The 115,343-nt window shown below is 71.0% G+C and carries 101 protein-coding genes (2 of these 101 running past the window's edge); 69 read left to right on the top strand and 32 right to left on the bottom strand.

What is annotated here, in order from left to right; all coding sequences use genetic code 11:
* The 3 genes in view from ACNYS0_RS15675 to ACNYS0_RS15665 are tightly spaced (at most 36 nt apart) and all read left to right on the top strand, a layout consistent with a single transcriptional unit that may run on beyond the window.
* On the top strand, positions 1-469 hold the 3' end of the coding sequence (locus ACNYS0_RS15675) for an amidase (RefSeq protein WP_422474192.1). The gene continues 965 nt to the left of window position 1, outside the view; 469 of the gene's 1,434 nt are visible here — the last part of the coding sequence; its start codon lies beyond the left edge, outside the window; the stop codon is at positions 467-469.
* 36 nt (positions 470-505) lie between these two features.
* A complete protein-coding gene (locus ACNYS0_RS15670; RefSeq protein ID WP_422474190.1) occupies positions 506-736 on the top strand; it encodes a hypothetical protein in 231 nt (76 codons plus the stop codon).
* On the top strand, positions 733-2,193 hold the full coding sequence (locus tag ACNYS0_RS15665) for a sodium:solute symporter family protein (RefSeq protein WP_422474188.1): 1,461 nt from the start codon (positions 733-735) through the stop codon (positions 2,191-2,193). Before ACNYS0_RS15670 ends, ACNYS0_RS15665 begins: the two co-directional genes overlap by 4 nt.
* On the opposite strand, the gene ACNYS0_RS15660 is transcribed toward ACNYS0_RS15665, so the two are convergent.
* Positions 2,130-4,754: a discoidin domain-containing protein gene (locus ACNYS0_RS15660; RefSeq protein WP_422474186.1), complete on the bottom strand. Its 2,625-nt coding sequence runs from the start codon at positions 4,752-4,754 to the stop codon at positions 2,130-2,132. The genes ACNYS0_RS15665 and ACNYS0_RS15660 overlap by 64 nt on opposite strands.
* A 207-nt stretch (positions 4,755-4,961) precedes the next feature.
* Between ACNYS0_RS15660 and ACNYS0_RS15655 the strand changes: the two genes are divergently transcribed.
* The 8 genes from ACNYS0_RS15655 (at position 4,962) to argG (ending at position 14,862) form a co-directional block, all read left to right on the top strand.
* The gene (locus ACNYS0_RS15655) at positions 4,962-6,077 is read left to right on the top strand and encodes a threonine synthase (RefSeq protein ID WP_422474184.1); all 1,116 of its coding nucleotides are present in this window, start codon (positions 4,962-4,964) and stop codon (positions 6,075-6,077) included.
* Positions 6,078-6,259: 182 nt separating this feature from the next.
* Positions 6,260-7,012: a GntR family transcriptional regulator gene (locus ACNYS0_RS15650; protein WP_385763612.1), complete on the top strand. Its 753-nt coding sequence runs from the start codon at positions 6,260-6,262 to the stop codon at positions 7,010-7,012.
* 179 nt (positions 7,013-7,191) lie between these two features.
* Positions 7,192-8,931 carry a purine-cytosine permease family protein gene (locus tag ACNYS0_RS15645; RefSeq protein ID WP_422474181.1) on the top strand — a complete coding sequence of 580 codons (1,740 nt, stop codon included), beginning with the start codon at positions 7,192-7,194 and terminating at the stop codon, positions 8,929-8,931.
* Between the two features lie 232 nt (positions 8,932-9,163).
* Positions 9,164-9,358, top strand: coding sequence for an SPOR domain-containing protein (locus tag ACNYS0_RS15640; RefSeq protein WP_422409448.1), 195 nt, complete (start codon positions 9,164-9,166; stop codon positions 9,356-9,358).
* A 21-nt stretch (positions 9,359-9,379) separates the two neighbouring features.
* On the top strand, positions 9,380-9,787 hold the full coding sequence (locus ACNYS0_RS15635) for a (deoxy)nucleoside triphosphate pyrophosphohydrolase (protein WP_422474179.1): 408 nt from the start codon (positions 9,380-9,382) through the stop codon (positions 9,785-9,787).
* A 144-nt stretch (positions 9,788-9,931) separates the two neighbouring features.
* Positions 9,932-10,357, top strand: coding sequence for an ATP-binding protein (locus ACNYS0_RS15630; RefSeq protein WP_422474177.1), 426 nt, complete (start codon positions 9,932-9,934; stop codon positions 10,355-10,357).
* Positions 10,358-10,544: 187 nt separating this feature from the next.
* Entirely contained in the window at positions 10,545-13,325 is a 2,781-nt protein-coding gene (locus ACNYS0_RS15625; RefSeq protein ID WP_422474176.1) for a SpoIIE family protein phosphatase, read from the top strand.
* Positions 13,326-13,416: 91 nt separating this feature from the next.
* On the top strand, positions 13,417-14,862 hold the full coding sequence (gene argG / locus ACNYS0_RS15620; protein ID WP_422474174.1) for an argininosuccinate synthase: 1,446 nt from the start codon (positions 13,417-13,419) through the stop codon (positions 14,860-14,862).
* A gap of 155 nt (positions 14,863-15,017) precedes the next feature.
* Here the strand turns inward: argG and ACNYS0_RS15615 are convergent, their stop codons facing one another.
* The 4 genes from ACNYS0_RS15615 to ACNYS0_RS15600 all read right to left on the bottom strand — a co-directional run bounded on the left by ACNYS0_RS15615 (position 15,018) and on the right by ACNYS0_RS15600 (position 18,978).
* Positions 15,018-15,788, bottom strand: a complete 771-nt coding sequence (locus ACNYS0_RS15615) for a succinate dehydrogenase/fumarate reductase iron-sulfur subunit (RefSeq protein WP_422474172.1) — start codon at positions 15,786-15,788, stop codon at positions 15,018-15,020.
* Positions 15,785-17,716: a fumarate reductase/succinate dehydrogenase flavoprotein subunit gene (locus ACNYS0_RS15610; RefSeq protein ID WP_422474170.1), complete on the bottom strand. Its 1,932-nt coding sequence runs from the start codon at positions 17,714-17,716 to the stop codon at positions 15,785-15,787. Before ACNYS0_RS15610 ends, ACNYS0_RS15615 begins: the two co-directional genes overlap by 4 nt.
* 16 nt (positions 17,717-17,732) lie before the next feature.
* A complete protein-coding gene (locus ACNYS0_RS15605; RefSeq protein ID WP_422474168.1) occupies positions 17,733-18,584 on the bottom strand; it encodes a hypothetical protein in 852 nt (283 codons plus the stop codon).
* 97 nt (positions 18,585-18,681) lie between these two features.
* A complete protein-coding gene (locus ACNYS0_RS15600) occupies positions 18,682-18,978 on the bottom strand; it encodes a hypothetical protein (protein WP_422474166.1) in 297 nt (98 codons plus the stop codon).
* A 295-nt stretch (positions 18,979-19,273) separates the two neighbouring features.
* Here ACNYS0_RS15600 and ACNYS0_RS15595 point away from each other — a divergent pair, with 295 nt between their 5' ends.
* The 12 genes from ACNYS0_RS15595 (at position 19,274) to ACNYS0_RS15540 (ending at position 36,431) form a co-directional block, all read left to right on the top strand.
* The gene (locus tag ACNYS0_RS15595; protein ID WP_422474164.1) at positions 19,274-21,586 is read left to right on the top strand and encodes an ABC transporter substrate-binding protein; all 2,313 of its coding nucleotides are present in this window, start codon (positions 19,274-19,276) and stop codon (positions 21,584-21,586) included.
* Between the two features lie 174 nt (positions 21,587-21,760).
* Positions 21,761-23,668 (top strand): translational GTPase TypA, encoded by a 1,908-nt coding sequence (gene typA, locus ACNYS0_RS15590; protein ID WP_422474162.1) that lies wholly within the window; start codon positions 21,761-21,763, stop codon positions 23,666-23,668.
* 644 nt (positions 23,669-24,312) lie between these two features.
* On the top strand, positions 24,313-25,344 hold the full coding sequence (locus tag ACNYS0_RS15585) for an ABC transporter permease (protein WP_422474160.1): 1,032 nt from the start codon (positions 24,313-24,315) through the stop codon (positions 25,342-25,344).
* Positions 25,345-25,450: 106 nt separating this feature from the next.
* A complete protein-coding gene (locus ACNYS0_RS15580; protein ID WP_422474158.1) occupies positions 25,451-27,247 on the top strand; it encodes an ABC transporter substrate-binding protein in 1,797 nt (598 codons plus the stop codon).
* Between the two features lie 112 nt (positions 27,248-27,359).
* Positions 27,360-28,337, top strand: a complete 978-nt coding sequence (locus ACNYS0_RS15575; RefSeq protein ID WP_422409482.1) for an ABC transporter permease — start codon at positions 27,360-27,362, stop codon at positions 28,335-28,337.
* Positions 28,338-28,347: 10 nt separating this feature from the next.
* Complete coding sequence (locus tag ACNYS0_RS15570; protein ID WP_422474156.1) at positions 28,348-29,409, top strand: ABC transporter ATP-binding protein; 1,062 nt, start codon at positions 28,348-28,350, stop codon at positions 29,407-29,409.
* Between the two features lie 27 nt (positions 29,410-29,436).
* On the top strand, positions 29,437-30,564 hold the full coding sequence (locus tag ACNYS0_RS15565) for an ABC transporter ATP-binding protein (RefSeq protein WP_422474154.1): 1,128 nt from the start codon (positions 29,437-29,439) through the stop codon (positions 30,562-30,564).
* Between the two features lie 231 nt (positions 30,565-30,795).
* On the top strand, positions 30,796-32,412 hold the full coding sequence (locus ACNYS0_RS15560) for a peptide ABC transporter substrate-binding protein (RefSeq protein ID WP_422474152.1): 1,617 nt from the start codon (positions 30,796-30,798) through the stop codon (positions 32,410-32,412).
* Between the two features lie 36 nt (positions 32,413-32,448).
* Positions 32,449-33,372: an ABC transporter permease gene (locus ACNYS0_RS15555; RefSeq protein ID WP_399237364.1), complete on the top strand. Its 924-nt coding sequence runs from the start codon at positions 32,449-32,451 to the stop codon at positions 33,370-33,372.
* Positions 33,365-34,288 (top strand): ABC transporter permease, encoded by a 924-nt coding sequence (locus tag ACNYS0_RS15550; protein WP_422474150.1) that lies wholly within the window; start codon positions 33,365-33,367, stop codon positions 34,286-34,288. Before ACNYS0_RS15555 ends, ACNYS0_RS15550 begins: the two co-directional genes overlap by 8 nt.
* 6 nt (positions 34,289-34,294) lie before the next feature.
* Complete coding sequence (locus ACNYS0_RS15545; protein WP_422474148.1) at positions 34,295-35,290, top strand: ABC transporter ATP-binding protein; 996 nt, start codon at positions 34,295-34,297, stop codon at positions 35,288-35,290.
* Complete coding sequence (locus ACNYS0_RS15540; RefSeq protein ID WP_422474146.1) at positions 35,274-36,431, top strand: ABC transporter ATP-binding protein; 1,158 nt, start codon at positions 35,274-35,276, stop codon at positions 36,429-36,431. The genes ACNYS0_RS15545 and ACNYS0_RS15540 overlap by 17 nt, the downstream gene beginning before the upstream one ends.
* Before the next feature lie 133 nt (positions 36,432-36,564).
* Here ACNYS0_RS15540 and ACNYS0_RS15535 read toward each other — a convergent pair whose 3' ends face one another.
* Entirely contained in the window at positions 36,565-38,673 is a 2,109-nt protein-coding gene (locus tag ACNYS0_RS15535; RefSeq protein WP_422474144.1) for a S9 family peptidase, read from the bottom strand.
* Positions 38,674-38,836: 163 nt separating this feature from the next.
* On the opposite strand from ACNYS0_RS15535, the gene ACNYS0_RS15530 reads away from it, so the two are divergent.
* The 8 genes from ACNYS0_RS15530 to ACNYS0_RS15495 all read left to right on the top strand — a co-directional run bounded on the left by ACNYS0_RS15530 (position 38,837) and on the right by ACNYS0_RS15495 (position 46,238).
* On the top strand, positions 38,837-39,031 hold the full coding sequence (locus ACNYS0_RS15530; RefSeq protein ID WP_399237359.1) for a hypothetical protein: 195 nt from the start codon (positions 38,837-38,839) through the stop codon (positions 39,029-39,031).
* Between the two features lie 38 nt (positions 39,032-39,069).
* Positions 39,070-39,972, top strand: a complete 903-nt coding sequence (gene mshB, locus ACNYS0_RS15525; RefSeq protein WP_422474142.1) for an N-acetyl-1-D-myo-inositol-2-amino-2-deoxy-alpha-D-glucopyranoside deacetylase — start codon at positions 39,070-39,072, stop codon at positions 39,970-39,972.
* Positions 39,969-40,439, top strand: a complete 471-nt coding sequence (locus tag ACNYS0_RS15520) for a DUF6113 family protein (RefSeq protein ID WP_422474140.1) — start codon at positions 39,969-39,971, stop codon at positions 40,437-40,439. The genes mshB and ACNYS0_RS15520 overlap by 4 nt, the downstream gene beginning before the upstream one ends.
* Before the next feature lie 153 nt (positions 40,440-40,592).
* Positions 40,593-42,686 (top strand): hypothetical protein, encoded by a 2,094-nt coding sequence (locus ACNYS0_RS15515; protein ID WP_422474138.1) that lies wholly within the window; start codon positions 40,593-40,595, stop codon positions 42,684-42,686.
* A gap of 117 nt (positions 42,687-42,803) precedes the next feature.
* The gene (locus tag ACNYS0_RS15510) at positions 42,804-43,712 is read left to right on the top strand and encodes an ABC transporter ATP-binding protein (RefSeq protein ID WP_422474136.1); all 909 of its coding nucleotides are present in this window, start codon (positions 42,804-42,806) and stop codon (positions 43,710-43,712) included.
* Positions 43,709-44,449, top strand: a complete 741-nt coding sequence (locus ACNYS0_RS15505; RefSeq protein ID WP_422474134.1) for an ABC transporter permease — start codon at positions 43,709-43,711, stop codon at positions 44,447-44,449. The genes ACNYS0_RS15510 and ACNYS0_RS15505 overlap by 4 nt, the downstream gene beginning before the upstream one ends.
* Positions 44,446-45,630: a sensor histidine kinase gene (locus tag ACNYS0_RS15500; RefSeq protein ID WP_422474132.1), complete on the top strand. Its 1,185-nt coding sequence runs from the start codon at positions 44,446-44,448 to the stop codon at positions 45,628-45,630. The genes ACNYS0_RS15505 and ACNYS0_RS15500 overlap by 4 nt, the downstream gene beginning before the upstream one ends.
* On the top strand, positions 45,627-46,238 hold the full coding sequence (locus ACNYS0_RS15495) for a response regulator transcription factor (RefSeq protein ID WP_422474130.1): 612 nt from the start codon (positions 45,627-45,629) through the stop codon (positions 46,236-46,238). Before ACNYS0_RS15500 ends, ACNYS0_RS15495 begins: the two co-directional genes overlap by 4 nt.
* 19 nt (positions 46,239-46,257) lie before the next feature.
* Here ACNYS0_RS15495 and ACNYS0_RS15490 read toward each other — a convergent pair whose 3' ends face one another.
* On the bottom strand, positions 46,258-47,100 hold the full coding sequence (locus tag ACNYS0_RS15490; RefSeq protein ID WP_422474128.1) for a transglutaminase family protein: 843 nt from the start codon (positions 47,098-47,100) through the stop codon (positions 46,258-46,260).
* Positions 47,101-47,196: 96 nt separating this feature from the next.
* Positions 47,197-48,201, bottom strand: a complete 1,005-nt coding sequence (locus tag ACNYS0_RS15485) for a GNAT family N-acetyltransferase (protein WP_422474126.1) — start codon at positions 48,199-48,201, stop codon at positions 47,197-47,199.
* 140 nt (positions 48,202-48,341) lie between these two features.
* Between ACNYS0_RS15485 and fdxA the strand changes: the two genes are divergently transcribed.
* A complete protein-coding gene (fdxA, locus tag ACNYS0_RS15480; RefSeq protein ID WP_385763672.1) occupies positions 48,342-48,662 on the top strand; it encodes a ferredoxin in 321 nt (106 codons plus the stop codon).
* 137 nt (positions 48,663-48,799) lie between these two features.
* Positions 48,800-49,882, top strand: coding sequence for a bifunctional succinyldiaminopimelate transaminase/glutamate-prephenate aminotransferase (locus ACNYS0_RS15475; RefSeq protein WP_422482659.1), 1,083 nt, complete (start codon positions 48,800-48,802; stop codon positions 49,880-49,882).
* A 589-nt stretch (positions 49,883-50,471) separates the two neighbouring features.
* On the opposite strand, the gene ACNYS0_RS15470 is transcribed toward ACNYS0_RS15475, so the two are convergent.
* Together ACNYS0_RS15470 and ACNYS0_RS15465 are read right to left on the bottom strand one after the other, a co-directional pair.
* On the bottom strand, positions 50,472-50,900 hold the full coding sequence (locus ACNYS0_RS15470; protein WP_422474124.1) for an ATP-binding protein: 429 nt from the start codon (positions 50,898-50,900) through the stop codon (positions 50,472-50,474).
* A gap of 298 nt (positions 50,901-51,198) precedes the next feature.
* Positions 51,199-52,140, bottom strand: coding sequence for a VldE C-terminal domain-containing protein (locus ACNYS0_RS15465; RefSeq protein WP_422474122.1), 942 nt, complete (start codon positions 52,138-52,140; stop codon positions 51,199-51,201).
* A 62-nt stretch (positions 52,141-52,202) separates the two neighbouring features.
* On the opposite strand from ACNYS0_RS15465, the gene dapE reads away from it, so the two are divergent.
* Together dapE and ACNYS0_RS15455 are read left to right on the top strand one after the other, a co-directional pair.
* On the top strand, positions 52,203-53,285 hold the full coding sequence (dapE, locus tag ACNYS0_RS15460) for a succinyl-diaminopimelate desuccinylase (protein WP_422474120.1): 1,083 nt from the start codon (positions 52,203-52,205) through the stop codon (positions 53,283-53,285).
* A gap of 87 nt (positions 53,286-53,372) precedes the next feature.
* Entirely contained in the window at positions 53,373-54,122 is a 750-nt protein-coding gene (locus ACNYS0_RS15455) for an LOG family protein (RefSeq protein WP_422409512.1), read from the top strand.
* Positions 54,123-54,149: 27 nt separating this feature from the next.
* Here the strand turns inward: ACNYS0_RS15455 and folP are convergent, their stop codons facing one another.
* Positions 54,150-55,010 carry a dihydropteroate synthase gene (gene folP, locus ACNYS0_RS15450; RefSeq protein ID WP_422474118.1) on the bottom strand — a complete coding sequence of 287 codons (861 nt, stop codon included), beginning with the start codon at positions 55,008-55,010 and terminating at the stop codon, positions 54,150-54,152.
* 139 nt (positions 55,011-55,149) lie between these two features.
* On the opposite strand from folP, the gene ACNYS0_RS15445 reads away from it, so the two are divergent.
* The gene (locus ACNYS0_RS15445; RefSeq protein WP_422474116.1) at positions 55,150-55,551 is read left to right on the top strand and encodes a DivIVA domain-containing protein; all 402 of its coding nucleotides are present in this window, start codon (positions 55,150-55,152) and stop codon (positions 55,549-55,551) included.
* Positions 55,548-56,147, top strand: a complete 600-nt coding sequence (locus ACNYS0_RS15440) for a DNA-3-methyladenine glycosylase I (protein WP_422474114.1) — start codon at positions 55,548-55,550, stop codon at positions 56,145-56,147. The genes ACNYS0_RS15445 and ACNYS0_RS15440 overlap by 4 nt, the downstream gene beginning before the upstream one ends.
* A gap of 17 nt (positions 56,148-56,164) precedes the next feature.
* Here the strand turns inward: ACNYS0_RS15440 and chcB are convergent, their stop codons facing one another.
* Entirely contained in the window at positions 56,165-56,968 is an 804-nt protein-coding gene (gene chcB, locus ACNYS0_RS15435) for a 2-cyclohexenylcarbonyl CoA isomerase (RefSeq protein ID WP_422474112.1), read from the bottom strand.
* A 320-nt stretch (positions 56,969-57,288) separates the two neighbouring features.
* On the opposite strand from chcB, the gene ACNYS0_RS15430 reads away from it, so the two are divergent.
* Complete coding sequence (locus tag ACNYS0_RS15430) at positions 57,289-57,456, top strand: DUF3117 domain-containing protein (protein ID WP_266713770.1); 168 nt, start codon at positions 57,289-57,291, stop codon at positions 57,454-57,456.
* Positions 57,457-57,620: 164 nt separating this feature from the next.
* On the opposite strand, the gene ACNYS0_RS15425 is transcribed toward ACNYS0_RS15430, so the two are convergent.
* Positions 57,621-58,319, bottom strand: coding sequence for an O-methyltransferase (locus ACNYS0_RS15425; RefSeq protein WP_422482657.1), 699 nt, complete (start codon positions 58,317-58,319; stop codon positions 57,621-57,623).
* Positions 58,320-58,547: 228 nt separating this feature from the next.
* On the opposite strand from ACNYS0_RS15425, the gene sigE reads away from it, so the two are divergent.
* The 5 genes from sigE to ACNYS0_RS15400 all read left to right on the top strand — a co-directional run bounded on the left by sigE (position 58,548) and on the right by ACNYS0_RS15400 (position 63,150).
* Positions 58,548-59,261: an RNA polymerase sigma factor SigE gene (gene sigE, locus ACNYS0_RS15420; protein ID WP_422474110.1), complete on the top strand. Its 714-nt coding sequence runs from the start codon at positions 58,548-58,550 to the stop codon at positions 59,259-59,261.
* Entirely contained in the window at positions 59,258-60,256 is a 999-nt protein-coding gene (locus tag ACNYS0_RS15415) for an anti-sigma factor family protein (RefSeq protein ID WP_422474108.1), read from the top strand. The genes sigE and ACNYS0_RS15415 overlap by 4 nt, the downstream gene beginning before the upstream one ends.
* Positions 60,257-60,387: 131 nt before the next feature.
* A complete protein-coding gene (locus ACNYS0_RS15410) occupies positions 60,388-61,626 on the top strand; it encodes a S1C family serine protease (RefSeq protein ID WP_422474106.1) in 1,239 nt (412 codons plus the stop codon).
* Positions 61,627-61,837: 211 nt separating this feature from the next.
* Positions 61,838-62,314, top strand: a complete 477-nt coding sequence (locus ACNYS0_RS15405; protein ID WP_422474104.1) for a sec-independent translocase — start codon at positions 61,838-61,840, stop codon at positions 62,312-62,314.
* Between the two features lie 164 nt (positions 62,315-62,478).
* Positions 62,479-63,150, top strand: coding sequence for a hypothetical protein (locus ACNYS0_RS15400; protein ID WP_422409523.1), 672 nt, complete (start codon positions 62,479-62,481; stop codon positions 63,148-63,150).
* Positions 63,151-63,210: 60 nt separating this feature from the next.
* Here ACNYS0_RS15400 and ACNYS0_RS15395 read toward each other — a convergent pair whose 3' ends face one another.
* From ACNYS0_RS15395 to ACNYS0_RS15385, 3 genes are read right to left on the bottom strand one after another with little or no spacing between them, the layout of a single operon-like run.
* The gene (locus tag ACNYS0_RS15395) at positions 63,211-64,344 is read right to left on the bottom strand and encodes an Mrp/NBP35 family ATP-binding protein (protein WP_422474102.1); all 1,134 of its coding nucleotides are present in this window, start codon (positions 64,342-64,344) and stop codon (positions 63,211-63,213) included.
* Between the two features lie 44 nt (positions 64,345-64,388).
* Positions 64,389-64,958, bottom strand: coding sequence for a DUF1003 domain-containing protein (locus ACNYS0_RS15390; RefSeq protein WP_422474100.1), 570 nt, complete (start codon positions 64,956-64,958; stop codon positions 64,389-64,391).
* Positions 64,948-66,231, bottom strand: a complete 1,284-nt coding sequence (locus tag ACNYS0_RS15385) for a magnesium transporter MgtE N-terminal domain-containing protein (protein ID WP_422474098.1) — start codon at positions 66,229-66,231, stop codon at positions 64,948-64,950. The genes ACNYS0_RS15390 and ACNYS0_RS15385 overlap by 11 nt, the downstream gene beginning before the upstream one ends.
* 236 nt (positions 66,232-66,467) lie before the next feature.
* Between ACNYS0_RS15385 and ACNYS0_RS15380 the strand changes: the two genes are divergently transcribed.
* Positions 66,468-67,175 carry a hypothetical protein gene (locus ACNYS0_RS15380; RefSeq protein WP_422482655.1) on the top strand — a complete coding sequence of 236 codons (708 nt, stop codon included), beginning with the start codon at positions 66,468-66,470 and terminating at the stop codon, positions 67,173-67,175.
* Positions 67,176-67,372: 197 nt separating this feature from the next.
* Here the strand turns inward: ACNYS0_RS15380 and ACNYS0_RS15375 are convergent, their stop codons facing one another.
* On the bottom strand, positions 67,373-67,888 hold the full coding sequence (locus ACNYS0_RS15375; protein ID WP_422474096.1) for a hypothetical protein: 516 nt from the start codon (positions 67,886-67,888) through the stop codon (positions 67,373-67,375).
* Positions 67,889-67,934: 46 nt separating this feature from the next.
* A complete protein-coding gene (locus tag ACNYS0_RS15370; RefSeq protein WP_422474094.1) occupies positions 67,935-69,065 on the bottom strand; it encodes a magnesium and cobalt transport protein CorA in 1,131 nt (376 codons plus the stop codon).
* A gap of 498 nt (positions 69,066-69,563) precedes the next feature.
* Between ACNYS0_RS15370 and ACNYS0_RS15365 the strand changes: the two genes are divergently transcribed.
* A complete protein-coding gene (locus ACNYS0_RS15365) occupies positions 69,564-70,148 on the top strand; it encodes a suppressor of fused domain protein (RefSeq protein WP_422474092.1) in 585 nt (194 codons plus the stop codon).
* Between the two features lie 7 nt (positions 70,149-70,155).
* On the opposite strand, the gene ACNYS0_RS15360 is transcribed toward ACNYS0_RS15365, so the two are convergent.
* Complete coding sequence (locus ACNYS0_RS15360) at positions 70,156-71,412, bottom strand: MFS transporter (RefSeq protein WP_422474090.1); 1,257 nt, start codon at positions 71,410-71,412, stop codon at positions 70,156-70,158.
* A 200-nt stretch (positions 71,413-71,612) separates the two neighbouring features.
* On the opposite strand from ACNYS0_RS15360, the gene ACNYS0_RS15355 reads away from it, so the two are divergent.
* The 3 genes from ACNYS0_RS15355 (at position 71,613) to ACNYS0_RS15345 (ending at position 73,933) form a co-directional block, all read left to right on the top strand.
* Positions 71,613-72,251 carry a DUF6758 family protein gene (locus ACNYS0_RS15355; RefSeq protein ID WP_385768570.1) on the top strand — a complete coding sequence of 213 codons (639 nt, stop codon included), beginning with the start codon at positions 71,613-71,615 and terminating at the stop codon, positions 72,249-72,251.
* Between the two features lie 133 nt (positions 72,252-72,384).
* Positions 72,385-73,248 (top strand): PHP domain-containing protein, encoded by an 864-nt coding sequence (locus tag ACNYS0_RS15350; protein ID WP_422432086.1) that lies wholly within the window; start codon positions 72,385-72,387, stop codon positions 73,246-73,248.
* A gap of 79 nt (positions 73,249-73,327) precedes the next feature.
* On the top strand, positions 73,328-73,933 hold the full coding sequence (locus tag ACNYS0_RS15345) for a MarC family protein (protein WP_422474088.1): 606 nt from the start codon (positions 73,328-73,330) through the stop codon (positions 73,931-73,933).
* 86 nt (positions 73,934-74,019) lie between these two features.
* On the opposite strand, the gene ACNYS0_RS15340 is transcribed toward ACNYS0_RS15345, so the two are convergent.
* Positions 74,020-74,172 carry a hypothetical protein gene (locus ACNYS0_RS15340; RefSeq protein WP_306317966.1) on the bottom strand — a complete coding sequence of 51 codons (153 nt, stop codon included), beginning with the start codon at positions 74,170-74,172 and terminating at the stop codon, positions 74,020-74,022.
* Here ACNYS0_RS15340 and ACNYS0_RS15335 point away from each other — a divergent pair.
* Entirely contained in the window at positions 74,156-74,410 is a 255-nt protein-coding gene (locus ACNYS0_RS15335) for a hypothetical protein (RefSeq protein ID WP_422474086.1), read from the top strand. The two genes, ACNYS0_RS15340 and ACNYS0_RS15335, sit on opposite strands and share 17 nt — an antisense overlap.
* 9 nt (positions 74,411-74,419) lie before the next feature.
* Here ACNYS0_RS15335 and ACNYS0_RS15330 read toward each other — a convergent pair whose 3' ends face one another.
* Together ACNYS0_RS15330 and ACNYS0_RS15325 are read right to left on the bottom strand one after the other, a co-directional pair.
* Positions 74,420-75,331: an alpha/beta fold hydrolase gene (locus tag ACNYS0_RS15330; RefSeq protein WP_422474084.1), complete on the bottom strand. Its 912-nt coding sequence runs from the start codon at positions 75,329-75,331 to the stop codon at positions 74,420-74,422.
* Between the two features lie 81 nt (positions 75,332-75,412).
* On the bottom strand, positions 75,413-77,731 hold the full coding sequence (locus ACNYS0_RS15325) for a DEAD/DEAH box helicase (protein ID WP_422474082.1): 2,319 nt from the start codon (positions 77,729-77,731) through the stop codon (positions 75,413-75,415).
* 527 nt (positions 77,732-78,258) lie between these two features.
* On the opposite strand from ACNYS0_RS15325, the gene ACNYS0_RS15320 reads away from it, so the two are divergent.
* The gene (locus tag ACNYS0_RS15320) at positions 78,259-79,014 is read left to right on the top strand and encodes a ferritin-like fold-containing protein (protein WP_422474080.1); all 756 of its coding nucleotides are present in this window, start codon (positions 78,259-78,261) and stop codon (positions 79,012-79,014) included.
* Between the two features lie 82 nt (positions 79,015-79,096).
* Here ACNYS0_RS15320 and ACNYS0_RS15315 read toward each other — a convergent pair whose 3' ends face one another.
* The 4 genes from ACNYS0_RS15315 to ACNYS0_RS15300 form a co-directional block, all read right to left on the bottom strand.
* Positions 79,097-79,372, bottom strand: a complete 276-nt coding sequence (locus tag ACNYS0_RS15315; RefSeq protein WP_422409547.1) for a hypothetical protein — start codon at positions 79,370-79,372, stop codon at positions 79,097-79,099.
* Positions 79,373-79,557: 185 nt separating this feature from the next.
* The gene (locus tag ACNYS0_RS15310; RefSeq protein WP_326013968.1) at positions 79,558-79,785 is read right to left on the bottom strand and encodes a DUF3107 domain-containing protein; all 228 of its coding nucleotides are present in this window, start codon (positions 79,783-79,785) and stop codon (positions 79,558-79,560) included.
* A gap of 185 nt (positions 79,786-79,970) precedes the next feature.
* The gene (locus ACNYS0_RS15305) at positions 79,971-80,612 is read right to left on the bottom strand and encodes a TetR/AcrR family transcriptional regulator (RefSeq protein ID WP_422474078.1); all 642 of its coding nucleotides are present in this window, start codon (positions 80,610-80,612) and stop codon (positions 79,971-79,973) included.
* Positions 80,613-80,809: 197 nt separating this feature from the next.
* Positions 80,810-81,028 carry a hypothetical protein gene (locus tag ACNYS0_RS15300; protein WP_422474076.1) on the bottom strand — a complete coding sequence of 73 codons (219 nt, stop codon included), beginning with the start codon at positions 81,026-81,028 and terminating at the stop codon, positions 80,810-80,812.
* Positions 81,029-81,235: 207 nt separating this feature from the next.
* Between ACNYS0_RS15300 and ACNYS0_RS15295 the strand changes: the two genes are divergently transcribed.
* The 7 genes from ACNYS0_RS15295 (at position 81,236) to moeZ (ending at position 91,177) form a co-directional block, all read left to right on the top strand.
* Positions 81,236-82,285, top strand: a complete 1,050-nt coding sequence (locus tag ACNYS0_RS15295; protein ID WP_422474075.1) for an alpha/beta fold hydrolase — start codon at positions 81,236-81,238, stop codon at positions 82,283-82,285.
* A gap of 8 nt (positions 82,286-82,293) precedes the next feature.
* On the top strand, positions 82,294-83,772 hold the full coding sequence (locus tag ACNYS0_RS15290; protein WP_422474073.1) for a DUF3152 domain-containing protein: 1,479 nt from the start codon (positions 82,294-82,296) through the stop codon (positions 83,770-83,772).
* A 95-nt stretch (positions 83,773-83,867) separates the two neighbouring features.
* Positions 83,868-86,066 carry a DUF3492 domain-containing protein gene (locus tag ACNYS0_RS15285; protein ID WP_422474071.1) on the top strand — a complete coding sequence of 733 codons (2,199 nt, stop codon included), beginning with the start codon at positions 83,868-83,870 and terminating at the stop codon, positions 86,064-86,066.
* Entirely contained in the window at positions 86,063-87,928 is a 1,866-nt protein-coding gene (locus ACNYS0_RS15280; RefSeq protein ID WP_422474069.1) for a hypothetical protein, read from the top strand. Before ACNYS0_RS15285 ends, ACNYS0_RS15280 begins: the two co-directional genes overlap by 4 nt.
* A 301-nt stretch (positions 87,929-88,229) precedes the next feature.
* Entirely contained in the window at positions 88,230-89,198 is a 969-nt protein-coding gene (locus ACNYS0_RS15275; RefSeq protein WP_385768595.1) for an NAD-dependent epimerase/dehydratase family protein, read from the top strand.
* The gene (locus ACNYS0_RS15270; protein WP_422474066.1) at positions 89,186-89,935 is read left to right on the top strand and encodes a spherulation-specific family 4 protein; all 750 of its coding nucleotides are present in this window, start codon (positions 89,186-89,188) and stop codon (positions 89,933-89,935) included. The genes ACNYS0_RS15275 and ACNYS0_RS15270 overlap by 13 nt, the downstream gene beginning before the upstream one ends.
* 63 nt (positions 89,936-89,998) lie before the next feature.
* Positions 89,999-91,177, top strand: a complete 1,179-nt coding sequence (moeZ, locus tag ACNYS0_RS15265) for an adenylyltransferase/sulfurtransferase MoeZ (protein ID WP_422474064.1) — start codon at positions 89,999-90,001, stop codon at positions 91,175-91,177.
* Positions 91,178-91,265: 88 nt separating this feature from the next.
* Here moeZ and ACNYS0_RS15260 read toward each other — a convergent pair whose 3' ends face one another.
* From ACNYS0_RS15260 to ACNYS0_RS15250, 3 genes are all read right to left on the bottom strand, one after another.
* On the bottom strand, positions 91,266-92,888 hold the full coding sequence (locus ACNYS0_RS15260) for an alpha/beta hydrolase (RefSeq protein ID WP_422474062.1): 1,623 nt from the start codon (positions 92,886-92,888) through the stop codon (positions 91,266-91,268).
* Between the two features lie 96 nt (positions 92,889-92,984).
* On the bottom strand, positions 92,985-94,529 hold the full coding sequence (locus tag ACNYS0_RS15255; protein ID WP_422474060.1) for an alpha/beta hydrolase: 1,545 nt from the start codon (positions 94,527-94,529) through the stop codon (positions 92,985-92,987).
* A gap of 81 nt (positions 94,530-94,610) precedes the next feature.
* Positions 94,611-97,379 carry a lysylphosphatidylglycerol synthase domain-containing protein gene (locus ACNYS0_RS15250; protein ID WP_422474058.1) on the bottom strand — a complete coding sequence of 923 codons (2,769 nt, stop codon included), beginning with the start codon at positions 97,377-97,379 and terminating at the stop codon, positions 94,611-94,613.
* Between the two features lie 155 nt (positions 97,380-97,534).
* On the opposite strand from ACNYS0_RS15250, the gene ACNYS0_RS15245 reads away from it, so the two are divergent.
* From ACNYS0_RS15245 to ACNYS0_RS15220, 6 genes are all read left to right on the top strand, one after another.
* Entirely contained in the window at positions 97,535-97,909 is a 375-nt protein-coding gene (locus ACNYS0_RS15245; protein WP_422474056.1) for an MGMT family protein, read from the top strand.
* Positions 97,910-98,187: 278 nt separating this feature from the next.
* The gene (locus ACNYS0_RS15240; RefSeq protein WP_422474054.1) at positions 98,188-101,532 is read left to right on the top strand and encodes an ATP-dependent helicase; all 3,345 of its coding nucleotides are present in this window, start codon (positions 98,188-98,190) and stop codon (positions 101,530-101,532) included.
* Between the two features lie 63 nt (positions 101,533-101,595).
* Positions 101,596-105,129, top strand: a complete 3,534-nt coding sequence (locus ACNYS0_RS15235; protein ID WP_422474052.1) for an ATP-dependent DNA helicase — start codon at positions 101,596-101,598, stop codon at positions 105,127-105,129.
* Positions 105,130-105,139: 10 nt separating this feature from the next.
* Positions 105,140-106,552, top strand: coding sequence for a dipeptidase (locus ACNYS0_RS15230; protein WP_422474050.1), 1,413 nt, complete (start codon positions 105,140-105,142; stop codon positions 106,550-106,552).
* A 74-nt stretch (positions 106,553-106,626) separates the two neighbouring features.
* Complete coding sequence (nudC, locus tag ACNYS0_RS15225) at positions 106,627-107,586, top strand: NAD(+) diphosphatase (protein WP_422474048.1); 960 nt, start codon at positions 106,627-106,629, stop codon at positions 107,584-107,586.
* Positions 107,587-107,654: 68 nt separating this feature from the next.
* Entirely contained in the window at positions 107,655-107,831 is a 177-nt protein-coding gene (locus tag ACNYS0_RS15220; protein WP_422474046.1) for a hypothetical protein, read from the top strand.
* Between the two features lie 80 nt (positions 107,832-107,911).
* On the opposite strand, the gene ACNYS0_RS15215 is transcribed toward ACNYS0_RS15220, so the two are convergent.
* Entirely contained in the window at positions 107,912-108,166 is a 255-nt protein-coding gene (locus ACNYS0_RS15215) for a glutaredoxin domain-containing protein (RefSeq protein ID WP_385768617.1), read from the bottom strand.
* Positions 108,167-108,328: 162 nt separating this feature from the next.
* Between ACNYS0_RS15215 and ACNYS0_RS15210 the strand changes: the two genes are divergently transcribed.
* The 5 genes from ACNYS0_RS15210 to ACNYS0_RS15190 all read left to right on the top strand — a co-directional run bounded on the left by ACNYS0_RS15210 (position 108,329) and on the right by ACNYS0_RS15190 (position 112,248).
* Positions 108,329-110,548, top strand: coding sequence for an ATP-dependent DNA helicase UvrD2 (locus ACNYS0_RS15210; protein ID WP_422474044.1), 2,220 nt, complete (start codon positions 108,329-108,331; stop codon positions 110,546-110,548).
* Between the two features lie 163 nt (positions 110,549-110,711).
* Positions 110,712-111,035, top strand: coding sequence for a hypothetical protein (locus ACNYS0_RS15205; RefSeq protein WP_422474042.1), 324 nt, complete (start codon positions 110,712-110,714; stop codon positions 111,033-111,035).
* Between the two features lie 186 nt (positions 111,036-111,221).
* Complete coding sequence (locus ACNYS0_RS15200; protein ID WP_385768623.1) at positions 111,222-111,590, top strand: WhiB family transcriptional regulator; 369 nt, start codon at positions 111,222-111,224, stop codon at positions 111,588-111,590.
* Positions 111,587-111,910 carry a hypothetical protein gene (locus tag ACNYS0_RS15195; protein WP_422474040.1) on the top strand — a complete coding sequence of 108 codons (324 nt, stop codon included), beginning with the start codon at positions 111,587-111,589 and terminating at the stop codon, positions 111,908-111,910. Before ACNYS0_RS15200 ends, ACNYS0_RS15195 begins: the two co-directional genes overlap by 4 nt.
* Before the next feature lie 134 nt (positions 111,911-112,044).
* The gene (locus tag ACNYS0_RS15190; RefSeq protein WP_422474038.1) at positions 112,045-112,248 is read left to right on the top strand and encodes a hypothetical protein; all 204 of its coding nucleotides are present in this window, start codon (positions 112,045-112,047) and stop codon (positions 112,246-112,248) included.
* Here ACNYS0_RS15190 and ACNYS0_RS15185 read toward each other — a convergent pair whose 3' ends face one another.
* Positions 112,249-113,610 (bottom strand): ABC1 kinase family protein, encoded by a 1,362-nt coding sequence (locus tag ACNYS0_RS15185; RefSeq protein WP_422474036.1) that lies wholly within the window; start codon positions 113,608-113,610, stop codon positions 112,249-112,251. It lies immediately after the preceding gene.
* A gap of 66 nt (positions 113,611-113,676) precedes the next feature.
* Positions 113,677-114,843: a TOMM precursor leader peptide-binding protein gene (locus ACNYS0_RS15180; RefSeq protein WP_422474034.1), complete on the bottom strand. Its 1,167-nt coding sequence runs from the start codon at positions 114,841-114,843 to the stop codon at positions 113,677-113,679.
* Between the two features lie 195 nt (positions 114,844-115,038).
* Between ACNYS0_RS15180 and ACNYS0_RS15175 the strand changes: the two genes are divergently transcribed.
* Positions 115,039-115,343, top strand: the 5' portion of a protein-coding gene (locus tag ACNYS0_RS15175) for a M48 metallopeptidase family protein (protein WP_422474032.1). It continues 292 nt past the right edge of the window; 305 of the gene's 597 nt are visible here — the first part of the coding sequence; its start codon is at positions 115,039-115,041; its stop codon lies beyond the right edge, outside the window.

Here is a 115,343-nt window from a genome sequence, read left to right as displayed (position 1 = left end):
GCAGGCCTTCCGCACCGGACTCGGCCCGCTCCTTGAGACCTCCCGCGAGCAGCTCAAGCCCAGCCTGATCTGGAACATCGAGGAGGGCCTCGGGCTCAGCTCCGCCGACCTGGCGCGCGCCCGCACCGAGCACAGCCGCCTGCACCTCGCGGGCGTCGCCTTCTTCGAGCGCTACGACGTGCTGATCGCCCCGGTCAGCCAGGTCCTGCCGTTCGACGTCGACATGGAGTACCCGACCGTCATCGACGGTCAGCCGCAGCACAGCTATCTCGACTGGATGCGCTCCGCGTATCTGCTCACCGTCCTGGGCACACCCGCCCTCTCCATCCCCGCCGGCTTCACGGATGCCGGACTTCCCGTCGGCCTGCAGATCGTGGGCCCGCCGCGCGCCGAGCGCACCGTCCTGGAGATCGGCGCCGCCTACGAGGCCGCCACCGGACACGGACGCCGCGCACCCAGGCTTCCCTAGGCCCCAGGGCCCTTACTCCCCCTTGCTGGAGCCCCGATGAGATCTCCGCACATGTTGTGGGCCGCCGTGCCCGTTCTGGCCTTTCTCAGCACTCCGTTCCTGCCGTTCGTCAACGGGCCCCACCTGTGGTTCGGTATCCCGTCCGTGCTGGCCTGGTGCCTGCTCTGGACGGTGGGCACCACGGTGGCTCTCGCCGTCGTCGACCGGCTGGTGTTCGCCGGCCGCCCCGAAGAGGAGGACGTGGAGGACGAGGTGGCGGCCGTATGAACAGCACCATGGTCATCACGGTCCTCGGCATCGTCGCCATCGCGGCGGTCGGCGTCTCCGGCCGCCGCGCGCCCAGCAAGGAACTGGGGGAGTGGACCGTCGCCAAGCGCGGGTTCTCCACCTTCACCACCTGGTTCCTCCAGGCGGGGGAGGCCTTCACCACCTTCAGCTTCCTGGGCCTCGCGGGCATCGCCTTCGGCGGCGGCGTCGCCGCGTCCTTCGCGGTCTGCTACCTCGCGATCAACTTCGTCCTCCAGTACTTCACCGCTCCCCGGATGCGCCGACTCGGCCAGCGCGGCGGGTACCTGACGCAGGCGGACTTCTTCGTCGACCGCTACCGCAGCCCGCTGCTCGGCAAGGTCGTCGCCGTCGTCGGCGCCGTGTTCCTGCTGCCGTATCTGCAACTCCAGATCACCGGGCTCGGCATGATCGTGCAGCTCGCCACCGGCAGCCGCACCGGCGGCAACCTGAGCATGGTCCTCGCCACCGTCCTGACCGTCGTCTTCGTCCTGTGGTCGGGCATCCGCGGCATCGCGCGGGTCGCGTACCTCAAGGACGCACTGATGATCATCGGTCTCGTGGTGCTGGTCGCGGGCGTCGCCCTGTCGGTCAACGGCGGCATCGGCGGCCTCTTCGAGACGATCCGCGACAGCCACCCGCAGCTGCTCACCCTCGACCAGGAGGGCTACGACAGCACGTTCTTCGTCACCGCCGTCATCATCTCCGGCATCGGCGGCGGCCTCGGCACCATGGCGCACCTGTGGCCGCCGGTCCTCGCCGCCCGCAGCGGCCGCGTGCTGCGCTCCAACGCGATCTGGCTGCCGCTCTACCAGGTCGCCCTCGGCATCCCGATCATCATCGGCTTCGCCGGCGTCCTGCTCGCCAAGAAGGGCACCGAGCCGAACGGCGTCGCCCTCACCCTCGCCGGACAGACCCTGCCGGGCTGGCTCGTCGGACTCGTGGCGGTCGCCGCGGCCTCCGCCGCGATGGTGCCGTCGGCGGCCATCGTCGTCGGCATCTCCAGCCTGCTCTCCCGCAACCTGCTGAGCGTCCGCAACGAGCGGACCCAACTGCGCACCAACCACCTGTGCGTGGTGGCCGCGGCGGGCCTGGCCCTCGTCCTCGGCCTGACCCGCCCCGGCCTCCTCTCCGACCTGCTGCTGCTCACCTACGGCGGCCTGACCCAGCTCGCCCCGGCGATCGTGATGGGCCTGGCGAAGAAGGTCAGGCTCGGGGCGGTGCCCGCGCTCATCGGCATCCTGTCCGGCGTCGCGGTGCTCGCCTGGCTGACGTTCGGCTCCGTCGACGTCGGCACCGTGGACACCGGCCTGATCGCCCTGGCCGTCAACATCCTCGTCACGGCCGGTGCCCAGCTCGTCGTGCGATCCCGGCCTCAGGACACCGTCAACTCGCCGACGGACTCCGCCGATCCACCGGTCTCGGTGAGCCGCACGTAACGCCCCTCGGCCCCGGCCTCGAACCGGGTCCACCGCTCACCGTCCACCGAGGTCTCAAGGCGGTACTCCTTCGCCCCTGTCACCCGCACCCGGTCCACCGGGCGCACGCCGCCGAGATCCACGGTGAGCGAGGCGCCCGGTGCGGCCGGGTGCCAGGTCGTCGCCGGGTTGCCGTCGACGGCCGCGCCCGCGTACTGGCCCGGGTCCTCCGAGGTCGCCTTCGCGGCCTTGCAGCGGGCGAGGTCGGTGGTCGGGGCGAGGTCGGGGCGGCGCGTCGGCAGGGTGAGCCCCGCGCCGGTCACGGTCTCGCGCCCGCCCGGGGTGTCGACGGCGAAGGGCGCACCGCCGGTGAGCCGCACATGGGTCTCCTCGGCGCCGATCTCGACGTCGTACGTACGGCCCCGCCACTGAAGTCCCCTGACCTTCACGCCCGTTGAGAGCTGCGGCGGCAGCATCGGGTCGAGCCGCACGGCGTCGTCGTCCTGGAGCCGCATGCCGGTCAGGCCGTGCGTGAAGACCTGGAGGAAGCCGCCCTTGCCGGTGAGGAAGTCCTGCGCGGGCGTCCCCGCGAGCGCGTCCCCGGCGCCCGCCTTCTCGCCCCGCGACTCCGAGAACGTCCCGAACGGACCCCGGAAGAACGGCCGCGAGGCCCGCTCCAGGAAGGTGTACGTCGAGCAGCCCGGCTCGCCGATCCCGGCGGCGGCGACCGCGTGCACCGAGTCCGTCATCGCGGGACCGTCGCGGTCGGTGTGCGCCGCGTAGTAGTCGAGGGTCGCGGCCGCCGCGCCCTTCGGCATCGGCTTCCAGTCCAGCGGATACAGCAGCAGAACGGCGTCCGCCTGTTTGATGTCGGCGCCCTTGTCGATGTCGTAACCGGCGTACTGGAGAAAGACCTTGCGGTCACGGTCGTACGGAATGCGGAGCCGGTCCGCGATCCGGTTCCAGTCGGCGGGGGCCCGCTCGCCGAGCAGCGCGGCGGCCTTCGCGGCGTGGCGCAGGGAGGTCGCGGCGACGGCGTTCGTATAGACCCCGTCGTCCACGCCGTTGCTGTACTCGTCGGGCCCGGCGACGTCCTTGATGGAGTAGGTCCCGTCCTTCTCATTGGGTGTGACGCGTCCGCTCCAGTACGTGGCGAGCCCCTTGAGCAGCGGCCAGCCCCGCTCGCGCAGCCACGTACGGTCCCCGGTCGCCTGGTAGTACTGCCAGGCCGCGAGCGCGATGTCGCCCTGGAGGTGGTTCTGGGTGACGCAGTGCGGCGGGTTCCAGCTCTGGCACTCCTTCCACAGATCACCGGAACTCGCGCTGGTCCAGGGGTACAGGAACCCCTTCTGCGAGGTCTTGAGCGCGTTGTGGGCGGCGGCGCCACGCGTCCGGTACCGGTACTCGAGCACGGGCTTCGCCAGCTCGGGCCGGGTGGCGAGCATCGACGGATACATCCACGTCTCGGCGTCCCAGAAGACCATCCCCGCGTAGTTGTCGCTGCTCAGCCCGGTCGGCGCGATGCTGTCGCGGGACCCGGGCCGCAGCGACGACAGCAGCCCGTACTGGGCAGCACGCAACCGTGACTGGAGCTCGGGACGGCCGGGCGTCTCGATGTCGGCGGCCCAGAGCTTCTGCCAGGCGGCGTCGTGCCGGAGGACGAGCGCGTCCCACCCGGCGGCCGCGGCACGCTTCGAGGCCCCCAGCGCCTCGGCCCGCGGATCCTGCGACGTGAGACCGGTGTCCACCCCCACGAACTTCGTGACGTCGTACGTTCCGCCGTCGACCGCGCGGAAGTCGGCGGACTGGCTGGTGCCGAGCGAGTCCTTGGCGGGGCGGGCGGTGTGGGTGCGGCCGGGGGAGCGGAGGGTGGAGGCGACGGTGCCGGCGGTCCCGGACCCGTCCGTGCGGAAACCGACGGCGGCGGTGCGCTTTCCCGCCGGGCCGCTGCCGGTGCCGGTGATCCGGCGGGCGCCGCGCCCGTCGATGCGGTCGGTGACGGTGACCTCGCCCGACCAGTGCGGCGTGACGCGCAGCCGCACCGCGCCGACATGCGGATTCGCCCGGTCGGCGAGCACCTCGAACGTGAGGCCGGTGCGCTTCCCGTCCCCGTGCACCCACGTGACCTCGGTCCGCACGACGCCGCAGCGCATGTCGAGCGTCTGCCGGTAGCCCGCGGTCCGGCTGCCAGGACCGTACGTCTCGCCGCGCGCCCGTACATCGAGGCCGGTCCAGGTGGGCAGGGCGGCGACGGCCTCCCGATGGGCGGTGTTCTTCGGCCCACGCCCATAGAGCCCGGAGACGAACGCGCCGTCGTACGGGGGCGTGTAGAGCGGCCACCCGGTCTTGTCACCGCCCCCACCGGTTCTCGCATAGCCACTCCCCGCGGGCGGCACCCGCACACCGAGATACCCATTGCCGACGTAGGCGTGGTACGGACTCTTGGCGTCGACATTCCGACTGCTCAACGCCCACCCGGACCCACCACAGCCGGGGTCGGCTGCCGTTTCGGCATGCGCGGGAGACACGAGACCGGCCCCAACGGTGAGGGCGGCGATGACGACGAGGCGCGTTGTCTTCATGAGGAGAGAGTGATCCGCACAAGACTGCCGCCCGTGGACGCGCGCCGGAGCAGGCGGGTACATCAAGGCCCTGCGGCGGTTGAGCAAATCAAGCCCCGCCGGCGTTCCGAATTTCAAGCCCCGCCGGCGATTGAGGCGCGGGGTCCGGGGCGGAGCCCCGCGGCCGCAACACCGTCCCACCGCAACACGGCCGCTTAACCTCACCGCATGAGCCTGACCACCTACTGCCCCGCCGACGGCACCCGCATCCCCGCCGGCTCCCTCACCTGGCGCTGCCCCACCTGCCACGGCCCCCTCGACCTCGACTACTCACCCACCCCGAGTTCCCTCAAGTCCCTCACCGGACGCACCAGTTCGATGTGGCGCTACGCCGAGTGCCTCCCCCTGCCCCGCCCGGACTGCACCCTCGGCGAAGGGCGGACGCCCCTCGTCCCGCTCACCGCCGACGTGGACGCCAAGCTGGACTTCCTCAATCCCACGCTCTCCTTCAAGGACCGCGGCGCGGTGATGCTCGCCGCGCTCGCCGTCCGCCTCGGCCCCGAGCGCGTCATCGCCGACAGCAGCGGCAACGCGGGCACGGCCATCGCCGCCTACTGCGCCCGCGCCCGCCTCGCCTGCACGGTCTACGTCCCCGAGAGCACGTCCGCGAAGAAGCTGGAGCAGATCCGCGCCCACGGCTCCCGCCTCGAAGTGGTCCCCGGCGACCGCGAGGCCACGGCCCGCGCGGCGCGCGCCGCGGCCGACGAGGACGGGGTGTTCTACGCCAGCCACGTGTACAACCCGTACTTCCTGCACGGCACCAAGACGTACGTCCACGAGCTGTGGGAGGACATGGGCGGGCGCCTCCCCGAGGTGCTCGTCCTCCCCGTGGGCAACGGAACGCTGCTGCTCGGCGCCGCCCTCGCCGTCGCGGAACTGCACCACGCCGGGCTCATCGACCGCCGCCCCGCCCTGCACGCGGTGCAGTCCGCCGCCGTCGCCCCGCTGGCGCGCGCGTGGCAGGCCGGCTCGGACGAGATCGTGGTCGACGACGCCCCGGCCCCGACCGCCGCCGAGGGCATCGCCATCCCGAACCCGCCGCGCGCCCGCCAGATCCTGCGCGCCGTACGGGAATCGGGCGGCGCCTTCCACACGGTGACGGAGGGCCAGATCCGGCACGCCCAGCTCGATCTGGCCTCCCGCGGCCTCTACGTCGAGTCGACCAGCGCGGTGTGCTGGGCCGCGACCCGGGAGGGCGGCACCATCGGCGGCCGGAGCGCGGTGGTCCCGCTGTGCGGAGCGGGACTGAAGACGGGACTCGTCCCCGACCCCGGAAACGCATGAATGCTCGAACCGTGGTCCGATGTGTGAATGATGCACTACCTGGGCAAAGTCGCTGCGTAAAGGCCTCCGACATCGGAAGTCATCACATCGAGTGATTCTTTGGCCTTTGCTTGCACCCCCCAACCCACGGTTGCCACGCTGTTGCTGTCTGTCAATCTGACGGGGATCTGAGGGGACAACCAGTGACATTCGGTGAGCAGCCGGCGTATCTCCGCGTTGCGGGTGATCTACGCAAGAAGATCGTTAGTGGATCGCTGCCGCCGCACACCCGCCTTCCCTCACAGGCCAAGATCCGTGAGGAGTACGGGGTTTCGGACACGGTGGCGCTGGAGGCCCGCAAGGTCCTGATGGCGGAGGGGCTCGTCGAGGGCCGGTCCGGGTCGGGGACCTATGTGCGCGAGCTGCCTGTCCCGCGCCGCGTCTCCCGGAGCGGTTACCGGCCGAGCAGCGGTTCCACACCGTTCCGGCAGGAGCAGGCCGACCCTGACGCGCGCGGGACCTGGGAGTCGCGCAGCGAGCAGATCGAGGCGGTCGCCTCCGTCGCGGAGCGGCTCGCCATCCGCGCGGGCGACCGCGTGATGCGCACCAAGTACGTGTACCGGGACGCGGGCGAGGCGATGATGCTTGCGACCTCCTGGGAGCCCCTCGCCGTGACGGGGCGCACGCCGGTGATGCTCCCGGAGGAGGGTCCGCTCGGCGGCTGCGGGGTGGCCGAGCGCATGGCGGCGATCGACGTGATCGTGGACAACGTGACGGAGGAAGTGGCCGCCCGCCCCGGCCTCGCCGAGGAGTTGAGCGCGCTCGGCGGCGTGCCGGGGCATGTCGTGATCGTCATCCACCGGACCTTCTTCGCCTCGGGCCGGCCGGTCGAGACGGCCGATGTCGTCGTCCCCGCGGACCGCTACCGCATCGCATACCACCTGCCGGTGCGGTAGGCCCCGGAGTGCCCGATGGCCGGGGCGCGCCGTCCGGGCCGTGTGATCCCGAGTTAACCGCGCCCCAACTCCCGTAACAGGCGGGCAATCGAGCCCTGCCGCAGATTGTCATGTACGGCTCCTACGTTCGCTCTCCGAACGCAGTTGGTATACCGCCGACGGAGGAACGGGTAGCCGCCATGACCGAGACCGCCGTACCCCACGCAGACCCGGCAGCCGGGTCGCCCGCAGGAGGGCCCGACGGGCGGGCCCCCAAGCGCAGTTACGCCAAGCTGGCCGCCGACGAGTCCCGCGAGGACTACTCGCTGCGCTATGCCCCGCACTCCTACCGGCGCTGGTCGCCGACCATGGTCGCCTCCACGGCGCTCGGCGGCATCGCCTACCTCGCGGACTTCGCGATCGGCGCGTCCATCGTCTTCACGTACGGGTTCACCAGCGGGCTCGCCTCGATCCTGTGCGCGGCGACGATCATCTTCACCACCGGCATCCCGATCGCCCGCGCCTGCGCCAAGTACGGCCTGGACATGGACCTGATCACGCGCGGCGCGGGCTTCGGCTACTTCGGCTCGACGCTCACGTCCCTCATCTACGCCTCGTTCACCTTCATCTTCTTCGCGCTCGAAGGCTCGATCATGGCGCAGGCGATGCACGAGGTCTTCGGACTGCCGCTGCCCATCGGGTACTTGGTGACCACGCTGATCGTCATCCCGATCGTGTTCCGCGGAATGGGCGCGCTCGCCAAGGTGCAGGCGTGGACGCAGCCGATCTGGCTGATAGGCCTGGTCCTGCCCTTCGTGATCCTGCTCTTCAACTCTCCCGGTTCCTTCGGCGAGTTCACCAGCTTCGGCGGCACCGAGGGCGCGGGCAGCGGCTTCTCCTGGATCGGCTTCGGGCTCGGCACCGGTGTCGCGCTCTCGCTGATCGCGCAGATCGGCGAGCAGGCCGACTACCTCCGCTTCATGCCGGCCAAGACGGAGGCGAACAGGAAGCGGTGGAATCTGGCCGTTCTGGCGGCAGGGCCCGGCTGGGTGATCATCGGCGCCGCCAAGCAGATCGGTGGCGCGCTCCTCGCCTTCGTGGCCCTCGAAGCGGTCGGCAAGACGCACGCACTCGAACCGATCGCGCCGCAGGTCGAGGCGCTCAAGCCGTGGCTCGGTTCGGTCGCGCTGCCGGTGGCCGCGGTGTTCGTTGTGGTGTCCCAGATCAAGATCAACGTCACCAACGCGTACAGCGGTTCGCTGTCCTGGTCGAACTTCTTCTCCCGCGTGACGCACCGGCACCCCGGCCGCGTCTGGTACATCTTCCTCAACCTCGCCATCGCGCTGACGCTGATGGAACTGAACATGTTCGCGGCCCTGAACAAGCTGCTCGGCTTCTACTCGAACGTGGGCATCGCCTGGATCGCGGCCGTCGCCGCCGACCTCGTCATCAACAAGCGGGTGGGCTGGAGCCCCAAGTACATCGAGTTCAAGCGGGCGTACCTGTACGCGGTGAACCCGGCCGGATTCGGCGCCATGGTGATCGCCTCGACCGTCTCGATCCTGGCGTTCTTCGGGCTCTTCGGTGAGTACGCCGAGGCCTTCTCCACCTTCATCGCCGCGGGTCTCGCGCTGATCCTGTGCCCGCTCATCGCCTGGGCCACGAAGGGCAGGTACTACCTGGCGCGGCCGAACCCGGTGAACGGCCCGGACGTCGAGCTCGCACCGGGCACCGACATCACCGCGACCCACACCTGCACCGTCTGCGAGACGGCGTACGAACTCCCGGACATCGCCGACTGCCCGGCCCACTCCGGCCCGATCTGCTCGCTGTGCTGCTCCCTCGACGCCCACTGCGGCGACGTCTGCACCAAGAAGCCGACCGGGGAGCCGGTGCTGATGCCGATGCCGGAGGTGCGCACGCACACGCCCACGGCCTGAGGCCGCACCGGAGGCGTAAGGAAGGAGGGGGCGCACCCGCGGGTGCGCCCCCTCCTTTTGTCGTCCGGGTGTTCGGCCGGTGGCTTGTTGCGTATCTCTTTGTGCCAATCCGTATCCGCTGCGTAAAGGTCAGGCGTAGGCTCGGGCATATGCGGTTTGCGGTTTCCTCGGGGATGGGAGGCAGGGCGCGATGCGAGTCGAGGCCGGTGCGGCCAGGGAGGGGCGGGGCGCGATGAGCGACAGCACGGCCACACTTCCGTGGCAGGTCATCCGCGAGGACGACAACGGGAACCGCTACCGGGTGGGCCGTTACGCCACGAAGGCCGAGGCCCAGCGCATGGCCGACAGTCTCGACGACCGCAGGGGCCACCAGCCGACGTACTGGGTGGAGCGCCTGGGGCAGGGGCGGAACGGCACGGCGCTCTGACGGAAGTCTAGGCTCCGGCGCATGCCCCCTGAGTCACCATCACCGACCGTCGTGGTCGCCGCGGCCCTGTACGACACCGAAGAGCGGCTGCTCGCCGCGCGGCGCAGCGCACCTCCCGAACTCGCGGGCCGCTGGGAGCTGCCCGGCGGCAAGGTCGAACCGGGCGAGACTCCGGAGCACGCGCTCGTCCGTGAACTGCGCGAAGAGCTCGGCATCGAGGCCGAACCGCTCGCCCGGGTGCCGGGGGAGTGGCCCCTGAAGGCCGGATACGTCCTGCGCGTCTGGCGCTGCCGGCTGCGCTCCGGCACCCCGCGCCCCCTCCAGGACCACGACGAGCTGCGCTGGCTGACGGCGGACGGGATCTGGTCCGTGGACTGGCTCGACCAGGACGTGCCCGCGGTGAAGGAAGTCCTGCGGGATCGCATCTGACGGGGGCTCGTGCCCGCCTCCCACGCGCCACGTCTACGCCGTCCGTGCCACGGCGCACCCCACTTCGCGATAGCGCGCCACTCCGTCCGGGTATATCCCTATTAACCCTATGAAACCGGACAGGGTCCTTCGCGGGCCAGGGATGTGATCCGCGTGCTCCACACTGAAGGCGACTGCGTCGAGTGGGCCTTTCCCGCCGACCCGTCGGCCGTCCGCAGGGCACGCGCCCAGGTGCGTGGACAGCTGGTCGAGTGGGGGCTCGAAGAGCTCGCCGACCTCGCCGCGCTGCTGGTCAGCGAGCTGGTGACCAATTCGCTGCGGTACGCGTCCGGGCCCATCGGCGTACGGCTCGCCTGCCCGCCGGGGTCTCCGGGAGTCCTCCTGGTGGAGGTCTCGGACCCGCTGCCCGACCCGCCCTGCGCCCGCACCGCGGCCCCCGACGAGGAGGGCGGACGCGGACTGCAGCTGGTGACGGAGGTGTCCCGGCGCTGGGGCACGCGACCTGGCGGGGAGCGGTCGGGAGGCAGGACCGGGAAGACGGTCTGGTTCGAGCTGGCCCTGCCGGATTAGGAGCGGTCCGAGTGGGACAGACGCCGGTGTGAGGGGGCGGGTGTGAGATGCCGTGTGTGGGCGCACCCGCACCCTGGGTACGGAAACAGTCGGTCCCGACGGGCCAAAAAGCGTCGGGACCATGGTGTGATCGTGAACACCGTGTTGCGCGGCTCCGTAGTGCTGGATACTGCGTGCAGCCGCCTCGGTGACCGGTGCCGGACGCGGTGAGCTGGAGGGGACGGTTCGCGTGAGCGAGATACCAGCGAAGGGCAGGGTGTCCGAGGGCCCCTCGGGCGCGGCGTCGACGTCGCGCGCGGAGCGGGTGCCGCTGGGCGGTGACGCTCCTGATGCCGCGGGCACGGAGCGTGCGGAACCGATCCCGGAACCGGAAGCGGGCGCCCCCTCGGCGCATCCCGAGGAGTCCTTCGGCGGGACCGACCTCTGGCAGGCGAGCCCGCCGGGTTCGATCTACGACTACATCAAGGTCGCCTCCTTCTCGATCGGCCCCGACGGCGCGATCGACCAGTGGAGCCGGCGGGCCGCGCAGCTCTTCGGGATTCCGCCCGAGGAGGCCGTGGGCAAGGACCCCATCGAGGCCTTCGTCGCCGCGGACCTGCGCGAGCGCGGCCACCGCAAGATGGCGGAGATCCTGGACGGGCAGGAGTGGACGGGCGTCGTCCCGTTCCGGGTGCCCGCGCGCTCGGGGGAGCCGGAAGCGGAACCGGACGCGGAGGCACCGCTCAGGGCGGGCGGGGGCCCGACCGGGCTCGCCGAGATCTACGTGATGCCGACGACCACCGAGTCCGGCGAGCGGGCCGCGGTGTGCATCGTGGTGGACGTGCGGACCCTGCGCCACATCGAGACCGACCTCGCCGCCTCGCAGGCCATTTTCGGCCAATCTCCCTTCGGCTTCCTGCTGTTCGGCACCGACCTCAAGGTCCAGCGCACCAACCGCACCCTGACCTCGGTCTTCGGCGGACACGTCGACGACCACCGGGGCCGCACCGTCCACGACTACCTGCCGCGGCACGAGGCGGACCGCGTGCAGGGCGCACTGCGCCGGGTCCTGGAGACGGGCGACGCGGTCACCGACATGCAACTGGTCGGCCCCGCCCCGGAGTCCACCGAGCGGCGGCACTGGTCCATCAACCTCTACCGCGTGCACAGCGGTTCGGGCCGCCCCATCGGCGTCGCGGGCCTCGCCACCGACGTCACGCGCAGGCACGCCGCCGCCCGCGAGGCCGCGCACGCCCGCCGCAACCTGGCGCTCCTGAACGAGGCGGGCTCCCGGATCGGCAACTCCCTCGACCTGGAGACGACCGCCCGCGAACTCCTCGACGTCGTCGTCCCCGGCTTCTGCGACCTCGCCTCCGTCGACCTGTACCAGGGGCTGCTCGCGGGCGACGAGGCGCCGCCGGGCCTCGCCGACGGCAGCGCCGAACTGCGCAGGGTGGCCGCCGCGAGCGCCGTCGCCGACGTGCCGTTCCTCGACCTGGGCGGCGAGGCCCCCGTCAACGTGGGGGCGGTGCACCGCTTCTCGTTCAACTCGCCCTGTGCGCACGCCCTGCGCACCGCGCGGCCGCAGGCGCTGCCCACCGAGCAGCGCGGCCTCGTGCAGTCCACGCTCGCCGTGCCGATGGTCGCGCACGACACGGTCGTCGGGCTCGTGCAGTTCTCGCGTACGAAGGGCAGCGAACCGTTCAACGAACGGGACCGGGCGCTCGCCATGGAGCTGGCCGCGCGCGCCGCGGTCTGTATCGACAACGCGCGCCTTTACCGGCGTGAGCACGAGCGCGCGCTGATCCTTCAGCGCTCCCTGCTGCCGCCGGACGACCCGGAGGCGGCCGGGCTCGACATCGCCTGCCGCTACCGGCCGGGCAACGCCGCGACCGAGGTGGGCGGCGACTGGTTCGACGTCATCGAACTCCCCGGACACCGCACCGCGTTGGTCGTCGGCGACGTCATGGGGCGCGGCCTGCGCGCGGCGGTCGCGATGGGCGAACTGCGCACCGCCGTGAGGACCTTGTCCCTGCTCGACCTCGAACCGGCCGAAGTGCTCAGCGCCCTGGACGAGATCGCCCGCGGCCTCGGCACCCCCGGCGGCGCCCAGCAGGGCACCCGCCAGGCCCGCACCGCGCGCTCCTTCGGCGGCGAGGACCTCTCCGAGGTGTACCTCGCCACCTGCGTCTACGCGGTGTACGACGCGGTCACCCGGCGCTGCACCTTCGCCAACGCGGGCCATCTGCCGCCGGTCCTCGTCGAACCCGGCGAGAGCGCGCTCATGCTCGACGTACCGCCGGGGATGCCGCTCGGCGTCGGCGGCGAGCCGTTCGAGGAGGTGGAGGTGGAGCTGCCGGAGGGCTCGCTGCTCGCCCTCTACACGGACGGCCTGGTGGAGTCCCGGGACCATCCGCTCGACGAGGGCCTCTCCGCCTTCCGCAACGCGCTCGACGATCCCTCCCCGGCCTTGGAGGACGTCTGCGACCACGTCCTCAACACCCTCGACACGCATCACGGCGAGGACGACATCGCGCTCCTCATGGCCCGGGTGCAGGGGCTGCCGAGCGAGAACGTCGGCGACTGGACGCTGCCGCGCGAGCCGAAGTCGGTGGGCCGGGCCCGCGAGTACGCGCGGGCCCAGCTGCTGAGCTGGGACATGGAGAGCCTCGTCGACACGACGGAGCTGCTGGTCAGCGAGCTGGTCACCAATGCGCTGCGGTACGGCGAGGGGGACATCAGGCTCCGCCTCCTCCTCGACCGGACGCTGGTGTGCGAGGTGTGGGACGCGGGCCTCGTGCAGCCGCGCCGGCGCCGGGCGCGGGACACGGACGAGGGCGGCCGCGGGCTTCAGCTCGTCGGGCTGCTGAGCGCGGCGTGGGGCTCGCGCCGGACGCCGCGCGGGAAGACGGTCTGGTTCGAGCTGCCGCTGCCGGACGGGGAGACGGGCCTGGCGGACCCGACGGAGGCGCTGCTCAGCCTGTTCTGACGGGGGCGGGCCCCTGTTCTTCGGTGGTGACGCCGGACACATCCCCACACCCCCCTTTGCATGGTCATGCATCATCATGCATACTCTTCCCATGTCCAAGGTCCTCACATCCCTCCCGGCCGGCGAGCGCGTCGGCATCGCCTTCTCGGGCGGCCTCGACACGTCGGTCGCCGTCGCGTGGATGCGTGACAAGGGCGCCGTCCCGTGCACGTACACCGCCGACATCGGCCAGTACGACGAGCCCGACATCGACGGCGTACCGAGCCGAGCGAAGGCGTACGGCGCCGAGATCGCGCGTGCCGTCGACTGCAAGGCCGCCCTGGTCGAGGAGGGCCTTGCCGCGCTGACCTGCGGCGCGTTCCACATCCGCTCCGGCGGCCGCGCGTACTTCAACACGACGCCGCTCGGCCGCGCGGTCACCGGCACGCTCCTGGTGCGGGCGATGCTGGAGGACAACGTCCAGATCTGGGGCGACGGCTCGACGTACAAGGGCAACGACATCGAGCGGTTCTACCGCTACGGTCTGCTCGCCAACCCGAACCTGCGGATCTACAAGCCGTGGCTCGACGCGGACTTCGTGACCGAGCTCGGCGGCCGGCAGGAGATGTCGGAGTGGCTGGTCGCCCACGGCCTGCCCTACCGGGACTCGGCGGAGAAGGCGTACTCCACGGACGCCAACATCTGGGGTGCCACGCACGAGGCGAAGACGCTTGAGCACCTGAACGTCTCGCTCGAGACGGTCGAGCCGATCATGGGCGTCAAGTTCTGGGACCCGTCGGTGGAGATCCCCACCGAGGACGTCACGATCGGCTTCGAGAAGGGCCGCCCGGTCACGATCAACGGCAAGGAGTTCGCCTCCGCCGTCGACCTCGTGATGGAGGCCAACGCGATCGGCGGCCGCCACGGCCTGGGCATGTCCGACCAGATCGAGAACCGGATCATCGAGGCCAAGAGCCGCGGCATCTACGAGGCGCCGGGCATGGCCCTCCTGTTCGCCGCGTACGAGCGCCTGGTCAACGCGATCCACAACGAGGACACGGTCGCGCAGTACCACGCGGAGGGCCGGCGCCTCGGCCGCCTCATGTACGAGGGCCGCTGGCTCGACCCGCAGGCCCTGATGATCCGGGAGTCGCTTCAGCGCTGGGTCGGCGCCGCGATCACCGGTGAGGTCACCCTGCGGCTGCGGCGCGGCGAGGACTACTCGATCCTCGACACCACGGGCCCGGCGTTCTCGTACCACCCGGACAAGCTCTCCATGGAGCGTACCGAGGACTCGGCGTTCGGCCCGGTCGACCGGATCGGCCAGCTGACCATGCGCAACCTCGACATCGCCGACTCCCGCAGCAAGCTCGAGCAGTACGCGGGCCTCGGCCTCCTCGGCGAGGGCAGCCCGGTCGCCGGCGCCGCCCAGGCCGCGGTCACGGGTCTGATCGGCACCATGCCGGAAGGCGGCGCCCAGGCCATCGCCTCCCGCGGCGGGATCTCCGCGGAGGACGAGGCGCTGGACCGCGCGGCGATGGAATCCGGCACGGACTGACGCCGTCGGTTGACCAGTGTTTGAAGGGGCGCCCCGAGCACGGGGTGCCCCTTCGGCGTGTGATGGCGGTGCCGTCTGCACACGTCGCGGGGCTCTGCCCCGGACCCCGCTGCTCAATCGCCGCAGGGGCTTAAAAGGCAACACGCCGCAGGGGCTTAAGTGTTGCGGCGGCGGATTTTGTTGCCCAGCCAGACCACCGGGTCGTACTTACGGTCCGCCGCTCGTTCCTTCAAGGGGATCAGCGCGTTGTCCGTGATGTGGATGCCCTCGGGGCAGACCTCCGTGCAGCACTTGGTGATGTTGCAGTAGCCGAGGCCGTGGTCGTCCTGGGCGGTCGTCTTGCGGTCCAGGCCGTTCTCGGCGGCGGCGTCCAGCGGGTGCATGTCGAGTTCCGCCACGCGCATCAGGAAGCGGGGGCCGGCGAAGGCCGCCTTGTTGTCCTCGTGGTCGCGGACGACGTGGCAGGTGTCCTGGCACAGGAAGCACTCGATGCACTTGCGGAACTCCTGCGAGCGGTCGACGTCCTCCTGCATCATCCGGTACTCGCCCGGCCCCACCCCGGCGGGCGGGACGAAGGCCGGGACCTCGCGGGCCTTGCGGTAGTTGAAGCCGACGTCGGTGACGAGGTCGCGGACCACCGGGAAGGCCCGCAGGGGCGTCACCGTGATCGTCTCGTCGCGGGTGAAGACCGACATGCGGGTCATGCACAGCAGGCGTGGCCGCCCGTTGATCTCCGCCGAGCACGAACCGCACTTGCCGGCCTTGCAGTTCCAGCGGACCGCCAGGTCGGGGGCCTGCGTCGCCTGGAGGCGGTGGATGATGTCGAGGACGACCTCGCCGTCGTTCACCTCGACCGTGAAGTCCTCCAGGCCGCCCCCGCCGACGTCGCCCCGCCACACCCGGAAGGACGCCTCGTAGCTGCTCACTCGAAAAGCTCCTCTTCGGCCAGGTACTTCACCAGCTCCTCCTTCTCGAACAGGGCGAGCAGGTCGGGGCGGATGGGTTCGGTCGTCTCGCGGGTGAGGGTGATCTGGCCGCGCACCGGATCGGTGGCCGCCAAGCCGCCCGTGGGATCACGGAGTTGGCACAGGAGATTCGCGCGGCGCCATTCCCGGTTCATCGCCGGGTGGTCCTCGCGGGTGTGCCCGCCGCGCGACTCCGTGCGCTCGAGCGCGGCCCGCGCCACGCACTCGCTGACCAGCAGCATGTTCCGCAGGTCCAGTGCCAGATGCCAGCCCGGATTGAACTGGCGGTGCCCCTCGACCCCGGCCCGCCGCGCCCGCACCCGCAGATCCGCGAGCTTGCGCAGCGCCTGCTCCATCTCGCCCTCCCGCCGGATGATCCCGACGAGATCGTTCATCGCCTGCTGGAGCTCCTGGTGCAGGGTGTACGGGTTCTCGGGCGTGACGCCCTCCTCCTGGCCCTCCGCCGAGAAGGGGCGAAGCGCCTCCGCCGCCGCCGTGTCGATCTGCTCGTCCGCGACCCCCGTACGGGCCGTGCGTGCCGCCGCGTACGTCGCCGCGTGCAGCCCGGCCCTGCGGCCGAACACCAGCAGGTCGGAGAGCGAGTTGCCGCCGAGCCGGTTGGACCCGTGCATGCCACCGGCCACCTCACCGGCCGCGTAGAGCCCCGGCACGCCGCGCGCCGCCGCCGTGTCCGAGTCGACCGCGATGCCGCCCATCACGTAGTGGCAGGTCGGCCCGACCTCCATCGCCTCGGCCGTGATGTCGACGTCCGCCAGCTCCTTGAACTGGTGGTACATGGACGGCAGCCGGCGCCGGATCGTATCGGCGGGCATCCGGGTGGAGACGTCCAGGAACACTCCGCCGTGCGGCGAACCCCGGCCCGCCTTCACCTCCGCGTTGATGGCCCGCGCCACCTCGTCGCGCGGCAGCAGCTCGGGGGGCCTGCGGTTGTGGTCCGGGTCCTCGTACCAGCGGTCGCCCTCCTCCTCCGACTGCGCGTACTTCTCCTTGAAGACGTCGGGCACGTAGTCGAACATGAACCGCTTGCCCTCGGAGTTGCGCAGCACCCCGCCGTCGCCGCGGACCGACTCCGTGACGAGGATCCCCTTCACCGAGGGCGGCCAGACCATGCCCGTCGGGTGGAACTGCACGAATTCCATGTTCAGGAGGGGCGCTCCGGCGAGCAGCGCGAGCGCGTGCCCGTCGCCCGTGTACTCCCACGAGTTCGACGTCACCTTGAAGGACTTGCCGATGCCGCCGGTCGCGAGCACCACGCTCGGCGCCTCGATGACGAAGAAGCGGCCGCTCTCGCGCTCGTAGCAGAAGGTGCCGGAGACGGCCCCCTCCTCGTCCTTCAGCACCCGGGTCACCGTGCACTCCTGGAAGACCTTCAGACGGGACTCGTAGTCGCCGGTCTCCTTGAAGTCCTCCTGCTGGAGCTGGACGATCTTCTGCTGGAGCGTGCGGATCAGTTCGAGTCCCGTACGGTCGCCGACGTGCGCGAGCCGCGGGTACTCGTGCCCGCCGAAGTTGCGCTGCGAGATCCGCCCGTCGCCCGTGCGGTCGAACAGGGCGCCCCAGGTCTCCAACTCCCATACGCGGTCGGGTGCTTCACGCGCGTGCAGCTCCGCCATCCGCCACTGGTTGAGGAACTTGCCGCCGCGCATCGTGTCGCGGAAGTGCACCTGCCAGCTGTCCCCGGAGTTCACATTGCCCATGGAGGCCGCGATGCCGCCCTCCGCCATCACCGTGTGGGCCTTGCCGAACAGGGACTTGCAGATCACCGCCGTACGCGACCCTCGCTCACGCGCCTCGATCGCGGCCCGCAGCCCCGCGCCACCGGCGCCCACCACGACAACATCCCACTGCTGCCGCTGCACTACAGACATCAGAACGCCCCAACCATTAGAAGAACCGCGGATCGTCGAAAGCGCCGGACGCGACCAGATACACGTAGAAGTCGGCGAGCGCGACGCTCACCAACGAGGTCCAGGCGAGCAGCATGTGACGGGCGTTCAGCTTCCCGACCCAGCCCCAGAGCCGGTACCGCACCGGGTGCTTCGAGAAGTGCTTGAGGCGGCCGCCGACGATGTGCCGGCAGGAGTGGCAGGAGATCGTGTACGCCCAGATCAGCACGATGTTCAGCAGGAAGACCAGGGTGCCGAGGCCCATGTGGCCCCACTCGTAGTTCTCGTCGCGGAACGACAGCACCGTGTCGTACGTCAGGATGCAGGCGACGAGGACGGCCGCGTAGAAGAAGTAGCGGTGGATGTTCTGAAGGATCAGCGGGAACCTCGTCTCGCCGCTGTACTTCTTGTGCGGCTCCGCCACCGCGCAGGCCGGCGGCGACGCCCAGAAGCCGCGGTAGTAGGCCTTGCGGTAGTAGTAGCAGGTCAGCCGGAAGCCGAGCGGGAAGATCAGGATGAGCAGCGCGGGGGACAGGCCCCACCAGCTGCCGAAGATCTCCCAGTTGGGGCCGTGCCGCATCGGCTCGCAGTTGTCCGCGAGGCAGGGCGAGTAGAACGGCGAGACGTACGGGGCCGCGTAGTAGTCGGCGTTCGCGAAGGCCCGCCACGTCGAATAGACGATGAAGGCGAGCAGTCCGCCCGCGGTCGCGGCCGGGGCCAGCCACCAGCGGTCCGTGCGCAGATGGGGCGCGGCGATCGCGGCGCGCGTCCGGCCCCGGACGCCGGTGGCGGCCGGGGCGCGGGAGGGATGGGGTTCTTCGGTACTGGTGGGTTCCGTGCCGGTGGCCAACGAAGCCTCCGCTCGCAGGGACGGGGGACGGGGTATGGGGGAGTGTGGACAGGGTGGACAGGGTGGACAGGGCGGCGTGCTGCTCGGCGCGGGCGGATCAGGGCGCGTGCCGGTCCCGCGCGCCGAGCCCCTCGTCGTCCGAGTCGGTCCACAGGGAGCTGTCGTACGGGGCGTCGGGGATCGTCACGAGGTCGGGGCGGCGCGGCGCGTTGGGGCTCGCGGCCGACTCGCGCAGCAGGGCGACGCTCTCGCGCAGATGTGCGGTGTCGGCGCGCACCCGGCGCAGATCCGGGCCGCCCGCGATGCCCTCGAGCTGGGGTTGCAGGCGCCCGACGGCGCGCGCGAGCTCGTCGACGCAGCGCTGAACCGCCGTCAAGTCGTCGTGCAGGGACATGACTTGGCCTCACTTCCGCTGGTGCGGCGGAGTTGCTCATGCGCCTGCGAGTGTCGCGCGTCACATTGCCGTTTGTGAAGGGATCCGTGCGGATTGCCGGTGTACGCCGTGGTGCGCGCCCGCGAATTCGCGCCGTCGGGGCGGGGTTCCTTTGGGCCGCACGGGTGGCTTCCGGGTGGCCTACGGGCGTGTCGGACGGCACCCCTCCGCATATCCACTTCAGTTGGCCGATAGATGTGATCAGCTCCATATACCGCCAAACGAGACAAACCGGCCAGCCCCGGAGGTACCCGTGATGCCCCACGTCCCAAGGCGCCCAGGAGCCGCCGCACGCTCGGCCGCGTTCCTCGTGAGCGGCGCGCTCGCCGTGACCGCGCTCGCCGGGTGCGGCTCCAGCGACGAATCGGGCCGGCCAGCCGCCGCGCCCGACGTCGCCTCGGCCGCCCGCACGCAGGTCAAGGACGGCGGCACGCTGCGGTGGGCGATCGACGACGTGCCACAGACCCTCAACGCCTTCCAGGCCGACGCGGACGCGGCCACGAGCCGGGTCACCGGGGCCGCACTGCCCTCGATGTTCCGGCTCGACGCCGAGGGGCGTCCGCAGGCCGACTCCGACTACCTGGAGAAGGCCGAGGTCATCAAGACCGAGCCCAAGCAGGTCGTGCTGTACAAGCTGAACCAGCAGGCGGTGTGGAGCGACGGCCGGGAGATCGGCGCCGCGGACTTCGCCGCGCAGTGGCGCGCCCTGTCGGGGAAGAACAGCGCGTACTGGACCGCCCACAACGCGGGCTACAACCGCATCGAGAACGTCGAGCGCGGCAAGAACGACCTGGAGGTGCGGGTCACCTTCGCCAAGCCCTACGCGGACTGGCGCTCGCTGTTCTCGCCGCTGTACCCCAAGGACGTCATGGGGACCCCGGACGCCTTCAACGAGGGCGCTCGCAGCAAGCTCAAGGTGACCGCGGGCCCCTTCGCGCTCGACAAGGTCGACCGGGGCGACAAGCAGGTCCGGCTGGAGCGCAACCCCCGCTGGTGGGGCCGCCCCACCAAGCTGGAGAAGCTGGAACTCAAGGCGGTGCCGCGCGACAAGCGCCCCGCAGCGCTCGCCGCGGGCAAGCTGGACCTCGCCGACGTCGACCCGGCGGCCGCCGAGCGCATCGCGTACGCGGCCCGCGACAAGGGCGCTTCGGGCCCGCTCGCGCACGGACCCGGCGCCGGTGTCACCTCCGGTGAGGCGCTGCGCTCGTGGGCGCGGGCGCACAACGAGGACTGGGAGGTCGCCGAGGCGGAGCTCGAGGCCCGGGCGAAGACCCGCAAGGCCGCCCGGAAGTACGCCAAGGAGCAGGCGGGGCTCGACGGCTTCGTCGTCCGCAAGTCGCTCGAACCCGCCTACACACAGCTCGCCCTGAACGGTTCCACCGGCCCGCTCGCCGACGAGCGGGTGCGCCAGGCCGTGGCCCGCGCGCTCGACCGGGGCAAGCTCGCCCAGAGCGTACTCAAGCCGCTCGGCCTTCCGGCCAAGACCGTCGGCAGCCACCTCGCCCTGTCCGGGCAGGCCGCGTACGCCGACAACAGTGGCGCGCTCGGCAAGCAGGACTCCGACAAGGCGCAGGCGCTGCTCGCGGAGGCGGGCTGGGTGCGCGGCGGCCCGGTCGAGGGGCAGAAGGAGAAGCCCAGGACCGCGGGCGGCAAGGCGGAGGGCGCCGCGGCCGAGTCCGACGACGGCACGTACATCATGGGCGAGGACGACCAGAAGGCGGGCGACGACGCGAAGCCCGGCGACGCCGCGCCCCCGCTGCTCGGTCCGGGCGCCCTCGCCGCCGCCCAGCACTCCGCGCTGCTGCACCAGGCCGACGCCGCGAAGGTGCGCTCCGCCGAGCGGGAGGGTCAGCACGCGGGCGACGCCAAGCAGGGCGCGGCCCCGGGCGCGTACGCCCCGAAGGGGACCCCCGCCCCGCAGCAGGCGGCCGCGAAGGACGCGGGCGAGGCCGGCGGCAAGGAGGGCGCCAAGGCCGGCGCCGCCACCGCGGGGCAGTTCGTCAAGGACGGCAAGCCGCTGACGCTGAACTTCGTGCTGCCCTCCGGGCCGGACGCCGAGCAGTTGCAGTCCGTCGCCGACCGGATCTCGGCCATGCTCCAGAAGATCGGCGTGCGCACGGACATCACGAAGGTCGACGACGAGACCTACTTCAAGGACCACATCGCGGCGGGCGATTACGACCTGGCGCTGTACTCGTGGCCCGGCTCCGCCTACCCGGCGACCGACGCCCGTCCGATCTACGCCAAGCCGGTCCCGGCCGCCGACGGCGAGCTCACGGTCGAGCAGAACTACACGCGGGTCGGCACCGACCACATCGACCAGCTCTTCGACCAGGCCGCGGGGGAGCTCGACCAGGAGAAGGAGCGCTCGCTCGTCCGGCAGGCGGACGAGCGCATCTGGGCCGCCGCAGGATCGATTCCGCTCTACCAGCGGCCCGAACTCGTGGCGGCGAAGGCGAACCTGGTGAACGCCGGGGCCTTCGGCTTCCAGGAGCCCGACTACGAGGACATCGGCTTCCTGAAGCCGGGCGGGAAGCTGGGCGGCTCGCCCGCGCAGGACCAGGGCTGACCTGCGGTTTCTTCGGACGGGCCGCTGCTTGGGGAGCGGCCCGTCCGGCCCGGCTGAGCCGCAGGGCGCCGAGGCACGTAGCATGGGGTGAGGCCGTGGCATGTTCAGCCCGGCAGGGCCAGCGCAAAGCAAGGTATGCGCAGCCGACCACTCACTCCAGGAGTACGCCTCACTATGGCCACGCGCCACGACATCCGTAACGTCGCCATCGTCGCCCACGTCGACCACGGCAAGACCACCATCGTCGACGGCATGCTGAAGCAGGCCGGTGCCTTCGCCGCCCACCAGCTGGAGTCGGTCGACGATCGCGTGATGGACTCGAACGACCTGGAGCGTGAGAAGGGCATCACGATCCTCGCCAAGAACACGGCGGTGAAGTATCACCCCAAGGCCGGCGAGGACCCGATCACGATCAACATCATCGACACCCCCGGCCACGCCGACTTCGGTGGCGAGGTCGAGCGCGGTCTGTCGATGGTCGACGGTGTCGTCCTGCTCGTCGACGCCTCCGAGGGCCCGCTGCCGCAGACCCGCTTCGTGCTGGGCAAGGCGCTCAAGCAGCGGCTCCCCGTCATCCTGTGCATCAACAAGACGGACCGCCCCGACGCCCGCATCGACGAGGTCGTCAACGAGACGTACGACCTCTTCCTCGACCTGGATGCGGACGAGGAGCAGATCGAGTTCCCGATCGTCTACGCCTGCGGCCGTGACGGCGTCGCCTCGATGACCAAGCCGGAGGACGGCACGGTCCCGGCCGACTCCACGAACCTCCAGCCGTTCTTCACGACGATCCTGGAGCACATCCCGGCTCCGACGTACGAGGAGAACGCCCCGCTCCAGGCGCACGTCACCAACCTGGACGCCGACAACTTCCTCGGCCGTATCGCGCTGCTCCGCGTCGAGGCCGGCGAGCTGCGCAAGGGCCAGACCGTGGCCTGGATGAAGCGCGACGGCGAGGTGCAGAACGTCCGCATCAGCGAACTCCTGATGACCGAGGCGCTCACCCGCAAGCCCGCCGAGGTCGCAGGCCCCGGTGACATCTGCGCCGTCGCCGGTATCCCGGACATCATGATCGGCGAGACCCTGGCCGACCCGGAGAACCCGGTCGCCCTGCCGCTGATCACGGTGGACCAGCCGGCGATCTCCATGACCATCGGCACGAACACCTCGCCGCTGGTCGGCCGCGGTGGTGGCGGCAAGGGCGCCGACGCGAAGAACAGCGTCAAGGACCGCAAGGTCACCGCCCGCCAGGTCAAGGACCGCCTGGAGCGCGAGCTGATCGGTAACGTCTCGCTGCGCGTCCTGGAGACCGAGCGCCCCGACGCCTGGGAGGTGCAGGGCCGCGGTGAGCTGGCGCTCGCCATCCTCGTCGAGCAGATGCGCCGTGAGGGCTTCGAGCTGACGATCGGCAAGCCGCAGGTCGTCACCAAGGAGATCGACGGCAAGACGCACGAGCCGGTCGAGCGCATGACGGTGGACGTCCCCGAGGAGCACATGGGCGCCGTCACGCAGCTCATGGGCGTCCGCAAGGGTCGCATGGACAACATGTCGAACCACGGCTCCGGCTGGGTCCGCATGGAGTTCGTCGTCCCGTCGCGTGGCCTCATCGGCTTCCGCACGGAGTTCCTGACGAACACCCGCGGCACGGGTATCGCCCACTCGATCCACGAGGGCCACGAGCCGTGGTTCGGCACCCTTCAGACCCGTAACAACGGTTCGCTGGTCGCCGACCGTGCCGGTTCGGTCACCCCCTTCGCGATGATCAACCTCCAGGAGCGCGGTGTGCTGTTCACCGAGCCCGGCACCGAGGTGTACGAGGGCATGATCGTCGGCGAGAACTCGCGCGCCGACGACATGGACGTGAACATCACCAAGGAGAAGAAGCTCACCAACATGCGCGCGGCGTCCGCGGACTCGACGGAGAACGTCGTCCCGGCCCGCAAGCTCTCCCTGGAGCAGTCCCTGGAGTTCTGCCGCGACGACGAGTGCGTCGAGGTGACCCCGGAGGCCGTTCGCATCCGCAAGGTCGTCCTGGACCAGAAGGAGCGCGGCCGCAGCGCCTCGCGCGCCAAGCACGGCTGACCTGACGGCAGTTGGGCCCGGTACCCCCCGAGGGGGTGCCGGGCCCTTTGCGTTGCCGCTAGTCTTCACGCGGTCTACGCGCAGTGACACCCGCGGCCGTGTTGTCTCCCAACAGAGGGTCAAGGATCGGGCGAGCGCAAGTGATTAAGTCCATCCCCGAGTCCGGAATCCGGACGTGGATGGTCGATAGATATGTAACACGTCCGTTTCGTGACCCTCTATCTCGGATCTGTTTGTCCGGATTTTGGGAGAAGTACGCATCAGGTGTGATCGAACCGAGACCAAAAGAGTGTGGTCGCGACAGCGACTGTGGCTAATAGTGGTCCGCGTAGAGCTCGGGTCAAAGGGTCACGCGCTAAGGGGGGCGGCGACTCGCGAGCGCACTGAGGCAGCGTCAACTTCGCCGTCATGGGGTGTCGACGGGGTGACGGTCTTCTGCCTCCACTTGCAGTGAACGAAGTGGACTCATGAGGAGGCGGTCGAGGTGGCGATCCGACGCTGCGACGGTTTTTGACAGCTCCTCAGGGGTGGGCCTCACCCCAGTCGTTGGTCCCTTCGCGCGCTTCGAGTGACGTACGCCGTGCGACGGCCGCCGGACCGCTTCCACTTCCGACGGCCTCCAATACCTGTGAAACGGACGAATCATGACAAGTCCAATCGAGATTGAGGGCGCCGAGACCTCTTCCGCCTTGGACAAGGAGAGCGCGCCGCAGGGCGACGCGAAGGAGCCCAAGAAGCTCGAGGGGCGCAGCCCCGGTCAGTTGATGTGGCGGCGCTTCAAGCGGGACAGGACGGGTGTCATATCCGCCTGGATCGTGGTGGCCTTCTTCGCGATAGCCGCGCTCGCCCCGGTCATCTGCGGCCTGTACGGCAAGGACCCGTACACCTTCTACGGCCAGGACGACCCCACGCTCCTCAACGAGTTCAACCTGCCGGCGGGTCCCAACGGCGGCATGTCGCCCGAGCACTGGTTCGGCATCGACCCGAACTACGGGCGTGACGTCTTCGCGTACCTGCTCTACGGCATGCGTACGTCGCTCTACACCGCGCTGTGCGCGACCATCGGCATGGTGATCCTCGGCGTCGTGCTCGGCCTTCTTGGCGGCTACTTCGGCGGCAAGATCGACTACTGGCTGGGCCGGCTCACCGACTTCATGATGGCGCTGCCGAACCAGCTGTTCATGGTCGCGGCCATGCCCGTCATCGTCACGGTGTTCGTGGCCCCGGACGAGGAGACGCCGGTCTATGTCCGGTTCCTCGCCATCACCGGCATCATGTGGCTGCTCACCTGGATGACCCTGGCCCGCCTGGTGCGCGCGGTGACCCTGTCGCTGCGTGAGCGGGAGTTCGTGGAGGCGGCGAAGGTCGCAGGCGCCTCGCCCTGGCGGATCATCCGCAAGGAGCTGCTGCCCAACCTGGTGACGCCGATCATCGTCCAGGGCACGTACCTGCTGCCCAGCACCATCCTCTCGGTCGCCTTCCTCTCCTTCGTCGGCGTCGGCTACCAGGACCCCACGCCCGACTGGGGCCTGATGTTCTCGACGGCGGCGCAGATCTACGAGGTGGACCCGACCTACTTGTACTTCCCGGGTGTCGCCATGGTCGTCTTCTTCGTGGCGTTCAACCTCTTCGGTGACTCGGTCCGGGACGCCTTCGATCCCAAGACCGGACGCTGACCAGGCCTCACCGAGGGTCGCTGCCACCCGGGCGCCGGACCGACACAGCCGGATGCGTCAGGCAGCACACAAGGATCACTACTCACAGGCAGGTGGATTCAACTCCATGAGCATCCTTCGTTCGCGCACGGCGCAGGCGACGATCGTCGCCGCCGCTCTCGGCGCCCTCACGCTGACCGGCTGCAGCAGCGGCAGCAACGACAACGACAAGACCGTGGGCAAGTCCAAGGACGACGCGAAGGCTCAGGCCAAGCCGGTCATCATGGGCACCGCGCAGCAGTCGGTCGGCCCGGCCAAGCCGGTCCCGGGCGCCAGGAAGGGCGGCGTCGCCCAGGTCTACCAGGAGACGGACTTCTCGCACCTGGACCCGGGGCAGATATACGTCTCCGACGCCGGTCTGCTCTCCAAGCTCCTCTACCGTGGCCTGACCACGTACACCGAGGACGACAAGGGCACCCAGACGGTCGTCGGTGACCTCGCCAAGGACGCGGGCAAGTCCTCGGACGGCGGCAAGACCTGGACCTTCGAGCTGAAGGACGGGATCAAGGACGAGAACGGCCACACCATCACGTCGGCCGACATGCGGCACTCCATCGAGCGCCTGTACTCCTCGTTCGAGACGGACGGCCCGACGTACATCCAGCAGTGGCTGTCCGGCTCCGGCACCTCGTACCGCAAGGCGTACAAGGGCCCGTACGAGGGCAAGCACCTGCCGAAGTCGGTCCTGGACACGCCGGACGACAAGACGATCGTCTTCCACTTCAAGGAAGCCCACACCGACGTCCCGCAGGCCCTGGCCATGGCGGCGTACTCGGTCGTGCCCGAGAAGACGGACACCAAGCAGAAGTACGACCAGAAGCCGGTCGCCACCGGCCCGTACAAGATCTCGGCCTACAAGCCGGGCAAGAGCCTCAAGCTCGTCCGCAACGACCAGTGGGACGAGAAGACGGACCCGATGCGCCACGCCTACGTGGACGGGTTCAACATCGACTACAACGTCTCCAAGGCCGACCAGACCAAGACGATCCTGGCCGACCGCGGCGAGGCCAAGAACGCCGTCATGTTCTCCGGCCAGATCGACGCCACCCAGCTGCAGAAGATCACGACCGACAAGAAGGTCATGAAGCGCACGGTGCAGGGCTACGGCCCGTACGTGTGGCAGCTGAACATGAACATGGACCGCATCAAGGACAAGAAGATCCGCGATGCCATCGCCCTGGCGATCCCGGCCACCGCGGCCGGCCACGCCGACGGCGGTGCCTACGGCGGTGACCCCGCCAACTCGCTGACGTCGCCCTCCACTCCGGGCTACGACGAGAAGCTCGACCCGTTCAACCGCGCCAAGAAGCCGAACGGCGACATCGCCGCGGCGAAGAAGCTGATCGACGAGGCCGGCGCCAAGGGCAAGAAGCTCGTCTACGCCTACGCCAACGTCCCGGTGCGCGTCACGCAGGCGAACCTGATCATCAACAACCTGGAGAAGATCGGGCTCGACATCCAGAAGAAGGAAGTTGACCAAGCCACCTGGTACGAGCAGATGGGCAAGGTCAAGAACGGCATGGACCTGTACATGACCGGTTGGGGCCAGGACTGGGCCGACGGCAACACCGTCTTCCCGCCGTCCTACGACGGTGCCAACATCCAGGACGGCGCGTCCAACTACTCCCACGTCAACGACAAGCACGTGAACGCCGAGAGCGCCCGCATCCAGAAGATCGCGGACGCGGCCGAGCGCGCCAAGGAGTACGCGAAGCTCTCCAAGTACATCTCGGAGAAGATCAACCCGGCCGCCCCGATCTACTACACCAAGGTGTTCCAGATCGCCGGCTCCAACGTGGGCGGCCTGCGCTACTCGTCGGTGACCAACTACACCGACCCGACGCGGATCTTCCTCAAGAAGTAGTTCGCACAAGGCAGTTCCCGGGGGTGAGGGCGCGGCGGAGCCCTCGCCCCCGGGCCGCCGCACATCCCCTCCTGGTCTCCCACCGCCACCGTCCTGAGAGCAGCTTTCTGCCATGCTTCGATTTCTCATACGCCGGACGTCTGGCGCAGCACTCATCCTTCTGCTGATCAGCGCCTTCACGTTCTTCATGTACTTCGCCATCCCACAGGACCCGGCGACGCTCGCGTGCGGCAAGAACTGCACCCCGGACGCGCTGGCGATCATTCACAAGAACCTGGGGCTCGATCAGCCGATTCCGGTGCAGTACTGGGAGTTCCTCAAGGGGATCTTCGTCGGCCGTGACTTCGCGGTGGGCCACTGCGACGCCCCGTGCTTCGGCGTCTCGTTCCGGAACAACCAGATGGTCTGGGACACGATGATGGACCGTCTCCCGCTGACCCTCTCGCTGATGCTCGGCGGCCTGGTCGTCTTCCTCACCGCCGGTCTGGGCGCGGGTCTGCTCGCCGCCCGCTTCCGCGGCACCTGGATCGACAAGCTCTTCTCCGGCGCCTCCCTGGTGACCAGCTCGTTCCAGATCTACCTGCTCGGCCCGATCGTGATGGGCATCTTCGTCTACAGCACCGGCTGGCTGAAGGCGCCCAAGTACGTGTCGTTCTGGGAGAACCCGGCGTCCTGGTTCATGGGGCTGCTGATCCCCTGGATCGTGATGGCGACGATCTTCACCGCCAACTACACGCGCATGGCGCGCTCCTCGATGATCGAGCAGCTCCAGGAGGAGCACGTCAGGGCCGCCAAGGCCAAGGGCATGAGCAGTCGCTTCGTCTTCTTCCGGTACGCCTGGCGCGGCTCGCTGATCCCCATCATCACCATCCTCGGCATGGACATCGCCTCGCTGCTCAGCGGCGGCATGGTCACCGAACTGACCTTCAACCTCTCGGGGATGGGCCGACTGGCGATCACGTCGGTCACCGGTAAGGACCTGCCGGTCCTCATGGGCGTCATGATCGTCAGCGCCGCCTTCATCATCATCTGCAATGTCGTCGTGGACGCCCTGTACGCCGTGATCGACCCGCGCGTGCGGCTGTCCTAGGAGAACTCCCGTGACCACTCTCACCAAGCCCGAGGACGCCCCGGCCCCGACCGGTTCCGACGCGTTCTTGTCGGTACGCGACCTGCGGGTGCAGTTCTCCACAGAGGACGGCGCCGTCAAGGCGGTGGACGGCCTCTCCTTCGACCTCGAGCGCGGCAAGACGCTCGGCATCGTCGGCGAGTCCGGATCCGGCAAGTCGGTCACCAACCTGACCGTGCTCGGCCTGCACCCCAAGAAGAACACCACCATCGACGGCGAGATCCTCCTCGACGGCAAGGAGCTCCTCACCGCCACGGAGCTCGAGATGGAGAAGCTCCGCGGCAACAAGATGGCGATGATCTTCCAGGACTCGCTGACCGCGCTCTCGCCGTACTACACGGTGGGCCGGCAGATCGCCGAGCCGTTCCGCAAGCACACCGGCGCCTCCAAGAAGGAGGGCCGGGACCGGGCCATCGAGATGCTGGAGAAGGTCGGCATCCCGCAGCCCAAGCAGCGCGTCGACGACTACCCGCACCAGTTCTCCGGCGGTATGCGCCAGCGCGCCATGATCGCGATGTCGCTGGCCTGCAACCCCGAACTGCTCATCGCCGACGAGCCGACCACGGCCCTCGACGTGACGGTCCAGGCGCAGATCCTCGACCTGCTGAAGGACCTCCAGCAGGAGTTCGGCTCCGCGATCATCATGATCACGCACGACCTGGGCGTCGTCGCGAACATGGCCGACGACCTGCTCGTCATGTACGCGGGCCGGGCCGTCGAGCGGGGCAGCGTGCGCGAGGTGCTCAAGCAGCCCCAGCACCCCTACACCTGGGGCCTGCTGGGTTCGATGCCGCGACTGACCTCGGACATCGAGGAGCCGCTGCTGCCGATCCCCGGTTCGCCGCCGTCGCTGCTCAACCCGCCCTCGGGCTGCCCGTTCCACCCGCGCTGCGCCTTCACCGACAAGGTGTCGGGCGAGCGCTGCTCGGGCGAGCGTCCGGTCCTCCCGGCGGGGCGCGGTTCCGCCTGCCACCTGACGGCGGACCAGAAGCAGCAGGTGTTCATCGAGACGATTCAGCCCCGGCTGGGCTGAGCTGAAACCGGCGACTGGGGCATGACCATGAGCGACAACAAGAGCAACACCACCACGGCGGTCGCCGACGCGATCCCCGGCCAGCGCGACCGCGACACCGAGCCGCTGCTCCAGGTCCAGGGACTGCAGAAGCACTTCCCGATCAAGGGTGGCTTCCCGATCCGCCGCACCGTCGGCGCGGTCAAGGCCGTCGACGGCGTGGACTTCGAGGTCCGCGCGGGCGAGAGCCTGGGCCTGGTCGGCGAGTCCGGCTGCGGCAAGTCGACCACGGGCCGCCTCCTGACCCGCCTGTACGAGCCCACGCAGGGCACGATCACGTACAAGGGCCAGGACATCAGCCACGCGACCCGCAGGCAGCTGGCGCCGATCAGGTCCGAGATCCAGATGATCTTCCAGGACCCGTACGCCTCGCTGAACCCGCGGCAGACGGTCGGTTCGATCATCGCGGGCCCGATGGAGATCAACGGGATCAACCCGCCCGGCGGCCGGGAGAACCGGGTGCGCGAGCTCCTGGAGATCGTGGGCCTGAACCCGGAGCACTACAACCGCTTCCCGCACGAGTTCTCCGGCGGTCAGCGCCAGCGCATCGGCGTCGCCCGTGCGGTGGCCCTGGAGCCGAAGCTGATCGTGGCGGACGAGCCGGTCTCGGCGCTCGACGTGTCGATCCAGGCGCAGGTGGTGAACCTTCTCCAGGAGGTTCAGCGGGAGATGGGCATCGCGTTCGTCTTCATCGCCCACGACCTGGCCATCGTGCGGCACTTCTCGCAGCGGGTCGCCGTGATGTACCTCGGCAAGATCATGGAGATCGCGGACCGCGACTCGCTCTACAACCGGCCCCGGCACCCGTACACGCACGCGCTGATGTCGGCCGTGCCGGACGCGGACCTCGACGCCGACAAGCGGGAGCGGATCCGTCTGGAGGGCGACGTGCCCTCGCCGATCTCGCCGCCGTCCGGCTGCCGGTTCCGCACGCGGTGCTGGAAGGCGCAGGACAAGTGCGCCACGGAGGAGCCCCCGCTGGTCCAGCTCTCGGGCAACGAGTCGGGCCACCTCACGGCCTGCCACTTCCCGGAGGAGCCGAGCATCGAGGCGCGTGCCGAGGACATCGTGCTCGACCCGGCCCTCGCGGCCCTGGAGGACGACGGCAAGTCCTGACCCCCGGCCTCGTCCGCTGCCCGGCCCGGTGTTCGCACCGGCGCCGGGCAGCGGCATGTCCGGGTCCGGATCCCGGGTCCGGATCCTGGGGCCGGCACCGGGGCCGGCATCGGGTTCGGCACCTCCTCGCCCTCGGATGGGTGACATAACAGGCGTATCCAGTCCTTCACGGGTCCAATAGGCGCAAGGCTCGTCCCCTTTTGTCTTCGGCTCGCCCTCTGGAGGACTTTGATGCGCCTCGGCCTGCGTACCGGCGCCCTGGCCGCCGCCCTGGTACTGGGCGTGCCCTGGCTCGCGTCCTGCGGTGCCACGGCCACCGAGTCGGGCATCGTGCGGGCGAAGTGGGGCGACCCGCAGAACCCGCTGGAGCCCGCGAACACCAACGAGGTCAACGGCGGCAAGGTCCTCGACATGATCTTCCGGGGGCTCAAGATCTACGACCCCGAGACGGCCGAGCCCAAGTACGCCGTCGCCAAGTCGATCAGCAGCGACGACGCGCAGAACTTCAAGGTCACCCTGAAGGACGGCTGGAAGTTCGCGGACGGCACGAAGGTCACCTCGCAGTCCTTCGTCGACGCCTGGAACTACGCCGCCTATCTGCCGAACGCGCAGATCGGAGCCGACTTCTTCGGCTACATCGACGGCTACGACAAGGTCCACCCCGACAAGGGCAAGCCCACCGCGAAGAAGCTGTCGGGGCTCAAGGTCGTCGACGACACGCACTTCACGGTCCGGCTCAACCAGAAGTTCTCGCTCTTCCCCGACATGCTCGGCTACGCCGCCTTCTCCCCGCTGCCGAAGAAGTTCTTCACCGACCACGACGCGTGGCTGGAGAAGCCCTTCGGGAACGGCCCGTACGAGGTGACGAACTACGAGCGCGGCGGCCGCATGCAGCTGCGTCTCAACGACCGGTACAACGGCACCAAGCCCCGCAACAAGGGCGTCGACCTGCTCGTCTACACCGACGACAACACCGCGTACACCGACGTCGTGGCCGGCCAGCTCGACGTGACCGACGCCGTCCCCGCCGAGCAGCTCAGCAACCTCCACAAGGACATCGACAACCGGTACATCAACACCCCGGCCGGCATCATCCAGACGCTGATGTTCCCGATGTACGACAAGGAGTGGGCCACCGCCGACGCCCTCAAGGTCCGCCGGGGCATCTCGCTCGCCATCAACCGCGAGCAGATCACCGACAAGATCTTCCAGAAGACCCGGATCCCGGCCAAGGACTGGACGTCCCCCGTGCTCCGCGAAGAGGGCGGCTACAACCCCGACATCTGCGGCGACCGCTGCGAGTACAACCCCAAGGAAGCCAAGCGGCTGATCGACGAGGGCGGCGGCTTCCCCGGCGGCAGGCTCGTCCTCAGCTACAACGCCGACACCGGCAACCACAAGCAGTGGGTCGACGCCATCTGCAACAGCATCAACCGGGTCATGGGCAACTCGAAGTCCTGCGTCGGCAATCCGGTGGGCACCTTCGCCGACTTCCGTACGCAAATCCAGAGCGGCAAGTTCAGCGGCCCGTTCCGCAGCGGCTGGCAGATGGACTATCCGCTGATCCAGAACTTCCTCCAGCCCGTCTACACCACGGGCGCCCCCAGCAACGACGGCAAGTGGAGCGACAAGCGGTTCGACGCGCTGATCAACAAGGCCAACGCGGACCCGGACCCGAAGAGCGCGATCAAGGACTTCCAGGACTCCGAGCGGATCCTCGCCGAGCAGCTGCCCGCCATCCCGCTCTGGTACCAGAACGGCACCGCCGTCTACGGCACCCGCGTGCACGACGTGAAGCTCAACCCCTTCAGCGTGCCGGTCTTCGAGGAGATGACCGTCAATGACTGAGAACCACGACCGCTCGGGTGACGTGAGGGAGGTGCCGTGGGGCGTTATGTGATCCGACGGCTGTTGCAGATGATCCCGGTGTTCATCGGCACCACGCTGCTGATCTTCCTCATGGTCAACGTCATGGGCGACCCGACGGCGGCACTCTGCGGCGACAAGGCCTGCGACCCGGCCACCCAGGCGGCGCTGCGCGAGCAGTTCCACCTCGACAAGCCGCTGGCGCAGCAGTACCTGATCTACCTCGGCAACATCTTCCAGGGCGACTTCGGCACCGCCTTCAACGGGGACTCCGTCGCCGACCTGATGCTGCGCGCCTACCCCGTCACCATCAAGCTGACGTTCGTGGCGATCGTCTTCGAGATCGTCATCGGCATCGGCCTCGGCGTCATCACCGGCCTGCGCCGCGGCAAGCCCATCGACACGGGCGTGCTCGTGCTGACCCTGGTCGTGATCTCGGTGCCGACGTTCGTGACCGGTCTCGTCGCCCAGCTCCTGTTCGGCATGCAGTGGGGGATCGTCAAGCCCTCGGTGGCCTACGAGGCGCCGCTGAGCGAGCTGATCCTGCCGGGCCTCGTCCTCGCCTCGGTCTCCCTCGCGTACGTGACCCGCCTGACCCGCACGTCCGTCGCCGAGAACGCCCGCTCCGACTACGTCCGCACCGCCGTCGCCAAGGGCCTGCCGCGGCGCCGCATCATCTGGCGGCACCTGCTGCGCAACTCGCTGATCCCGGTGGTCACCTTCATCGGCACCGACATCGGGGCCCTGATGGGCGGGGCGATCGTGACCGAGCGGATCTTCAACATCCGCGGCGTCGGCTACCAGCTCTACCAGGGCATCCTGCACCAGTCCTCGCCGACCGTGGTCGGCTTCGTGACCGTCCTGGTGATCGTCTTCCTGCTCGCCAACCTCATCGTCGACCTGCTCTACGCCGTCCTTGACCCGAGGATCCGCTATGCCTGAGCCCGTCACCCCGGTCACCGTCGAGGCCCAGCTGACGCCGGGCGCGCCCGAGGGCGGCGGCGCGGAGGGCCCCGCGCGCTCCCTGTGGTCGGACGCCTGGCGCTCGCTGCGCCGCAACCCGGTCTTCATCGTCTCGGCGCTGATCATCCTGTTCCTGGTGATCGTCGCGATCTGGCCGCAGCTGCTCGCGAGCGGCGACCCCAACGACTGCGACCTCGCGCACGGCCAGGACACCTCCACCGCGGGACACCCCTTCGGCTACGACGCGCAGGGCTGCGACGTGTACACGCGCACCGTGTACGGGGCCCGGGCCTCGATCACCGTCGGTGTGTGCGCGACGGCCGGGGTGGCGCTCCTCGGCGGGATCCTGGGCGCGCTCGCCGGGTTCTTCGGGCGGTGGGCGGACGCCCTGCTGTCCCGCGTCGCCGACATCTTCTTCGGCATCCCGGTCATCCTCGGGGGCCTGGTCCTGCTGTCGGTGGTCACCTCGACTACGGTGTGGCCGGTGGTCGGGTTCATCGTGCTGCTCGGCTGGCCGCAGATCTCCCGCATCGCCCGCGGCTCCGTCATCACGGTCAAGGAGAACGACTACGTGCACGCGGCGCGCACCCTCGGCGCCTCCAACTCCAGGATCCTGTTGCGCCACATCCTGCCGAACGCCGTCGCCCCGGTGATCGTCGTCGCGACCATCGCGCTCGGCACGTACATCGCCCTGGAGGCGACGCTCTCGTTCCTCGGCGTCGGCCTGAAGCCCCCCGCGGTCTCCTGGGGCATCGACATCTCCAACGCCGCCCCGTACATCCGCAACGCCCCGCACATGCTGCTGTACCCGGCAGGCGCGCTGGCCCTCACGGTCCTGGCGTTCATCATGCTCGGCGACGCGGTGCGCGACGCCCTCGACCCCAAGCTGAGGTAGCCGACCGTGGCGAACACGAACCTGTTGGAAGTACGCGACCTGCACGTCGAGTTCCGTACCCGCGACGGCGTCGCCAAGGCGGTCAACGGCGTCAACTACACCGTCGACGAGGGCGAGACGCTCGCCGTGCTCGGCGAGTCCGGATCCGGCAAGTCCGTCACCGCGCAGGCCGTGATGGGCATCCTCGACATGCCGCCGGGCCGGATCACCGGTGGCGAGATCCTCTTCAAGGGCCAGGACCTGCTGAAGCTCAAGGAGGAGGAGCGGCGGAAGATCCGCGGCGCCGAGATGGCGATGATCTTCCAGGACGCGCTGTCCTCGCTGAACCCCGTGCTCACGGTGGGGGAGCAGCTCGGCGAGATGTTCGTCGTCCACAAGGGGATGTCGAAGAAGGACGCGCGGGCCAGGGCCGTCGAGCTGATGGACCGGGTGCGCATCCCGGCCGCGAAGGAGCGGGTGAGCCAGTACCCGCACCAGTTCTCCGGCGGCATGCGCCAGCGCATCATGATCGCGATGGCGCTCGCCCTGGAGCCCTCGCTGATCATCGCGGACGAGCCGACGACGGCGCTGGACGTCACCGTGCAGGCCCAGGTGATGGACCTCCTCGCCGAGCTTCGGCGCGAGCTCGACATGGGGCTGATCCTCATCACGCACGACCTCGGCGTGGTCGCGGACGTCGCCGACAAGATCGCCGTGATGTACGCGGGCCGGATCGTCGAGCAGGCGCCGGTGCACGAGATCTACAAGGCGCCCGCCCACCCGTACACCAAGGGCCTGCTCGAATCGATCCCGCGCCTCGACCAGAAGGGGCAGGAGCTGTTCGCCATCAAGGGGCTCCCGCCGAACCTCATGAACATCCCGCCCGGCTGCGCCTTCAACCCGCGCTGCCCGATGGCCCGGGACGTGTGCCGCACGGACGTCCCGCCGCTCGCCCGTGTTTCGGAGGACCGCCGCAGCGCCTGCCACTTCTGGAAGGAGACGCTCGATGCCGCAACACGGTAAGCACGTGAGCAAGGACGACCTGAAGCGCGAGGGCAGGATCGCCACGCACCTCCTCCACAAGGCGCGGGCCGAGAACGACTACGCGGCGAACGGCTCGGTCTCGGGGCACGAACCCCTCCTCCAGGTCCGCGGCCTGACCAAGCACTACCCGCTCACCCAGGGCATCCTCGTCAAGAAGCAGATCGGCTCGGTGAAGGCCGTCGACGGCGTCGACTTCGACCTGGGGCAGGGCGAGACGCTCGGCATCGTGGGCGAGTCCGGCTGCGGCAAGTCGACCGTCGCGAAGATGCTGGTGAACCTGGAGCGCCCCACGGCCGGCGTCATCACCTACAAGGGCGAGGACATCAGCACGCTGTCGGGGCGCGCCCTGAAGGCGGTCCGCCGCAACATCCAGATGGTCTTCCAGGACCCGTACACGTCCCTCAACCCCCGGATGACGGTCGGCGACATCATCGGGGAGCCGTACGAGATCCATCCCGAGGTGGCCCCGAAGGGCGACCGCAGGAAGAAGGTCCAGGACCTCCTCGACGTCGTCGGGCTCAACCCGGAGTACATCAACCGGTACCCGCACCAGTTCTCCGGCGGCCAGCGCCAGCGCATCGGCATCGCGCGCGGGCTCGCGCTGCGCCCCGAGATCATCGTCGCGGACGAGCCGGTGTCCGCGCTCGACGTGTCGGTGCAGGCACAGGTGGTCAACCTCCTGGACCGGCTCCAGAACGAGTTCGACCTGTCGTACGTGTTCATCGCCCACGACCTGTCGATCGTGCGGCACATCTCCGACCGGGTCGGCGTGATGTACCTCGGCCGCATCGTCGAGATCGGCTCGGACGCCGAGATCTACGACCACCCGACGCACCCCTACACGCAGGCCCTGCTGTCCGCGGTGCCGGTGCCCGACCCGGAGGCGCGCGAGGGCCGCGAGCGCATCCTGCTCGCGGGCGACGTGCCCTCGCCCGCCAACCCGCCCTCCGGCTGCCGCTTCCGTACCCGCTGCTGGAAGGCGCAGCAGAAGTGCGCGGACGAGGTGCCGCTGCTGGCCGTGCCCGAGGTCTTCAAGGGCGGCGACACCCCGGCGAGCCACCCGTCGGCCTGCCACTTCGCGGAGGAGAAGCAGGTCGTGCCGACGGAGCAGGGGCCCTGACGGCCTTTTACACACAGGCAACCCGGCGGACGCGACGCTGAGACGCGCGGGCGCCAGAGTGTGTCGCGTACGGCCGTGCGGGTGCCGTAGAGCCGGGCCGGAGCGCGCCATGTCGCTCCGGCCCGGACCTTTTTCAGGACAGGCCCAACGACCGCTTCAGGAAGTCGACCTGGAGCAGCAGCAGATTCTCGGCGACCTGCTCCTGGGGCGTCATGTGGGTCACGCCGGACAGCGGAAGCACCTCGTGCGGGCGGCCGTCCGCGAGCAGTGCGGAGGACAGCCGCAGGGCGTGCGCCACCACCACGTTGTCGTCCGCGAGCCCGTGCACGATGAGCATCGGCCGGTGCTGCTCGGCGGCGTCCGTGAGCCCGTCGTCGGTCACCACGGAGCTCTTCGCGTACGTCTGCGGGGACGAGGCCGGGTCGCCCAGGTAGCGCTCCGTGTAGTGCGTGTCGTACAGCCGCCAGTCCGTGACCGGGGCGCCCGCGATGCCCGCGTGGAAGACGTCGGGGCGGCGCAGCACGGCGAGCGCCGACAGGTAGCCGCCGTAACTCCAGCCGCGCATCGCGACCTTGGACAGGTCGAGCGGGAACCGGTCGGCGAGCGCGTGCAGCGCCGTGACCTGGTCGTCGAGGGTGAGCGTGAAGTCGCCGTGGATCGACTTCTCGCGGCCGGGCGAGATGCCGGGCGTGCCCCGGCCGTCCGCGACGATCACCGCGAAGCCCTGGTCGGCGAACCACTGCGAGGTCAGGTGCGGGTTGTGGGCGGCCACGACGCGCTGCCCGTGCGGGCCGCCGTACGGGTCCATGAGCACCGGCAGCGGCCCGTCACCCTCCTCGTAGGACGAGGGCAGAAGGACGGCGCACGGGATGCCCGCGGCCTCGGTGAGCGTCACGCGCGGGCTGAGCAGCGGGCGTTCGGCGTGCGAGGCGATGTCGCAGATGTGCTTGCCCTCGCGCTCCACGCGCGCCCGTGCGCCGGGTGAGTCGGGCGTCGCGGACACGAGGACCGTCACGTCCCCGGAGCGGACCGCGGAGTGCACGCCGGGCTGCGTGGAGACGCGCTGGGTGCCGAGCTCGTTGACCCGGTAGACGTGCACCTCGCCCGTCTCGGGGGACTCGGCGTCGGCCCCGGCGGAGGCGGAGACGAGGACGTCGCTGTCGCCCACGTCGAGCACCGCGCGCACGTGCAACTGGGGCCCCGTCAGCGGCCGCTCGCCCACCGCGAGGACCCGCGCGCCGCCCTCGTCGGCGATCCGCACGAGCTGCCCGCTCGGTGACCAGCACGGCACACCCGGCAGCAGCTCCAGCCACTCGTCGTCCTCGTCGGCGTGCACCATGCGCGTCGAACCGTCGTCCGTGTTCACCGCGAGGTAGAGCGCGCTGCGCTGGTCGCGGGCCTGGACCAGGAGCAGCGGGGCGCCGTCCGCGGACCAGTGCACGCGCGCGAGGTACGGGTACGCCTTGCGGTCCCAGGTGATCTCGGTGCGGGCGCCGTCGAGGCCGTACGCGAAAAGCCGCACCTCGGCGTTGGGCGTACCGGCGCGGGGGTAGGCGACGCGGGCCGGCTCCCGGTCCGGGTGGGCGGGGTCGGCGATCCACCAGCGCCGCACGTCCGCGTCGTCGGCGCGGGCCACGAGCAGGCGGTCCGAATCGGGCGACCACCAGTGGCCGCGGTACCGGGACATCTCCTCGGCCGCGGCGAACTCCGCGAGCCCGTACGTCACGGTCTCCGACTCCGGCTCGGCGAGCGCCCGGTCGCCCTCGCCCTCCGCGCCGACGACGCGCAGCGCGCCCTTGGTGACGTACGCGATGTGTAGCCCGTCGGGGGAGGGCCGCGGGTCCAACACGGGACCCGGCACCCGCAGTTCCCGCGCGGTGCCGACCCGCAGCTCGGCCGTGAACAGGCGCCCCGACAGGGCGAAAGCGGCCAACTCGGCGGCGGCGTCCGTGGCGTAGCCCACGATGCCCGCGCCGCCCTCGCGGCTGCGCTCGCGCCGGGCCCGCTCCTCGGCCGACAGGTTCTCCGCCGCCCCGCCGAGCAGGGCCACCGGATCGGCGGCCACCCGTTCCTGACCACCCGCCACGTCAAGCACCCACAGCGCGTTCGCCCGATCGGTACCCGAGGAGGAACGCAGAAAGACGACACGCTCGCCGTCCGGCGCCACGGTGAAGGCCCGTGGCGCCCCCAACGTGAAGCGCTGGGTGCGCGCGTGCTGACGGGGGAAGGTCTCGATGGTCATTGATGAAGCCTAGGAGAGATGAGGCCCGCGCGCCCCCGTGCGCTCCCGGTCGCATCGTGTGCTCCCTGATCGCGACTCGTGCGCGGGCACGGATAGTTATGATCGTTAGCAGCGTGTGGGTACGAGTCCGTCGGCGACCGGATCACTTTGGAGGAGGACCGCTGTGGCACTCTCGATCTCGGCCGTGGTGCTGTTCGCGATCATTGTCTTCATCCTGATCAAGAAGTCGGGACTGAAAGCGGGGCACGCGGTCGTGTGCGTACTCCTGGGTTTCTACCTGGCGAGTTCGTCCATCGCTCCCACGATCAAGGAGCTGACGACGAACGTCGCGGACATGGTCGGCGGCATCAAGTTCTAGCCGCGCCCGGTGTCGGTGGGGCGTTCTAGGCTGGGGGCATGACGGAAAAGCCAGGTCGGCGCCTGCTCCTCGTGCACGCCCACCCCGACGACGAGTCGATCAACAATGGCGCCACCATGGCCAAGTACGCCGCCGAAGGCGCCCAGGTCACGCTGGTGACCTGCACGCTCGGCGAAGAGGGCGAGGTCATTCCGGACGAACTGGCCCATCTCGCCCCGGACCGGGAGGACATCCTCGGCCCGCACCGGATCGGCGAGTTGGCCGCCGCCATGAAGGAGCTCGGCGTCACCGACCACCGCTTCCTGGGCGGCCCCGGGCGCTTCCGCGACTCCGGAATGATGGGCGCCCCGCAGAACGAGCGGGAGGGCGCCTTCTGGGCCGCCGATCTCGACGAGGCCGCGGCCCACCTCGTCGCCGTGATCCGCGAGACCCGCCCGCAGGTCCTGATCACGTACGACCCCGACGGGGGGTACGGGCACCCCGATCACATCCAGGCCCACCGCGTCGCGATGCGCGCCGCCGAGCTCGCCGCCGAGACCGCCTTCCGGCGCGACCTCGGGGAGCCGCACACGATCGCCAAGGTCTACTGGAACCGCGTGCCGCGCACGGTCGTCGAGGAGCGGTTCCGGTGGCTCGCGGGCGTGCTCGACACCACACCCTTCGACGTCGCCGCCGCGGTGGCCGACGTGCCGGGCGTCGTCGACGACGAGCGGATCACCGCCGAGATCGACGGCAGGCCGTACGTGGAGCGGAAGGCGGCCGCGATGCGCGCGCACGCCACACAGGTCGCCGTGCCGGACGACCGCGGCGTCTTCGCGCTGTCCAATGAGCTCGCGCAGCCGCTGTTCGACATCGAGTACTACGAGTTGGTGCGGGGCGAGCCCGGATCGCCGTACGAGAAGGACCTGTTCGAGGGTCTTGAGGGAGTGACCGAGCGATGAGCGGCGACAAGAGCAGGCGGGCCGCGGCGTCCAGCGGCAAGGCGGCCCCCGCGGGGCCGGCGGCGCAGGGCGTCGACCTGCCCTTCGGCTTCGGCGGTTTCGGCGCGGGGCGGACGGCTGTCCTGCTTGCCCTTTTCGTCCTCGGCGCGGTCGTCGCGGTCGGCGGGGCGCTCGTCCAAGGGGGCTGGTTCCCGGGCGGGTTGCTGCTCGCGCTCCTCGGGGCGGCCGGTCTGTTCCACGGGGGCGCGCGCCTCGCACGCGGTCGCGCGGGGGCGGTCGCGCCGGCGGCGGGCTGGGTCCTGGCCGTGATCCTGCTCACCGCGAGCCGCCCCGAGGGCGACTTCCTGTTCGGCGCGGGACTCGGCTCGTACCTCTTCCTCCTCGGAGGGATGGCAGTCGCTGTGATGTGTGCCACCTTCTGGCTGCCGGGGCAACCACCCGCGTCCGCCGCCCGACTTGGGAAGTGACGGAGCACCTTGGGGCGTCGTGCGGCGCCCGCCGTTCCGGATTCGTCATCCGTCGCACAGTGACTTCCGGCGGCGGCCAGTATGGTGGTGCGCGCCGCCGAGCAGCCCGCGCGAGGTCGAGACGGGCGGCGGAGCCAACCGGGAGAACCTGCCTTGAGCCGTGAAACTGACAGTTCGTCCTCCGGGCCCCAGGGGCGCGGCGCTGCCGCCTACCCGTCGGGGACGCCTCCGTACGGATCGCCCGCGCAGGGCGCGGCGTCCGATGACGCCGGTCCGACGCCGCCGGACGGCCAGGGCGCCCCGGAGTCACCCAAGACCGAGACGACACTGACGACCCGGATCCGGATCAACATCCCCGGTTCCCGGCCGATCCCGCCCGTCGTCATGCGGACGCCGATGAGCGACGTCGACGCCAACCCGCGGAGCGGCACCGGCCAGGGAGCCGACGCCGCCCCCGCGCCGGACCCGACGCAGGGCGGCCGTCCCTCGGCGCCCGCTTCGTACAGCGGCCCGACGGACACCGGCTCGGCGCCCGCCGCGCCCGAGGCGTCCGCGCCCGCCGCTCCCGCGCCGCAGCGCGAGGAGAAGACGAGCGACTGGTTCGCGCCGCGCAAGCCGCGCGGCGGAGCGGGCGGCCCGGCGACCGGCGCGGTGCCGACGGTCGGCTCGGGTGGCCCGGCCACCGGCGCGGGCGCGCCCACGCCGCCCGCCCCGGGCTCCAACGGGGGCAACCCGTCCGGCACTTCGGGCGGCCCGCTGGGCGGCCCCACCGGCGGCTCCGGCAACGGCCCCACGGGCGGCCCGTCCGGCGGCTCCTCCGGCGGGTTCGACGTGTCCAGTGCCGTGGCGGCGGGCCCCCTCGGCTCGGGCGGCGCCCCCGGAGCCCGCGACGACCTGCCGTTCTTCTCCGCCAACCAGGACCCGGGCGCGCCCGACCGCGGCGAGGGACCCACCGGACCCGTGGGCCCCACCTCGGGCCCGGCCGCGGGCGACGGCCCGATGGTCCCGCCGAACGCCCCCAACCCGCCGGTCCCCGGCGCCGGTCAGTCGCCGCCGCGGCTGAGCGACGACACCGCGATCCTCACGCCGCAGAAGCCGGCCCCGGAGCCGCCCACGGGCGGCAACAGCGGCAACGTCTCCGGTGACACGCTCACCAGCGGCATGCGGGTCGTCCCCTCGGCCGGCGGCGGCCCCAAGAAGCCCGGCGCCTCCGACCCGTTCCAGCAGGGCCCGGACGGCCCCGCCGTGCACACCCCGCCGAAGCTGCCCGACCCGGTGCCGTCCGCCCCCGCCCCGAAGAAGAAGGGCCGCAACAAGCTCGTGCTGCTCGGCGCGGGCGTCGTCGGCCTCGCCGGAGTCGCGTACGGCGCGGGTCTGTTGATGAACCACGCCGACGTCCCGAAGGGCACCACCGTCGCCGGCGTCGACATCGGCGGCGGCACCCGCGACGAGGCGACCACCAAGCTGGAGAACGCCCTCGGCAAGCGCACGGAGCAGGCGCTGAAGCTTCAGGTCGGCGGCAAGACGGTGGAGATGCAGCCGGCCCAGGCGGGTCTCTCCCTCGACACCGCGTCGACCGTGGCCGCCGCCGCGGGCAGCGACTACAACCCGGTCTCGGTGATCGGCTCGCTGTTCGGAAACGAGCGGGTCGTGGCCCCCGTCATGCCCGTCGACGAGGAGAAGCTGGCCGCGTCCCTTCAGCGGGCCGCGGGCGGCGCCGCGGCGTCCGGCGAGGGCACGATCAAGTTCGCGCCGGGCAAGGCCGTTCCCGTCTACGGCAAGACCGGCAAGGGCCTCGACATCGCCCAGTCGGTCGCCGCGGTCAAGGACGCCTACCACGCGCAGGTCGAGACCGGCGCGTCCGGAGCGGTCCCGCTGGCGACCTCGACGCACAAGCCGACGATCTCGGACGCCGAGGTCGACCGGAAGATGCAGCAGTTCGCCGAGCCCGCGATGTCCGGACTGATCACGGTCAAGGCGGGCGGCGCCTCGATCCAGTTCGGCCCCGACAAGTCGCTGCCGAAGATCCTGAGCGTGCAGCCGGTCAACGGGAAGCTGGTCGAGAAGTACAACCTCCCGGAGCTCAAGAAGCTGTACGGCACGACCTTCGACGGCGTCCTCGTCACCCGGGGAACCGGCAAGAAGACGCCGGTCCAGCCCACGGACGTGGCCGCCGCCATCGGCAAGGCGCTGCTCGGGAAGACCCCCGCCGAGCGCACCGCGGAGATCCAGACGAACGCCTCGTAGCTCCGCCCGCGCACCAGACAGGCCCCAGCGTCACGAGTCCCGCATGACATCCGTCATGCGGGACTCACGCTTGTCGACACTGCCGCGCACCCCCGCCCACCGGCGACGCTGAATGCCATGACGACACACGCAGCGGTCACCTTCAGCGGGGTGACGAAGACGTACGGCGCCGTGCGGGCGGTCGACGGCCTGAGCCTCGAACTGCACGCGGGTGAGACGGTCGCCCTGCTCGGCCCGAACGGCGCGGGCAAGTCCACCACCCTCGACCTGCTCCTCGGCCTGCGCCCCGCCGACACCGGCGAGGTCCGCGTCTTCGGCACGAGCCCGCGCGAGGCGATCACCGCGGGCCGGGTCGGCGCCATGCTCCAGAGCGGCGGCCTGATGGACGAGGTGACCGTGCGCGAACTCGTCCGGCTCGGCTGCGCCCTGCACCCGAAGCCCTCCCCGGCCGACGAGGTGCTGGCCCGCGCGGGACTCACCGGGATCGCCGACCGCAAGGTCAACAAGCTCTCCGGCGGCCAGGAACAGCGCGTCCGCTTCGCCCTCGCCACGGCAGGCGACAGCGACCTCATCGTCCTCGACGAGCCGACGACCGGCATGGACGTGAGCGCCCGGCAGGCGTTCTGGGCCACCATGCGCGAGCAGGCCGAGCAGGGCCGCACGGTGCTGTTCGCCACGCACTACCTGGAGGAGGCGGACGCGATCGCCGACCGCGTCCTCGTGCTGCACCGCGGCCGGCTCCTCGCCGACGGCACGGCCGCCGAGATCAAGGCGAAGGCCGGCGCCCGCCGGGTCTCCTTCGACCTGGAGGGCCCGATCGACGAGGCCGCCATCGGGCAACTCCCGTTCCTGACCGGCGTATCGGTCAGCGGCCACACCGTCCGCATCCAGTCCACCGACGCCGACGCGACCGTGCACGCGCTCTACGGGCTCGGCGTCTACCCGCGCAATCTCGAAGTCGCCGGACTTGGCCTTGAACAGGCCTTCGTGGCGATCACCGAGGCCGAGGAGGCCAAGTCGCTGTGAACAGCCTGATCAAGCTCGAACTCACCCGCGCCCTGCGCAACCGCAAGTTCCTGTTCTTCTCCGTGATCTACCCGTCCGTGCTGTTCCTGCTGATCGCGGGCAAGGCCGACACATCGACCGTGGTCGACGGCACCGGGCTGAACCTCCCCGCGTATCTGATGGTCTCGATGGCCTCCTTCGGCGCGCTCACCGCCGTCCTCATGGGCAACAGCGAGCGCATCGCGAAGGAGCGGGAGAACGGCTGGGTGCGGCAGTTGCGGCTCACCACGCTGCCCGGCCGCGGCTATGTCCTCGCGAAGACCGCGAGCGCCGCCGTCGTCTCGCTGCCCTCCATCGTGATCGTCTTCGTCGTGGCCGCGGCCTTCAAGGACGTACGGTTCGACGCCTGGCAGTGGCTCGCGCTCACCGGCTCGATCTGGGCCGGCAGCCTCGTCTTCGCCGCGCTCGGCGTCGCCATCGGCTACCTCGCCTCCGGCGACGCCGTCCGGCCGATCACGATGATCACGTACTTCGGGCTCTCGATCCTGGGCGGCCTGTGGATGCCGACGACGAGTTTCCCGCAGTGGCTGCGGGACATCGCCGAATGGCTGCCCACCCACGCGTACGCTGCCCTCGGCCAGGCCATCGAGCTGGGCGGCGCCCCCGAGGCCAAGGACGTCGCGCTGCTCGTCGCGTACTTCCTGCTCTTCGCGGGCGGCGCGGCCTGGCTGTACCGGAAGGACACGTTGAAGGCGTGAGTACGGAACTGGACGAGCGGGCCGCGCGGGACGAGGCCCCGGTGCCGAAGATCGGGCAGCCGCCGGAGGGCCGCCGCGAGACCCTCCTGAAGCTCTTCTGGATCGGCATGTGGCTGGCCTTCCTCGGCAGCCCGGTCGCCGACCTGGCGACGGGCGAGTACAGCGTGACGGGCACGGTCGGCGGGGCGCTCGGCCTCCTCGCCTTCGTCGGCCTGTACGTCGTGCTCGTCATGCGCCGGATGGCCCGGCCGGTGGGACGGTTCGCGGTGCAGGCCTCCATGGTCGTGCTGCCGGTGCTCGCGGTGGTCCTCTCGCTGACCCTCGGGGCCGACTGGCTCGTCCTGTTCGTCTACCTCTCCGTGGCCTGCGGGGCGGTCCTGCCGCTGCGCTGGACGCGGCTCGGGATCCTCGTGACCTCGGCCGTCATGGTCGGCGTGGGACTGCTCCTCGACACGGAGCCGCAGTACTGGCTCCTGGTGCCCGCCCTGCTCTCCGGCTTCTCCATGATCGGCGTACGCGAACTGGTCCGTACGACCAGGGAGCTGCGGGAGGCGCGCGCCCGGGTCGCCCAACTCGCCGCCAACGAGGAGCGGCTGCGCCTCGCCCGCGACCTGCACGATCTGCTCGGCCACTCCCTCTCGCTCATCACGCTCAAGAGCGAGCTGGCGGGGCGGATGCTGCCCGACCACCCCGACAAGGCGGCCGACCAGGTCGCCGACATCGAGAAGGTCAGCCGGCAGGCCCTCGTCGACGTGCGCGAGGCCGTCAGCGGCTACCGGCGCGCCCGCCTCACCACCGAACTCGCGGGCTCCCAGGCCGCGCTGACCGCCGCCGGCATCACCGCGGAGGTTCCCTCCGAGGCCCCTGAGCTGCCGGAGGCACAGGAGTCGGCGCTCGCCTGGACTCTGCGCGAGGCCGTCACCAACGTCGTACGGCACAGTGGCGCGCGGCGCTGCGTCGTCGACGTCACCCGGCGCGAGACCCTCGAAGGGCCGCGGGTCGAACTGACCGTGGAGGACGACGGCTCGGGCCCTTCGGGGACACCGCCGGGCAACGGCCTCACCGGCCTCGCGGAACGCCTCACGGCGGTCGGCGGCACGCTGGAGACGGGCACCGCACGCGGAGGAGGTTTCCGACTGGTGGCCCTGGTCCCGGCCGCCTCCGTAGGATCCGCCGCATGAGCGCGATCAAGGTGTTGCTTGCCGAGGACCAGTCGATGGTGCGCGAGGCGCTGGCCGCGCTGCTCGGCCTGGAAGCGGACATCGAGGTCGTCGCGCAGGTGGCGCGCGGCGACGAGGTGGTGGCGGCGGCCCGCGCGCACGCGGTGGACGTGGCGCTCCTCGACATCGAGATGCCGGGCTGCACGGGCATCGAGGCGGCCGCCCTGCTGCGCGAGGCGCTCCCGGAGCTGAAGGTCGTCGTGCTCACCACCTTCGGCAGACCCGGCTATCTGCGCAGCGCCATGGAGGCGGGCGCCGCCGCGTTCCTGGTGAAGGACGCCCCCGCGGCGCAGCTCGCCGACGCCGTGCGCAAGGTGCTCGCGGGCGAGCGCGTCATCGACCCCTCGCTGGCCGCGGCGGCCCTCGCGGAGGGCGCGAACCCCCTCACCGACCGCGAGCGCGAAGTGCTGCGCGCGGCGGCGGACGGCCGGACCAACGCGGAGCTGGCGGCCGCGCTGCACCTGTCGCAGGGGACGGTCCGCAACTACCTGTCGGTGGCGATCCAGAAGCTGGCGGTGCGCAACCGGGCGGAGGCGGTGGCCGCCGCGCGGGAGAAGGGCTGGCTGTGACCCCGGGCGTCCCGGCCGTTCAGTTCAGCATCGCGCGGGCCGCCCGCGCCTGCTCCCGCACCGACTCCGCCGCCGTCTCGTCGACGGCCCCGACCACGTCCGCGTACGCCTCCAGCTCCACCGCCCCGCTCACGAAGTCCCCGCGGCGCACGAGGAGTTGGGCCCGCTCGTAGCGCAGGCGCGCCGGGTGCGCGGGCAGCAGCAGCGACAGCTCCACGGCCCACAGCGACACGTCGGAGCGCTCGGGCCGCGTCGCCGCCCACGCCCGGATGTTGTTGAGGATCCGCAGCACCACGTCCAGCGGATCGGCGGGCTGGAGCATCGAGGGATCCAGCGGGCCGCCCGTCGCCCCCGCCACCAGCGTCTGCGCGTCGGCCCCCGTCAGCACCCGCCCGCCGTCGAACGGATCGGCCAGCACCTGCTCCTCGGCGGGACCGAAGCCGACCACGAAGTGCCCCGGCAGGGCCACCCCGCACACCGGTGCCCCGGCCCGCCGCGCCACCTCCAGCCACACCACCGACAGCAGGATCGGCAGCCCTCTGCGGCGCCGTACGACCTCGTGCAGGAGGGACGACTCAAGCCGCTGATAGTCGTTCGGCGTGCCGTGGAAGCCGGCGCGCGCGCCGAGCAGCTCCGCGCACGCGGTGGCCCAGGCGTGTGGCGAAGAGGGCCGGTACGGCAGCCGGCCCGCGAGCTCGTCCAGCTCGATCTGCACGGCGTCCATGCCGGCCTCGTCGAGCGCGGCGTCGCCCTGCGCGGCGAGCAGCAGACACAACTGCGCCAGGTCGGGCCGCTCGGCGCGCGCCTCCTCGGCGAACCGCCGCCGCAGCTCCGTGGAACGGGGGGAAAGGTGGGGGGACATACGTGCCTCGTGCCCTCTCAGGCCGATCGATACGGCATCCGTCGCTACGGCATTGACCGGCACGCCCCACCGGCCGCCCCCGGCCGGAAAAGCGCGTCAGTCGCCACGACGTTCCGGAGCACGATAGTGGTGGTACGCGTGATGCGTGGCGAAACCCAGGCGGTCGTACAGGGCGCGCGCCCCTTCGTTCTCCGCCTCGACCTGGAGCCAGGCCGCCGACGCGCCCTCGTCGAGCGCCTGCCGGGCGAGCGCCGTCATCACGTCCGTGGCGAGCCCTTGGCGCCGCCGCGCGGGATCGACCTCGACGGCGGCGAATCCGGCCCACCGCCCGTCGACCACGCACCGCCCGATCGCGGCGGGCACATCGCCTTCGCCCGGCACGGTCGCGAACCAGACCGAGGGCCCGGCGCACAGCACCTTCAACGCGACCTCGCTCGCTCCCTTGCGCTGGTAGCGCGCGAGCCACGCCTCGTCCGGCGCGCGGCTCAGCAGCACCCGCGGCGCGTCCGGCGCGTCCCCGATGGGCGCGAGCGCGGCGATCCGCAGCTCGGCGCTCACCTCGCGCACCCACCCGCGCTCCTCAAGACCGGCGCACAGGACCTCCTGCGCCCCCTCGGCCCCGGTCGCCGTCTGCGCGTACGCCGGAAGGCCACGGGCCGCGTACCACTCCTGTACGTGCCTCAGCGCGTCGTCGAGCGGACGTCCGGGGTCCCCCAGGGGGAGCACCGAATTGGCCCGCCGGGTGAAGCCCTCGGCCGCTCTCAGCTCCCAGTCGCCGAGCCGCTCGCTCTCGATCGGCCGCCAGGCACGCGAGGCGACACGGGCGAGCTCCGGATACGTGGCGGAGGGGCCCCGGCGACGGGCGGGCGCGGCGGGCACGACCTTGCCCGCGACCAGCGCGGACTCCTCGATCCGCACACCTTCACCGTTTCTCCGTGTGATGAGGAGCACACCATCGTTCCACGATGTGAGAACTCCGACGGTGTCGGTGAACTTTCGACCCGCGGAACCCTCCCCGCTCACCCGTCGTACAGAGACGCGTTTCCCCACGTCATCGGCTGAAATGCGGACTTCCAGGCGTCCGCCCGCAGTGAATTCCACAGCTCGCCCCACCCCTCCTGTTCGGATCATGCCCGGGAACGGAGATACTAGAGGCGGGCATCGACGACGCCGCGCTCCCGCGCGCCAGGCGGCGGAGCCTGCGGAGGCCCGCCAGCGCCCTATCGAGGAGGAACGACAGCGTGACCTACGTCATCGCGCAGCCTTGTGTCGACGTCAAGGACAAGGCGTGCATCGAGGAGTGCCCGGTCGACTGCATCTACGAGGGCAAGCGGTCCTTGTACATCCACCCGGATGAATGCGTCGACTGTGGTGCCTGTGAGCCGGTCTGCCCGGTCGAGGCGATCTTCTACGAGGACGACACTCCTGAGGAGTGGAAGGACTACTACAAGGCGAACGTCGAGTTCTTCGACGACCTCGGTTCGCCCGGTGGTGCCTCGAAGATGGGCCTGATCGACAAGGACTACCCCTTCATCGCCGAGCTGCCGCCGCAGAACCAGTAATTTCTGCGTTCAGCGGTACGCACAGGCGCTGCCCCGGTCCCGTACGGCTCTGACTGCCGTACGGGACCGAGGTATTTGTCCACCACCACGTGAGAAAGCGAGCTGACCAGGTGTCCACCGTCCCGGTCCCGGCCCCCATCGACCGCATCCCCGCCTTCCCCTGGGACAAGCTGGAGCCGTACAAGAAGACGGCCGCGGCGCACCCGGACGGCATCGTCGACCTCTCCGTCGGCACGCCCGTCGACCCGGTGCCCGAGCTGATCCAGAAGGCGCTGGTCGACGCCGCGAACTCGCCGGGCTACCCGACGGTCTGGGGCACCCCCGAGCTGCGCGACGCGCTCGTCGGCTGGTGCGAACGCCGCCTCGGCGCCCGCGGCTTCGACCACACGAACGTGCTGCCGGTCGTCGGCTCCAAGGAACTGGTCGCCTGGCTCCCCACCCAGCTGGGCCTCGGCCCGGGCGACAAGGTCGCCTACCCGCGTCTCGCGTACCCGACGTACGAGGTGGGCGCCCGTCTGGCCCGCGCGGACCATGTCGTCTACGACGACCCGACCGAGCTCGACCCGACCGGTCTGAAGCTCCTGTGGCTCAACTCCCCGTCGAACCCCACGGGCCGGGTCCTCGCCAAGGACGAGCTGAAGCGCATCGTGGACTGGGCGCGCTCGCACGGCATCCTGGTCTTCTCCGACGAGTGCTACCTGGAGCTGGGCTGGGAGGCCGACCCGGTCTCGGTCCTGCACCCGGACGTCAACGGCGGCTCGCACGAGGGCCTGGTCGCGGTCCACTCGCTCTCCAAGCGCTCGAACCTGGCGGGCTACCGCGCGGCGTTCATCGCGGGCGACGCCTCCGTGCTCGGCCCGCTCCTCCAGATCCGCAAGCACGGCGGCATGATGACCTCCGCGCCGACGCAGGCGGCGGTCGTCGCGGCGCTCGGCGACGACGAGCACGTGCGCGTGCAGCGGGAGCGCTACGCGGCCCGCCGCGACACGCTGCGCTCGGCCCTGCTGGCCCACGGCTTCCGCATCGAGCACAGCGAGGCGAGCCTGTACCTCTGGGCCACCCGCGACGAGTCCTGCTGGGACACGGTCGCCGCGCTGGCCGACCTGGGCATCCTGGTGGCCCCCGGCGACTTCTACGGCGAGGCGGGCGCCACCTTCGTCCGCGTGGCCCTGACGGCCTCGGACGAACGCGTCTCAGCAGCGGCAAGCCGCCTGACCTGAGGGAGCGCCGAGTGGGGCAGCGGGACTGGTCCCGCCGCCCCACTCGGCTCCGCCCGCCTATCTCCCACCCACCCGCCCCCTCCGGGCGCGTCGGCCTCACGGGGCGCGGGCCGCCACCCCGCCTCGGGATCGGCTCCCCACCCGTTGCCGTCGGCCGCGCCCGCCTCGGGCAATCTGCCGCGGGATCGGCTCCCCACCCGTTGCGGTCGGCCGCCGCCGCCTCGGGCAACCCGCCACAGGAACGGCTCCCCACCCCTTGCGGTCGGCCGCCCCCGCCTCGGGCAATCTGCCACGGGATCGGCTCCCCACCCGTTGCGGTCGGCCGCCCCCGCCTCGGGCAACCCGCCAGGGGATCGGCTCCCCACCCCTTGCGGTCGGCCGCCGCCTTGGGCAATCTGCCGCCTTGGGCGGCAGGGTGGGCAAGGCGGCACCCCGGTGCCGCGCAACAGGGACGCGGGGCCCACCCCGATGCGGACAGGGCACCCCGGTGCCGCGCACCGATGACGACGGGCGCCGCCCCGGTACGGCAGCAAAACGGGGTGCCGGGAGCAGAAACGCTCCCGGCACCCCGCCCCGGTCAAACCAGGCGTCAGCCGATCGGCAGGCCACCCAGCGCCTGGGTCGGCAGACCGCCACCACCCACCGGCAGCCCACCATCCGTCGCGGTACCGGCCGTCTCACCGAGCACGTCACCCGCACTGCCGGCCGCACCACCCGCGGCCTTCTGCGCGGCCGGCACGGCGGTCTTCGCGCCGGAGCCCACGACCTTGCCCGCCGCCGGAACGGCCTTCTTGACGGCCTTGCCGCCGGTGGCACCGGCGACACCAGTGGCGTTCCGCGCCGCACTGTCGACGGTGTTGCCCACGTGCGCACCGTCCAGGGCGGTCACGCCGCCCAGGTTCGACGTGGCCGGAAGCTCGACGGCGCTCGCGGAGCCGGCCGCACCGACCACGGGCGCCGCTCCTGCCGCTACGAGCAGCGCGGCACGGGCGATCCGGCGGGTCAGGGGGAGGGACATGATGCTCCTTAGACGGGAGAGAACGTGTGGTGCCCGGCTGCCGTGCGGCGACCGGACGCCGTGACAACCGCCCCAGGCCCCGGGAAGGTTGCGGGTCGGAAACGTAAAGGGTTCGCAATGTGTCGCATTATCAGTTGTGGGCAGAAACGGGCAAAGTGCACGCATCGCCGACGCTTGCAGAACCCTTACAGCGCCCCGCCCGCAAGGGTCTTGGGGGCAGGGCCCCACCTCACTCGAAGGGGCCCCGTAGGCGTCCACCCGGCATGATCCGTATTACCCGTTCGGGTGAGGACCCGGGCTACTGTCCCGTGACGATCCGGACCTCGCCGACGGACATCGAGGCCGCCGGACCGGACCGCCCGCCCCGCTCTGCGGGCGACGCCTTGCGCCATGTGTCCCCGGACTCGCCGGCGGTCCACTCGCGGCCCGCGTAGGAGACGCGCTCGATGCGCAGTGCCGAGGAGTTGGCCACCGCCCACTGCGCCAGCTCCCAGCCGCGCTGCCGCTCCCCACCCCCGGTCGAGTCGACGGTGGAGGGCACGGGGACGCGGACGGAACCGCCGCCCGGCCCCTTCTCGGGTGCCACGTCCCGCCCGAAGTCACGGGCGAGCGCGGCCCGCACGCGCGCGGGGTCGCCGGCGCGCGCGGCGTCGGCGCCCGCCGCCCGGCCCTCGCAGGTGAGCGACGCGGCGGCGCGCCCGGTCAGCGAGGCGGCCAGCAGCGTGGCGTCCGGTTCGTGCTTCGCGTACGCCTGCGGATAGCCGCTGCGCTGCACGCGCTGCGCGGCCGCGGTCAGCGGGAGCCGCGAGTAGCCGGGGATCTCCGCCAGGTGCGCGTAGAAGCGCTCGGACGCGTACGCCGGGTCCATGATCTGGTCCGCGGTGCCCCAGCCCTTCGTGGGGCGCTGCTGGAACAGGCCCAGCGAGTCCCGGTCGCCGTGCTCGATATTGCGCAGCCCGGACTCCTGGAGCGCCGTCGCGAGGGCGATGGTGATCGCGCGCTCGGGCATGCCGCGCGAGGTGCCGACGGCGGCGATCGTCGCCGCGTTCACCGCCTGCTCGGAGGTGAACTCGTACGTCGCCCCGTCCCCGTTCGCCGAGACGACCGTGCATCTCGGCTTGGGGCGGCCCCCGGTGGCGTACTGCACGGCCACGTACGTGGCCACAGCGAGCAGCACGACGACGGCCGCGCCGATACGAAGGAGGCGGCCGCGCCGGACGAGAGTGGGGGGCTCAGGCACGCGTCCAAGGTACTGGAGTCCACTGACAGGCCCCCCGCCCCATGGGTATTAGGCTCGGCGCCATGGACCGCACCTCCCTTGACCTCACGCAGGACGCCGCGCGCCTCACGGCGCAGTTGGTCGACTTCGCCTCGCCCAGTGGGGCTGAGAAGGAGCTCGCCGACGCGATCGAGGAGGCCCTGCGGGAGCTGCCGCACCTCACGGTCGACCGGCACGGCAACAACATCGTGGCCCGCACGAACCTGGGGCACGAGGAGCGGATCATCCTCGCGGGGCACATCGACACGGTCCCGATCGCCGACAACGTCCCCTCGCGGCTCGACGAGGACGGCGTCCTGTGGGGCTGCGGCACCAGCGACATGAAGGCGGGCGTCGCGGTCCAGCTGCGGATCGCGCAGACGGTCCGCGAGCCCAACCGCGACCTCACGTTCGTCTTCTACGACAACGAAGAGGTCGCCGCACACCTCAACGGCCTGGGGCATGTGGCCGACGCCCACCCCGACTGGCTGGAGGGCGACTTCGCGATCCTCCTGGAGGGGACGAACGGCGACGTCGAGGGCGGCTGCCAGGGCACCCTGCGCGTCATCCTGAAGACCAAGGGCGAGCGGGCCCACTCCGCGCGCGCGTGGATGGGCAGCAACGCGATCCACGCCGCGTCGCCCATCCTGGAGCGCCTCGCCGCCTACGAGCCGCGCAAGCCGGTCGTCGACGGCCTGGAGTTCCACGAGGGCCTCAACGCGGTCCGCATCGAGGGCGGCGTCGCCACCAACGTCATCCCGGACGAGTGCGCCGTCACGGTCAACTTCCGCTACGCGCCCGACCGGTCGATGGAGGAGGCGGAGCAGTTCGTCCGCGACTTCTTCGCCGGCTGCCCCATCGAGGAGATCGTCGTCGACGACCACACCGGCGGCGCGCGCCCCGGCCTCAACCACCCCGCTGCCGCCGCTTTCGTGGCCGCGGTGGGCGGCGAGGTGCGCCCCAAGTTCGGCTGGACCGACGTCTCCCGGTTCAGCGCGCTCGGCGTCCCCGCGGTCAATTACGGCCCCGGCAACCCGATCTTCGCGCACAAGATCGACGAGCGGGTCGACACCTCGCTCATCCTGGAGGGCGAGAAGCGCCTGGCCTCCTGGCTCACCGCTTCCTGATACGTCGAGGTCCCTCGCATGTAACCCGCGTAGACCTACCCTTGCTCTACGCAAGTGCGTGATACCTGCGCAGGAAGGGAGCAGACGATGAGCAACCCGGAGGGCAAGCGACGTCCCAAGGAGCAGCGGACGGGGCCGGTGGTCCGGCGCCGTGACCAGATGCAGCCAGGGACGAGCGACCAGCGTCTGCTCGACACGGAAGGCCCTTCGGGGTGGGTGCACACCGACCCGTGGCGGGTCCTGCGGATCCAGTCGGAGTTCATCGAGGGCTTCGGCACGCTCGCCGAACTGCCGCCCGCGATCAGCGTGTTCGGCTCGGCGCGCACACCGGTGGACTCGCCGGAGTACGAGGCCGGTGTGGCCATCGGCAAGGCCCTCGTGGAGGCCGGCTTCGCGGTGATCACCGGCGGTGGGCCCGGCGCCATGCAGGCGGCCAACCAGGGTGCCGTGGAGGCCAAGGGCACCTCGGTCGGCCTCGGCATCGAGCTGCCCTTCGAGCAGGGCCTCAACCCGTACGTCGACCTGGGCCTGAACTTCCGCTACTTCTTCGTACGGAAGACGATGTTCGTGAAGTACGCCCAGGGTTTCGTGGTGCTGCCCGGCGGTCTCGGCACCCTGGACGAGCTCTTCGAGGCGCTCACCCTCGTGCAGACCACGAAGGTGACGCGCTTCCCGATCGTCCTCTTCGGCTCGCAGTACTGGAGCGGCCTGGTCGACTGGCTGAAGAACACGGTGATCGCCCAGGGCAAGGCCTCGGAGGCCGACCTGCTGCTGTTCCACGTCACGGACGACGTGGAGGAGGCGATCACGCTGGTCACCAAGGAGACCGGCAAGTAGGCCCCCTGGGCCCCTGGAAGACGGCCGTTACACGAGTCCCCGGCGGGCGACCGCCGGGGGCCGGTGGCCCGCGATGGACGCCACCATGTCGAGCACCTGCCGCGTCTCCGCGACCTCGTGCACCCGGTAGACCTGCGCCCCGAGCCACGCCGAGACCGCCGTGGTCGCGAGCGTCCCGATGACCCGCTCCTTGACCGGCTTGTCGAGGGTCTCGCCGACGAAGTCCTTGTTGGACAGCGAGACGAGCACCGGCCAGCCCGTGTCGACCATCTCCGGAAGGCGCCGCGTCGCCTCCAGGGAGTGCCGCGTGTTCTTCCCGAAGTCGTGACCGGGGTCGATCAGCACGGACTCGCGCGGCACCCCGAGGGCGACGGCCCGCTCCGCGTACGACACCGTCACGTCCAGGATGTCGGCCATCACGTCCTCGTACGTCACCCGGTGCGGGCGCGTGCGGGGTTCGGCGCCGCCCGCGTGCGTGCACACGAGGCCCACCTGGTGGCGCGCCGCGACCTCCGCGAGCTTCGGGTCGACTCCGCCCCACGCGTCGTTCAGCAGATCCGCGCCCACCTCGCAGACGGCGTCGCCGACCTCGTGCCGCCAGGTGTCGACGCTGATGATCACGTCGGGGAAGCGGCGCCGCACCTCGGCGACGAAGCCGACGGTCCGCCGCGCCTCCTCCTCGGCGGTGACCTCCTCGCCCGGGCCTGCCTTCACGCCGCCGATGTCCACGATCATGGCGCCCTCGGACACCGCCTGCTCGACGCGGGCGAGCGCGGGCTCGTCGCGGAAGGTGGCGCCCTGGTCGTAGAAGGAGTCCGGGGTCCGGTTCACGATCGCCATGATCACCGGCTCGTGCGCACCAAATTCGTGCTGGCCCAGCCTGAGCATCCCCTGTGACTCTCCTTCTGGTTCTCTCTGGTTCCCGCTTGAACGTCGTCTGCGACCTTAACTGTCAGTGCGGCATGGCACGATCGAAGCCTGAGGGTTGAGGGCCGCACGGCCCGGTCGAACGCAGGGGACGGCAGACATGGTCATGTTCTTGTTTCTGGTCGCCGCGCTGGTCGTGGTGATCGCGGCGGTGACGTTCGCGGTCATCGGCGGCGGCGACAGCGGCGCGCTGCGCGACGAGCCGTCCCAGTTCTACGCGGACCCCCTGCCGCCCGACCGCCCCCTGGCCGCCGCCGATCTGGAAGCGCTTCGGCTGCCCACCGCTGTGCGGGGCTACCGCATGGCGGAGGTGGACGACGCGCTGAACCGCCTCGGGGCCGAACTGGCCGAGCGGGACGCGCGCATCACGGAGCTGGAGGCCGCCCTCACCTCGGCCCACGGCCGGTCCGCCCCGCGGCCGCCCGAGCCGGGCCCGGACACGGGCTACGCGCCGCCCGGCGAGTACGGATTCGGATTCGGTACGGGGGAGGGGTTCCGGTGAGCGAGCCGACAGGGGGCGCCGTCCCCGGCCCCGACGGAAAGCCGCGCTGCCCCTGGGGGCTTTCGACCGAGGACTACGTCGCGTACCACGACGAGGAGTGGGGTCGCCCGGTCCACGGCGACGACGCGCTGTTCGAGCGCCTCTGCCTGGAGGCGTTCCAGTCGGGCCTGTCCTGGATCACGATCCTCAGGCGCCGCGAGGGCTTCCGCGCCGCGTTCTCCGGCTTCAAGATCGCGGACGTGGCGGCCTTCACGGACGCCGACCGCGAGCGGCTGCTCGCCGACACCGGCATCATCCGCAACCGGGCCAAGATCGACGCGACGCTGGCGAACGCGCGCGTGCTCGTGGACTGGCCGTCCGGCGAGCTGGACAAGCTGATCTGGTCCTTCGCGCCGGACGCCGCCACCCGTCCGGCCCCGAGGGTGCTGGGCGATGTGGCGGCGATCACCGACGAGTCGACGGCCCTGTCCAAGGAGCTGAAGAAGCGCGGCCTGCGCTTCGTCGGCCCGACGACGGCGTACGCGCTGATGCAGGCCTGCGGACTGGTCAACGACCATCTGGCGGACTGCGTGTCCCGCGAGCGGACGAAGGTGTGAGTCCGGTGTGAACCGGCTCAGCGCCCGAGGTACTTCGGGCGCTCCTTCGCGATGAAGGCCTGCACCGCGATGGTGTGGTCCTCGGAGGCGCCGGCCCGCGTCTGCAACTCGTCCTCCTTGTCGAGCGCCTCGTCGAGGGAGTGGTCCCCCGCGAAGGCCAGGGACTCCTTCAGCGCGGCGTAGGCGACGGTCGGGCCCTCGGCGAGCGTGCGCGCCAACTTCCGTGCCTCTTCGGCGAGTTCGGCGGCCGGCACGAGCCGGTTCGCGATCCCCAGCTCGTAGGCCTCCTGAGCCTTCAGGGAGCGCGGGAAGAGCAGCAGATCGGCCGCGCGGCCGGGGCCGATCAGCCGGGGCAGCGTCCAGGAGACCCCGGAGTCGGCGGTCAGCGCCACGCCCGCGAACGAGGTGTTGAAGGACGCGCTGTCCGCCACGATCCGGTAGTCCGCGCAGAGCGCGAAACCGAACCCGGCGCCGGCCGCCACGCCGTTCACCGCGGCCACCACGGGCTTCGGCATCTGGGTCAGCGCCCGCACGATCGGGTTGTAGTGCTCACGCACCGTGCTCATGGTGCGGCCCTCGCCGGACTCCTTGTCCGCCAGCAGCGAGCCGACGTGTTCCTTGAGGTCCTGACCCACGCAAAACGCCCGGTCGCCGGCCGCTGTCAGCAGCACCGCCCGTACCGATTCGTCGGCGGCGGCCGCCTGCACCGCGTCGCGGAGGGCGACCTTGGACTCGGTGTTCATCGCGTTCATCGCCTCGGGGCGGTTCAGCGTGATCGTCGCGAGCCCGTCGCTCACCTCGTAGAGCACGGTGTCTGCCATGGGACTCCTCCTATGCGGTCGCTCAGTCGTCCGTGCTCAGCATGGCGTAGATCACGACGCATGGAACGCCCTCGGCATGTGACCTGCGTCTAACGAATTCGCGTCGGCTTGGGTCCGAAGATGGCGCAGTATCGCAGTCGGATCCCCGAATTGAGTGGTTTTGGTCAAGTGCGTTGCGCAAGCGATGCGGACCGATGTTGGTCATCGGGTCCCGCGATGCGGGATAATGGCCTGGAAGCAATGTGTTCGATGCCGGTGACGTGTGCCCATCCATAGGGCCGTCGGCTGACGATGAGCTGGTTTCAGGAAGGGGAACGAGCATGGCGGCCATGAAGCCGCGGACGGGTGACGGCCCGCTCGAGGTGACCAAGGAGGGGCGGGGCATCGTCATGCGCGTTCCGCTCGAAGGCGGCGGTCGGCTCGTGGTCGAGCTGACGCCGGACGAGGCAAGCGCCCTCGGTGACGAACTGAAGAAGGTAGTGGGCTGACACCTTCTGCACCCGCGTCCCTTCCCCGCCGAGGTGGGGTGGGGGCGGTCGTCGGCTGACGCGCGAGCGACCATACCTTTTCGACTGCCCCGGCACACATTTGATGCCGGGGCAGTCGTATGTGTAGAGGGAGGTGGGCCCGGGGCCCCGCCGCCGCGCCCGCCTCAGCGCTTGACGGCGCAGAGCAGCCCGTCGCCGACCGGCAGCACCGACGCCACCAGCTCGGGGCTCTCGCGCACGGCCCGCAGCAGCTCGCGCTGGCGCACCACTTCCACCGGCTGCGGCCCCGCGTCGACGGTCCGCCCCTCGGCGAAGACCCCCTGGAAGACGGCCAGGCCACCGGGCCGCAGCAGGCGCAACGATTCAGCGAGGTAGTCGAGGCACTCCAGCGGGTCACCGTCGCAGAAGACCAGGTCGTACCCGCTGTCGGCGAGCCGCGGCAGCACCTCCAGGGCGCGGCCGGGGATGAACCGGGCCCGGTTGCTGGCGAAGCCGGCCGCGCGGAACGCCTGGCGCGCGAACTGCTGCCGCTCCGGTTCGGGGTCGACCGTCGTGAGGACGCCGTCGGGCCGCATCCCGTGCAGCAGGTGGACCCCCGACACGCCCGTGCCCGTACCGATCTCGGCGACGGCCTTCGCCCCTACCGTGGCAGCGAGCATCCCCAATGTCGCGCCCGCGCCGGGGGACACCGGGTACAGCCCTGCCTCGCGAGCCCGGTCCCGGGCCCAGCGAATCGCGTCGTCCTCGGCGACAAAGGCGTCGGCGAACGCCCAACTCGTCTGCCGGTTGCCGGTAATGGCCCTCTCCCGTCCCCGTGGATGCCTGCGCGTGACTTTATCCGTTGGTGGCGGGAACTCGCAGATGGGACCGCGCGTTTGAACATGCAGGGGGAAAGAGCAGGCTGGACAAGGGGAACTGCGGGGGAGAACGCGATGGCGACAGCCGTGCGGGCGGCGGTCGAGAGGCGACCGGCAAATCTGAGTAAAAACGCTTATCCGGAGCTAACGGACGGAGTGGCTATGGTAGGTGCTCCACTGGACACCACCAGAGCCGACAGGGGAGGTGCGGCTGCGCCTGTGGATCGGGGAGGAGTGCTTCGGCGTCTTCTCAGGTCGGCGGGTGAGCCGAAATCCGTGACCAACACCGCTGACCGAATCCGCACCACTGACTCCGCGCAGACCGCGACCTTTGCCGCCGATGCGGAATCACAGGCGTGGACTCCCCCTTCCTGGGAGGAGATCGTCAGCACGCACAGTGGCCGCGTCTACCGCCTGGCGTACCGCCTGACGGGGAACCAGCACGACGCCGAGGACCTCACGCAGGAGGTCTTCGTCCGTGTCTTCCGTTCGCTCTCGACGTACACGCCCGGCACCTTCGAGGGCTGGCTGCACCGCATCACCACGAACCTGTTCCTCGACATGGTCCGTCGCAAGCAGCGCATCCGCTTCGACGCGCTGGGTGACGACGCCGCCGAGCGGCTGCCCAGCAGAGAACCTTCGCCGCAGCAGGTCTTCAACGACGCGCACTTCGACGCCGACGTCCAGCAGGCGCTCGACACCCTCGCGCCCGAGTTCCGCGCCGCCGTCGTCCTGTGCGACATCGAGGGACTCTCCTACGAGGAGATCGCCGCGACCCTCGGCGTGAAGCTGGGCACGGTCCGCAGTCGGATCCACCGTGGCCGCTCGCAGCTGCGCAAGGCGCTCCAGCACCGCTCGCCCGAGGCCCGCAAGGAGCGCCGCACGCTCGCCGAGGCCTGTGGGACGGGCGCCTTCCCCATCCTCGGAGGAGGGGGCGCGACCGCGTGAGTGGATCACGTCTCAATCCTGCCGAACGCCAACAGACCGCGGCCGACGAACACCTGGGGGACAGGCTGGCCGCCCTGGTCGACGGCGAGTTGGACCACGACGCCCGCGAGCGCGTCCTCGCGCACCTGGCGACGTGTGCCCGGTGCAAGGCCGAGGCCGACGCCCAGCGCCGCCTCAAGAGCGTCTTCGCACAGGCGGCCCCGCCGCCGCCCTCCGAGAGCTTTCTCGCCCGCCTCCAGGGGCTGCCCGCGGGAGGTGACTCCGACGGTGGCACACCACCGTTCGGGGGAGGCGGATTCGGCGGTGGTCGACCCCTCGGCGGCATCCGCGGCTTCGGCCAGGGAGTCTTCGACGTAGACCCGGAGCCCTTCGGCTACGCGCCGTCCGCGGCGCACGCCGCGGTGCTCCCCAGCGACCAGCGCGGCTTCCGCATCCACGAGGTGGCCCGTCCCGACCGGCACGAGAGCGACCGGGGCTCGCGGTCCCGCCGCTTCGCGTTCGCCGCCGCCGGCGCGGTGTCGCTCGCCGCGATCGCGCTCGGCGGGGTCACGACCGCGGCCCCGGCCGACGGCGGCGACGCGCGCGGTGGCGGCTCCGGCAGCAATGTCACGCCGCTGCGCAGCCAGCCCTCCGGTGCCGCCTCGGCCTCTGACACCCAGCGCCGCAGGTCGTACGCCTCGCCGCTCGGCCAGCGCGGGGGCGCCCTCGCGGCACCCGTCTCGCCGACCGAGGCGGGCGCGCCGCTGCTGCCCGGCGGTGGCCACGCGGAGAGTGCGGGCTATCCGTTCTCGACGCCGCTGCTGGCCGGTGCGGCCCGTATGTCGCCTCTCATACGGCCCGCCGCTCCCGCCGTCGCGGTCTCGGTCGCGGCGCGGCCCTCCGCCCCGCCCTCGGCCTCGTCCGACGGCACCTCCTTCGGGGCGCCCGGGGCCGGCCTCTCCGCCGCCTCGGCCTCCTCGCCGACCGCGTCGTCCCGTCCTTCCTCGCTGCGCTGACACTCTCTGCGCCCGCGCCGCCGAACCTGGTTGAATCCAGGTGAGGCGGTGCGTCGGGTGCGGATCCGGGTCGCGCGCGTGGGAGCCGGCGGTGCGGTGCCGCGGGCCAGGCTTGGGGAGAGCGGCGGGACATGGACGAGGGGATTCCCACGGAGGGCTCCGCCAGGAGTGAGGTGGCCGAGCGGTCGACCGTTCCCACGCCTCGGGGCTCCGCCCCGGACCCCGCTGCTCAATCGCCGCAGGGGCTTGAAATCGCTCGTCCGAAGCGGCGCAGGCTCGTGGTCGGGGGTGTCGTCATCGCGCTGGTCGCCGGAGGAATCGGCGGGGCGATCGGGTCGTACATGGAGCGGACCGGCGTCGGGGCGCACATCCGGCTGCCGCAGGCCGCCGCCGAATCCAAGCACCGGGACCCCGACAGCGTGGCCGGAATCGCGGCGCGCACCCTGCCCGGCGTCGTCACCATCCACACCGCGGGTTCGTCGGAGGAGGGCACCGGCACCGGCTTCGTGCTCGACGGCCAGGGGCACATCCTCACGAACAATCACGTCGTGTCCTCGGCCGACTCCGACGGTGAGATATCGGTCACGTTCTCCAGTGGTGAGAGCGCCCGGGCCGAGCCGGTCGGGCACGACAGCGGCTACGACCTCGCGGTGATCAAGGTGTCCGGGGTGCGCGGGCTGAAGCCGCTGCCCCTCGGCAACTCCGAGAACGTGCAGGTGGGCGACCCCGTCGTCGCCGTCGGAGCCCCCTTCGACCTGGCGAACACGGTCACCTCCGGCATCATCAGCGCCAAGGGGCGGCCCATCACGGCGGGCGGTGAGAAGGGCGACGGGAGCGACGTCAGCTATGTGGACGCGTTGCAGACCGACGCGCCCATCAACCCCGGCAACTCCGGCGGGCCGCTGGTCGACGCGAAGGCCCGCGTCGTCGGCATCAACAGCGCGATCCGGTCGGCCGACACCGGCGGTTCGGAGCTGCCCGAGGGGCAGTCGGGCTCCATCGGCCTCGGCTTCGCGATCCCGGTCAACCAGGCGAAACGCGTGGCCGAGGAGCTGATCAACGCCGGGCGGGCGACGCATCCGGTGATCGGGGTCACCCTCGACATGGACTACTCGGGCGACGGCGCCCGCGTCGGCACGAAGGGCAACAACGGCGGCTCGGCCGTCAGCCCGGGCGGTCCGGGCGCCAGGGCGGGGATCCAGCAGGGCGATGTGATCACCGCGGTCGACGGCGTCCCCGTGCACTCCGGCGAGGAGCTGATCGTCAAGATCCGCACCCACCGCCCCAAGGACAAACTGGTTCTCACGGTCGAACGGGGCGGAAAGGAGCGGAAGTTGTCGCTCGTCCTCGGTTCCGCCGGCGGGGGCTGACCGGGTTCCGGCCGTTCCCTGACCGACCCCATACCGGTGGCTGACCGGCTCTTGACCGGTCATGGCGCGGGATGCGCGATCCTGGAGGTTCCCCGGTGGCTACCGAATGGACAGGTGGGCCGGGTACCGTGGACCGGGTCCGCTGCCGGACCCTGCCGAAGACCTGCTGCTGATGACCGATCGCGGGCCGAGGACACGCTAGGAGTGCAAGGTGTTCAACGATATTGGCCCGCTGGAGGTCGTGACGATCGTCGTGCTGGCCGTTCTCGTGTTCGGCCCCGACAAGCTTCCCAAGGTCATTCAGGATGTTTCACGGACCATTCGGAAAATCCGGGAGTTCTCGGACAGTGCGAAGCAGGACATTCGCGACGAACTCGGCCCCGAGTTCAAGGACTTCGAGTTCGAGGACCTGAACCCCAAGACGTTCATCCGCAAGCAGCTGGACAGTGACGAGCTGGGGCTCAAGGAGATTCGCAACGGCTTCGACCTGAAGAAGGAGATGGCCGACGTCTCCGACGCCGCGCGCACCGTGGGTGAGCTGGAGGACTCCGGGGCGTCGAGCCCGTCCGGCGGTGGCCGCGTGGACATGCGGAAGCGGCCCGAGGCGGTCGACATGCAGAAGCGCCCCGAGGGTTCCGCGAAGCCGGCCGCCGTCGAGCCGCCGCCCTTCGACGCGGACGCGACCTGAACCACCCCGAACCACCTCGAACACGGCTGAACCACGCCTGACGAAACCGGGCCCCGCGGACCCGGTGTGGCATCCTGCCTTGTTGTTGCGCGGAGCGGACGTGAGGACGCCCGAGGGGGGCGGGCCGCGCCGGTCCGTAACTGAGCGAGGAGGCGGCCGGGTACATGGAGACGACGAGTCGGGTAGGCGCGCAGGCGCCGGCCACCGAGGGGGCCGGCGAGGCTCTCACGGCCCGGCGTACGGTCGACGGCTACCTGCTGGCGCCCTTCCCGTGGTACGGCCTCGACGAGGCCTTCACGGGACCGCGCTGGCTGATGCAGGTCGGCACCACGGCGGACGGTTCCGTCGAGCACGGTTCGATCGGGCACGGGGACGAGCCGTCCGTACGCAGTGAGCTCACGGAAGACACCGAGCGGTTCGCGGTCGTGGTGACCGTCGCCGCCAATCCCGTACGGCGCACCGCCGACGGCACCGGCGTCCTGGAGGCCACGTCCGTCTCCTCGGCGGCCTGGCTCGCCGGCGTCGGACTGCTCTCGTACACCTGGCCGGTGCAGATGGACCACACGCTGCGCGACGACTGGCTGGAGCAGCAGACCGAGACGGCGTGGGTGCTCGCGGACGACCTCGCGTCGGAGGACTGGGCGGCGTTGACGCTGCCGGTGGACGGAGTGCCCACCCCGTTCCACTACCGGGAGTCCGAGTACGGCTGGGTGCTCGCGGGCTCCACGCAGGCCGGGGTGCACCTGGGCGCGTACGGGCGCGGCATGAGCGCGTACGGGCTCGGGTTCTCCGTCGTGAAGGACATCGCGGCGCTGGAGCCGGAACCGGACGCGTGACGAAGAACGGCGGGCCGCCCGGAAAGGGCGGCCCGCCGTTCTCTCACGGTCCGTCAGGGCTCAGAACTTGTTGCGCGGGGTGATCCCCAGGGACATGCCCGACAGGCCGCGCTGGCGGCCGCTGAGCTTGTCCGCGATGCCGCGCAGCGCCGAGCTCGCGGGGGAGTCCGGATCGGTGAGCACGATCGGCTTGCCCTCGTCGCCGCCCTCGCGCAGGCGTACGTCGATGGGGATGGAGCCGAGGACGGGAACGTCCGTACCCGTGGTCCTGGTCAGGCCCTCGGCGACCAGCTTGCCGCCGCCCGTGCCGAACACGTCGACCATCTCGCCGCAGTGCGGGCAGGGCAGCCCGGACATGTTCTCGACGACACCGACGATCTTCTGGTGCGTCTGCACGGCGATCGAACCGGCCCGCTCGGCGACCTCGGCGGCGGCCTGCTGCGGCGTGGTGACGACCAGGATCTCCGCGTTCGGGACCAGCTGGGCGATGGAGATGGCGATGTCGCCGGTGCCGGGCGGCAGGTCGAGCAGGAGCACGTCCAGGTCGCCCCAGAACACGTCCGCGAGGAACTGCTGGAGCGCGCGGTGCAGCATCGGGCCGCGCCACACGACCGGCGCGTTGCCCGGCGTGAACATGCCGATCGAGATGACCTTCACGCCGTTCGCCGACGGCGGCATGATCATGTCCTCGACCTGCGTGGGCTTGCCGTCGGCGCCCAGCATGCGCGGGACGCTGTGCCCGTAGATGTCCGCGTCGACGACGCCGACCTTCAGGCCGTCGGCGGCGAGCGCGGCCGCCAGGTTCACGGTCACCGAGGACTTGCCGACGCCGCCCTTGCCGGAGGCCACCGCGTACACGCGGGTCAACGAGCCGGGCTTGGCGAACGGGACCTCGCGCTCGGCGGTGCCGCCGCGCAGCGCCGTCGCCAGCTCCTTGCGCTGCTCGTCGCTCATCACGTCGAGGGTGACCTGCACATCGGTCACGCCGTCGACGCGGGCGACCGCCTCGCGCACGTTGTTCTCGATCGTCGAGCGCATCGGGCAGCCCGAGACGGTCAGATACACGGTGACCGCGACGACTCCGTCCGCACCGATGTCGACCGATTTGACCATCCCCAACTCGGTGATGGGCCGGTTGATCTCGGGGTCGTTCACTGTCGCGAGTGCCTCGCGCACCGCGTCTTCCGTAGCCATGCACCCGAGTCTACGGCGGGGTAACCCGCACCGGGAAAGCCCTGTCACCGGTCGTCTACGTCACGTCCCCGCTCGCGCTCGGCGGGGAATACGCCGGAGCCCGCGGCGGACTGCCGCTGCTCCTCCAGCTCCTTGACGAGGTCCTGCAGCTCGGAGCGGATCCAGTCGCGCGTCGCGACCTCGCCGAGCCCGATCCGCAGGGCCGCCATCTCACGGCTCAGATACTCGGTGTCGGCGATGGAGCGCTCGTTCTGCTTGCGGTCCTGTTCGAGATTGACCCGGTCGCGGTCGTCCTGCCGGTTCTGCGCGAGCAGGATCAGCGGGGCGGCGTACGAGGCCTGAAGCGACAGCATCAGCGTCAGGAAGATGAACGGGTACTCGTCGAAGCGCAGATCGGGGGGCGCGACGATGTTCCACACCACCCACACGATGATGAGCACCGTCATCCAGACGATGAACCGGCCCGTCCCCAAGAAGCGTGCGATCCGCTCCGAGAGCCTGCCGAAGGCCTCGGGGTCGTAATCGGGGATCAGCTTCCGCTTCGGCGCGCGCGGCTGGTCGAGCCGGATGCGCGGCCTGCGCGGAGCGTCGCGCTCGCGTTCGTCAGTCGGCATGGTTCACCTCCCCCGAAAGGTGAAACTCCTGCTCGCGCCAGTCCTCGGGCAGCATGTGGTCCAGTACGTCGTCCACGGTCACGGCGCCGAGCAGCGAGCCGCTGTCGTCGACGACGGGTGCGGCCACCATGTCGTACGTCGCGAAGAACCCGGCGATCTCCGGCAGCCCGGCCGCCGGGGTCAGGGCCTGAAGATCATCGTCGAGGATCGAGCTGACCATCGTGTACGGGGGATCGCGGAGCAGCCGCTGGAAGTGGATCGTGCCCAGGTACTTGCCGGTCGGCGTCTCGTCCGGCGGCCGGCACACGTACACCTGCGCGGCGAGCGCGGGGGACAGGTCGGGATTGCGGATGCGGGCGAGGGCCTCGGCGACCGTCGAGTCGGGGCGCAGCACGATCGGCTCGGTCGTCATCAGGCCGCCCGCGGTCCTGTCCTCGTACGCCATCAGGCGCCGCACGTCCGCCGCCTCGCTGGGCTTCATGAGGTCGAGGAGGCGTTCCTTGTCGTCCTCGGGCAGCTCCCCGAGGAGGTCGGCGGCGTCGTCCGGGTCCATCTCCTCCAGGACGTCGGCGGCGCGCTCCTCCTTCAGCTTGCCGAGCACCTCGATCTGGTCGTCCTCGGGGAGCTCCTCCAGGACGTCGGCCAGGCGCTCGTTGCTGAGCGCCGCGGCGACCTCCGCGCGGCGCTTGGGGGAGAGGTGGTGCAGCACGTTGGCGAGGTCGGCGGGGCGCAGCTGCTCGAACGTGGCGAGCAGGCTCTCCGCGCCCTGCCCGTGCTCCTCCAGGTTGAAGCCGTCGACGCCCGACCAGTCGACGGTGATCGCCTCGCCCTTGGCGCGCCGGAACGCGCCGCGCTTCGGCGGGCTCTTGCGTACGAAGACCCGGTCGATCTCCCAGTCGCGGCGCGCGGGCAGCTGCTGGATGGAGACGTCGAGGACGGTGACCTCCTCGCCGGTCTCCACGAGCCGTACGCGCCGGTCGAGCATCTCGCCGAGCACGAGCCGCTCGGTGGGCCGCTGTTCGAAACGCCGGACGTTGAGCACACCCGTCGTGATCACCTGTCCGGACTCGATCCCGGTGACGCGGGTCATGGGCAGGAAGATGCGCCGCCGGGTCGACAGCTCGACGACGAGCCCGAGCAGCCGCGGCGGCCTGCGGCTCGCGCGCAGCATCGCCACCACGTCGCGTACGCGGCCCACCTGATCACCGTTCGGGTCGAAGACGGTGATGCCGGAGAGGTGCGACACGAAGATCCGGGGAGCGCCTCCAGCCATGCTCTCGCGCGCCTCCTTCCGAGTCTCGTCCGCATTCATCCATATATGCAGGCAATTTCCCGCCCAGGCTAGCCGCTCCCCGTTCCCCGCGCCTTTGCGCGTCGGCCACCCGGCCTGGGCGGGTAACCGCAGATCGCGGAGGTACGCTGCCGTACCTGCCCCCACCAAGCTGCCGTACGAGAGGTAGTCCGCCCGTGACCCTGCGCCCCCTCAACCGCCGTACCCGCAGGACACTCATGGTGGGCGTGATGTGCACGGGGCTCGCGGTGGGCCTCGCGGCATGCAGCGAGGAGGACCCGGACGCGGGGACGAACGGGGTCGGCAAGCTGACCCCGGCCAAGATCCAGTCCCGTACGGTCCGGGCGGCCCGCGGCGCGGACGCGGTGCACGTCGCCGGCACGGTGGTCGTCAACAAGAAGACGTACAAGCTGGACATGCGGCTGAAGGCCAATGGGGGCACCGGTTCGGTGAGCACGGGCGGCGGCACGTTCCGGCTGCTGCGGGTCGACGACCATCTGTACCTCAAGGCGGGCGCGGGCTTTTGGACGCACTCCGAGGACGGCAAGAGCGAGCACCCGGCGGGCAACGCCGGGCAGAAGCTCGACGGCAAGTACGTGAAGGTGCCGAAGGGCGACCCGGCGTACCAGCGGCTGAGCACGTTCACCGACAAGGGCGTGCTGCTCGACGGGCTGCTCGGGCTGCACGGCACGCTCGCGAAGGGCGACCGGGGCTCGGCGGGCGGTGTCCGCACGATAGAGCTGACCGGCGCCAAGGGCGCGGGCGGCACGCTCGACGTCTCCCTGGAGGGCGGCGCGTACCCGATGCGCCTGGAGCGGGCCGGGGGCGCCGGCACCATCCAACTCAGCGACTGGGGCAAGGACTTCCCGCTCCGCGAACCGGGCTCCACCGAAACGGTCGACTACGGCCAGGCCCTGCCGGGGTGACCCGCGCCTGGGGGCTCCGCCCCCTTGCCCCCTCGCCCTTCGGGCTTGTCCTCAATCGCCGGACGGGCTTGATAATTCAAGCCCGTCCGGCGATTGAGGACATCAGTCCCCGAGGTGAGGAAATCAAGCCTCTGAGGCGAGGACATCAAGCCCCTGCGGCGATTGAGCAGCGGGGTCCGGGGCGGAGCCCCGAGGCGTCAACGCCGCTTCCGCCGAGCCAACAGCTTCGGCAGCCCCGCCGGCACCGGATTCCGCGTCGTGGCCGGCGACCCCACCGGGGCCGCGGCCAACGACCCGTCGGACGCCGGTTCCGGCACACCACCCACGGGCTCAAGGCGGAGCACCCGGCACTCCCGCGCCCACCGCTCCGGCATCGTCTCGGAGTCCGGCGCGTTCAGCCGCTTCCCCTTCAGCTCCCCGACCACGGCCTCGTACGACTCCGTGCCCGGCGCCAGCTCGACCACCTTCGCCCGCCAGCCGACGAGCCGCCCGCCCTTGTCCTTGCTGCGCACGGTGACGAGGGCCGCGCCGCCGTCGACGAGGCCGGGCAGCGGCTGCTCGCCGGGCCCGTCACCGACGAGGCACGCCGCGCCCTCGTGCCACACGTGCCACAGGGCCCGCTCCACGCCGCGCTCGCCGCGCACCCAGATCAGCCCGGACTTCTTCGTGGCCTCCTCGACGAGGGCGGCATCGAGCAGTTCAGCAGTCGTCATGCGGAAAGCGTAGCCACCGCCACCGAAGCCACCGCCACCGAAGGACCTACAGCCATCCGTTCCGCTTCAGCATCCGGTGGATCGAGAAACAGGCGGCGACGGTGACGCCGAGCACCAACGGGTAACCGAACCGCCAGTGCAGCTCCGGCATGTACTTGAAGTTCATGCCGTACACGCCACAGACCATGGTCGGTACGGCGATGATCGCGGCCCACGAGGTGATCTTGCGCATGTCCTCGTTCTGGGCGACGGAGGCCTGCGCCAGATTGGCCTGGAGGATCGAGTTCAGCAGCTCGTCGAAGCCGATGACCTGCTCCTGTACGCGCTCCAAGTGGTCGGCGACGTCCCGGAAGTACTTCTGGATGTCCGGGTCGATGAGCCGCATCGGGCGCTCGCTGAGCAGCTGCAAGGGGCGCCGCAGCGGGGCGACGGCCCGCTTGAACTCCAGTACCTCGCGCTTGAGTTGGTAGATCCGGCCCGCGTCCGAGCCGCGCGGGGAGCCCTTGCCGGGCTGCGAGAAGACCTCGGTCTCGACCTCGTCGATGTCGTCCTGCATCGCGTCGGCCACGGCCAGATACCCGTCGACGACGTGGTCCGCGATGGCGTGCAGCACGGCGCTCGGGCCCTTGGCGAGCAGCTCGGGGTCGTCCTGGAGCCGGTGCCGCAGCGCGCGCAGCGAGCCCTGGCCGCCGTGCCGGACCGTGATGAAGAAGTCCCGGCCGGTGAAGCACATGACCTCGCCGGACTCCACGATCTCGCTGGTCGCGGTGAGTTCGGCGTGCTCGACGTAGTGGATGGTCTTGAAGACGGTGAACAGCGTGTCGTCGTAGCGCTCCAGCTTGGGCCGCTGGTGGGCGTGGACGGCGTCCTCGACGGCGAGCGGGTGCAGCCCGAACTCGGCGGCGATACCGGCGAATTCCTCCTCGGTCGGCTCGTGCAGGCCGATCCAGGCGAATCCGCCGTCGCGCCGCACCTGGTGCTTCGCCCCGCCGGGCGTGAGGCACTCGGAGGACGGGACACGGACCCCGTCGCGGTACACGGCACAGTCCACGACGGCCGAGCAGGCGGCTTCGTCGCGGGTGAAGTCGTACGAGGACCTGGCCTCGTTGGCATACGGGGCGACGCTCTTGCGCAGCGAGGGACGGACGGCGGCTCGCAGGTCGCGCATCATCGACATGGGCAGGCTCCTTCGCGGGCGGGAGTCGCCGCGCGTCGGGTGGAACCACCCGGAATGAGGACGTCCTGGTCAACCGGAAACCGGGACATGCTGCACGTCCACAAAGCGGGAAGCACCGCACCGACGCTGGGCGGCTTCGCTGACTGATTCAGATCGCGACGTCCGGGAGGGACGTCGATGAGATCAGGGGAACGAAGTGCTCTTCCGGCAGGTGCGGCCAGCACGGGGTGCGGCTGACTGCGGGTGAGATGAGGCCCTGGGCCCTACAGGCCGGAAGAACGGGTAGTACTGCACGGTCGACTTCGATCCATGACAGCCCCACCTCCTCCGGCCGGTCCCCCGTGGGGGACGAGAAACGGGTCGGAATTCCGACGGGCTCGCGGGGGCCCTCGGCGGACACGCACTGCGTGTTGTCCCGACCAGCGGCCAAGACTATCAGCCGACCGGCGAAAGCGGGCCCAGTCCTTACCCGTTGGGTGCGAGATCTATGCTCGCGGGATGGCAGAAGTTCTTGCGCTCGTGGAGGCGCGTCTCAGGGCAACCCTGGGTGAACCGGACGCGCGTGCGGCCGTCACCTTCCTCGGCACCGACCGGATCGAGGTGTTGCGCTTCACAGAGGGCGACGTGGTGCGGTACGCCACCCTCGGCATGTCCGCGTCCCCGATGACCGACCCCACGGCGGCCCTCGCCGACCCGGTCGCGGGCCCCCGCGCCGAGCTGGTCCTGACGGTCCGCGCCGGCCTCGCCGACACCGACAAGGTGCTGCGCCCGCTCGCGGTCCTCGCGGCCTCCCCGCAGGTCGAAGGACTCGTCGTGGCGCCGGGCGCGTCGCTCGACGTGGGCGAACCGCTGTGGCCCGCCGCCCCGTTCACCTCGACGCTCGTCGCGGAGCCCGGCGGCCTGATCGAGGATCTCGACCTCGACGCCCCGCTGGACCCCGTGCGTTTCCTGCCGCTGCTGCCCATGACGCCGAACGAGGCGGCGTGGAAGCGGGTGCACGGCGCCGCCGCGCTCCAGGAGAAGTGGCTGAACAGCGGAACGGACCTGCGCGATCCACTGCGCAAGTCCGTTCCCCTGGACTGACAACCGGTCAGCTCGCGTAGACGGAGACGCTGTCCTCGGTGGCGTGCTTCGGCTCCAGCTCCTCGGCCTCGTGGGTGAGTGCGCTCCGGCGCACCCAGACCACGATCGCGCCGAGCACCGCCGTGATCGCGGCGACCACGAACGGAATGCGGATGTTGCTCCACTCCTCGATCTTCGGCGCGAAGAACGGGGCGGCCGCGGCGGCGAACCACCGGACGAAGTTGTAGCCGGCGCTCGCCACCGGGCGCGGCGCGTCCGAGACGCCGAGCGCCAGCTCCGTGTAGACCGTGTTGTTCACGCCGATGAAGGCGCCGGACAGGATCGTGCAGACGACGGCCGCGGTGTGGTTGCCGTAGCCGAGGACGAGCACGTCCAGAGCGAGCAGTACGAGCGAACCGCCGAGCACCTTCAGCGAGCCGAACCTGGCCTGCATGCGCGGCGCGACGATCACCGAGAACAGCGCGAGCAGCACGCCCCAGGCGAAGAACACCGCGCCCGACTTGTACGGGGTCATGTTCAGCACGAACGGCGTGAAGGCCAGCACCGTGAAGAACGTGTAGTTGTAGAAGAAGGCCGAGATCGCCGCGGACGCGAGGCCGCCGTGGCCCAGCGCCTTGATCGGGTCGAGGATCGAGGTCTTCTTCGCGGGCTTCGGCTGCTCCTTCAGGAACACCGTGATGCAGACGAAGCCGATGGCCATCAGCGCGGCGGTGCCGAAGAACGGGTAGCGCCAGCTGGCGTTGCCGAGCAGTGCGCCGACCAGTGGCCCGCAGGCCATGCCGAGTCCGAGCGCGGACTCGTAGAGAAGGATCGCGGCGGCGCTGCCACCTGCGGCGGCTCCGACGATGACCGCGAGTGCGGTCGACACGAAGAGCGCGTTGCCGAGACCCCAGCCCGCGCGGAAACCGACCAGTTCGCCGACGGAACCGGACGTGCCCGCGAGCGCCGCGAAGACCACCACGAGGGCGAGTCCGACGAGGAGGGTCTTCTTGCCGCCGATGCGGCTGGAGACGAATCCGGTCACCAGCATCGCGATGGCGGTGATCAGGAAGTACGAGGTGAAGAGCAGGGAGACCTGGCTCGGTGTCGCTTCGAGGCCCTTGGCGATCGACGGCAGGATCGGGTCGACCAGGCCGATGCCCATGAAGGCGACGACGGATGCCCCGGCGGTCGCCCAGACCGCCTTCGGTTGACGCAGGAGGCTGCCGGCACCTGCGTCGAACGTGTCCCCTTCGGCGGGACCCCCTGTACTGCTGTGGCTCATGCCTGCTGCTCCTTCGAGTCCTTCGAGGTCCTGTGGACCGTTCGAGTCCGCATGGATCGTTGGCGTATACACATAATAAGTTAGAGCAGCTAATTAATGCAAGCTACATCTATCTGCCCTGGTCGGGACGCCACGGCGCTGCCCTCCGGACGGGTGATCGTCCTTGACGCGGCGCGGGACGGGGAGGACCGTGGGGCTCTATGAGGGGCGAACCCAGTTGCCCGAAGTGTGGTGGCCGGGTCAGGGCTCCCGGACTCTTTGCCGACTCCTGGCAGTGCGATGTGCACGGGACCGTGCATCCGATGCAGCCCGTGATCCCGCCCAGCGTCGAGGCGCTCAGCGTCGTGGTGCGCCGCGCGCGGGTGCCGGTCTGGATGCCCTGGCCGCTGCCCGTCGGCTGGCTGTTCACCGGCGTGGCCAACGCGGGGGACGAGCGCCACGGCGGTCGTGCCACCGCCGTCGCCTGCTCGGGACCCGGACCGCTCGGCGGCCCCGGTGAGCTGGTGCTCGTCGCCGAGGAGCTGGGCGTCGGGCTCGGTGCGCGCTACGCGGGGATCGACGGCCCCGACCCCGGTCCGTACATGGAGGTCTCCGGGCCACCGCAGGCCAAGGTGCTCGCCGCGGGCAGGCCCACCCCGATGTGGCACGTCTCCGGCACCCCTGACGACCGGGCGGTCTTCGCCGGTGAGGCGCGCGGGCTGTGGCTGTGGGCGGTCGTGTGGCCGGAGCAGACGGGGATGCTGATGTACGACGAGCTGGTGCTCACGGACCTGCGCGACGCGGGCGCCGAGGTGGACCTGCTGCCGTGCGGGGCGCTGTCGCCGCGCATTCTGAAGTAGCTCCGGGATCCGGGCCGCGTAAGGGGCCTGTGCGGTAAGGGGTCTGCGCCGGGTTCGGTGGTGACGGGGGTGCGGGAATCCCCGTTATCCTTGAGCGGTCCCCGTCAGTCCGTCGAGCCTGGAGTACGCAGCCGTGCGCATCGATCTGCACACCCACTCCACCGCTTCCGACGGCACGGACAGCCCGGCCGAACTCGTACGGAACGCCGCCGCGTCCGGCCTGGACGTCGTCGCGCTCACCGACCACGACACCACCCGCGGGCACGCCGAGGCCGTCGCCGCCCTGCCCGAGGGGCTCACCCTCGTCACCGGTGCCGAGCTCTCCTGCCGCCTCGACGGCGTGAGCATGCACATGCTGGCGTACCTCTTCGACCCCGAGGAGCCGGCCCTGCTCGCCGAGCGCGAGCTGGTCCGCGACGACCGGGTGCCGCGCGCCAAGGGCATGATCGCCAAGCTGAACGAGCTCGGTGTGCCGGTCACCTGGGAGCAGGTCGCCCGGATCGCGGGCGACGGCTCGGTCGGCCGCCCGCACGTCGCCACGGCCCTGGTCGAGCTCGGCGTCGTACCGACGGTCTCGGACGCCTTCACGGGCGACTGGCTCGCCGACGGCGCGCGTGCGTACGTCCCGAAGCACGAGACCGACCCCTTCGAGGCGATCCGGCTGGTCAAGGCCGCCGGTGGCGTCACCGTCTTCGCGCACCCCGCCGCGGTCAAGCGCGGCCGTACGGTTCCCGAGTCGGCGATCGCGAAGCTGGCGGAGGCAGGGCTCGACGGCATCGAGGTCGACCACATGGACCACGACGCCGCGACCCGCGAGCGCCTGCGCGGCCTCGCGGCCGACGTCGGCCTGCTGACCACCGGGTCCTCGGACTACCACGGCAGCCGCAAGACGTGCGTGCTCGGCGAGTACACCACCGACCCCGAGGTCTACGGGGAGATCACGCGGCGCGCGACGGGCGCCTTCCCGGTGCCGGGCGCCGGCGGACACCGCGCCTGACGCGCCCCGCGCTCACCACGTACGCACTCCTGCGTGCCCCGACCCACCCTTCCGCACCACTCTCGCAAGGCACCCCACCGTGTTCGACGCTGCCGTCTTCGGATCCCTTTTTCTCACGCTTTTTGTGATTATGGATCCCCCCGGAATCACCCCGATCTTCCTCGCCCTCACCGCGGGCCGCCCCGCCAAGGTCCAGAAGCGCATGGCCTTCCAGGCGGTCTGCGTCGCCTTCGGCGTCATCGCCGTGTTCGGCGTCCTGGGCAATCAGATCCTGGCCTATCTGCACGTCTCCGTCCCGGCCCTGATGATCGCGGGCGGTCTGCTGCTGCTCCTGATCGCGCTCGACCTGCTGACCGGCAAGACGGACGAGCCCAAGCAGACCAAGGACGTGAACGTCGCCCTCGTGCCGCTCGGCATGCCGCTGCTCGCCGGGCCCGGCGCGATCGTCTCCGTGATCCTCGCGGTGCAGGACGCGGACTCGATGGGGGACCAGCTCTCCGTCTGGTCCGCGATCATCGCGATCCACGTGGTGCTGTGGCTGGTGATGCGCTACTCGCTGGTGATCATCCGCGTCATCAAGGACGGCGGCGTGGTCCTGGTGACCCGGCTCGCGGGCATGATGCTGTCCGCGATCGCGGTGCAGCAGATCATCAACGGCGTGACGCAGGTGATCCAGGGCTCCTGACCGCGCCGCGTCGCCCCTGGCACAGCGAAGCCCCCGTACGCACCGTGCGTACGGGGGCTTCGACGCGTGAAAGTCGTCTTACGCCGTTACGAGGCGGACGACTCTGCCGGGCGGATGTAGAGGCGCTGCCCGATGGCGGCGGCCTGCTGAACGATCCGGTTGACGGAGGCGGCGTCCACGACGGTGCTGTCCACGGCGGTGCCGTCGACATCGTCGAGTCGCATGATTTCGAAGCGCATGGGCTTCTCCCTTCGTCTGGTGATCCTCCTGAAGGAGAACTACTGGTGCGGGGCTTCTCAGCTTGATCCCGCCGTACGGCCGGGCGGTTGCCCGGCCGTTAAGAGTGAATTGCGCGGCCTCGGCGCCGCGCGTTCCAAGGGGTACAACGAGTTGCTCGCTGCAAACATTCCCTACGCTAAGGAAATTTTTCGATCGGCTAATTACTCGCGCGTCAGTAGTGCCGCGAGAAGCCTGTGACCTGCGGTTCTACGCCGCCGGGTGGCGATCCCAGAAGGCGGCGAGGGCGGCGGCCGTGGCCCCCGGCCGGTCGGTATTGGGGGAGTGCTCGGCTCCGGCGACGACGGTGCGCTCCGCGCCGAGGCGCGCCGCCATGTCGTCGAGGAGCGGCACGGGCCAGGTGTCGTCCCGCTCGCCCGACAGCACATGTATCGCGAGGCCGAGGGCGGCGAGCTCGTCGACCCGGTCCGGCTCCGCGCGCAGCTGTCCCGCCGTGGCGATGAGCTGGGCCGGGCTGTTCCGCATCCAGCGGCGGCGCAGGTCCTCGCCGTCACCCCGGAGGTCGGCGGCGTCCTCGGGGGCGTCCAGGCCCTGGATCGCCTCCCACACCTGCCCCATGTCGAGCACGGCGAGGGCGTCCTGGAGCAGCTTGGCGCGCTCCTGCTGGGGCGGTGCGACGGCGGCGGGGCCCGAGGACATCAGCGTGAGCGAGGCGAAGGGCGCGGGATCCTCGATGACCGCCGCGCGCGCGACGAGTCCGCCGAGCGAGTGGCCGAGCAGATGCACCCGGCCGACTCCTGCGCCGGTTCCTTCGCCGGTTCCTTCGTCGGTTCCTTCGCCGGTCCGGAGCGCCGCCACCTGGGCGAGCACATCGCGCGCCAACTCGCGCTGCTGGTAGGGCCGTTCGTCGTCCTTGGGGCCCTCCGACTCGTACTGCCCGCGGCCGTCCACGGCGACGGTCCGGTAACCGGCCGCGCTCAACGGGGCGTGCAGCTCGATGAAGTCCTCCTTGCTCCCCGTGAACCCGGGAAGCAGCAGAGCTGTGCCCAGGACCGGGCCCTCGGCCGGCTCGCCGGTGAGCGCGGCGAAGTCGCCACGGGCGGTGCGGAGGCGGTGCGCACGGGTGCCGGGCGGCGGGGTGAAGGTCGCGGGCCTGCTCATGTGCCGAGATTACGCGCAGCCACCGACAACGAAGGCCCGGACCCCGCAGCAGCGGGATCCGGGCCTTTCGCCGTGGACCGATCAGGCCTCGGGGGCCTCGACCTTCTTGCGCGTACGACGCGGCTTCGTCACGGTCGCCTCGGCCGCCTCAGCGGTCTCGACGGCGGGCTCGGCCTTCTTACGGGTCCGGGTCCGCGTGGCGGGCTTCGCCTCGGCGGCGTCGGCGGCGGGCGCGGCCTTCTTGCGGGTGCGCGTGGCGGGCTTCGCCTCGGCGGCCTCCGCGGTGTCGACCGCGACCTCCGCCTTCTTGCGCGTACGACGCGGCTTCGTCACGGTCGCCTCGGCCGCCTCAGCGGTCTCGACGACGGGCTCGGCCTTCTTACGGGTGCGGGTCCGCGCGGCGGGCTTCGCCTCGGCGGCCTCCGCGGTGTCGACCGCGGCCTCCGCCTTCTTGCGCGTACGCGTGCGGGCCGGCTTCGCCTCGTTCGCGTCCGCCGCCTCGGCGACCGGCTCGGCCTTCTTGCGCGTACGCGCGGGCTTCGCCTCGGTGGCCTCGACGGTGTCGACCGCGGTCTCCGCCTTCTTGCGGGTGCGGGTCCGGGTGGCGGGCTTGGCCTCGGCGGCCTCCGCGGTGTCGACGGCCGCTTCGGCCTTCTTCCGCGTACGGGTCCGGGTGGCGGGCTTGGCCTCGGCGACCTCGGTGACCTCGGCCGTCTCGACCGCGGCCTCCGCCTTCTTGCGGGTGCGCGCGGGCTTGGCCTTCGGCGCGGCCTGCTCCGGCTCAGCGGCCGCGGGCACGGCCTCCACCGTCTCGACGACGGCCTCGGCCTTCTTGCGCGTACGGCTGCGCGGCTGGGCGGGAATCTCCGCCTCGACCGTCGCCACGGCCGCCTCGGCGGCGGGGGCCACCGGCGCGACCTGCGTGGCGGCGGCGTTGCCGCGGGTGCGGCGGCGACGACGCGGCGTCCGCGGCTCGGCGGACTCCTCGACGGGAGCGGCAGCGGGGGCGGGAGTGGTCGCCGGGGCGGCCGTGGCCTCTCCGGCGCCGACCGGCTCGCCACCGCGCATCCGGCGACGGCGGCGCGGCGTACGCGCCGGGCGCTCGCGCTCCTCACGCTGCTCGCGGTCCCGACCACGGTCACGGTCACGATCGCGGCCGCGGTCACGGTCGCCCCGGCCACCGCGCGCGGAGGACGCCCCGCGGCCACCGGTCTCGCCCAGGTCCTCGATCTCCTCGGCTTCGAGCCCGGCGCGCGTGCGCGACGAGCGCGGCAGCACACCCTTGGTGCCCGCCGGGATGTTCATCTCCTCGTAGAGGTGCGGCGAGGAGGAGTAGGTCTCGACCGGGTCGTTGAAGTCCAGCTCGAGGGCCTTGTTGATCAGCTGCCAGCGCGGGATGTCGTCCCAGTCGACCAGCGTGATCGCGATGCCCTTCTTGCCCGCGCGGCCGGTGCGGCCGATGCGGTGCAGATAGGTCTTCTCGTCCTCGGGGGACTGGTAGTTGATGACGTGCGTCACGTCGTCGACGTCGATGCCGCGCGCGGCGACGTCGGTGCAGACGAGGACGTCCACCTTGCCGTTGCGGAAGGCGCGCAGGGCCTGCTCGCGGGCGCCCTGGCCCAGGTCGCCGTGGACCGCGCCGGAGGCGAAGCCGCGGCGCTTGAGCTGGTCCGCGATGTCGGCCGCCGTGCGCTTCGTACGGCAGAAGATCATCGAGAGTCCGCGGCCCTCGGCCTGAAGGATGCGCGCGACCATCTCGGGCTTGTCCATGTTGTGCGCGCGGTACACGTGCTGCGCGATGTTGCGCACCGTCGCGCCCTCGTCGTCCGGCGACGTGGCACGGATGTGCGTCGGCTGCGACATGTAGCGGCGGGCCAGGCCGATGACGGCGCCCGGCATGGTCGCCGAGAACAGCATCGTCTGGCGCTTCGCCGGAAGCATGTTGATGATCTTCTCGACGTCGGGAAGGAAGCCCAGGTCGAGCATCTCGTCGGCCTCGTCGAGGACGAGCGCCTTGACGTGCGAGAGGTTCAGCTTCTTCTGGCCTGCCAGGTCGAGCAGTCGGCCGGGCGTACCGACGACGACGTCGATGCCCTTCTTCAGGGCCTCGACCTGGGGCTCGTACGCACGACCGCCATATATGGCGAGGACGCGCACGTTGCGCACCTTGCCGGCGGTCAGGAGGTCATTGGTCACCTGCTGGCACAGCTCGCGCGTCGGGACGACGACGAGGGCCTGCGGGGCGTCGGTCAGCTGCTCGGGCGTGGCCCGGCCCGCCTCGACGTCCGCGGGGACGGTGACGCGCTCCAGGAGCGGAAGGCCGAAACCGAGGGTCTTGCCCGTACCGGTCTTGGCCTGGCCGATGACGTCCGAGCCGCCGAGGGCGACGGGGAGGGTCATCTCCTGGATGGGAAAGGGATTGATGATGCCGACGGCCTCAAGGGCCTCCGCCGTCTCGGGAAGGATGCCGAGCTGACGGAAAGTCGAAGTCTGCGTAGTCAGGGTGTTGCCTCTTCTGTGAGGTGCGGCGCGAGGCGAACGCGGGGGTCTTCTCGACCGTGCCGGTCTGGTACACCGGACTCGAGCCGCGGTCTGCGGGGATCGGGTGGACCGGATGGCGCGGGACCACTGCCGACGCTCGAGCGCTCGTGCCGCTGAGGGCCCCTCCTCGATCCGTACGCCTTGTGACGTACGACCCGGAGGGCTGTCGGGTCGGAGCCGATCGGGCCTCCGACCGGGCATCCTCATTCATGAGGCCCGTCCGAAAGTGCGCAGAAGCGCCTCTTGCAGCGCCTTGCACTCGGCGGGCTCTTTACCACCATACCCCGGAATCGCGCATATGCGATGGCCGAATGCCGTACGTAGCCGTCGTCACACTCCTTGACCAGGGACTTCCAGGACCCGGAGAGCGGGCTATTGTGCGCTTCATGGAGACGCCTGACAACGCCAAGCCGACCGCCGACGCACCCCAGGAAAACCAGGGCCTCACCGGAATCGCCGCCCAGGACTGGGCCACCGCGGCCGCGGACGACAACTACCGCGCCGCCGTCGTCGACCTGCTGGGCGCGCTCGCATACGGGGAGCTGGCGGCGTTCGAGCGGCTCGCCGAGGACGCGAAGCTGGCGCCCACGCTGGCCGACAAGGCGGAGCTGGCCAAGATGGCGTCCGCCGAGTTCCACCACTTCGAGCAGCTGCGCGACCGGCTCTCGGCGATCGGCGTGGAGCCGACCGACGCGATGGACCCGTTCGTCGGCGCGCTCGACGGCTTCCACCGCCAGACCGCCCCGTCGGACTGGCTGGAGGGCCTGGTCAAGGCGTACGTCGGCGACTCGATCGCGTCCGACTTCTACCGGGAGGTCGCGGCCCGCCTCGACTCGGACACCCGCTCGCTCGTCCTCGCCGTGCTCGACGACACCGGCCACGCGTCGTTCGCCGTGGAGAAGGTGCGCGCCGCGATCGAGGCCGACCCGCGCGTGGGCGGCAGGCTCGCGCTGTGGGCGCGGCGCCTGATGGGGGAGGCCCTGTCGCAGTCGCAGCGCGTGGTCGCGGACCGGGACGCGCTGTCGACGATGCTGGTCGGGGGCGTGGCCGACGGCTTCGACCTGGCCGAGGTCGGCAAGATGTTCTCGCGGATCACCGAGGCGCACACCAAGCGAATGGCGGCGCTCGGCCTCGCTGCCTGACGCCGCCTTCCGGCCTCTACCGGCCGCTGCCGGCTTTCTCCGACTTCTTCCGGTCCTGCCGGTTCTTCTGTCGCTGGATCGTCTACGCGTACGGAGTCAGCTGCTGCCGCGCTCTGCCCCGGGTGGGGCGCAGCAGCAGCGAGAGCAGCGCCACGGACATCGCGACCGCGCCGCCGAGCGTGGCGATCGCATGGCCGGGGCCGAGCGCGCTGTGGGTGACGAACGCCCCGAACAGGGCGCCCGCGACGCCGGTCGGCAGCACGAGTGTGCGTGACGGCAGCCTGTGCGGCAGTCGGTGGCCCGCCCCGAGGGCGAGTGCCATGCCGAGCAGTGCGGAGCCGAGAACTTCGAGAAGCATGGTGCGGATACCTCCCGCGCGGCCGTTGGGTGCGTGTCGGACGTAGCCGGTCTACCCCTGGCCCCCCGGGCGCAACCCTCCGCGACAGGATCGGCCGGGCATTCGCCGTGACCATGCAAAAGGCCTGATGGCAGCTGTGCCATCAGGCCTTTCACGTGCTGTCCGCGCGTCCCTTCCGGGAGGTTCTACAGCGGGCCGAAGCCCACCTTCCGCGCCGACGGCTCGCCGAGCTCGACATAGGCGAGGCGCTCGGCGGGGACCAGGACCTTGCGGCCCTTCTCGTCCTTCAGGGAGAGGAGCTGGGACTTGCCGGACAGCGCCGCGGACACCGCGCTCTCGACCTCCTCGGCGGACTGGTCGCTCTCCAGAACGATCTCGCGAGGCGTGTGCAGCACGCCGATCTTGACCTCCACGGCCTTGTCCCTCCGACGATCCGTGATGTGCGCGGAAAGACCGCGCCGTACCCAGCAAACATTAGCCCGGCCAGGCGAGACTCCCGGCGCCACGGCTGCACGCCAAGAGCGAACAGCCGGACGGGAACAAAGCGCACCGTGGCGCCGGACCCGGTGCGCGCAGGGGCGCGCTCAGTGGGGCGCGCTCAGTTGTGCTCCGCGCCGTGCAGCGGGAAGCCCGCGATGCCGCGCCAGGCGAGCGAGGTCAGCAGCTGCACGGCCGTGTCGCGCTCGACCGGGCTGGCGCTGGACAGCCAGTAGCGCGCGACGACCTGCGAGACGCCGCCGAGGCCCGTCGCGAGGAGCATCGACTCGTCCTTGGACAGGCCCGTGTCCTCCGCGATCACGTCCGAGATCGCCTCGGCGCACTGCAGGCTGACCCGGTCGACGCGCTCGCGCACCGCCGGCTCGTTCGTCAGGTCCGACTCGAAGACGAGCCGGAACGCGCCGCCCTCGTCCTCCACGTACGCGAAGTAGGCGTCCATGGTCGCCGCGACGCGCTGCTTGTTGTCCGTCGTGGAGGCGAGCGCCGTGCGCACCGACTGCAACAGGGACTCGCAGTGCTGGTCGAGCAGTGCCAGGTAGAGCTCGAGCTTGCCGGGAAAGTGCTGGTAGAGCACCGGCTTGCTGACGCCGGCCCGCTCGGCGATGTCGTCCATCGCGGCCGCGTGGTACCCCTGCGCGACAAAAACCTCCTGGGCCGCGCCCAGAAGTTGATTGCGACGGGCACGGCGCGGCAGGCGTGTGCCCTTGGGGCGCGCTGCCTCCGTCTGCTCGATGGCTGTCACGCCGCCTCCCAAGATTGTCGTGTGCGGTGTGCGCCGCGACGCCATCGTACTTTTGGGTAACCCTGATGTGCGCGGTGCGAGCGCAGAATTTCACGGACCGGACTCCCGTGAAAACCGCATGTAGTGAGCCCGATGTCACATCTGTGGTCACAAATGGGTGGATCGCGGCGCACCGTTCACCGATATCGGTGCATCGGTCACCGGTAGTCGTCCTCGTCGAGCGCGACGACGCGTGCCTGCTCGGCCCGGTCCGCCTCGTTCGCGGTGTCCGGGTCGGCCTCCGTGTCGGGCTCGTCGTCCTGCTCGGGCGCGAGGTCCGTGTACTGCTCCGCGCTGTCCGCCTCGGGGGTCTCCACGCCCGCCTCGGCAGGGCGGTCCTCCGCGAAGGTTTCGGGGTCGCTCGGGTCGACCGTCATCGGTGGCTCCCTTCCTCACCTGTCCGTGCCTGGACGGGTGCCCTGATATCGAGCGTAGGAGACACCCGATCGGGGCGCTATGCGATCTTTTGGCGTTCTCTTGGGTGGCACGGGTTCTCCTGAGCGAACCCGCCCGGTCGTGGCGCGTTCGGATCTGTGACGGCGAACACGCGATCCACTGTGTGATCGTCTCGTAACATATGTCGCATGTCTTCGACCGAGTCGCCGCGCGTGCCAGCCGCCATCGCCGCCGCGACGCCCACGCCGGGCGCCGTCGAAGCCCCCGAGGGGGAGCGCCTGCGATCGGTCGGGCTGCCTGGTCTGACACTGTCGGTCCGCTCCCGTCCCGGAGCGCACGAGGGGCTGCCGCCCGCGCTCTACGTCCACGGACTCGGCGGCTCCTCGCAGAACTGGTCGGCGCTGATGCCGCTGCTCGCGGACGTCGTCGACGGGGAGGCGGTCGACCTGCCGGGGTTCGGCGACTCGCCGCCACCGGACGACGGGAACTACTCGGTGAGCGGGCACGCGCGCGCGATCGTCCGTTACCTCGACGCCCAGGGCCGCGGCCCTGTGCATCTTTTCGGGAACTCGCTGGGCGGGGCCATCGCCACGCGCGTGGCCGCGGCGCGCCCCGACCTCGTCCGCACGCTCACCCTGGTGTCGCCCGCACTGCCGGAGATCCGGGTGCAGCGCACCGCCCTGCCGACCGGACTGCTCGCGGTGCCCGGCGTCGCCCCGCTCTTCACGCGCCTGACGAAGGAGTGGACGCCGGAGCAGCGGGTGCGCGGCGTGATGGCCCTCTGCTACGGAGACCCGAACCGGGTCACGCCCGAGGGCTTCAGGGCTGCCGTGGAGGAAATGGAACGGCGCCTCCAACTGCCGTACTTCTGGGACGCGATGGCCCGCTCCGCGCGCGGGGTCGTGAATGCCTATACGCTCGGCGGGCAGCACGGCCTCTGGCGCCAGGCCGAGCGGGTGCTCGCGCCGACGCAGCTGATATACGGAGGGCGCGACCTGCTCGTCTCCTACCGGATGGCGGCCCGCGCGGCACGCGCCTTCCGGGATTCGAGGCTGCTCACGCTCCCGGACGCGGGACATGTCGCGATGATGGAGTACCCGGGGACGGTCGCGACGGCGTTCCGGGAACTCCTCGCCGACACCGAAGCGTTGAACAAGAGGCGCGGGAGCGCCAGTGGTGCCGGTGACGCCGTGCGTGACGCGTCCGGCACCGACGACCACACGACATTGGGGAGCTGAGGCGGCCTGTGGGACGGCATCGCCGCCGAGGATCGGCAGACGGCGCAGAGGACGCTGTCGACGTACAGGTGGAGGCCGAGGCGCACGCCGCGTCGCGGCCGGCCGTAGGCACCGGGCGCAGACGACGGGGGCCAGCCGAGGCACCGCCCGCGCCCACCCCGCCGCCGGCGTCCGGGCGCCCCGCCTTCCCGGGACACGCGTCCGTGCGGCCGGGGGCCGGGCCGGTGCGTGGCGGCCACCCCGAGCCGCGGGAGCCGGGCGGTGGCTGGGGTGCGTCCGTGCCGCGGGTCGCCGGTCCGGTCGCGTCGGCGCGCGGTCCCGAGTACGGGGTGACGGTTCCCGCCGATTCGCCGCTTCCGGGGCCGAGGCCGCGACAGGAGCGGCCGGATCAGGACTCCCGGGCCCAGGGCGCCCCGGCTCCGGACGCACTGGTTCAGGGGCATCCGCGGCAGGAGTACATCGACGCGTTCGACGCCCCTTCGGGTGTCCACGCTGCCGTGGGTGTCGACGCTTCCCTCGCCGCCGCGGGTGCCAGCGCTCCTGCGAGTGTCGCCGCTCCTGCCGCTACGGACCCGTACGCGCGCGTGAGCGAGTGGGACGCCGAGCCGCCCGCGCCGCCCGAGGACGGGGCGCCGGCCGGGGCCGACGGCGGGCGCGAGAAGCGCGGCAGGGGCATGACCTTCACGGGCATCGCCGCCGCGGCCGTCACCACCGTGCTCGCCGTGGTCGTCGCGGGACAGGTCGCCGACGGGGACGGCGGCTCCGCGGGTGACGCACGGGCGCAGGCCGCCCAGGGCAGCCGTCCGAACGGTGGCTCCGCCTCGCGCACGGACCAGCGGGCCGCCCCGAAGGAGACGGCGAAGACCGCCCCGGTGACGTACGGGCAGAAGATGGCCGAGAAGTACCCGCTCGCGGCGGACCTGAAGGCGTCCGGCTCGTTCGCGGCGGTGCCCGGAGAGGTCAAGGCGCCGGGCAGCGGGCAGAAGTTCCGCTACCGGGTGGACGTGGAGAAGGGGCTCGGGCTCGACGGGGCGCTGTTCGCGGAGGCGGTGCAGAAGACCCTGAACGACAAGCGGAGTTGGGCCCACGACAGCGCCCGCACCTTCGAGCGCGTCTCCTCAGGGAAGCCGGACTTCGTGATCACGCTCGCGAGCCCGGGCACGACGGCCGACTGGTGCGCGAAGTCGGGCCTCGACACGACGCAGGACAACGTGTCGTGCGACTCCGCCGCGACCGACCGCGTGATGATCAACGCGTACCGGTGGGCCCAGGGCTCGAAGACGTACGACAAGGTGCTGGGCGACAACGCCATCTACCCGTACCGGCAGATGCTGATCAACCACGAGGTCGGGCACCGGCTCGGCTTCAACCATGTGAGCTGCTCGCAGAACGGCGCCCTCGCTCCGGTCATGCAGCAGCAGACCAAGTTCCTGACGTCCGACGGGATCACGTGCAAGCCCAACCCCTGGGCCTTTCCCAAGGGTTGACGCTACGTAGCTATCTGTAGCCGTTTGATCTCTTAGCGCGACCGAACGTCGCGCGTGCGGGAAAGTTACGCCCGTTCACCCCTTTTGGTGGCGTGATGGACAACCGTCCATCACGCCACCGGCATGTCCGCATACGTTCGTCCCGCTGCGAGCCGCCAATCCAACGGCGGCTCCCTGTACGGGAGATCGGGGGTGTACGCGTGCGCATCGGAATGCTTACCGAGGGTGGTTATCCGTATGTGAACGGTGAGGCCAGACTCTGGTGCGACCGGCTTGTGCGCGGGCTCGAGCAGCACGAATTCGACATCTACGCGCTCTCCACCAGCCAGGAGCAGGAGGACGCGGGGTGGCTCGAACTGCCGCCCCAGGTCATGCGCGTACGGACCGCGCCGATGTGGGCCGCGGCGTCCGGGAGCGAGAACGGCGCGCGCGACGGCGCGTTCGGGCGGCGAGCGCGGCGCCGGTTCGCCGAGCTGTACCGGGAGCTGGTCGAGGCCGTGGTGTCGGCGGACGCGACGTCCGATGACATGGGAACGAGCGAGGCGGACCGTTTCGCCAACGCGCTGTACGGGCTCGCCGAACTCGCCCGCGACGAGGGCGGTCTCGGCATCTCCCTGCGCTCCGAGGCCGCCGTACGCATCCTGGAGCGCGCCTGCCGTGCGCCGGGCGCGCTTCGTGCGGTGCGCGCGGCCCGCGTCCCCGATCTGCTCTCCTTCGCCGCGCATGTGGAGCGTGAGCTGCGGCCGCTGTCGCTGGACTGGTACGAGGACGGGTCCGGGTTCGATGCGTCGGGCTATGCGGCGGGTTCGGGTTCGGGGGCGGTGTCCGGGGGCGGGGCGGGCTCGGCGCGGGGGTCGGGTTCGGCTCCGGCTCCGGGGGCGGAGGGAGCGTCGGGGGCTTCGGTGTCGTCGTCGGGTGCGCACGGTGTGTCGGGTGCGCACGATGTGGCGGGTTCCTCTTCGTCTGTTTCTTCGGCTTCTTCGCCGTCCTCGGCTTCCTCGGCTTCCTCGGCTTCTTCTTCTGCTTCGGGTGCCCCCAGGGGGCTGTCCGGAGGGGGCGGGCTCGCGTCCGTCGATCTCTGCCACGCGGCCTCCGGGGGCGCGGCGGCTCTGCCCGGCTTGGTCGCCAAGCACTTCTACGGGGTGCCGCTGCTCGTCACGGAGTACGGGGTGCAGCTCAGGGCCCGGTACATCGCCGCGGGCGACGCCGAGTTGAGCGCGCCGGTGCGTGCGCTCCTCGCCGCCTTCCACGGCCGACTCGCCGCCGAGGTCTACCGGCAGGCCACCGTGATCACGCCCGGCAACGCGCACGCGCGGCGCTGGCAGGAGCGGTGCGGTGCCGATCGCGCCAAGCTGCGCACCATCCACCCCGGCATGGAGGCCGGCCACTTCGCCGAGGTGGGCGAGCGGGAAGGGCCGGGCGATCCGGACACCCTCGTCTGGGTCGGGCGCGTCGACCCCTCCAAGGACCTGATCTCGCTGCTGCACGCGTTCTCCGAGATCCGCAAGGAAGAACCGAAGGCCCGGCTGCGCATCGTGGGGGTGCCGGATGCCGGGTCGGTTCCGGGAGCCGGAGCGGAGGCGGCGGATCCCGCGGCGGACCGCGAGGCGGCGCTGTATCTCGGGCACTGCAAGGCCCTCGCCGCGCAGCTCTTCCCGGACGAGGCGGAGGGGATGCACGCCGTGGGCGAGAACCCCGTCTCCTTCGAGGAGTTGGGCTCTCCCGAAGCCCCCGACCTCGCCGATGTCTACGGCTCCTGCGGTGTCGTCGTCCTGTCCAGCGTCGTCGAAGGCTTCCCGGTCAGCCTGGTGGAGGCCATGTTCTGCGGGCGCGCGACGGTGTCCACGGACGCGGGTGCCGTCGTCGAGGTGATCGGTGGCACGGGGCTCGTGGTGCCGCCGCGCAATCCGCGCGCGCTCGCCGAGGCGTGCGTGGCGCTGCTGCGCGACCCCGCACGGCGCGAACGGCTTGGGGCGGCGGCTCGGGCGCGCGCCCTGGAGCTGTTCACCGTCGAACAGAACGTCACGGCATTTCACGGCATTTACCTGGAGATCGTCTCGCGCTGCCCGGTGCGCCGGGAGGTCGTCGACGACGCGGGCGACCCCTTGCCGTTCGCCTACCCGCCGGAGGCCCATGTGCCGGGCCGCTGGACCACGCAGAACGCGGGGGACCGCGGCAGCGCGTGGCCGGCCGGGCGCTCGGGCGGGGCGGCAGGCACCAGTTGGGGTGCCGACGGCGGCGCGCGGGAGCAGTTGGCCGGGATGACGCAGGGCAGCGGGGAGGCGGACGGATGACCGGGCGGATCAGCGAACGTACGAGTGAGCGTGCCGTGTTCGGCGACGCCGGTACCGGGGGCGACGCCGATGCGCCCCGAGTACCGGTGGGCGCCGGAGCGTGGGGCGCCGGGTCGGCGGAGGCGCTGGGGTCGCGCGGCGGTACCGGTGCCGCTGCCAGTGTCGACGGTGGTGAGGTGGACGGCGACGTGGCCTCCACGGAGCAGGCCGACCTGGGTGACCTGGACATGGGGTTGCTGGGCGATCCCGCGGCGTGGCGGTCGCCCGCCTTCGAGGGTGGGGCCCGTGACGTCGAGTCGCGTGATGTCGAGTCCGGCGAGGTGGGCTCCCGCGATGTGAGCCCTTCTGGCATGGAGCGGCGAGGCGCCGAGTCCGGTGGCACCGAGTCCGGTAGCGCCGAGTTTGGTGGCACCAAGGTCGGTAGCGCCGAGGTCGGCGGCACGGGGCCCGGTGGTGCCGACACCGGCGGGGTCGAAAGCCGCAGCGCGGAGTCTCGTTACGCGGAGTCCCGTGGCGCGGACGCCCGTGCCGTGGGCTCTCGTGACGGGGACCTTCGTGACGGGGGGCCTCGTGATGGGGACCCTCGTGATGAAGGTCCCCGCGGCGAGGGTTCCCGCCATCAGGGCCCCCGTGACGACGCCTTCCTTGACGACGCCCCCCTTGACGACGAATCCCGCACGGAAGCGGACCACCGTGCCGATGTCGCGCGGATCGTCGGTCCGCGCGGCGCGGAGGCGCAGGGTTCCGAGTCCCGCGGCGCCAACTCCCGTCCCGCCCACCGTCGTTCCGGTGCCGACCCGGTCAAGGGCCTGATGCACCGGCACCGTGACCTGTGCGAGCGGGCCGTCGACCCGCTGGAGATCGCCGCGGGTCTTGAGGCCCACGGCGTCACCGACAGGACCGCCGCCCGCTTCCGCCACAAGGACGTGTTCTCGCTCGCCGAGGAGATGTACGCCCGCGCCTCCAGGGACGGCGAACCCTACGAGCCGGTCGTCGAGGCCGCGGCTCCCGCCACCGGCGTGCGCGGCCTGTGGGCCGGGCTCGCAATGCTGCCGGGCGCCCTCTGCGCGCTCACGCTGTTCGGTCTCCACGCCACGACGGGCACCGTACGCCTGGCCGTCGGTGCCGCCGGTGTGCTCGCCACCCTCGTCGCCCTGCGCGTGACGCTGCGACACGGGCCGCTGCGCGCGGTCGACGGCCCCTCCGCCCCCTCGGCCCGGCTGTGGTCCTGCTGGCTGCTCGCGTACGCGCTCCTCGGCGACGGCCTCCTCGACGCCGCGCTCGCGGGCGGGCCCGACGAGCCCTGGGCCCCCGCGGCCGCGCCGCTGGTCGCGCTCGCCGTCGCGGTGGCGCCGGCCACCTGGTGCGCCCAACTCTTCTCCGGCGGAGCGCGACGCCGCCTCGCCACCAGCCGCGGCCTCGCCGAATTCGCCTCCTCCGTCCGCCCGTTGCTCCTCGGAGCCGTGGCTCTGTTCGCGCTCGCCCTCGTCGCGCTCCTCGTGCTGGCCGGGGCGGTACTGGACGAGAAGGTGGACTACGCCGGAGCGGGCGCCCTGGGAGTTCTGCTGCTGCTCGCCCGACTCCTCGCCGCGCACCGCCGTACGCACGCACCCGCACTCGCGCTGGGCGCCGCCGTCGCCGTCGAGGTCCTGGCCGTCGCCACGGTCTTCGCCGCACGCCTGCCCGGCTGCGACGTCCTGGGCCTGCCCGTCGAGACCGCCGTCGACGCGGCCGGCGCGGGTGTCGTCCCGACGGTCGCCTGCGCCGTCGCCGCTCTCGTCCTCCTCGTGCACGCCACCCGCACCCTGACCCGGGCCTCCGCCCATGCGGACGCCGACGACCCGATCGGCTGGGCGCCGTGACCGCCGCCCCCGACCCCACCGCCCTCGTCGAGCGCGCCGCGCCACCGCGGCCGGCACGCGCCACATGACCAGGACCACCCATCTCCCGCGGGGCCGACACCGCGGGCCCATCCGAAGACCCAGGGCAACCCTCATAAGGAGATCGCCAGATGACCACCCCTCCTCCCGGAGGCGCCGGATACGCCGGATACTCCGGACCGCACGGGCAGCGCGGCATCCACGACCGGCGCGCCCCGCGCGCAGCGCGCGGCGCCCTCGGAGCGCTCCGAGGGACCGGAGCGCGAGCCCTGGGAGGCACCCGATGAGGGTTCTGCTGATCGGAGCCAACGGGTATCTGGGCCGCTTCGTCGCCGACCGCCTGCTGGCCGACCCCGCGGTGCAGCTGACCACGCTCGGCCGGGGCGACGACGCCGACGTCCGCTTCGACCTCGCCACCGGCAGCCCGGGCGCACTCACCCGCTTCCTGGACGCCGTCCACCCGGGAGTGGTCATCAACTGCGCCGGCGCCACCCGCGGCGGCGCCCGCGACCTCACCCGGCACAACACCGTGGCCGTCGCCACCGTCTGCGAGGCGCTTCGGCGCAGCGGCTGCGGCGCCCGCCTCGTGCAGATCGGCTGCGGTGCCGAGTACGGGCCCTCGCAGCCCGGCTCGTCCACCGCGGAGGACGCGGTGCCCAGGCCCGGTGGCCCGTACGGCGTCAGCAAGCTCGCCGCCACCGAACTCGTCCTCGGCTCCGGCCTCGACGCCGTCGTCCTGCGTGTCTTCTCGCCCGCGGGGCCCGGCACCCCGGCCGGATCCCCGCTCGGCCGGCTCGCCGAGGCGATGCGCCGCGCGATGCAGGCCGGCGACGGGGAGCTGAAGCTGGGCGGTCTCGGCGCACAGCGCGACTTCATCGACGTACGGGACGTGGCACGCGCCGTGCACGCCGCGTCGCTCTCCGCCGCGCAGGGCGTCATCAACATCGGCTCGGGCCGCGCCGTGCGTCTGCGTGACGCCGCCGCCGTACTCGCCCGCGTCGCCGGCTTCGGCGGATCCCTCCACGAACTCGACGGCCCGGCCGTCGGGATGCGGCCATCCGTCGGCCACCCCCGCACCGAATCGGACCACGGGATGCCGCCCGTGCCGACCGCGTATCCGTACCCCGACGGCTGCGGCAGCTGGCAGCAGGCCGACGTGCGCACGGCCCGCGACCGGCTCGGCTGGCGTCCCCGCATCAACCTCGAAGAGTCCCTCGCCGACATCTGGATGGAGGCGGCATGCCGTATCTGACCCCGACCGCGACCGGCCTGTCGAGCACCGACGTACGACTGGGCTTCGGTGTCCCCGGTTTCGCGCACCCTCTCGTCGCACCCGCGGAGTGGGCCGAACTCACCCGCCCCGCAACGCCTTTGCACTGGGTTGTTCTGAATGTGGCGAATGGTCCGGGTTCCCGCCCGGACCAGCACTGCCTGGAGGCGGTGGGGCGGCTCCGGCAGGCCGGGGTGCGTGTCCTTGGTCACTTGGACCTGACCTATGGCGCCCGCGCCTTCGGTGAACTCGTCTCCGACGCCCACCGCTTCCTCGACTGGTACCAGGTGGACGGCTTCTACTTCGACCGCTGCCCCACCGAGCGGGCCGCGCTCCCCGAGGTCCGGCGTGCCACCACGACGCTGCGGGCCCTCGTCGACGACGCGCACATCGTGTTCGGCCACGGCACTCACCCGTACCCCGGATACGCCGAGAGCGCCGACCAGTTGGTGACCTTCTCCGGCCCCTGGAGCGACTATCGCTGGTCCCAGGTCGCGGAGTGGACGGCCGACTACCCGCCCGAGCGGTTCTGTCACTTCGTCCACGGGATGCCCCTCGGCCATCTTGAGGAGGCGCTGCGCATCGCGCGCTGGCAGGGCGCGGGCACGATCTACTTCACCGATCACACGGACCGGGACGGCTCGGCCGACCCGTGGGAGGCGATGCCCGGCTACTGGGACGAAATCGTCTCGCGCATCGGACGCGGTGTCTCGGAATGAAGGGGGGCGTGGCAGTGTTACAGACGGAACAACCGTACGTAGATACCGACCAACGGAGTCCCCGTGTCGCTGCCACCCCTGGTCGAGCCAGCTGCTGAGCTCACCGTAGACGAGGTCCGCAGGTACTCCCGCCACCTGATCATCCCGGATGTCGGGATGGACGGGCAGAAGCGGCTGAAGAACGCCAAGGTGCTCTGTGTGGGCGCCGGTGGCCTTGGCTCGCCGGCCCTCATGTACCTGGCCGCCGCCGGCGTGGGCACGCTCGGCATCGTGGAGTTCGACGAGGTCGACGAGTCGAACCTGCAGCGCCAGATCATCCACAGCCAGGCCGACATCGGCCGGTCCAAGGCGGAATCCGCGAAGGACTCGGTCCTCGGCATCAACCCGTACGTGAACGTGATCCTTCACGAGGAGCGGCTCGAGGCCGACAACGTGATGGACATGTTCAGCCAGTACGACCTGATCGTCGACGGCACGGACAACTTCGCGACGCGCTACCTCGTCAACGACGCGTGCGTGCTGCTCAACAAGCCCTACGTGTGGGGTTCCATCTACCGCTTCGACGGCCAGGCCTCGGTCTTCTGGTCCGAGCACGGGCCGTGCTACCGCTGCCTGTACCCGGAGCCCCCGCCCCCCGGCATGGTCCCCTCCTGCGCCGAGGGCGGTGTCCTGGGCGTGCTGTGCGCGTCCATCGGCTCCATCCAGGTCACCGAGGCGATCAAGGTCCTCGCCGGCGTGGGCGACCCGCTGGTCGGCCGCCTGATGATCTACGACGCCCTCGAGATGCAGTACCGCCAGGTCAAGGTCCGCAAGGACCCCGACTGCGCGGTCTGCGGTCCGAACGCGACCGTCACCGAGCTCATCGACTACGAGGCCTTCTGCGGCGTCGTGTCCGACGAGGCGCAGGAGGCGGCCGCCGGTTCCACGATCACTCCGAAGCAGCTCAAGGAGTGGATCGACGACGGCGAGAGCATCGAGATCATCGACGTCCGCGAGCCGAACGAGTACGAGATCGTCTCCATCCCGGGCGCCAAGCTGATCCCGAAGGGCGAGTTCCTGATGGGCACGGCCCTGGAGAGCATGCCGCAGGACAAGAAGATCGTCTTGCATTGCAAGACGGGTGTCCGCAGTGCGGAAGTCCTCGCCGTGCTGAAGTCCGCGGGCTTCTCGGACGCCGTGCACGTCGGCGGCGGCGTCATCGGCTGGGTCAACCAGATCGAGCCGGACAAGCCGGTCTACTGAGCCTCGGCTCAGCTGCTGTGAGCTGATCGGACGGGCCTCGCGCACGACGCGCGAGGCCCGTCCGTCGTTTCGGGGCGGACGCTCGCCGTCAGGAGCACACCTTGCCGTCGCGCGGTATTCGCCCCTCCAGGAGATACGCGTCGACCGCCGAGTCCACGCAGGCGCTGCCGGAGCCGTACGCCCCGTGCCCCTCGCCCTTCCACGTCAGCTCGATCCCGACGCCCCTGCCCAGCTCATCGGCCATGCGGCGGGCCCCTTCGTAGGGAGTCGCCGGGTCGCCGGTATTGCCCACGACAAGAACGGGCGCCGCTCCCCGCGCGCTCACATCCGGGTCGTCCCACTGACCGGGGACCGGCCAGTCACGGCACCAGCCCGCCGTGTCCCAGCCCATGTACGACCCGAACACGGGCGAGATCTCCCGGAACTTCGCGAGCCGCTCCTTCGTCTCCCGCACCGTGGGACGCACCTTGTCGTCGAGGCAGGAGATCGCCCGCTGGGAGTGGCTCGCCGTGCCGTAACGCCCGCTCGCGTCACGGTCGTTGTACGAGTCGGCGAGTGCGAGCAGGGTGCTGCCGTCGCCCCGCTCCGTGTCCCGCAGGCCTCGTGTCAGGGCGGGCCAGCTGTTCTTGCTGTACAGAGTGACGGCGATGCCGGTCGTCGCGAGCGATTCGTTCAACTCGCGGCCGCCCGGGACGGGCAGGGGTTTCCCGTCGAGCTTCTTGAGGAGCGCGGCGACCTCACGTGAGCCCTCCTCGGGGTCCTTGCCGCGTGACCTGAAGTAGTTCTCAAGGGCCCGCTGGAAGCCGCGGGCCTGGTTCTCCGCCTGCTCAATGCGGCCGGCCGTCGGATCGACCACGGCGTCCAGGGCGAGTCGCCCGACCTTGTCGGGGAACAAGTGGGCGTAGATGCCGCCCAGTTCGGTGCCGTAGGAGACGCCCATGTAGTGCAGCTTCTTGTCGCCGAGTGCCCCACGCATCAGGTCCATGTCGCGCGCGGCCTCGGTGGTCGACACATGGGCGAGCAGCGCACCGGCCTGCTTGCCGCAGCCCTTGCCGAACGCGACGGCGTCCCGGAGGTATGCCGTCTCCTCCGCCTTGGTGTCCGGGGTGAGGTCGACGGACTCGGCCGCCCCCATCTCCTTGTCGCTGCGACAGCGCAGCCCGCGGCTTGCCGAGACGCCGCGTGGATCGAAGCTCACCAGGTCGTAGCGTTCCCGCAGCTTCGAGTACTGCGGGGCGAACGCCGGAAGCAGGTCCACTCCGGAGCCGCCGGGGCCGCCGAAGTTGAACAGCAGGGACCCGATCCGCTCGCTCTGGTCGCCCCGAGCCTTGGTCCGGATCAGGGCGAGGTCGATCGTGGGCCCGGTCGGCTCGGCGTAGTCGAGGGGTGCTTTGAGCGTCGCGCACTGCCAGTCGGAGCCGGGCGCGGGCGAGCCCGCGTGCGCCCGGCAGCGGCCCCAGTCGAGGCGCTGGTCGGTGAGTGACGAGGGGAGAGCGGGGGAGCCCCCGGCGCCCGGCGACGCGTCGCCGGGGCGTGCGGCGGATGCCGACGGCGACGTCGGATCGCCGCCTTCGGCACGCTCGCCCGAGCCGCTGCAGCCCGCCACCGGCCCGGCCGTCAGTACGACGGCCGCGGCCAGGGCCAGCACGCGGGCCCCTTTTCCCCGGCGTGTGCGTGCGTCCGCGGGCGCACGCGAATCCTGTGCCGCCATGGCACCTCCCCCCTCAACTGCCTCCGTTCGAAAGACAGTCAGGCCATCGTAGGAGGGTCCGCGGGCATCCGGATCGGCCTGTGGACAACTCCGTGATCACTTGCAGACCGTTCCCCCGTTCGGGGGCTTCCCGCTGAGGAGGTAGGTGTTCACGGCGCCGTGCACACACTTGTTTCCGCTGTCGTACGCCCCGTGCCCCTCGCCGTCGTACGTCAACTCGACGCCCACGCCCTTGCCGAGCGCGTCGACCATCTTCTTCGCCCCCTCGTACGGGGTGGCCGGGTCGCCGGTGTTGCCGACGACGAGGATCGGGGCGGAGCCGGGCGCGCTGACGTCCGGGTGCTCGGCGGCCCCGTCGACGGCCCAGCCGGAGCAGTTGAGCATGCCCCAGGCCAGATAGTCACCGAACATCGGGGACGCCTCGCGGAACTCCGGCAGCTTCGCCTCGACGTCCTTCGCCGAGTAGCGGGGCTTGTCGTCGGCGCAGTTGATGGCGATGTTCGCGGCCTGGATATTGCTGTACTTGCCGTCCTCGTTGCGCCCGTTCATCGAGTCGGACAACGCCATGAGGATCTTGCCGTCGCCGTCGTAGGCCTGCTGGAGGCCCTCGGTCAGGTACTCCCAGAAGTCCTGCGAGTACAGGGCCTGGGCGACCCCGTTGGTCGCCGCCGTCTGCGTGAGGTCGCGCGGGAAGATGCCCGGGATCGGCTTCTCCTCGAGTTCGTCCAGCAGCTTGGCGATCTTGGTCTTGACGTCCTGCGGGGTGTCCCCGACGGGACAGTCCTCGGCCTGGGACGTGCAGTGCTTCGCGTAGTTGTCGAGGGCGAGCTGGAAGCCCTTCGCCTGGCCGAGCGCGCCCTCCTCCGGGTCCTGCGTGGGGTCGACGACGCCGTCGAACACGGCGCGGCCCATCTTCTTGGGGAACAAGTGGGCGTAGACGCCGCCCAGTTCGGTGCCGTACGAGATGCCGAAGTAGTGCAGCTTCTTGTCGCCGAGGACCTGGCGCATGAGATCCATGTCGCGGGCCGCGTCCGTGGTGCGTACGTGGGGGAGGACGGTCTCGGAGTTCTTCTCGCACGTGCCGTTGAACGTCTTGATGTTGTCGACGAGCTTCTTCTGCTCCGCCGCGTCGTCCGGCGTCGAGTCCTGCTGGAAGTACTCGTCGAGCTGCTTGTCGTCCTCGCACTTGATGCCCGCGCTGCGGCCCACCCCGCGCGGGTCGAAGCTGACGAGGTCGTAGCGGGTGCGCAGCTTCGCGTACTCGGAGCCGAAGGCGGGCAGGGTGGTGACCCCGGAGCCGCCGGGGCCGCCGAAGTTGAAGATCAGCGAGCCGATGCGCTTGTCCTCGCTGCCGCTCGCTCTGGCGCGGATCAAGGCCAGGTCGATCGTGTCGCCCTTGGGGTGGTCCCAGTCGAGTGGGGCCTTCATGGTGGCGCACTGCCAGGCGGCTCCGCCGGGAAGCGGAGAGGGCGCGTCGCCGCCGCCCTGCGACTCCGCGGGCGCGGGACAGTCCTTCCAGCTCAGCTCCTGGGACGAGAGGTCCACGTCGTCGTCCGTGTCGCTGCTGCACGCCGCGAGCGATACGGACAGCAGGGTGGCGGCGGTCAGGGCAGCGGTACGGGACCAGGACGGATTGGGCATGCGTCCATCCTGCGGCGGCGGGGTGCGGGGCGCTCGGGCTGCGGGCTGTGCGAGTGAGGTCGCTGCCGCCCGGAGGATGCCCTAGAGGGCGCCCTTCCTTGTCAGGTGGTTGAAGAACAGCCATCCGGGGAGGACGGGGAGCCACAGGGTGAGCAGCCGGTACAGCAGCACCGCGGGCGCCGCGACCTCCTTGGGCAGGCCGACCGCGATCAGACCCACCGTCAGGGTCGCCTCGACGGCGCCCACGCCACCCGGTGTCGGGGCGGCCGAGCCGAGCGCGTTACCGGCGAGGAAGACCACCGCGACGCTGGCGAGGCTGATCGTGGTCTGGGTCTCGTCCCCGAAGGCGCGGATCGAGGCGTCCAGGCACATCACGAAGCAGGCGGTCAGCAGCAGCATGCCGCCGATGCCGGTGAGCAGCTTCCGGGGCCGTTGCAGCACATCGAGCATGCGCGGCACGACACCGGCGAAAAGTGAGCGCACGCGCGTGACGACGAATTTCCGCAGGAACGGAATCGACGTCACTACAAGGACGAGCACAGCGACGGTCAGCAGGCCCGCGATGACCGTGCGGGACGGCGACAGGGAGGGCGTCTTCTCCGTCCCCGTCAGATAACCGAAGGTCAGCAGCAGCAGGATGTGGCTGCCCATGCCGAACAGCTGCGAGGCGCCCACACTCGCCACGGCGAGCCCCGGACGTACTCCCGCACGCTGCAAGAAGCGCGTGTTGAGCGCCACTCCACCGACCGCCGCCGGTGCCACGATCTTCACGAAGGACCCGGCGACCTGGGCCGCGACGGCCCGCATGAAGGGCACGCGTTCCGGCACGAAGCCGAGCAGGCTCATCGCGGCCGCTACGTAGCTGAGCGCGGAGAACAGCACCGCGATGCCGACCCAGCCCCACTCGGCCTCGCCCACGATCGCGCCGAAGTCGATGTGGGTGAGCTGCGACAGCAGGAAGTACGCGCCGATCGCTCCGGCGATGAAACTGATCAGCGTGCGCGGCCGGATCCGCTCCAGACGGGCCGGCTCGACGGGCGCCTGCGGCCGGATGCGCAGCACCTGGTGGCGGATCTGGGTCAGCAGATCCTCCTCGCGGGCCTCTTCGAGCGCCTCGTCGAGGGCCCGCTTCTCGGCCTGCCGTTCCGCCTTCTCGGACTTCTTCTCGGCGCGAACGGACACCTTGCCGGTGTCGGTGGCGGCGGCCTCGTCGATGCGCGTCTGTTTGGCCTTGCTGGACGCCTCCAGGACGGCTTCGCGCTCGCGCTGGGCACGCTCACGTCCGAGCCTGCGCAGCGTCGCCCTGGTGGAGCGGGTGAGCGCGATCGGCTGCAACAGCGGCAGACAGTCGGCGACGGTGTCCGGGCCGAGGACTTCCACGGCGGACGCGACGGTGCGCTCGGCGCCCGCCCGGAGGCCCAGCGTCGTGAGCAGCTGTGCGATGTCCATGCGGAGAACCAGGTCGCCCGCGGCGATCTCGCCGCCGCGCAGATCCGTGAGAACCACGGTGCCGGAACGATCCACCAGAATCGCGTCGCCGGCCAGCCTGCGATGCGCGATGCGCCGCGACTGGAGCGCCTGGACCTGGTGCCAGGTGTCGCGCATCAGCTCGTCGGTGATCTCCTCGTCCGGCAGCGAGTCCAGGGACCGGCCGCCGACGTGCTCGTAGACGAGCATGACGGCGTCGGGGCCGAGCTCGGACGTCGCGATCAGCTTCGGCGCGTTCGCCCCGGCGGCGATCGCCGCGTAGGCGAGCAGCGCCTCCTGTTCCAGGGCCTGGCGCAGCGACTGGAGGCTGCGGCGCTGCGTGATGCCGCGCAGCGTCAGGCGTCGCCACACCCGGTAGAAGAAGCCCTGCGCCTGCTGCTCCCGGTCCACCACGGTGACGTCGAGCGGTGGTCCGTCCTCCAGGGTGACGAAGTAGCGGCGCCCCCGGTCACCGTTCTCCGTGGTGCCCTCATGGGCTTCCTCACGGGAGGCGTTGACGGGGTGGAAGCCGACGTGGCGCAGTCCGGCGAGGAGCGTCTGCCCTGTGGGGCGCACGTTCGGGGAGCCGACGGCGTACAGCGTTCCGTAGGCGACGGTCCAGCCGATGAGGACCGTCAGGATGATCGAGAACGGTGTCGTGTAGCCGGTGACGAGCATCGCGAAGGCGTCGAGCAGCAGCACCACCCACAGCACGACGCGCCACCGTGGTCGCCGGGACATGCCGACGGCCGTCATATAGGCGATGACGGGCGCCAGGTAGCCGTGCACCGGGTCGGTCAGCGCGTGAATGTCGCCGGGCGACACCGTGGTGAGCGCTTCCTGGATGGACTGCGGGGCGGCCTTGGCGACCCACAGATCCGTCGCGAGGGTCACCCCGTGCGCGAGGACCGCGGCGAGCACGCCGTCGGCGATCCGTAGACCGTCGCGCTTGATGAGGCGCTCGATGGCGAACGCGACCGGCACCAGCAGGATGGCGATGCTGGAGGCGAGACCCGCGAACTTGGTCAGCAGGTCGGGCGCCTGGCCTGTGCCCTTGTCGATGTCCTGGGCGAAGCCCGAGGTCGTGCCGTGCGCGAACGCCGCGATCGCCATGATCACGACGACGGCGAGCACGCCCACGAGGAGCCGCATGAGATCGGAGGGGCGGTGCACGCGCGCGGGGAGCAGCGGTTCGTCGCCGTCGACCTGCTCCGTGTGCGCGTCACCGTCGGCACAGTCGGGATCGTGCAACGGTTGCTCGTGCTTCGCTTCGGCGGCCTGTTCGCCGTCGTCGTCAGGGCGCGCCGGTGCCACAGAGGTGCCCTCCGCCTTGTCGGGGTGCACGCTCTGCTGCTCCGTGGTCTCTTCTTGATCTCGTATCACCAGTCACCGCCCGCACGATGGTGGCATGCCGCACCGTCATAGGGGGGCATCAGGGTGCATTCGTGGAGGCGGGAGTCCGCGGCGGGCGTCGCGGCCCGCGCATGTGGGAGCCGCCTCTTGTCCGTCCCTCCGCACTGTCGGTGCTGTGCGGCAGGATGGGCAGGATGAGCAAGGAGAGCGAACCGGCGGGAGAGCTTCCCGCGTACGCGGAGCGGGTCCTGGACGTCGCGGAGCTGATCCCGCGCGGACGGGTCATGACGTACGGGGACGTGGCCGAATGGCTCGAGGAGGGCGGCCCCCGCCAGGTGGGGCGGGTGATGGCCCTCTACGGAGGCGCGGTTCCGTGGTGGCGTGTGGTGCGGGCGGACGGGCAGTTCCTGCCGGGGAGCGAACTGCGCGCGCTCGACCACTACAGGGAGGAGAACACGCCCTTGCGCGAGGCCTCCCGGGCCGCCGAAGGGCACGTGCCGCGCCTCGACATGAAGCGCGCGCGGTGGGACGGCCGGGCAGGTACGGAAGCTCACAATTGACAGCTTCGGCCATCCCGCGCGCGGGTGGGGGGCCGGTGGCCCGTATGGGGGAAACGGGGCATGCGGGGCACTTCGGCACCTCCGTGTCCGTTGGTGAGACCGGGCACAGTTGCGCCCGGGGGAGCGCGGGAGAGGCGCCGGAAGCCCGGCTTCCGCCACACTCGACGGCGTAGCGTCGACGGCACCGTCGATGGCAGACACCTCCTTCAACCCATGGCCACCGCTTCGCGCGGACGGCTCTTCGACCACCAGCACACCCACCAGGACCAGCGATCCACGTGAGCTCCTCCTCGTCCCCCCGGCACCTGTCGCAGCACCAGGTTCGACAGGGGCTCCCCGGTGCGTACCGCTTGGTGCGTACCCGGCCGGCTCCGGTGGACCCCCCTCGTCTGGACGCACATCAGCGTGCGGTGGTTGACCATGTCCACGGGCCGCTCCTCGTCCTGGCCGGTCCGGGAACGGGCAAGACCACGACGCTCGTGGAGGCCGTCTCGGCGCGCATCGCCAAGGGCACCGATCCCGCACGCATCCTGGTGCTCACGTTCAGCCGCAAGGCCGCGGTCGAACTGCGCGACCGCATGGCACAGCGCATAGGGGCCGCGCACGCTCCACAGGCGACGACGTTCCACTCGTTCTGTTACGCCCTGGTCCGTGCCCACCAGGACGCGGACCTCTTCGTGGAGCCCCTGCGCCTCCTTTCGGGTCCCGAGCAGGACGTCGCCGTACGGGAGATGCTCGCCGGGCAGATCGACCTGGAGCAGGCGGGGCTCGCGCATGTGCGCTGGCCCGACGAGCTGCGCGCGTGCCTCACCACGCGGGGCTTCGCCGACGAGGTGCGCGCGGTCCTCGCCCGGAGTCGTGAGCTGGGTCTGGGGCCCGCCGCCCTGGACGCCTTCGCGCGCCGCATCGGCCGCCCGGACTGGCGGGCGGCCGCCACCTTCCTCGCCGAGTACCTGGACGTCCTCGACGCGCAGGGCGTGCTCGACTACGCGGAACTGGTGCACCGTGCCGTGCTCCTCGCACACCGCACGGAGGTAGCGGACCGGCTCGCCGCGCAGTACGACGCCGTGTTCGTCGACGAGTACCAGGACACCGACCCCGCCCAGGTGCGGCTGCTGCACGCGCTGGCCGGCGGGGGGCGCACGCTCGTCGCCTTCGGCGACCCGGACCAGTCGATCTACGCGTTCCGGGGCGCGGACGTGAACGGCATCCTGGAATTCCGCGGGGACTTCCCGCAGGCGCACGGCGCCCCCGCACCGGTCGAAGTGCTCACCACGTCCCGGCGGTCCGGCGCCCGTCTCCTGGAGGCGACGCGCCGCATCGCCCAGCGGATGCCGCTGACCCGGCTGCCCGCGCACAAGGTGCGGGCCCATCGTGAGCTGTCGCCCGTGCGCGACGGAGGCAGGACCGAGGTCTACACGTATCCGACCTCCGGTACGGAGCTCGACAACATCGCGGACATCCTGCGGCGTGCCCACCTGGAGGACGGCGTCCCCTGGAGCGACATGGCCGTCCTGGTGCGTGCCGGTGGGCGCAGCATTCCGGGCGTGCGGCGCGCGCTCACGGCAGCGGGCGTCCCCCTCGACATCGACGGCGACGATCTGCCGCTGCGCCACGAACCGGCGGTCATGCCGCTGCTGACGGCCCTCAAGGTGGCGGCCCGGGCCGAGACATCTGACGCCTCGGACGCCCATGACGCCTCTGACGCCTCTGACGCCTCCGATGTCACGGACGCCTCGGAAGGCGGGTCCCGGCTCGACACCGAGACGGCACTCGAACTCCTGGCCTCGCCGCTCGCCGGGATGGACGCGGCCGATCTGCGCCGCTTGGGGCGCGCTCTGCGCGAGGAGGAGCGCGCGTCCGGGAACGCGCTGCCGCCGCCCTCCGACGAGCTGCTCGCGCGTGCCCTTGTCGAGCCCGAACGGCTCGCCCTGCACGACCCGGCGTACGCCCGCGGCGCGCAGCGTCTCGGCGCGCTCCTCGCCACTGCCCGCCAGAAACTCGCCGACGGCGGCACCGCGGAGGAAGCCCTCTGGGAGCTGTGGAACGGCACTCCCTGGCCGACCCGGCTCGAGCGTGCCGCTCGCCGGGGCGGCGCGGCCGGGCGCAACGCGGACCGCGATCTGGACGCCGTCTGCGCCCTGTTCGCCGTCGCCTCGCGCGCGGAGGAGCGCACCGGGGGCCGTGGTGCCCGCAACTTCCTGGAGGAGCTGGAGGCCCAGGACATCGCGGCCGACACCCTCGCCGGACGGGCCGTGCGCCCCGACGCCGTGCGCCTGATGACCGCGCACCGCTCCAAGGGCCTGGAGTGGCGGCTCGTCGTCGTCGCGGGCGTCCAGGAAGGGCTCTGGCCCGATCTGCGGCGCCGCGGCTCACTCCTGGAGGCCGACCGCATCGGACGCGACGGCCTCGCCGAACCCCTCACCCCCGGAGCGCTGCTCGCGGAGGAACGACGCCTCTTCTACGTCGCCGCCACGCGCGCGAAGGAGCGGCTCGTCGTCACCGCTGTGAAGGCCCCTGCCGACGACGGCGACCAGCCGTCCCGGTTCCTGACCGAGCTGGGCGTGGAACCCAAGGACGTCACCGGGCGCCCGCGCCGCCCCCTGGCCGTCGCCGCGCTCGTCGCCGAACTCCGTGCCACGACGGTCGACCCGCGCGTCTCCGAAGGGCTGCGCGAGGCCGCCGCGCGCCGCCTCGCCCAGCTCGCCGCGCTCAGTGACGACGACGGAAGACCGCTCGTGCCGTCCGCCCACCCGTACCGCTGGTGGGGCATGTACGAGCCGACCGAGAGCAAGGTCCCGCTGCGCGACCGGGACAACCCCGTCGTCCTCTCCGGAAGCGCCCTCGACCAGCTGGCCAACACCTGCGCCCTCCAGTGGTTCCTCGGCCGCGAGGTGAAGGCCGACGCCCCCGCCACCGCGGCCCAGGGCTTCGGCAACGTCGTGCACGTCCTGGCCGATGAGGTCGCCTCCGGGCGCACGCCCGCCGACCTCGACGTCCTCATGGAGCGCCTGGATTCCGTGTGGGACTCCCTCGCCTTCGACGCGCCCTGGAAGTCCGCCCAGGAGAAGGAGAACGCCCGCGCCGCGCTCGAGCGCTTCCTCCAGTGGCACGTCATGGACCGGACGAGCCGCACCCCCGTCGCCAGTGAGCACGACTTCGACGTGACGCTCGAAGCGGGCTCCTACGAAGTACGCATCCGCGGCTCCATGGACCGGGTGGAGCGCGACGACGAGGGCCGCGCCTACGTGGTCGACTTCAAGACCGGCAAGCAGGCGCCGAGCGCAGCGGACGTCGCCCGCCATCCGCAGCTCGCCGTGTATCAGCTCGCCGTGCACGAGGGCGCGGTCGACGAGGTCTTCGACGGAGTCCGGCCGCACCCCGGAGGGGCCGAGCTGGTGCAGCTTCGGCAGGGCGCCGCCAAGAAGGACGGCGGCGAGGCCCTGCCGAAGGTGCAGGCACAGGAGCCCCTCGAAGGGGAGTGGGTCGGCGATCTCCTCGCCACCGCGGCCGGCAAGGTCCTCGACGAGCGCTTCGTACCGACCACCGGACAGCACTGCACGCACTGCGCCTTCCGCGCCTCGTGCAGCGCGCGCCCGGAGGGCAAACACGTGGTCGAGTGACGTGCGCCTCCACTGAGCCGGAACGGGACGGCGCTGTCAGTGGTGCCGGTTAGCCTCGATGAGGTGACCACGCGCCTCACCGACCCCGAGCAGCTCAAAGAGCTGCTCGGCATCCCGTTCACCCCGGAGCAGACGGCCTGCATCACCGCGCCGCCCGCCCCGCAGGTGATCGTGGCCGGAGCGGGCTCCGGGAAGACGACGGTGATGGCCGCGCGCGTGGTCTGGCTGGTCGGCACCGGTCAGGTCGCCCCCGAGCAGGTCCTGGGCCTCACGTTCACCAACAAGGCGGCGGGCGAGCTGGCCGAGCGCGTCCGCAAGGCCCTGATCAAGGCGGGCGTCACCGACCCCGATGCCATCGACCCGGACAACCCCCCGGGCGAGCCCGTGATCTCCACCTACCACGCCTTCGCGGGCCGGCTCCTGACCGACCACGGCCTGCGCCTCGGGCTCGAACCCACGACACGGCTGCTCGCCGACGCCACCCGCTTCCAGCTCGCCGCGCGCGTGCTGCGCGAAGCCCCCGGCCCCTATCCCGCCCTCACGCGCTCCTTCGCCGACCTGGTCAGCGATCTGCTCACGCTGGACGGCGAGCTGGCGGAACACCTCGTACAACCAGGCAAGCTGCGCGCGTACGACCAGGAGCTGCTGCGCGCCCTCGAAGGCGTCAAGCTCAGCAACGCGGACCTGCGGAAGGTGCCTGAGGCGGCCGCCGCGCGCCTGGAGCTGGCCGAGCTCGTGGGGCGCTACAGGGAGGCCAAGCGCACGCGGGACCTCCTCGACTTCGGCGACCAGATCGCCCTGTCGGCGACGCTGGCCGACACCAGGCCCGAGGTCGGCGAGATCCTGCGCGACGAGTTCCGCGTGGTCCTGCTCGACGAGTACCAGGACACCTCCGTGGCCCAGCGGATCCTGCTCGCCGGTCTGTTCGGCGGGGGGACGGGCCACGCGGTGACCGCGGTCGGCGACCCCTGTCAGGCGATCTACGGATGGCGCGGCGCCTCCGTCGCCAACCTCGACGACTTCCCGCGCCACTTCGCGTACGCGGACGGGCGCCCGGCCACCCGCTTCGCGCTCAGCGAGAACCGGCGCAGCGGCGGCCGCCTGCTCGACCTCGCCAACGGGCTCGCCGAGCCGCTCAGGGCGATGCACGCGGGCGTGGAGGCGCTGCGCCCCGCCCCCGGGGCCGAGCGGGACGGCGTCGTGCGCTGCGCCCTCCTGAGCACGCACAGCGAGGAGATCGACTGGCTCGCCGACTCCATCGGCCACCTCGTCGCCACGGGAACGGCGCCCGGCGAGATCGCCGTGCTGTGCCGCACCGCGACCGACTTCGCCGAGATCCAGGGCGCCCTGGTCGCCCGCGACATCCCGGTCGAAGTGGTCGGCCTCTCCGGCCTGTTGCACCTCCCGGAGATCGCCGACCTGGTCGCCATGTGCGAGGTCCTCCAAGACCCCGGAGCCAACGCCTCCCTCGTGCGGCTGCTGACCGGTCCGCGCTGGCGCATCGGCCCGCGCGACCTCGCCCTCCTCGGGCGCCGGGCACGTTATTTGGTCTCCCACGCGCGCGGGGGAGAGGACGACGACCCGGACCGGCGCCTGGCCGCGGCCGTCGAGGGGGTCGACCCCTCCGAGGTGATATCGCTGGCGGACGCGCTCGACACGTTCCTGGAGACCTCGGCCGAGGACGCGGAGGACGACGACGGGCTGCCGTTCTCACCGGACGCGCGCGTGCGCTTCGCCCGGCTCGCCACCGAACTGCGCGAGCTGCGCCGTTCCTTGTCCGACCCCCTCATGGACGTGTTGCACCGTGTCCTGGCGGTCACCGGCCTGGAGGTCGAACTCTCCGCGTCCCCGCACGCGCTGGCGGCCCGGCGACGCGAGACGCTGTCCAACTTCCTCGACGTCGCCGCGTCCTTCGCGGCCAACGACGGCTCCGCGACACTGCTCGCCTTCCTCGGGTTCCTGCGCACCGCGGCGCAGTACGAGAAGGGCCTCGACAACGCGCTGCCGGGTGGCGAGGACACCGTGAAGGTGCTCACCGCCCACAAGTCCAAGGGCCTCGAATGGGACGTCGTCGCCGTCCCCGGCCTCGTCAACGGCACGTTCCCGAGCACCCAGGGCCGCGAGAAGTGGACGGCACAGGCCAAGGTCCTGCCCCACGAACTGCGCGGTGACGGCGCCACGCTGCCCGACATCGAGACGTGGGACTCCAAGGGCATGAAGGCCTTCCACGCCGACATGAAGGACCACCAGCACACCGAGGAACTGCGCCTGGGATACGTCACGTTCACGCGCCCGCGCTCCCTGCTGCTCGGCTCGGGGCACTGGTGGGGACCGTCCCAGAAGCGCAAGCGCGGCCCGTCGGACTTCCTCGAGGCGCTGTACGAGCACTGCGCCGCAGGGCACGGCGAGATCGAGGCCTGGGCGGACGAACCGGCGGAGGACGAGGAGAACCCGGCGCTCCAGGAGAACTCGGTCGAGCACGCCTGGCCGCTGCCGCTGGACGAGGAGGCACGGGCGCGCCGCCGGGCCGCCGCGCACACGGTCCTCGCCCACCTCGAGCGCGCCGCGGGGCCCGACGCCGCGTACGCGCACACGCAGGCCCACCCCGCGGCCCTCGACGAGCCGCCCTTCGAGGACCCCGACTGGCCGCCCCCGCCCGAGGACGACGAACCGCCCTACGACCCCTACGAGGACGGCTACGTCCCGGACGAGGGCCATCGCGAGTCCTACGAGGGCGACCACGCCCCCTACGAGGACGCCGTGTTCCCGGCCGGTGCCGACGCGCGCGTGGCCGAGCCCGAGCCGTCGGCCCCGGTCGTGCCGCACCCGGCTCCCGCCCCGGAGTCGGAGCTCACCCCGGAGGAGGCGCGCACCATCGCCTCCTGGGACCGCGACCTCGAGGCACTGAGCGGCGAGCTGCTGCGCGCCCGCGCGGCCGTGCGCGACGTTCCCGTCCCACACACGCTCACCGCGTCCCAGCTCCTGCGGATGGCCGCGGATCCGGACGCCTTCGCCCAGGAGCTCGCCCGCCCCATGCCCCAGCCGCCGCAGCCGGCGGCCCGCAGGGGAACCAGGTTCCACGCCTGGATCGAGTCGCGCTTCGAAGAGCTCCGGCTGCCCATGCTCGACCCCGATGAGCTGCCCGGCAGCGACGCCGAGATCGCGGACGAGCGGGACCTGGAAGAGCTCAAGGAAGCCTTCGAGCGCACTCCCTACGCCCACCGCGCCCCCTACCGGGTGGAGACCTCCTTCCAGTTGGCCATCGCGGGCCGCATCGTGCGGGGCCGTATCGACGCCGTCTACAAGGAAGGCGACGGGGACGACGCGACATACGAGATCGTGGACTGGAAGACGGCCCACCGGAAGTCCGCCGACCCGCTTCAGCTGGCCGTCTACCGGGTCGCCTGGGCCGAGCAGCAGGGCGTGCCCCTGGAAGCGGTGAGCGCCGCCTTCCTGTACGTACGCACCGGGGAGACGGTCCGGCCGCGTCGGCTGCCCGGCCGGGAGGAGCTGGAAAGGCTCCTGCTGGAGGACCCGCAGGAGTCGGCGGAGCCCGTGGTGGAACCGCCGGACGAACACGTTCGGGCGGGCGGATAGGCTCGTGACCATGAGCAAGCCCGTTGACACCGCCGTCAGCACAGTCCGTGCGTACATCGAGAACCACCGCGAGGCGTTCCTCGACGACCTCGCAGCGTGGCTGCGGATCCCGTCCGTGTCCGCCCAGCCCGACCACGCACCGGACGTGCGACGCAGCGCCGACTGGCTCGCCGCGAAGCTCGCCGGGACCGGCTTCCCGACCACGGAGGTGTGGGAGACGCCCGGCGCCCCCGCCGTGTTCGCCGAGTGGCCCTCGGGCGACCCCGAGGCCCCCACCGTTCTCGTCTACGGGCACCACGACGTGCAGCCCGCCGCCCGCGAGGACGGCTGGGACACCGACCCCTTCGAGCCGGTTGTCATCGGAAAGCGCCTGCACGCGCGCGGGGCGGCCGACGACAAGGGGCAGGTGTTCTTCCACACCCTCGGCGTGCGCGCCCACCTGGCCGCGACCGGCCGCACCGCGCCCGCCGTCAACCTCAAGCTCCTCGTCGAGGGCGAGGAGGAGTCGGGCTCCCCGCACTTCCGTGCCCTCGTGGAAGAGCGCAAGGAGCGGCTGACCGCGGACGCCGTGATCGTCTCCGACACCGGCATGTGGTCCGAGGACACCCCCACGGTGTGCACCGGCATGCGTGGCCTCGCCGACTGCGAGATCGAGCTGTACGGCCCCGACCAGGACATCCACTCCGGCTCCTTCGGCGGCGCCGTCCCGAACCCGGCGACCGCAGCCGCCCGCCTCGTGGCCGCGCTGCACGACGAGCACGCGCGCGTGGCCGTCCCCGGCTTCTACGACGGCATCGTGGAGCTCACCGACCGGGAGCGCGAGCTGTTCGCGGAGCTGCCGTTCGACGAGGAGCAGTGGCTGCGCACGGCGAAGTCCCGCGCCACCCACGGAGAGGCCGGGCACAGCACCCTGGAGCGCATCTGGGCCCGCCCCACCGCCGAGGTCAACGGCATCGGCGGCGGCTACCAGGGCCCCGGCGGAAAGACGATCGTGCCGTCCTCCGCGATGCTCAAGCTCTCCTTCCGTCTGGTCGCCGGGCAGGACCCGGACCACATCGAGAAGGCCGTCACCGCCTGGGTCGCCGAGCAGCTGCCCGCGGGGATCCGCCACTCGGTCACCTTCGGGGCCGCCACCCGCCCGTGCCTCACGCCGCTCGACCACCCGGCGCTGAAGTCCGTCGTCCGCGCCATGGGACAGGCCTTCGAGCAGAAGATCCGTTTCACGCGCGAGGGCGGCTCGGGGCCCGCGGCCGACCTCCAGGACGTCCTCGACGCCCCGGTGCTCTTCCTGGGCATCTCCGTGCCCTCCGACGGCTGGCACGCCCCCAACGAGAAGGTCGAACTCGACCTCCTCATGAAGGGTGTCGAAACAACCGCCTACCTGTGGGGCGATCTCGCGGAGAGCTGGGCAGATGCACACTGATTGAGGCACCGCGCACCCGCCTCGTTGAACCGCCCGCCGAACCACCCTTTCCACCGGGGGAGTTGGAAGCACCTGTGACCACCTGGACCGACCGAACCGCCGACCTCGCCGCAACGCGCCCCCTCTCGCTCTCCGCGCCGAGCGGAATCGACCGCGCGGCGCACCACCGCCTCGACGAGGCCTGGCTCGCCGCCGCGTGGAGCCACCCCACGACCCGCGTCTTCGTGGTCTCGGGTGGTCAGGCGCTCATCGACGAGACACCGGACGGCACGACGGAACTGGTCATGACCCCGGCCTTCGAAGCGCCCCTCACCGAGGCGCATCGCTACTTCCTGGGCACCGACGAGGACGGCGTGAGCTACTTCGCGCTCCAGAAGGACACGCTTCCCGGACGCATGGACCAGTCCGCGCGCCCGGCCGGACTGCGTGAGGCGGGGATGCTCCTCTCGCAGCGGGACGCGGGCCTCATGGTGCACGCCGTCGCCCTGGAGAACTGGCAGCGCCTGCACCGTTTCTGCTCCCGCTGCGGCGAACGCACCGTCATCGCCGCCGCGGGCCACATCCGCCGCTGCCCGGCCTGCGGGGCCGAGCACTACCCGCGCACCGACCCGGCCGTGATCATGGCCGTGACGGACGAGCAGGACCGCATCCTGCTCGGCCGCCAGGTGCACTGGCCGGAAGGCCGCTTCTCGACGCTCGCCGGCTTCGTCGAGCCCGGCGAGTCCATCGAGCAGTCGGTGCGGCGCGAGGTCTTCGAGGAGGCGGGCGTCGTCGTCGGTGACGTCGAATACGTCGCCAGCCAGCCCTGGCCGTTCCCGTCCAGCCTGATGCTCGGCTTCATGGCGCATGCCACGTCCTTCGAGATCAACGTGGACGGCGACGAGATCCACGAGGCGCGCTGGTTCTCCCGCGAGGACCTGCGGGCCGCCTTCGACTCCGGCGAGGTCATGCCTCCTTACGGGATCTCGATCGCGGCCCGGCTGATCGAGCTCTGGTACGGCAAGCCCCTGCCGAAGCCCAGCGACGCGCTCTGAGTGATCTGCCTTGCGGCGGGGCCCATGGGAGGGTGGTCCCAGGAGCTCCGACGTAAGGGGGCCGGATCATGGCCAGCTCCGCGGAACAACGCAGGCGCGAAGAGGCAGCGGCGGCCCGGCGGCGCGAGTGGGCGCTCAGGCGACGCGGCAATCAGGACCTCACCGGCAACCGCGCGGCGAACCTGCTGATGGCGATCGTCCCCTTGATCGTCATCGCGGTGATCGTCGTCCTGCTGGTCGTCTGACCTCGACCGGCCTCGTCCGATCCCAGCAGAAAGCCCCCGTACCCGAAGGGGCGGGGGCCATTCGCTCGGTGCGGGGTGGCTCAGGCGGCCATGGCCTGCTTGACCTGGGCCAGCGAGGGGTTCGTCATGACCGACTCGGCGCCGCTGTCGGACACCACGAGGAGCGTGGGGACCGTCTGGTTCCCGCCGTTCGCCTTCTCGACGAAGGCCGCGGACTGCGGGTCGTGCTCGATGTTGACCTCGGTGTACCCGATGCCCTCACGGTCCATCTGCTTCTTCAGCCGCTGGCAGTAGCCGCACCACGTGGTGCTGTACATCGTCACAGTGCCCGGCATTTCCTCGCGCTCCTTCGGTGGCTGGGGGTGCGTGTTCGCAAGTAGTCGAACGTACGCGACCCGGCGACCATTCCCGCACGTCGATCGCGTTAGTACGACTAACGGTCGGCACCTGTGGACAACGCGACGCATCCGTCCCCGCGGACCTGGCAGCATGGCGGGGTGACAGCAGCAACGCACTCCACCCTGTTCCCGCAGGTACCTGAATCCGCCGACGCGGTGCTCGAGGGGCTCGACCCCGAGCAGCGCGCCGTGGCGACGGCCCTGCACGGTCCGGTGTGTGTGCTCGCGGGCGCGGGCACGGGCAAGACGCGGGCGATCACCCATCGCATCGCGTACGGCGTCCGCGCGGGGATCCTCCAGCCCAACACCGTCCTCGCCGTCACGTTCACGAACCGCGCCGCCGGTGAGATGCGCGGTCGGCTCAGGCAGCTCGGCGCCGTGGGGGTGCAGGCCCGCACCTTCCACTCCGCTGCCCTGCGCCAGCTCCAGTTCTTCTGGCCCAAGGCCGTCGGCGGGGAGCTGCCCCGGCTCGTCGACCGCAAGATCCAGCTCGTCGCCGACGCCGCGGCCGCCTCGCGGCTGCGCCTGGACCGTGGCGAGCTGCGCGACGTCACCGCGGAGATCGAGTGGTCCAAGGTCACGCAGACCGTTCCCGGCGACTACGCGGCGGCGGTGCACAAGGCGGGCCGTGAGGCGCCCCGGCATCCCGCGGAGATCGCCCAGATCTACTCCGCGTACGAGACCCTCAAGCGGGACCGCTCCGTCATCGACTTCGAGGACGTCCTGCTGCTCACCGTCGGCATCCTCCAGGACCGGCAGGACATCGCCGAGCAGGTCCGCGCCCAGTACCAGCACTTCGTCGTCGACGAGTACCAGGACGTCAGCCCGCTCCAGCAGCGGCTGCTCGACCTGTGGCTCGGCGAGCGCGACAGCCTCTGCGTCGTGGGCGACGCCAGCCAGACGATCTACTCCTTCACCGGGGCCACCCCCGACCATCTGCTCAACTTCCGCACCCGCCACCCCGGTGCCACGGTCGTGAAGCTGGTCCGCGACTACCGCTCCTCGCCCCAGGTCGTGCACCTCGCCAACGGAGTCCTGACCAGAGCGAGCGGGCGCGCCGCCGAGCACCGCCTGGAACTGATCTCGCAGCGCGAGGCGGGCCCCGAGCCGACCTACGTCGAGTACGCCGACGAGCCCGCCGAGGCGGAAGGCGCCGCGGTCCGCATCCGGGAGCTGATGGACGCCGGGGTGTCGGCCGGCGAGATCGCGATCCTGTTCCGGACGAACGGGCAGTCGGAGATCTACGAGCAGGCTCTCGCCGACGCGGGCGTGCCCTACCAGCTGCGCGGTGCCGAGCGCTTCTTCGAGCGGGCCGAGGTGCGCAAGGCTCACCACGAGCTGCGCGCGGCGGCCCGCTTCGGCGACAACGACGCGGGGCTCGACGACGCCGTGGATCTGCCCTCCCAGGTCAGGGCCGTCCTGTCCGGAGCGGGCTGGACCAACGAGCCGCCCGCGGGTTCCGGGGCCGTGCGGGACCGCTGGGAGTCGCTCGCGGCCATCGCCCGGCTCGCGGAGGATCTCGCGAGAGCCGAGCCCACCGCACCCCTGAGCGCGTTCGTGGCGGAACTCGACGCGCGGGCGAGCGCTCAGCACGCCCCGACCGTGGAAGGTGTCACCCTCGCCTCGTTGCACGCGGCGAAGGGCCTCGAGTGGGACGCCGTGTTCCTGGTCGGCCTCGCCGAGGGCATGATGCCGATCACCTACGCCAAGACCGACGAGCAGATCGAGGAGGAGCGGCGCCTCCTGTACGTCGGGGTGACCCGCGCGCGGCGCCATCTCGGTCTCTCCTGGGCGCTGTCCCGCTCGCCGGGCGGTCGGCCGAACCGCAGGCCGAGCCGGTTCCTGGACGGTCTGCGGCCGGGGTCGAAGGGCGCGGCGGGGAACGGGGCGAGCGTGGGGCGTGGCGGCATCGAGTTCGGAACCCGTACGGCCGGCCGCGAGTCGCCCAGCGGGATCACGCGTCCCCGGGGCGACCGGAAGGTGGCCCGCTGCCGCGTGTGCGGGCGCACCCTGGAGGCCGCGGAAATGAAGCTGATGCGCTGTGAGGACTGTCCGTCGGACATGGACGAGGGGCTGTACGAGCGCCTGATCGAGTGGCGCGGTCGCACCGCGGCGGGTCTCGGACAGCCCGCGTTCTGCGTCTTCACGGACAAGACCTTGATCGCCATCGCCGAGTCCGCCCCTGAGGACGCGGCCGAACTGTCCCGCATCCCTGGTGTCGGACGTCGGAAGTTTCGGACGTACGGATCCGACGTTCTGGCTATCTGTGCAGGTCAGGCGATTGACGATCAGATCGATGAGGAGACGGGGGACGACTGATGCGAACTCGTCGAAAAAATAGTTTGCGCAGGCCCCAACAATCCCCATAGGTTCTAAAGCACGAAAGCAGCGGCCTTCTCGGAGGCCCTGGTTCCGTGTTGTACTTGAAAGCCGTCGGACCGGTTCGCACCGGTCCCCGAGACGCCGAGAGGAGGCGATTCCAGTGATCAGCATCAACGCCAGCTCCATCAGCACCGCCAAAATGACCGATCTCTCGGTCGTCGCTTCCTGCCTGCTCGGCTCCTCGAACCTGGGCACCGGTCTGTCTGGCGTCTCCGCCATCCGTCCGGAGTCCGGCCTGTCTCTCGCGGGTCTTCCCATCCGCGAGCGCAATGAGCGACCGACCAAGGCACCGGAAGCAGTAGCGACGGCACAGGCTCAGGCCTATGCCTTTGCGGCGGCCGGTGCCGGATTCCGGAAGCAGACGACGCAGCACCACACGATGTGGGCCTTCCGTGGGCTCGAACCCTGGAGTGATCCAGTCTGATCGACGATCAGACAGGCGCCTTCAGGGCCGCGGAACCCCACCCGGGATCCGCGGCCCTTCTGTTTTCCCGGAAGACCCAGCGATCTTCCGAGGAACCAGAGCGAAGGGGCCTCGGGACAAGAAAAGAACCCGGTACCGCCACCAACCGGCCCACCGGCCGGACGACCAGACGAGGAAGAAGACACCGTGCAACTCGAAGCGCACGCCCCGTCAGTACCGCCTTCACGCCCTCTTTCCCCGCCCGTGTCCACGGAGGACTCCACCTTGAACCCGCTGACCGCGCTCACCGCGCTCGACGACGCCATCGAGAACCTCGACGTGCCCGTCCCCTGCCGTGCCTATGACCCCGAGGTCTTCTTCGCGGAGTCGCCGGCGGACGTCGAGTACGCCAAGTCCCTCTGCCGTACCTGCCCGCTGATGGAGGCCTGCCTCGCCGGCGCCAAGGAGCGGCGTGAGCCGTGGGGCGTCTGGGGCGGCGAGCTGTTCGTCCAGGGCGTTGTCGTCGCCCGGAAGCGGCCGCGTGGCCGCCCGCGCAAGAACCCGGTCGTGGCATGAACACCCCCGGAACGATCGACCGCCCCCTCACGCACGACCCCAAGAAGCAGGCCCCGATGAAGCCGTTCACGAGCGAGCCCGAAGGCTCCGCGATCCCAGACTTCAGCACCGCCGGCGCGAACGAGTCGCGCCAGAACAGGACCCGTCAGATGCAACTCATCCCAGAAGCCCTGGCTCGTGCGCATATGCACGAGCAGCTGCGGGCGGCCGAGAGCGAACGCCGGGCCGTGCGCCTGGCCACCGCCCGCCGGATGCAGCGCCGTGCCGAGCGTGCTTCGCTGCGCGCGCGGCGTGCGCTCGCCCAGGCCGTCATGCAGTGACAGAACCGGCGATCCGGTTCGTCGAAAGCCGCCACGACAGCGCGGCTGCTCCCTCGGGGGCCGGTCCGAAGCGGACCGGCCCCCGAGGCGTGTGGCGCCCGGCGCTCATCGGCTCATCGCGTTATCGTCGCCGGGTGACGTCTCTTCCTGGCGGGGACTCCGCGCACCAGCCCGACCACCAGGCCCTCGCGTGCGCGCGGTGCGGCACGACGGTCCGGGAACTGCCGCTGACCTGGACGTGTTCCGTCGAGGGCGGCACCCGGCGGTACTTCTGCGAAGCCTGCGCCCGAGAGAACATCAGGGCCATCGAGGGCCGGCTCGACTCCGAGTGGTGGTGATCAGGCCTCCGCCGGCCAGTCCTCGGTCCCTGCCGCCTCCTCGGTGGCAAAGCCCGGCACCCACGCCTCCAGTTCGTCCCGCAGCCGCACGGTTGCCCCGAGCTGGCACAGCACCCCGATCGTGCTGAGCGTCACCCGATGTATCAGCAGGTACGAAGGCGGCAGGTTGAGCTGCTTGCCCAGCTGATGGGCGGGAGAGCGGGGATCGGCTATCCGGGCGGCCTGATTGCGCATCCAGGAACGGGTGAACGTGAAGGCGTCGACGCGGGCCGGCTCGATGATCGGCAGCAAATAGTCCAGCACGGCGTCCGGTTCGAGCTCGATCGACTCCTTGACGAAGCCCTCCTCGCAGAGCAGCTCATAGACCGCCTCCGCCTCGCCGTCCAGCGTCCTGCGCAGGGAGACACCGATCGGCTCGGGCAGACCGCCGGGCAGCCGGTCGACCGTGCCGAAGTCGAGGACGCCGAGGCGCCAGCCGCCCTTTTCGTCCGGCAGCAGCCGGAAGTTGCCCGGGTGGGGGTCCGCGTGCAGCAGGCCCGTGCGCGCGGGCCCCGAGAACAGGAAGCGGGCCAGCAACTGCCCCGCGCGATCACGCTCGTCCTCGCTGCCGTTGTCGATGATCTCGGCGAGCGGTGTCCCGTCGATCCACTCCGTCACCAGCACCTGCTCGCACTGGTGCACCACGCGCGGCACCACGACATCGGGGTCCTCGTCGAACTCCTCCGCGTGGGCTTGCTGGGCCTGGGCCTCCAGCGCGTAGTCCAGTTCCTCGGAGACCCGGTCGCGCAACTCGGTGATGAGCGGCTTGATGTCCATGCCCGGGATCAGCGGACCCAACAGGCGTGCGAAGCGGCTCAGTTGGCCGAGGTCCGACAGCAGGGCCTCGCCCGCCCCCGGGTACTGCACCTTCACGGCGACCTCGCGGCCGTCGTGCCACACCGCGCGATGCACCTGCCCGATCGACGCGGCGGCCGAGGGCTTGTCGTCGAACTCGAGGAACAGCTCACGCCATTGCTCGCCGAGCCGCTCGTCGAGAACCGCGTGCACGGTGCGGGTCGGCATCGGAGGCGCGGCTTCCTGGAGCTTCGTCAGCGCGGCGCGATACGGGCCCGCGACATCCTCCGGGAGAGCGGACTCGAAGACGGACAGCGCCTGCCCGAACTTCATGGCGCCGCCCTTGAGTTCACCGAGAACCTTGAACAGCTGATCCGCCGTGCGCTGCTGCAATTCCCGCCCGACGAGCTCGGCGGACTTGCCGCCGATGCGTCTGCCGATGCCCCAGGTCGCGCGACCCGCGAAGCCGATCGGCAGCGCTGCCAGCTTGGCGGTACGGGTAACCGCCTTCCGGGGAAGATCAGACATACACCCCTCCAAATGCCGAACAGCCATGCCGCGCATGCCCGGTGCCGTGGTGCCGACAACCATTGCCTACCCCGCCATTGTGTCGTGCGGCACTGCGTCCACGGAGACCTCCTGCCCGTTACCTCTCTCACCCGCACCGCACGGGCACTGCGGATGCGGCCACACCGGTCGTGCGTGCCAGTCCAACCCCGGCGCGGTCGCCTCCCAGCGGGCCCCCGTGCTCGACGGCAACTCCCCGTCGAGGAAGGCCAGCCCATGTGCCGCGGCGAGACCCGCCACAGCGGTGGCGAGACCCAGGTCGCAGGCCTGCACCTGGCGGGCTGCGTGCCCCGAGCTCCACTGCGCGAGCAGCCGGGGCCAGGTGGGATCGCGGTCCGTGCGCCCGAGGAGCAGGCAGTGCGCGCAGCCGGTGCCGCCGGGCAGCACGAACGGCCCGACCACGCCGGTGGCCTCGACGACGCCCGCGTACAGATGGGGAATGCCGGCCGCCAGCAGGTCCTCGACCGCGGCCGGGTCGGGGGAGTGGACCGCCAGTCCGTCACGCGGGGCGATGATCACGAGGGAGAGCGGGGGCGCTTCGGGATCCGGCTCCGCAAGGCGGGCGGGGGCCGGCCTGCGCCGGTCGGGGCGCGGTGGCCTGGCCGGCGCCATCGAGCGCACCGTGCGACGGGCGGACACGTCCCGGCGCTCGCCCGTCGACTCCACCGGATGCCCGCCCGGGGCCACGTCCCACGGTTCGACGCAGCCGCCGTCCCGCACGTCGACATGGCCGACACCCGCGGCCGCGAGCACCGAGGCGATGACCGCGCCGACCCGCCCCGCGCCTCTTACCTGGACCCGCATCGCGCGCCGGGCCGTCAACTTCAGTATCGCCTCCGCCGGTTCCGATGTCGTGACCGTCAAGGCGGCATGGTCGGGACGGAGTCGATCCATCACGCGCGTCTGTTTGCGCAGTGCGGCGGCGGGTGCGCCGCCGCCGGTCGCGTCGTCGAGGAGCCCCGCGCCGCTCAGCCGCTCCAGGAGCGCGTCCACGTGCCCGTCCGGAAGGCCCATCCGCTGGGCCTCTTCACGCAGGAGCGCGACTCCGCGGGTGCCGTCGAGCAGTGCCAGGAAGCTGCCGGTGGCCGTGTCGACCGGGCCGAGTACCACCGCGTGCGCAGGCGTCAGCCCGAACTGCACCGTGTTCAGGTCGTGCCAGCCGCGCCGCAGGGCCGGTTTCAGGATCGGATGCATGACTGTCCCCCGTGCTGTGCCGACGGTGTCGTTCCCGTCGATCGACCGCCAGCATGCCTGGGCGGCGGGATCCGTGCGGAAAGTTGTCCACAGGCTGTGGGTGATAGTCGTACTAATCGAGGGGCGGCTCGCGGGGCCGCACCGAAGACTTCCGGAGGCGGGACTTCCGCACGGTCCAGCGGGTAACGTCGGGGCGTGTCCGCCGACCCACTGCACCGTGCCACGAAGACGCAGCGCAGCACGACCAGCCCGCCCTCAGGCGGCCTGGGGGCGAGCGCGGTCGAGGTGCGCAGAAGCTCCCGGCGTCGCAGGACCGTCTCCGCGTACCGGGAGGGCGATCGCACCGTGGTGCTCATCCCGGCGCGCATGTCGGAGGCCGAGGAGAAGCGCTGGGTGGGCGTCATGCTCGACAAGCTCGCCGCCCAGGAGAGCAAACGGGTGCTCGGCGACACCGAGCTGGCGGACCGCGCGGAGAGCCTGTCGGACCAGTACCTCGAGGG

The sequence above is a fragment of the Streptomyces anthophorae genome (assembly GCF_049310305.1).
Taxonomy (GTDB): Bacteria; Actinomycetota; Actinomycetes; order Streptomycetales; family Streptomycetaceae; genus Streptomyces.
Note: the sequence above shows the minus strand (reverse complement) of the source record. Positions and strands in the feature narration are given on the sequence as shown.

Bases quoted from the DNA above. Each gene is read 5' to 3' on its own strand.
- ACNYS0_RS15670 (WP_422474190.1), top strand. From the start codon at position 506: ATGAGATCTCCGCACATGTTGTGGGCCGCCGTGCCCGTTCTGGCCTTT.
- ACNYS0_RS15665 (WP_422474188.1), top strand. From the start codon at position 733: ATGAACAGCACCATGGTCATCACGGTCCTCGGCATCGTCGCCATCGCG.
- ACNYS0_RS15660 (WP_422474186.1), bottom strand. From the start codon at position 4,754: ATGAAGACAACGCGCCTCGTCGTCATCGCCGCCCTCACCGTTGGGGCC.
- ACNYS0_RS15655 (WP_422474184.1), top strand. From the start codon at position 4,962: ATGAGCCTGACCACCTACTGCCCCGCCGACGGCACCCGCATCCCCGCC.
- ACNYS0_RS15645 (WP_422474181.1), top strand. From the start codon at position 7,192: ATGACCGAGACCGCCGTACCCCACGCAGACCCGGCAGCCGGGTCGCCC.
- ACNYS0_RS15640 (WP_422409448.1), top strand. From the start codon at position 9,164: ATGAGCGACAGCACGGCCACACTTCCGTGGCAGGTCATCCGCGAGGAC.
- ACNYS0_RS15635 (WP_422474179.1), top strand. From the start codon at position 9,380: ATGCCCCCTGAGTCACCATCACCGACCGTCGTGGTCGCCGCGGCCCTG.
- argG (WP_422474174.1), top strand. From the start codon at position 13,417: ATGTCCAAGGTCCTCACATCCCTCCCGGCCGGCGAGCGCGTCGGCATC.
- ACNYS0_RS15610 (WP_422474170.1), bottom strand. From the start codon at position 17,716: ATGTCTGTAGTGCAGCGGCAGCAGTGGGATGTTGTCGTGGTGGGCGCC.
- ACNYS0_RS15600 (WP_422474166.1), bottom strand. From the start codon at position 18,978: ATGTCCCTGCACGACGACTTGACGGCGGTTCAGCGCTGCGTCGACGAG.
- ACNYS0_RS15595 (WP_422474164.1), top strand. From the start codon at position 19,274: ATGCCCCACGTCCCAAGGCGCCCAGGAGCCGCCGCACGCTCGGCCGCG.
- typA (WP_422474162.1), top strand. From the start codon at position 21,761: ATGGCCACGCGCCACGACATCCGTAACGTCGCCATCGTCGCCCACGTC.
- ACNYS0_RS15585 (WP_422474160.1), top strand. From the start codon at position 24,313: ATGACAAGTCCAATCGAGATTGAGGGCGCCGAGACCTCTTCCGCCTTG.
- ACNYS0_RS15580 (WP_422474158.1), top strand. From the start codon at position 25,451: ATGAGCATCCTTCGTTCGCGCACGGCGCAGGCGACGATCGTCGCCGCC.
- ACNYS0_RS15575 (WP_422409482.1), top strand. From the start codon at position 27,360: ATGCTTCGATTTCTCATACGCCGGACGTCTGGCGCAGCACTCATCCTT.
- ACNYS0_RS15565 (WP_422474154.1), top strand. From the start codon at position 29,437: ATGAGCGACAACAAGAGCAACACCACCACGGCGGTCGCCGACGCGATC.
- ACNYS0_RS15560 (WP_422474152.1), top strand. From the start codon at position 30,796: ATGCGCCTCGGCCTGCGTACCGGCGCCCTGGCCGCCGCCCTGGTACTG.
- ACNYS0_RS15550 (WP_422474150.1), top strand. From the start codon at position 33,365: ATGCCTGAGCCCGTCACCCCGGTCACCGTCGAGGCCCAGCTGACGCCG.
- ACNYS0_RS15540 (WP_422474146.1), top strand. From the start codon at position 35,274: ATGCCGCAACACGGTAAGCACGTGAGCAAGGACGACCTGAAGCGCGAG.
- ACNYS0_RS15535 (WP_422474144.1), bottom strand. From the start codon at position 38,673: ATGACCATCGAGACCTTCCCCCGTCAGCACGCGCGCACCCAGCGCTTC.
- mshB (WP_422474142.1), top strand. From the start codon at position 39,070: ATGACGGAAAAGCCAGGTCGGCGCCTGCTCCTCGTGCACGCCCACCCC.
- ACNYS0_RS15520 (WP_422474140.1), top strand. From the start codon at position 39,969: ATGAGCGGCGACAAGAGCAGGCGGGCCGCGGCGTCCAGCGGCAAGGCG.
- ACNYS0_RS15510 (WP_422474136.1), top strand. From the start codon at position 42,804: ATGACGACACACGCAGCGGTCACCTTCAGCGGGGTGACGAAGACGTAC.
- ACNYS0_RS15495 (WP_422474130.1), top strand. From the start codon at position 45,627: ATGAGCGCGATCAAGGTGTTGCTTGCCGAGGACCAGTCGATGGTGCGC.
- ACNYS0_RS15490 (WP_422474128.1), bottom strand. From the start codon at position 47,100: ATGTCCCCCCACCTTTCCCCCCGTTCCACGGAGCTGCGGCGGCGGTTC.
- ACNYS0_RS15470 (WP_422474124.1), bottom strand. From the start codon at position 50,900: ATGTCCCTCCCCCTGACCCGCCGGATCGCCCGTGCCGCGCTGCTCGTA.
- dapE (WP_422474120.1), top strand. From the start codon at position 52,203: ATGGACCGCACCTCCCTTGACCTCACGCAGGACGCCGCGCGCCTCACG.
- ACNYS0_RS15455 (WP_422409512.1), top strand. From the start codon at position 53,373: ATGAGCAACCCGGAGGGCAAGCGACGTCCCAAGGAGCAGCGGACGGGG.
- folP (WP_422474118.1), bottom strand. From the start codon at position 55,010: ATGCTCAGGCTGGGCCAGCACGAATTTGGTGCGCACGAGCCGGTGATC.
- ACNYS0_RS15445 (WP_422474116.1), top strand. From the start codon at position 55,150: ATGGTCATGTTCTTGTTTCTGGTCGCCGCGCTGGTCGTGGTGATCGCG.
- chcB (WP_422474112.1), bottom strand. From the start codon at position 56,968: ATGGCAGACACCGTGCTCTACGAGGTGAGCGACGGGCTCGCGACGATC.
- ACNYS0_RS15430 (WP_266713770.1), top strand. From the start codon at position 57,289: ATGGCGGCCATGAAGCCGCGGACGGGTGACGGCCCGCTCGAGGTGACC.
- ACNYS0_RS15410 (WP_422474106.1), top strand. From the start codon at position 60,388: ATGGACGAGGGGATTCCCACGGAGGGCTCCGCCAGGAGTGAGGTGGCC.
- ACNYS0_RS15400 (WP_422409523.1), top strand. From the start codon at position 62,479: ATGGAGACGACGAGTCGGGTAGGCGCGCAGGCGCCGGCCACCGAGGGG.
- ACNYS0_RS15395 (WP_422474102.1), bottom strand. From the start codon at position 64,344: ATGGCTACGGAAGACGCGGTGCGCGAGGCACTCGCGACAGTGAACGAC.
- ACNYS0_RS15390 (WP_422474100.1), bottom strand. From the start codon at position 64,958: ATGCCGACTGACGAACGCGAGCGCGACGCTCCGCGCAGGCCGCGCATC.
- ACNYS0_RS15385 (WP_422474098.1), bottom strand. From the start codon at position 66,231: ATGGCTGGAGGCGCTCCCCGGATCTTCGTGTCGCACCTCTCCGGCATC.
- ACNYS0_RS15380 (WP_422482655.1), top strand. From the start codon at position 66,468: ATGGTGGGCGTGATGTGCACGGGGCTCGCGGTGGGCCTCGCGGCATGC.
- ACNYS0_RS15375 (WP_422474096.1), bottom strand. From the start codon at position 67,888: ATGACGACTGCTGAACTGCTCGATGCCGCCCTCGTCGAGGAGGCCACG.
- ACNYS0_RS15370 (WP_422474094.1), bottom strand. From the start codon at position 69,065: ATGTCGATGATGCGCGACCTGCGAGCCGCCGTCCGTCCCTCGCTGCGC.
- ACNYS0_RS15365 (WP_422474092.1), top strand. From the start codon at position 69,564: ATGGCAGAAGTTCTTGCGCTCGTGGAGGCGCGTCTCAGGGCAACCCTG.
- ACNYS0_RS15360 (WP_422474090.1), bottom strand. From the start codon at position 71,412: ATGAGCCACAGCAGTACAGGGGGTCCCGCCGAAGGGGACACGTTCGAC.
- ACNYS0_RS15355 (WP_385768570.1), top strand. From the start codon at position 71,613: ATGAGGGGCGAACCCAGTTGCCCGAAGTGTGGTGGCCGGGTCAGGGCT.
- ACNYS0_RS15335 (WP_422474086.1), top strand. From the start codon at position 74,156: ATGATTTCGAAGCGCATGGGCTTCTCCCTTCGTCTGGTGATCCTCCTG.
- ACNYS0_RS15340 (WP_306317966.1), bottom strand. From the start codon at position 74,172: ATGCGCTTCGAAATCATGCGACTCGACGATGTCGACGGCACCGCCGTG.
- ACNYS0_RS15330 (WP_422474084.1), bottom strand. From the start codon at position 75,331: ATGAGCAGGCCCGCGACCTTCACCCCGCCGCCCGGCACCCGTGCGCAC.
- ACNYS0_RS15325 (WP_422474082.1), bottom strand. From the start codon at position 77,731: ATGACCCTCCCCGTCGCCCTCGGCGGCTCGGACGTCATCGGCCAGGCC.
- ACNYS0_RS15320 (WP_422474080.1), top strand. From the start codon at position 78,259: ATGGAGACGCCTGACAACGCCAAGCCGACCGCCGACGCACCCCAGGAA.
- ACNYS0_RS15315 (WP_422409547.1), bottom strand. From the start codon at position 79,372: ATGCTTCTCGAAGTTCTCGGCTCCGCACTGCTCGGCATGGCACTCGCC.
- ACNYS0_RS15300 (WP_422474076.1), bottom strand. From the start codon at position 81,028: ATGACGGTCGACCCGAGCGACCCCGAAACCTTCGCGGAGGACCGCCCT.
- ACNYS0_RS15295 (WP_422474075.1), top strand. From the start codon at position 81,236: ATGTCTTCGACCGAGTCGCCGCGCGTGCCAGCCGCCATCGCCGCCGCG.
- ACNYS0_RS15285 (WP_422474071.1), top strand. From the start codon at position 83,868: ATGGACAACCGTCCATCACGCCACCGGCATGTCCGCATACGTTCGTCC.
- ACNYS0_RS15280 (WP_422474069.1), top strand. From the start codon at position 86,063: ATGACCGGGCGGATCAGCGAACGTACGAGTGAGCGTGCCGTGTTCGGC.
- ACNYS0_RS15275 (WP_385768595.1), top strand. From the start codon at position 88,230: ATGAGGGTTCTGCTGATCGGAGCCAACGGGTATCTGGGCCGCTTCGTC.
- ACNYS0_RS15270 (WP_422474066.1), top strand. From the start codon at position 89,186: ATGCCGTATCTGACCCCGACCGCGACCGGCCTGTCGAGCACCGACGTA.
- ACNYS0_RS15260 (WP_422474062.1), bottom strand. From the start codon at position 92,888: ATGGCGGCACAGGATTCGCGTGCGCCCGCGGACGCACGCACACGCCGG.
- ACNYS0_RS15255 (WP_422474060.1), bottom strand. From the start codon at position 94,529: ATGCCCAATCCGTCCTGGTCCCGTACCGCTGCCCTGACCGCCGCCACC.
- ACNYS0_RS15245 (WP_422474056.1), top strand. From the start codon at position 97,535: ATGGGCAGGATGAGCAAGGAGAGCGAACCGGCGGGAGAGCTTCCCGCG.
- ACNYS0_RS15230 (WP_422474050.1), top strand. From the start codon at position 105,140: ATGAGCAAGCCCGTTGACACCGCCGTCAGCACAGTCCGTGCGTACATC.
- ACNYS0_RS15220 (WP_422474046.1), top strand. From the start codon at position 107,655: ATGGCCAGCTCCGCGGAACAACGCAGGCGCGAAGAGGCAGCGGCGGCC.
- ACNYS0_RS15215 (WP_385768617.1), bottom strand. From the start codon at position 108,166: ATGCCGGGCACTGTGACGATGTACAGCACCACGTGGTGCGGCTACTGC.
- ACNYS0_RS15195 (WP_422474040.1), top strand. From the start codon at position 111,587: ATGAACACCCCCGGAACGATCGACCGCCCCCTCACGCACGACCCCAAG.
- ACNYS0_RS15185 (WP_422474036.1), bottom strand. From the start codon at position 113,610: ATGTCTGATCTTCCCCGGAAGGCGGTTACCCGTACCGCCAAGCTGGCA.
- ACNYS0_RS15180 (WP_422474034.1), bottom strand. From the start codon at position 114,843: ATGCATCCGATCCTGAAACCGGCCCTGCGGCGCGGCTGGCACGACCTG.